Here is a 115,343-nt window from a genome sequence, read left to right on the forward strand (position 1 = left end):
TCGATACAGTCGTATGCGCGCTCACGATTGACCGGCGGAAAGTCGAACGTCGTACGACGGCTGCCTGCTTCGCCCTGCTGCTCGCGCCCGTATTTACCGCTCAGCAAGCCGCCCGCGAGCGGACTCCACACCATCAGGCCAAGGCCTTCGCTTTGCAGCATCGGCACGAGTTCGCGTTCGAGGTCGCGGCCCGCCAGTGTGTAATACGCCTGCAGTGTTTCAAAGCGCGCGAGGCCGAGGCGCTCCGAGATGCCCAGCGCCTTCACGATCTGCCACGCGGCCCAGTTCGACACGCCCACATAGCGGACATGACCATGCTGAACCAGTGTGTCGAGCGCGCGCACGGTTTCCTCGATCGGCGTGGCCGGATCGAAACCGTGGATCTGGTACAGATCGATGTGATCGAGCTGCAGGCGCTTCAGGCTCGCCTTGACGCCGTCGATGATGTGATAACGCGACGCCCCGCGCGCATTCGGAAACGCTGCCGTCGCGCCGAATACTTTGGTTGCGACCACAACCTTGTCGCGCGGCACCTTGAGATTCTTCAGCGCCTGGCCCGTGATCTGCTCGGACAGGCCTTCGGCATAGACGTCGGCCGTGTCGATGAAATTGATACCCGCGTCGAGTGCCCGGCCAACCAGCCGCTCCGCGTCCTGCTGCTGCAGATCGCCGATCTGCTTCCATATGCCTTCGCCACCGCCGAAGGTCATCGTGCCCAGACATAGCTCTGAAACAAACACACCGGTACGGCCGAAGGGGTTGTATCGCATCGTCGAGACTCCATCGTGGATTCGTGGATGAGTAGGTCGTACAGAGTACTGCACCTGGCAAATTTCGACAGGACCCGGCGTGATTCCTCGTCAGCCACCGGCGAACGCATGTTTCAAATCCCTTACGGTTCGCACCGGAACTGCGGTGGATATTTCCCCGCTCGAAAACCGCCGGCTCCTCCGCAAGCAAGTCGCCACGCGGGTCTTCAGCAAGCGTCGGTGATCCGCAACAGATTCGTCAGTTATGCCGGGCGCAATTGGAAAGTTTCAGTAAGACGTGTATAAGTCGGACCATTCGCTCGTATGGTGTAGTGCCCTTAAAAGGACCGCGCGTATGAAGAAGAAGAACAGGTTTGGAATTGGCCTCGGCAGCGTCGTGCTGCTCTCCAAAGCACTCACCCCTTCCGCAATGGCCGCGTGCAGCAACACTGCACCGCCGAGCAATACCACCGTCACCTGCACCGGCAGCGGCCTCGCCGCCGTCGTTGCACAAACCGGCAGCACGGGTGTGACGATCAATGCCGATAGCACCGCCTCGGGCAATTTCGTACGCAGCGCCAATCCGGTCGTCTTCAGCGTCGACACCAATAGCACGATCAACAGCAGCGGCAACTTTTCGCTGACAGGCGGCGGCGGTACGGGCACCGTGCGTGGCGCCGTGCTGCTCGGCGTGGGCAACGGCAATCAGATCACTAACGCGACCGGCGGGGCCATCACCACGAGCGGCGCCTTCAACGACGGCATGGCCGCCAACGGCAGCGGCAACACCCTGACCAATAACGGCTCGATCACCACCAGCGGCCCCAACGCTTACGGCATGACGGCCGCATGGGGACAAACGAACGTCGGCCAGTCGAACAACAAGTTGATCAACACGGGCACGGTGACGACCTCGGGCAGCAACGCGCGCGCGGCATCGATTCTCGGCGGCAGCGGCGCCATCACCAACACCGGCACGCTGTCCACCACCGGCGCGGCCAGTCCAACGGCTTATATGCAAGGCAATAACGACCAGTTGACCAACAGCGGCACGATCAGCGCGAGTGGCAGCGGCTCGGATGCGGTGTTTTCGAATACTGCGGGATCGAGTTTCGTGGCGACGATCCAGAACCTCGCGGGCGGCAGCATCATCAGCCAGAACGGCTCCGGCATCCGCACGCTCAACGGCAACAGCACCATCATCAATGCGGGGCTCGTGCAGAGCGGCATCGGCACGGCCATCACGATGGGCAACGGCAACGACGCGCTGATTCTGCAAACCGGCTCCGTGATCAACGGCACGGCCGACGGTGGAGCGGGAACGAATACGGTGACCTTGCAAGGCTCGGGCACGGCTTCGAATGCGTTTACCAACTTCCAGACCCTGCTGATGCAAGGCGCATTATGGAACTGGACGGGCAGCGGGACCTTCACGCTCGCGCACGTGCAAACCGGCACGCTCAATCTCACCGGTACGCTCGGCGCGAGCGCGACGGCACTCGTCGATAGCGGCGCGACCTTGCAGGCGAACGCGCAGAACCTGCCCTCCAACGTCACCGACAATGGACTCGTGCGGTTTGCCCAGGATAACGCCGGCACCTATGCGGGATCGATCAGCGGCACGGGCGCAGTCGATAAAACCGGCGCCGGCGTGTTGACGCTCGCGCCGGCTGCGGCGAACGGCAACACCTACTCGGGTGGCACGACAATCGATCAAGGCACGATCGCCGTCGGCGCGGACAACGCGCTCGGCGCGAACACGGGCGGGCTCACGTTCAACACCGGCACGCTGCAACTGACCACGAGCTTCGACCTCGCGGGCACGCGCGCCATCACCCTGGCCGCGGGCGGCGGCACGATCGATACGCAATCGTTCGATACGACGCTCACCCAGGCAGTGAGCGGGACCGGCGCCTTGACGAAAGCCGGCGACGGCAGCTTGCTGATGACGGGCGTGAGCACCTATAGCGGTCCAACCACGGTCGCGGCGGGCACCCTCGCGATCGGCGATGCAGCGCATGCCAACGCTGCGCTGACGGGCGGCGGCGCCACCACGGTCGCCGCAGGCGCGACGCTCGGCGGCTATGGCAGCGTAACGGGCGCGGTAACGAATAACGGCACGCTCGCGGTGGCGAATGCGTTGCCGTCGTTTGCAAGCGGGGGGAACGGCGCGTTCTCGATCAACGGCTCGCTGGTCAATGCCGGACTCGTGCAGATCGGCGGCCCTGCCGCTGCAGGTGTGGGCAACCTGCTGAATGTGACCGGCAACTATGCCGGACAGAACGGCACCATCGGACTGAACACTGTTGTCGCCGGCGACGGCGCGGCATCCGATCGCCTCGTGCTGAGCGGCGGAACGGCCACCGGCTCAACGCGCCTGCAAGTGACGAACGTGGGCGGCCAGGGCGCGCAAACCGTTGCGGACGGCATTCAACTGATTCAGGCGACCAACGGCGCCACCACCGACGCGAGCGCCTTCTCGCTGGCGGCACCGGTAAAGGCGGGCGCATATTCCTACTACCTCGCAAAAGGCGGTGTGAGCGGCGGTACGACAGACAACTGGTATCTGCGCAATACCGTTGCCCCGCTGCCGCCAGGGGTGACGCCTCCACCGCCGGTCACCACGCCAGGCCAACCCGTCACGACGCCTGGCGAACCACCCGTTGTGGAGCCCGGCGTGCCGATTGCGGCCGAGGGCACGCCACCCTTGCCGCCCGCGCCGCCCGCTGGCTCGGCCGCCACGCCGCTGTATCGCGTCGAAGTGCCGGTCTACGCCGCGGCGCCCGGCGTCGCACGTGAGCTTGGCCTGATGCAGATCGATACGTTTCATGACCGGCAAGGCGATCAGGCCTTGTTGAATGACAGCGGCAAGCTGCCCGCCGCGTGGGGCCGCGTGTGGGGCGGCCATAGCGTACTGAGCCAGGACGGTGCGGCGAGTCCCCAATTCGACGGCTCGGTGTATGGCATTCAGGCCGGCCAGGATCTGTACGCCGATCGCAGCGAGAGTGGCCAGCGCAATCACTACGGTTTGTTCGTCGGCTTCGCGCGGGCAACCGGCGACGTCGACGGCTTCGCGCTCGGCATGCCCAATCTCGCCGTGGGCCACCTGGCAATCAATGCATACAGCCTCGGTGGCTACTGGACGCATATCGGCCCAAGCGGCTGGTACACGGACGCCGTACTGATGGGGAGTTCGTTGACCGTCGATCCGGTCTCGCGCGACGGCCTCAACACGACGACGCACGGCAACGCGGTGACCGGTTCGCTCGAAGGCGGTCTGCCGATTCCGCTCGGCGCGGGGCTCACGCTCGAACCACAAGCGCAACTCGTGTGGCAGCACCTTTCGCTATCCGACTTCAACGATGGCGTATCGAGTGTCGGCTTCAACAGCGGCAATACTTTCGTCGGACGAATCGGTGCGCGCCTGCAAGGTCAGTTCGACGCGTTCGCGACCGCATGGCGGCCTTATTTGCGGGTCAGCCTGTTACGCGAGTTCGGCTCCGACGACAAAGTCACGTTCGGCGGCGGGACCGTGATTCCGGGCACCGTCGGGCAAACTGCGGCCCAACTCGGCGCGGGTGTAGTCGGTAAATTCAGCACCTCGGGCAGCGTGTTCGCAACGCTCGGCTGGGTGACGAACCTGGGTGGCGCGCACCAGAGAACGGTGACGGGCGATGCGGGGGTGCGCTGGGTCTGGTAGTGCCGCACAACCGTCGGCAAGGCCGCTAAAAACCTGCCAGACTGGTCTCTCATCCTCGAAACAGGGCGGCGTTTGCCGTCCTCTGGATATGGCACGGCGCGTCCCCATCTATGCAAGCATGACTTCGGCCCCGACATCCGCCGCCCTGGCGGCGCCTCCCGACTCTTCGACTTTCGATCCGGCCTTGGAGCCGGCTTCAGGGGCCGTTTTGAGCCCCGCTTTGAGCCCCTTCACGGCCGGTGCGCTGGACGACTTTCATCCCGCGGTCGCCGGCTGGTTCCTGAAAACTTTCCCCGCCCCCACCGACGCCCAGGCTGCCGCCTGGCCGCAGATCCGCAGCGGGCGCTCGACCCTGGTGGCCGCGCCGACCGGTTCGGGCAAGACCCTCACCGCTTTCCTGTCCGCGATCGACGAACTCGTCCAGCAAGGCCTCGCCAATGGCGGCGTCCTGCCCGACGAAACCCTGGTGGTCTACGTCTCACCGCTGAAAGCGCTCTCCAACGACATCCGCATCAATCTGCAAGTGCCGTTGCAGGGCATCGCCGCGGAACTCGACGCACGCGGCCTGCCGCCGCTCGACATCCGCACCGCCGTGCGCACCGGCGACACCACGCAGCAGGAACGCAATGCGTTGAAAAAACGCGCGCCGCATATTCTCGTGACCACGCCGGAATCGCTGTACGTGCTGCTCGGCTCGGATTCCGGCCGCCGCATGCTGTCGACGGTGCGCACGGTGATCGTCGACGAAATTCATGCGCTCGCCGGCAGCAAGCGCGGCAGTCATCTGGCGCTCAGCCTCGAACGGCTCGACGCGTTGTGTCAGCGGCGCTTGCCGCGGATCGGCCTGTCGGCGACGCAGAAGCCGGTCAGCGCCGTCGCGCGCTTTCTGGTGGGCGGCGCGAGCATCGAAAGCAATGCTCCTGCCGACTGCGCAATCATCGACGTGGGACACATCCGCGAGCGCGATCTCGCTCTGGAGATTCCGCCGGTGCCGCTCGAAGCAGTGATGCCCAACGAAGTATGGGAGCGCGTCTACGACCGGCTCGCCGAGCTGGTCGCGATGCATCGCACCACGCTGATTTTCGTCAACACGCGCCGCATGGCCGAGCGCGCCGCCCGTCATCTGACCGAACGGCTCGGTAAAGATGTGGTCGCCGCGCATCACGGCAGCCTCGCCAGGGAACACCGTTTCGACGCCGAACAGCGCCTGAAGCGTGGCGATTTGCGTGTGCTGATCGCCACCGCCTCGCTGGAACTCGGTATCGATATCGGCGACGTCGATCTGGTCTGCCAGATGGGTTCGCCTCGCGCGATCGCGCCGTTCCTGCAACGTGTGGGGCGCTCGGGCCACCATGTCGGCGGCATGCCGAAGGGCCGGCTTTTTCCGGCTTCGCGCGACGATCTGATCGAATGCGCGGCGCTGCTCGATTGCGTGCGGCGTGGCGAACTCGACGCGTTGCGGATTCCGCACGCGCCGCTCGATGTGCTCGCACAACAGATCGTCGCCGAGGTATCGAACGCGGAATGGGGCGAAGACGCATTGTTCGAGATGATGCGACGCGCGGCACCCTATGCCAGCCTGGAACGCGAGCAATACGACGCCGTGCTGCGCATGCTCGCCGAAGGGTATACCAGCCGCAACGGTCCGCGCGGCGCCTATATTCATCGCGACGCCGTGAGCGGCACCTTGCGTGGCCGGCGCGGCGGCAAACTGGTCGCCGTGACTTCAGGCGGCACGATTCCCGAGAACGCCGACTACGCGGTGGTGCTCGAACCGCAAGCGATCAATATCGGCACCGTCAACGAGGATTTCGCCGTCGAGAGTCTGGCCGGCGATGTGTTCCAGCTCGGCAACGCGTCGTACCGGATTCTGCGCATCGAGAGCGGCCGCGTGCGGGTCGAGGACGCGCAGGGGCAGCCGCCGAATATCCCGTTCTGGCTCGGCGAGGCGCCGGGGCGCAGCGATGAACTGTCGTTCGGCGTTGCGCGCTTGCGTGAGCAGATTGGGCGCTTGCTCGATGGAGCAGACGACGCCGAAGTCATGACCGCGCGCCTTCAACGCGCGATCGACTGGCTCATCAACGCTCTCGGTCTCGATGAAGCTGCTGCGCGCCAGATCGTCGACTATCTTGCCCGTGCACGCGCCGCGCTCAGCGTGCTGCCGTCGCAAAACACGCTCGTGATGGAGCGTTTCTTCGACGAGTCCGGCGGCACGCAACTCGTGATCCACGCGCCGTTCGGCAGCCGCGTGAACCGCGCGTGGGGTCTCGCCCTGCGCAAGCGTTTTTGCCGGACCTTCAATTTCGAACTGCAAGCCGCCGCCACCGAAGACGCGATCGTCCTCTCGCTGACCGGCAGCCATTCGTTCGTACTCGACGAAGTGTGGCGCTACCTGCATTCGAACAGCGCCGAGCATCTGCTGATTCAGGCGCTGCTCGACGCGCCGCTCTTTGGCGTGCGCTGGCGCTGGAACGCGACCACCTCGCTCGGTCTGCCGCGTTATACCGGCGGGCGCAAGACCCCGCCGCAATTGCAACGCATGCGTAGCGAAGATCTGCTGGCGAGCGTATTTCCCGAGCAGGCCGCGTGTCTGGAGAACATCGTCGGTGAACGCGAACTGCCGCATCATCCGTTAGTGGACCAAACCGTCGACGACTGCCTGCACGAAGCGATGGACAGCGAAAGCTGGATTGCCTTGCTGCGTCGCATGGAACAGGGCGACGTGCAACTGATTGCCCGCGATTTGCCGGCGCCCTCGCCGCTTGCCGCCGAAATCCTCACCGCCAAGCCGTACGCCTATCTCGACGACGCACCGATCGAAGAGCGCCGCACCCAGGCCGTGCTGAACCGCCGCTGGACGGATCCGTCCGGAGCCGACGACCTCGGTGCGCTCGACGCCGACGCGATCGACAGCGTACGCGGCGAAGCATGGCCACAGGCGCGCACCGCCGACGAGATGCACGAAGCACTGACGGGCCTCGCCTGCATCACCGAGGCCGAAGCGCGCAATGAAGAGGGCTGGCCGGCATGGCTCGCCTCGCTCGCCGAATCCGGCCGCGCGACCCGTCTGAGGATCGCCGCCGATAACGTGCTGTGGCTGGCCGCCGAGCGCCTGACCTGCTTCCAGGCGCTCTACCCTGACGCCCGGTCTGAGCCACCGCTCACCCCACCGAAAGGCTACACCAACACCTGGAGCGCCGACGACGCACTGCTCGACGTGCTGCGCGCCCGGCTGACCGGCTTCGGCCCACTGCCGGTACGCGCGATTTCGCAGGCGCTGATGTTGCCTGCGGCATCCGTCGAACAAACGCTGACGCGTCTCGAAGCGGAAGGCTACGTGATGCGCGGCCGCTTCTCGCCGGGCGCAACCGAAGAAGAATGGTGCGAGCGTCATCTGCTGGCGCGGATCCACCGTTACACGGTGAAACGCCTGCGACGCGAAATCGAGCCGGTGGAACGGCATGACTTCATGCGCTTTCTATTCGAGTGGCAACATTTGACGCCCGACACGCGCGCCGAGGGACGCGACGCTCTCGCCGCCGTACTCGACCAGATGGAGGGTTTTCAGGCCGCGGCGGCTGCATGGGAAGAGGACATTCTGCCGGCACGCGTCAAGGCCTACGCGAACGTTTCGCTTGACGAACTATGCCGCGCCGGCAAGATCGTCTGGACGCGTCTGACCGAGCGGGCACGCAGTGCGGCGGGACCGGTGCGCAGCACGCCGATCGTGCTTTTGCCGCGTGCTCAGGTACGCGTCTGGAGCGCGCTGATCGACGCGTCGAAACAACCGGAGTTGTCGGCCCGGGCGCAGCGCGTCTATGACACGTTATCGCAACATGGCGCGATGTTCTTCGACGAGCTGCTAACCGAAGTAAGCGGCTTGCGTATTGAACTGGAGAATGCGCTGGGCGAGCTGGTTGCGGCGGGCCTCGTGAATTCCGACAGTTTCGCCGGCTTGCGGGCGTTGTTGAAACCCGTCGCCAAACGCAGTGCGTACTCGAGTAGCCGGCGTGTGAGGTCGAGCGCATTGATCGGAGGAATGGACGACGCAGGACGCTGGGCGCTGGTCAGCCGGCAGCCGGTTGTCGCTGCAACGGAAACCTCGTCCGCGCACCGCCAGCAGTTCGCCCCCGAAGTACTCGAACATGTCGCGATGACTTTGCTGCGCCGCTATGGCGTGGTGTTCTGGCGGTTGCTTGTACGCGAGGCCGAATGGTTGCCGCCGTGGCGGGATCTGTTGCGCGTGTTTCAGCGGCTCGAAGCGCGTGGCGTGATTCGTGGCGGCCGTTTTGTGAATGGCCTCGCGGGTGAGCAATTTGCGCTACCGGAAGCAATTCCATTGTTGCGCGAAGTTCGACGGCATGCGAACGATGGTGCTTTTGTGTGCGTCGCCGGAACGGATCCTTTGAATCTTGCCGGTACGTTGCTAGTCGGCGAGCGGGTGCCGGCTGTGGCGGGAAATCGGGTTCTGTATCGGGATGGGGTCGTTGTCGCGACGTTGGTTGCCGGGGCTTTCTGGTTTGACCCCGCAGTGGAAACGATTCCCGCGGAACGAGAACACGCCCGGAGTCTATTGGCCCGGCGGTTCTGAAGCAGTGTGGCGCAGCATTGACGCAGTTTCCAGGCTTCCCCCCGCACGCGGCTCATATAAAAGCCTAAAAAAGCGGGCCATCCCAGCCGTTAATGTTTATAGGCCCGAACTGCAGCCGCTTCGCTACAATGGGCCAGTCTTTAAGTATGATGAAGACTGTCTGCCGCCAACCCGGCTTCACGAGCGGCTCACCGGCACACACCGCCCGGGGATCTCATGAACGACGACCAACACGACCAGGTGCTTTTTGCCCAGTTCGGCACAAGCAGCCCTTGCTGGCGTCTGTCGAACGACAGCAACGCGCTGGAACTCACGCCCGTCACCGGTGACGTGCCAGCCAATGTCGCCATTCCTCTGAATCCCCAACAGGCTTCGCAAATCCGTTGCCTCACCGGTATCACCTCGCATCTCATCCTCGACGTGCGGCTGTTCGGCGAACCGCTGCGCCTGCACCTCGTCGGTAAAAAACTCGCCAGCAATACATGGGCGGGCACCGCCTCCGCCTACGACGACACGGAATCCGTCGCGCGCGATCTGGTGCACGGTCTTTCGTTCGCCGAACAGGTCGTCTCCGAAGTCAATTCGGTTGTGGTCATCGTCGACAGGCACGGTCGTATACAGCGCTTCAACCGTCTCGCCGAGGAACTCACCGGCGTGAAGGAAGAAGACATCGTCGGCCGCAATGTGTGGGCGCTGTTCATGACCTCCGAATCCGGTGCGGCGTCGAGCCAGAACATCACGGGGTTCTTCAATCGTGGCGTCTCGTACGAAGTCGAGCGGCGTGTGAAAACCCTCAACGGCGAACGGCTCTTTCTATTTCGCAATAAGTTCGTTCACAGCGGCAGCGGCGTCGAAGAACAGTTCCTGATCTGCTCAGGTACCGATATCACCGAGGAACGGCTCGCGCAGGAACGGCTCACCGAACTGGCGAATACTGACTCCCTCACCGGTCTCGCCAATCGCAACGCGATCCAGGACAAGATCCGCACCGCGATCGAAGAAGCGGCCCCAGGCGAATCGGTCGGCATACTGTTCCTCGATCTCGACAACTTCAAGAAGGTCAACGACCACTACGGCCATGTCTTCGGCGACCGGCTGATCCGCGATGTGTCGGCGGCCATCCGCACCTGCCTGAACGAAGACGATGCGCTCGCGCGCCTTGGCGGCGACGAATTCATCGTGCTCGCCGCCAAAGGCACCGCCCATGATCTCGAAGCCACCGCGCAACGCATTCTCGAACGCCTGCGCACGCCGTTCAGCCTGGGGCTCGTCGAGGTCTATACCGGTTGCTCGATTGGCATCGCGCTGTGTCCGGAACATGGCAACAACCTCGAATCGCTGATCCGTTCGGCGGACACGGCCATGTACGTTGCCAAAGATGAAGGCAAGCGCACCTATCGCGTGTTCTCGCCCGACATGGACCGCAAGGTCGCCGAGTACATGTGGCTCGACACCAACCTGCGGCGCGGTCTCGAAGAGGGGCAGTTCACGCTGCACTACCAACCCAAGCTCGTGCTCGCCACCGGCGCGGTGCAGGGCGCGGAGGCGCTGGTGCGCTGGAACTCGCCGGAGCGCGGGCAGATCATGCCGGCCGAGTTCATCCGTTATGCTGAAGAATCCGGGCTGATCGGCGTGCTCGGCCGCTGGGTCATGGAAACGGCCGCGAGGCAAGCCGCCAAATGGAAGGCGGACGGCTACAACCTGCGCGTCGCGATCAACGTATCGGCGCGGCAACTGGTCGATACCGCCGTGGTGCGGCATTTCAGCGAAGCGCTGCAACGAGCCAGCCTCGACCCGTGTCTGATCGACCTGGAACTCACCGAGAGCTGCCTGATCGAGGACGAAGCCGCTGCGATCGATCTGATCACGCAGTTCCGCCAGCTTGGCGCCCAGGTCCATCTGGACGACTTCGGCACCGGCTATTCGTCGCTGTCGCAATTGGGCCGTATTCCGCTCGACGTCATCAAGCTCGACCGCAGTTTCGTCCGCTCCATCAATGCCGATACCAAAGCGCAGGCACTCGTGCGCTCGATGGTAGCAGTCGCGCAGGAACTGAATTTCAAGGTGGTCGCGGAAGGCATCGAAACTGAATCGGAAGAGATGTTCATGAAGGGGCTGGGCGTCGACTATGTGCAGGGCTTCCTGTACGGCCACGCCATGCCGGCCGCGGAATTCGAACGCTGGTTGCAGGATAGACAGAAGCTCAGACTGATTGCCTGAGCTTCCGCGCACCCCGAAGGAAGGCTCCCTGGGGCGCGCGCCGAAGAAAGTTCTGCTGGGCGGCGCGTTCCGAAGAAAATCTCCTGGGAGCCTCTCCTTGGCGGACCGGACCGCTGCTGCCGCTTGATCTCGCCGGAATCCAGATCCATTCAGGCGAAATTGGCCGCGCTGGAGGCCGTCTGGCGCAGGTTCGAATTACGGCGGTTTTGCAGCATCACCAGCCGCTCCATGAAGGCGAGGTCCTTCTCCTCGATCATGAAGGCGGCATTCACCCAGTCCTCGGTAATTTCCATCAACTCGGCGCGGGAAAGTTGCAGCACGCGCTGGCGCGCCCGCAGCATCGCGCGGATGCCGTTCATCTTCGGCCTGAGCGTGTCGACGAAGGTACGCGTCGCCATATAGGCGTCGCCCGGCTCGAACAGATGGTCGACCAGCCCCTTGCCGAAATGCCACTCAGCCGTATGCGATTCGCCTATGCCGATCAACTCTTCTGCCAGACGCATGCCCGCCTTGCGTGCGACCAGCGAATAACCGCCCATGCCCGGGAACAGGTTGAACGCGATCTCCGGAAAGCCCATGCGCGCATCGTTCTGAGCCAGCAGGAAATGGTGCGCCAGTGCGGCCTCGAAGCCCCCTCCAAGCGCCGTGCCCTCCACCATGGCGATCGAAATCGCCCCCGTATCGAAACCGCGCGCCGCCGCGTGCACACAATCGACGCAAGCTCGCGCATACGCCATCAGCGCCTGGCGCTTGCCGGAGCGGATCGAATCCGCGAAAAAATCGAGGTCGCCCCCGACGTTGAACATGGTCGGAATCAACGAGCCGGTCACCCAGAAGTCGATCGGCAAGCCGGACTCTCGTGCTGCCTGCGCGAGGCCCAGAATGTCGTGCACCAGTTCGAGATTAAAACAGGGACGCGGCTGCGCCCGCAGCATCATCCACATGATGTTGCGGCCTTCTTCGTAGTAAGCGGAGACTTGCGACAAATTGCCGGCTTCGAGGAACGGACGGCAGGCGTGGTGGTTATGCAGATTCATTTTGAATGGTCCTTTTAAGGTTAAACACTGGCATTGCAATGCGAGCCTAAATCAGACCGGAATGGGATGGGAGCGGGGTAACCAACAGATGAATGCAACACGCCTGCCAGGCCCCGTCAGACGGAGCTCGGCGGGGAGGTAAATCGAATGGGAAAGGATGACGCAGGCGCAAACGCTTGCGCACCGGAGATGGGCGAAATTAGCCCACAGATGAGCACGCCGCCGTAATAAATTAGCGATCGAACAAAGCTTGAATTTCTTGCAGGATTTGAAAGGAAAAGAAATAGTTTTCGATTATCCAATGCAATCGAAAATATGGTTTTCAGGTATTTGTTTTTTTATTTGTGGGCTAACAGACGGAATATTCAATTTGCATATTCAGACGCGGGCGCCACAAGGCGCCCGTTGATTCACAAGCAATCGTTATTGCAACTGCGCGGACCACCGCTCAGCCCGCTCCGGGCGCATACCGACGGCCAGCGCCGCTGCACCAATCTGCGCCCACGTGGCGGCATCGACCGGAATACCCTCGGCCTCGCGTTGCGCGCGCATCACCCGCTCGGGTTCGCCGGGCTCATAGATACGGTCCGCGCCGGCCGCGAGCGGCGAAGCCTTCACCCAGTCGATGAATGCATCGGCTTCGGCTTGTGCGTCGGGCGCGTCGAACGCAGCAGGATCGACGATCACCGACAGCATGCAATTGATGATCGCGTTGGTCGTGCCAAGCGTGTCCGTGTGCGTGGTGAAGCCGCCCGACAGCGCACCGGCGAAAATCTCGCACATCGCCGCGAGCCCAAAGCCCTTGTGACCACCGAACGGCGTCAGCGAACCGAACGGCGCTTCCTGCATCACTTTGGGTTCGAGGGTCGGAAAGCCCTCGTGATCGATCAGCGCGCCAGGCGGCACCTGCTTGCCCTGGTTATACGCGACGCGCGTCTTGCCGTACGCCACCGTGCTGGTCGCGAAATCGAGCACGAGCGGCGGCTTGCCCGGCCGCGGATAGGCTGCGCAAAACGGATTCGTGCCGATGCGGCGGTCCGCACCGCCGAACGGCGCGACGAGCGGATCGCCCGCCACGTTGACGAAATGGAACGATACGAGACCGGCGCGCGCGCATTGTTCGGCCCAGTGGCCGATGCGCCCGATGTGGTGCGCGCAGCGCAAGCCGACCGCGCAGATGCCGAGGCGTTTGGCGCGTTCGATACCCTGCTCCATTGCCTCGAACGCAACCACCTGGCCAAAGCCCCTGGCGCCTTCGACGGTCAGGACCGCACCCGCGTCTTTCACAACTTGCGCGTGCAGGTTCAGTTGCAGTTGCGCGTCGGCCAGCGACGCCACATAGCGCGGGATCATCCCCACGCCATGCGAATCGTGACCGGTCAGATTCGCCGCCACCAGATGATCCGCGACCAGTTCCGCTTCGCGCGGTGTACTGCCCGCCTGCTCCCAGATCGCCCGTACGTAGGCATGCAATTGATCGGCCGGAATCCGGAGCGTGGTGAGTTGAGCAGTCGGGTTATCGGTCATTCACAGTGCCGGCTTGGATGGAAAGATCAAGGCGCGGCCGCGATCACCTGGGCAACGGCTGCCGTCAGCTTCTTGCCGTACGGCACGTGCAGGAACTCGTTCGGGCCGTGCGCGTTTGACTTCGGCCCGAGCACGCCGCACACCATGAACTGCGACTTCGGGAAGCCCGACTTCAGTACGTTCATCAACGGAATCGTGCCGCCCTGCCCCATGTAGGCGACGTCGGCGCCGTAGTGCGCGCGCGACGCGTCGTTAAGCGCAGTGGCGAGCCACGGCGCGAGATCGGGTGCGCTCCAGCCGCTCGCCGCGCCGGCGTCCGGCTTGAAGGTGACCTTGGCGTTGTACGGCGGATCGAATTCGAGCAGCGCCTTCAGTTCGGCGACGGCCTTTTCCGCTTCGATCAGCGGCGGCAGGCGCAGCGACAGCTTGAACGCCGTGCGCGGACGCAGCACATTGCCGGCGTCGGCGAGCGCGGGCAAGCCGGCCGCGCCAGTCACCGACAGCGACGGACGCCACGTCGAGTTGAGCAAGGCCTCTTGTGGATTAGTAGTGGTGGGCAGCACCTGACGGCCGTCCTGACCGCAGGCCCACGGCAGCTTCTTCCAGACGTCATCGCCAAGAATTTGAGCGGTCGCTTCCACTTCGCGCAAACGGTCCGCCGGAATCGGGACGTGGAAACCCTTCGGCAACAATGTGCCGTTGGCAGAGTCTTCTAGACGGTCGAACAGTTGCCGCATGATGCGGAAGCTCGACGGCGCGATGCCACCGTAACCGCCCGAATGAATGCCTTCGTCGAGCACCTGGACTTCCAGGTCGCCGGCAACCAGTCCGCGCAGCGACGTGGTAAGCCACAATTGATCGTAGTTGCCCGCACCCGAATCGAGACACACAACGAGACCGACTTTGCCGAGCCGTTCACGCAATGCGTCGACGTACGGTAGCAGATCGTAGCTGCCCGATTCCTCGCAGGTTTCGATCAGGCCGACACAACGCGGACGCTCGATACCTTGCGCGTCCAGTGCGGCCAGTGCCGTTAGGCTCGCGTAGATCGCGTAGCCGTCGTCGGCGCCGCCGCGGCCGTACAGCTTGTCGTTTTCGAGTTTCGGCGTCCAGGGACCGAGGTCGTTGCGCCAGCCGTCGAACTCAGGCTGCTTGTCGAGGTGGCCGTACAGCACGATAGTTTCGTCGCTACCTGATCGGGTCGCGGCCGTTTCGAAGAAGATCACCGGCGTGCGGCCCGGCAAACGGATCACCTCGAGTGTCAGGCCGCGCACGGGTTGCTGTTCGGCCCATTGCGCAGCGTCGGTAATCACGCGCTCGAGATACCCATGCTTGACCCACTCGGGATCGAACGCCGGACTCTTGGCCGGCACGGCGATGTAGTCGGTGAGCGCAGGCACGATCTCGTCGTTCCATTTGCGGTCTACGAATTCGCGTAGCGTGTCCTGATTGATGCGCTGGGTCTGCTGGGTCGTATCGTCGGAGATCATGGTGGCGGTCCGTGGCGGCTCTGTTCAGTCGAAATGTCCATCATAGCCCTGATGCGCGATGCGCTGAACCCCCTCGCCGCGCAGGCATGTTTCGCAGCAACGCAGCGCAAAGAAAACAATCGCGCGACAATCGGGAGATACATCACGTCCTGAGGAGCCAGTCTATGGGTGGCAACGTCGTGGTACAGGCGATCGCCGCGGTGCTCGCGCTGGCGCTGTATTTTCTGCCGAGCATTCTCGCGGACAGGCGCAAGCGTCATGACGTGCTGACGCTGGCGCTCTTTAACGCGTGCCTCGGCTGGACAGGCTTTGGCTGGCTACTCGCCCTCTACTGGTCGCTGCAGCCCAACCCGCCGAAGAATGTGGCCGGCGAAGTTGTAGAGACGCGCAAGATCGTGCGGATGCGGGCGTTTTCGTCGGCGCTTCTGGTACGCGTGCAAAGGCGCGCCGCGGCGCGTGAGCGCCCGGAAAACAAGCAGCCTTGACTCAGCCACAATCGTGCGCGGCAACCGCAGACAGCAAGCTAGCGGTGTGTTTGCTGCCGCGCGTCATAGCGTTCACGCGCAGCGTCGAGTTCGGCCGCGTTTTCCTCGGCCCAATGATCGAGCGTCACCAGCGCGTCACTGAGAGTTCGACCGAGTTCGCTCAGCCGGTACTCCACGTGCGCCACCGCGCCCGGCTGCTCCTCGCGAATCACCAGACCGTTCCGCTCGAGTTCCTTGAGCGTCTGCGTCAGCACCTTCTGTGAAATGCCGCCGATCTTGCGCAGCAAGGCGTTATTGCGCATCGCGCCGGGCAGCAGCGCCGGCATGATGAGCAACGTCCACTTTCCCGCGATTAGTTCGAGCGCGAGGCGCGACGAACAGGCGGCGTCGAAAACGTCCCCGCGATAGGGCTGTTCGGTCGAGGCGAGGGACGCGTTGGCGGACTCGGGAAATGCCATGGTTACCAGTGGGTAAGTAATGGTGAGCACATCACTATAGCCCTAAGCTGGCCGCTCATTAACCACTCACCGATGGGGCTCACGATGGCATGGCTCATTCTGCTCGCCGCAAGCGCGGTCGAAATTCTGATGGCGTTGGCGTTGAAATATGCAAATGGGTGGACACGCTTGTGGCCGAGCATCGGCGGCGTTGCGGCCGCGCTCGGCAGCGTGTTTTTACTGACGCTGGCAATGAAGCATTTGCCGGCCGGTACGGCTTACGTGGTATGGACAGGGATCGGATCGCTTGGCATCACGGTGCTCGGTGTAATGCTGTTCAATGACCCGGTTTCCGCACCCCGTGTGATTTGCATGACGTTGATCGTGCTGTCAGTGGCGGGCTTGAAGCTGATCGATGGATAGATCGATTCGCAGAACCAGCACGCGCGCTGGGCCGCTTCTCTCAAGCTGCCCGGCCCATCCTGCCCCACGTCACCGAGCCGGCGGGGATCGAGCGCGGCTCAGCCCGCACACTCTCGTGCGCGAACATCTCGCGGCGCAGTTCGCCATGTTCGTCGAACCACTCGCAAATCAGCCAGTCGCCAGGATTGAGCGCCACCGGACCGGCGTATGTCACGGTCATGCGCGAGCCACCTTCTTTCAGCGTGACAACATCGCCGACATTGAAGTGTGCGGCTGGCGGTGTTTCGAATACGTCAATGGTAGCGGTCAGCATATTCAATCCCCTACGGAACCCGTTGAGCGGAATTAAGTCATTGCGTCATGCTTTGCAACACTGAACCTGCCGAAGGAAAACTCTAAAAAGAGTGCCCAGATTAACAATCGAAATTAACCGCGGCAAGTGCTTTTTATTGATACCGTTTTCATCGGCACTGGAATAGGTTTCCCAACCCGGCAGTCGACGGATCAAACCGGGAAAACCCGTCTGAATGGCGCCAGTGCGCCACCCGTGCGGCACTGCATGATCGCAAAACTTACGGCGGAAAACCCGATTCGCAGGTAGAAAATACGGCCTCGATTTATCACATCTAAAGCGCTGCCGACAAACCCCAATTCAGGTTTATTCCAATCGTCCACAAACGGAGTTACCTGTGAACGGAAAACTCACCGGTAAATTCACCCTTTTCCCAAACCCGGTTTGTTTAAAGTGCATAATAGTTTTTAGCGGCCACCGTTGAAAACGATTTCCCGACCGCTATTTTCAAACCGGCTGAGCGGCCCGGCGCAATGCGAGTTGTTGATGCCGCACGAGTAACACGCTCAAACCGATACACACGAACATCAGACACGCGTTAATCGCGAGGCTGAGCTGGAAGGCCTGCGCGTACGCGCCCGGCGTCTCGCTGCCGCCGATCACCCCGAAAAACGCACCGCTGATGGCCGCCGTCCCGAACGCCGAGCCGATCTGCAAGGTCGACGACACCACGCCCGAGGCAAGCCCCGCCTTCTCCGGCGCGACTTCCAGCAAAACGATGCGCATAATCGACGGCAGCAGCAGCCCATGACCAACGCCCGCGCATACCAGTCCGCAATAGAACAGCAGGTCCGGCGTAGCGGCGTGGGTCGCGGACCAGCCCGTCACCGTGAAGCCGACTGTCATCATCGAAAAGCCGAGCGCCAGGACATGGCCGCCAATGCGCCTGACCACCGCGGGCGATGTCAGCGGTCCAACCACGAAGCCGATCGCGAACGGCATGATGGCCATGCCCGAGGCGAGCGGCGTCCAGTGCAAACCGGTTTGCAGGAAGATCCCGTAGGTCAGAAAAAACGCGCTGTTGCAGTAGAACAGAAACGCGAGCACCAGGCCCAGTGCGAAGGCCGGGTTGCGGAACAATTGCAGATCCACCAGCGGATGGCCACCGCCGCGCTCGACGCGCCGCTCGGTTGCCACGAATAGCGCGAACGCAGGCACGGCAAGCGCGAACATCACGAAGGTCCATGCAGGCCAGCCGGCTTCACGGCCGTGTGTCATCGGATAGATGACCAGCAGCAACACCATCGAAAGTAGCGCGACGCCCTTCAGGTCGATGCCGGTACTCGTGGCCGGCTGATTTTCCGGCACGAACTTCCACGTGCCGATGAAGGCGACGATGCCGATGGGAATGTTGATAAGAAAGATGATGCGCCAGTCGAGCCCGAACGGATGGTAGGTGATCAGCGCGCCGCCGCCCAGCTGGCCGACGATCGACGAAAGCCCGAATACGAAACCGTAGAGGCTCATAACCTTGGTCTGCCGATGCAGCGGCACGACCGCGCGGATGGTCGCGAGCACCTGCGGCGCCATGATCGCGGCCGCGATGCCCTGCACGATCCGCGAGATCACCAGCATGTGCCCGCTAGTGGCGAAGCCGCACAGCGCGGAGGCGACCACGAACGCCGCCATTCCCGTCATGAACATGCGACGCCGGCCGAACAGGTCGCCGAGACGTCCACCCGTGATCAGCAGCACGGCATAAGCGGATGCGTAAGCCGACACCACGAGTTGCAGTTGCGCATCCGTAGCGTTCAGCCCGGTGTGAATCGACGGCAGCGCGAGGTTGACGATGAAATAGTCGAGCGGCGCGAGGAAGGCGCCGACGAACAGAACGGCGAGCGCGAGCCCCTGGCGCTCGAAGCCGGACACCGCCTTCCCGGCCGCTGCCGCCGCGCTGGCGGCCACCGCACCCACACCTGGACAGACGGCGGCGCCAACACCACCGGCTCCCGACCCCGTCGCGGGTCCAACGGATGCCGCCGGAGCGGGTTTGATGATGTCTATATTCATGACTGTTCGTTCAAGAATTTGGTAAAAAAATTAGACGAGCGCGCGCATGGCAACGTCTACGATTCCGATCAACGCATCTTCCTTGTGGGCGACACGCCCCAATACGCGCAGACCTTGCATCACGCACAGCAGGAAATCGCCGACGGCTTTTTCATCGAGCGTGGAATTGAAAGCGCCGCTCGCCTGACCACGAATCACCGACGCCGCCAGCAAAGTCGCCATGCGGCGCTGGATTGCCGCGACGCGGGTGCGCAGTTCCTCGTCGCCGGGTTGCATCTCCAGCGTGGTGTTGGTGATGAAGCAGCTACGCTCGCCGATCAACGCGCAAGCGACCCGTGCGTAATGCAGCAAAGCATTGCGCAGCGCCTCTTCCGGCGGCACCGGCGCGTTCAGCCGCTCGGCCAGCCGCGCGACCGACCCTTCCGCGTAGTGATCGAGCGCGGCGAGCATGATGCCGTGTTTGTCGCCGAATACACCGTACAGACTCCCCCGCAACAGGCCGGTGGCCTTGCAGAGGTCGTCGATCGAGGTGGCGTGGTAGCCGTGATTCCAGAAAACCTGGCTCGCGCTCGCCAATACGGTATCCGTATCGAACTCGCGCGGCCTGCCCCGGGAGCAGACCTCGCCCGCTTTTTTCACGGATTGCTTCGAATTGCCTGATTGCGTCATGTCACGGATATTATGACTAACCGTTCAATAATGCAAGGCAGTTGAGATGCTTATTTGCCAATGGTTCGGCTTGCAAGGCGCCGTCCGTGGCACAAGCGTCACCGTGCGGTCGTCAGCCGACAGCTTTCGTCAGCCGCCCGCCTGCTTGCCCCACTTCTGCGCGGCGGCCGTGAACAGCTGGTTGATCTCATTGCCGCTGGCGGCCTCTTTCGTGTAGTTGAACGTGCCGTGATCGTGCATTTCGTGCGCCGCGCGAAGAAACGCGCCCAGCGCCGCGCGCGCCAGCGAACCGCCCACGCTGACACGTCGCACGCCCAGCGAGCGCAGGTCGTCGAAACTGAGCAGGACGCCTTGCAGCCCCATCAGCACATTGACCGGCCGGTCGAGCGCGCCGACCACGGCGGCGATCTCTTCGCGCGTCTTCAGGCCAGGTGCGTAAAGCACGTCCGCACCAGCTTCCTGATAGGCCTGCAGGCGCCGGATCGTGTCGTCGAGATCGGGTCGGCCCACCAGATAGTTTTCGGCACGCGCCGTCAGCGTGAAGGGGAACGGCAGAGCACGCGCCGCGACGACCGCCGCGCGCACGCGCTCCACGGCGGCTTCGAACGAATAGATCGGTTCATCGGCGCGGCCGGTCGCATCTTCGATCGAACCGCCGACCACGCCTGCTGCCGCGGCCTGCTTGATCGTCTCGGCGCAGTCTTTCGGGGCGTCGCCGAACCCGTTTTCCAGATCGGCGCTGACCGGCAAGTCGGTCGCGCCCGCGATTTCGGCGAGATGCACCATCATCTGCGCGCGGCCGATGGCGTTATCCGGCAAGCCGCGCGAGAACGCATAGCCCGCGCTGCTGGTGGCGAGCGCCTTGAAACCGGCCAGCGCCAACAGCCGCGCCGTGCCGATGTCCCACGGATTCGGGACGATAAAGGCCTCACCCGCTGCGTGGTATGACTGGAATTGCTGTGCTTTTTCGTTTTGCGTTGTCATCGACAGTTCCATTGAAGACGGCGACCGGCATTTTCGCGCCCACGCGCGCTCAGTCGTCGTTATGTTCGTTAAATGGCAAATGAGTGGTGAACGAACTGCAAATCCGGAAAACCAACGGAAAGTGGCGACCGGCGGCCTGACTATCATTGCCAGCCGGCCCTGCATATGCCTGCAGTGGGTGAGCCGCAGGCTCAGGTTTCAAGCTTCGCGTCCAGCGTGATAGTGGCGTTCAGTACCTTGGAAACCGGGCAGCCTGCCTTGGCGTCCGCGGTGGCCTTCTCGAACGCGGCCTTGTCGCCGCCGGGGATTTTGACGGCCACGTCGAGATGCACTGCGGTGATCGAAAAACCGCCGCCGTCCTTGTCGAGTGTGACGGTTGCCGTGGTGCCGATACGTTCAGGCGTGATGCCGGCCTTGCCGAGTTCGGCCGATAGCGCCATGGAGAAACAACCCGCGTGCGCAGCCGCAATCAGCTCTTCCGGATTTGTGCCAATGCCGTCCGCGAAGCGTGTAGCAAACGAGTATTGAGTTTCCTTGAGGACGCCGCTGTCGGTGGAAATCGAGCCCTTGCCGTTTTGCAGGCCACCTTGCCAGACCGCTGATGCCTTGCGCTTCATCGCTCTCTCCTGTTTGTGCCCTGCTTTGCGCCGCCCCTCAACCCTACGTGATGCCGCCCGCAACGGTCCAGCCCGGATTTTCGTGGTATCGGCATCGGTTGTGAGTCCCCCAAGGGGATTTCCTTCGGGGCATGTCGCGCGGCGCTGCAGGCGCGGGGGTGGACCGAACTTCATCATAGGCGCTTCCGTGTGCCAGTGTCGTGACGACACCGGCATACAGACTCAAACCGGGCGGCGCTGGCGCTACTCGGCGAACGGCAAACTCTCCTGCCCCACGGCCCGCATGTCGAACACGTTCAGCGTCATCGCCACCAGGGCGTAGTAGCCGAGCAGGCCCACCAGATTGATCACCACCTCGTGGCTGAAGCGCTCAACCGCCTTTCTATAGGTGACATCCGACACCCGTTTGGTGTCGTACAGTTCGCTCGCGAAGTCGTGAATCAATGCGTCGTCGGGGTCCGCGAAGGCCGGGCGTTGCCCCTGGCGGATCGCTTCCGCGTCCGCTTCGGCCACACCGGCTTCCAGGGCGATCGGATAGTGGATATACCACTCGGCCTGCGCCTGCCAGCGCGCCGCGGTCACCAGAATCGCAAGCTCCGACAGGCGTAGCGGCAAACCGGTGCGATAGCGGCAGAACGCGCCGAGCCGCTGCGCCTGCTGCGCCAGCGCCGGACTATGAATCCAGCCCAGAAACGGCCCGTTCAGATTGCCACGTGGGCCGGACAGGATCTCGTCGAGCACGGACTTCTGTTCGGGCGTGGCATCGGACAGTTCGAAGTGAGGCAGACGCTCGGTCATCGCAAATCTCGCAGAAAGGGAAAGGACATCAGATGGCGGTCAGCGCGCCTTCGATCGCATCGGTCAACCGGCTGACGATCTCGTCGATGTCGCGCGCGGTGCAGATGAACGGTGGCGCCAGCAGCACATGATCGCCGATATTGCCGTCGACGGTGCCGCCCATCGGGTACACCATCAAACCTCGCGCAAACGCTTCGCGGCGGATCGCCGCGTGCAGTTTCAGCTTCGCATCGAACGGCGTTTTGGCGGCGCGATCCCGAACCAGTTCGACGCCGACAAAGAGGCCTCGCCCGCGGACGTCGCCGATATGCGGATGCTGTGCATAGTGCTCGCGCAGCCGGGCACGCAACTGCTCGCCGCGCGCCTGGACGTTCGGCAGCAGATGGTCGTCGGCAATCACGCGCTGCACTTCCAGCGCCGCGGCGCAGGCGGTGGCGTGGCCGATATACGTATGCCCGTGCTGAAAGAAACCCGAGCCGCCGACAATCGCCTGGTAAATCCTGTCGCTGACCAGCGTCGCGCCGATCGGCTGATAGCCGGCGCCGAGCCCCTTGGCGATGGTCAACATGTCCGGCGCGATGCCGTCTTCTTCGCATGCGTACAGGTAGCCCGTGCGACCCATGCCCGACATGATCTCGTCGAGGATCAGCAGCACGCCATAGCGATCGCACACCGCGCGAATCTTGCGGAAATACTCGCGCACCGGCGGCACGGCGCCGGCCGTTGCACCCACCACCGTTTCCGCAACGAATGCGGCCACCGTGTCAGCGCCGAGTTCCAGAATCTTCTGTTCGAGTTCATCCGCGAGACGCTGCGCGAACTGCTCCTCGGTTTCGTCGGCACGTTGCTCGCGATACGCATAACAAGGGCTCACGTGATACGCTTCGATCAGGATCGGCAGAAACGGTTCGCGCCGCCACGCATTGCCGCCGATCGCGAGCGCCCCCAACGTGTTGCCGTGATAGCTCTGGCGCCGCGCGATGAAATGACGGCGCTGCAACTCGCCCTTCTCGACGAAATACTGGCGCGCCAGTTTCAGTGCGGCCTCGATCGCTTCCGAGCCGCCGGACACGAAGTACACGTGTTCAAGCCCTTGCGGCGCACTCGCCACGAGACGGTCGGCAAGTTCCTCGGCCACCTGGGTCGTGAAGAACGACGTGTGCGCGTACGGCAATTGCTGCGACTGCCGTTTGATCGCGTCGATCACGCGCTGATTGCTATGGCCGAGGCACGAAACAGCTGCGCCGCCCGAGGCGTCGATATAGCGCTTGCCGGTGGAGTCGATGATTTCGATGCCGTCACCGGCGACAGCCACTGGCAGTGACTGCTTCGGCGAGCGATGGAATACGGTGGACATGGTTTCAGTTTCCTTTCTGTTTGCGACGGCTGCTCAGGCGCAGGTCTGCGCAGGCGATATGCGTGCGATGACGGTGTCGAACACGCATTGCCTCTGTCGATAAACTTTCATGGAGACACCGGCACTGCCGAGTTCGAAAAGCGCCGTGGCGAGCGTGTTTTCGTCGTCGGGATCGAGCGGGTCATCGCGGTAGATGGGCAGGCCTGAAGGCGCGCGATCCTGCAGTACTTCGAGCAATGCGGCCGGCTTGATTGGACCGGTGAGCGTGCTCAGCAGATGGTCAACGCGCGCCTGCCGGTCACGCGAAGAATCGGTGACGATTTGCGCCTCGGCTTCATAGCCGGGATGAATCAGATGGTTCGCATGGCCGGCGATAGTGGACACCGTCTGCACGGAACATCGCTGTGCACTTACTTCGATGCTCAGAATACGTTCGTCCCCCGCGCAACCAAGCGTGTGATGAAAACCGCTCGCAGCCGGTGCGTCGCGCAGCATGTGCAGCGCCTCGTCGAGCGAGGCCGCATCGAGCACCGCCCGCGCGAGGATCATCCGCGGCACACCCGCTGCGGGTACGCGAATACGCAGATTGTTGATGGCCTGCACGAGACCGGCGCGGTTGGCGGCGAAGGTGTGACCCGGCAACGATCCGGGGTAATAAAAGCTGACGAAGCCGGGTTTGCCGGCAGGTTGAATCTCGACCAGAGCGCAACGTTCGCGCAGAAAGGGATCGCCGTCTTCATTGTGTGCAATGAAACGCCCATCGCCTCCAACAGAGGCCAAAGTCGTGCAACCGTCCGGCGCGTTGTGAATCAGCTCGCCGCGGCAATTCCACAAAAAAATGTCTTCCGTGGACCAGCCCAGCCCTGCCGCCATGCCGTCGAGCTCGGCCAGCAGCGCAGGGAAATGCGCTCCGGCCGCATCGCGCAGCGTCTGCACGAACGGATCGCCGCGCCAGCGCCGAACCGCCCGCCACGCGCTGCTCTGCTCCATATAATCGGTGAATATCGGCCTGGCAAGTTCACCCAGCCTGTAGCCGATGTCATACGGCTCACCGCTCACCTGAAAAAGACTCAAATCCTGCTTCGACGCCACGACGCACACTCATTCAACAATCGGTACGTATTTATACTTCCAAACAACATTTGTTGTCAAACGGTGTGGCGATGAAACAGATGGCGTGTTTATGCTTCGCGGCAGATATCTGCCTGACTCCGACGAAGCACATCAAGGTACGTACGCGCCCTTGTCGTGCAAGGATTGCTCGGCGATGCCGAGTTGCTCGACGGCACCCGCCCCTTCCAGCGCGAGCAGATGCGCGACCAGCGATTCAGAAATCGCCGTGGCCGCCACCAGCGAAGGAAAGAACGATGGGCTTTCGTGTGAAAAGATCAGCACCTTGTCGGCATTCAACGCGATCGGCGAGACCGCGCTGTCTGTGATTGCGATCAGCCTGCTGCCCTTTTCCAGCGCCGCTTCAGCCACGCGCGCCGCTTCGACGGAATACGGCGCGAAACTGATGACGATGGTCGCGCTATCACGTTCGATCGTGCGCAATTGCATCTCGAGCGTGCCGGCTTCGCCGTTGAGCAGCGACACGGACGAGCGGAACAGCCGGTAGCCGTAGATCAGCCCGAACGCCACCGCATAACAGGAGCGAAAACCTGCGACATGCACATGTGACGCGCGCCGCAACAAACGCGCCGCTTCGACGATCATGCGACCGTTGTGCGCGGCAGTGACTTCCAGATTGTGTTGTTGCGCGGCCAGCAGGTCGTTGGCCAATGCATCTTTCGATTTAACGAGCGAACGGGCGCGGCTGGTGAGCGGCTCGGGCCGCGTGCGCACGCGCGCAACGAACAGATTGCGTAATTCGTTCCAGCCGGGAAAACCCAATTGTTGCGACAGGCGGACCAGCGAGGCGGGTTGCACCTGCGCCCGCTCGGCCACTTTGCGCATTGATGAGACCGCGACTTCGTCGGGATGATCGAGCAGGAACCCTGCTCCCATCTGGAACTGTGGACTCAGTTCAGAGAAGCGCGCCCGGATCAGGGCGGCAAGCTGGTCGAAACTGTCTGGCATGCGATATACCGGGCGAACGGTCGATAGGGATGACAACAAATGTTACCACCCGGTGCATCGCATCCAACAAAACTTCCAGCGTGTTTGCAGCGGGTGTCTAGAGAAGCGCGACCACCCGTACGTCGCCCTGCTCGGCCGCCGATGCGACTACCTTGTCGCCGATTCGCCTGAACGTGATCGACACCGATGAATCACCCACCTTCAGATCACCGACTTCGAGCCAGTCGATGCCTTCGGGCAGCATGGGTTGCTCAATCACGACTTCGCGCCGGGTCGCGTCGATCGTGATGCCCAGACAGGCTTCGAGCATCATGAACGGCGAGCCCGCCGCCCAGGCTTGCGGCAGGCAGGCGACTGGATAGGCGGTGGGCGGTTCGCCGCGACGCCGCGGGAAACCGCAGAAGAGCTCCGGCAGGCGCATGTCGAAATTGACTGCCGCCTGGAATAACGCCTGCAACAACCGCACGGCCGCCGCTTTGCCACCGTAGCGTGACAGACCGCGGGCACAGAGCGCATTGTCATGCGGCCAGACCGAGCCGTTGTGATACGCCATCGGGTTGAAGCGCGCCTGGCTCGCCGCCAGCGTACGCACGCCCCATCCGGTATGGAACAGCGTGGAGTCGAGCGCATGAACGACTGCTTCGCCACGCTCGGGCGAGGGCAGGCCGAAGGCCAGCAGATGGCCCGCATTCGACGCCATCACGCGGCACAATTCACCGTGGCCGTCGAGCGCGATGCCGTAAAAGCCGGACTCTTCCATCCAGTACTTTTCTTCGACGCACTGACGGATTTTCTTCGCGCGTTCGCTGTATTGCCTGGCCGGATCCTGCAGGCCGCGCAGCTTTGCGAAGTGAGCCATTGTGTCGAAAGCCGCGCTCGCATACGCCTGCACTTCGACGAGCGCGATAGGACCGTCGGGGAAGCGGCCATCTGCGTGGAAGACCGAATCGTGGCTGTCCTTCCAGCCTTGATTGGCGAGACCGCCATCGGACTCGCGCTGATAGTCCAGCAGACCGTAACGGTTCTTGTCGCAGACGCCCGCGACCCACTGCGCCGCGCGCTCCAACGCCGGCCACAACTCGTCGATCAGAGCAAAATCCCCCGTGCGTGCCGCATAGGCGCCAGCCAGCACGATGAAGAGCGGCGTGCTGTCGACGCCGCCGTAGTACAGCGCGAACGGCACTTCGCCGGTAGCGGCCATTTCACCCTTGCGCATCTCGTGCATGATCTTGCCGGGTGCGGCATCACGAAACGGCGAATTGTCGCGCGCCTGATGTTCGGCGAGAAAGCGCAGCACGCCCGCGGCCAGATTCGGTTGCAGCCACAGCGTCTGCAACGACGTGATGATCGCATCGCGGCCGAACGGCGTTGAAAACCACGGGATGCCGGCGTAGGGGTACGGACCCGTGGCGAGGTCGGTAGTCAGCAGCCCCAGGTCGGCAAGCGAACGGTCGATCCACGCGTTAAAGAGCGGATTGCTCGAACGCACACGCGCGGTGACGCGGCGCCGTTCGCGCATCACCAGGTGGGCGTCGACCAGTGCGGCACGCACCGCAGCCCGGCCAACGCGTGGGCGCTCCGCGTCGATTTGCGACAGATGGGCTTCGCTCACCGCATGCGTGGGCTGTGCGACGCCCACGGCCGGTTTGTCGGCTTGCGGGACAACTTGCACCGCCACCGACAGATAGATCGATACGCATGCTTGCGCCGGCAGCTTGACGGTGTAATCGGCGCGATCGGCGAAGAGCTTGTCCGGCTCCGGCGAGAAGGCGATCTGCACATTGCGCGCCACGTCATCGAGACCGATATAGCCGAGTAGCACTTCGCGGTTCTCGACGCGCGCCGGTTCGACTCTGCCCTGTTTGTCGCGCTTGAGGCCGCGCACTTCGAACATGTCGCGGAAGTCGCTCGCGAACGAGATCGAGAGCGGCACGACAGCATCGCTCGTGCCGTAGTTGGTGAGTTCGATGGCTTCGTTGAGGACGGTGCCCGAGAGCACGCGTACACGCTCGACGTGGATCACGCCTTCCGGCGTGCTGTCTCCGCCGAGCGGCGGCAGGGGGCGGTTGGTCAGGTGCGCGGTGAACGACGTGTTGTCGCTGTTGACGCTGCCCGACAGCAGCGACGGCGCGCGGCCGCCGAAGGTGAGCCGGAGTTGCGAGAGGACGCGTGTGTCGTTGACGAACAGGCCGTCGTCATGGCCGGTGATATCGCCGAGGGGGTCGTTGACGATAAAGGTGTCGCCAGACTTCAGCACGTGCTGGGTGACGCTCGCGACGTTGAGATTTTCCGTCGGGATGAATGCGCCGTCCGGCTCGGGTTCGTGGTGGTCGATTCCGCCCGAGTGGGACAGGCCGCCGAGGGCTTCTGGCTGCTGCATCAGGGTCGCTCCTATGGGTTCGCTTTTGCGTTCACTTTCAGTTTCGGATGAGGTTGGGCGCTGCCCGGTCGTTTCCGATTGTAGAGGGTCTGTCTGCGTCAGACGAACTTATCACATGGGAGTTTCAGTTTTTTTGGTTTGGCATGGGAGATGCAGGTAAGGGGTTTTGTTCCCTGCGCGGGGCTTGTTCGTAGGCTCGCCTGCGGCGTTGGGCTTTTCTTGAATTTGGTTGCATGCGCGGCGCTTTGTTGTCTGTGTTTTTATGGTTTTGGCCTTTCCTTGAATTCTTATTGGTGTATTAGCGTTCGCCCCTGTGCGGGGCAGGCACCTACTTTTCTTTGCCTGCTGCAAAGAAAAGTAGGCAAAAGAAAGCAGCTCACACCGCCAGCTTATAAGCGGGTCCCCTGGCTTGGAGGGCACAGTGGCGCATCTGGAATCCGTGCCCTCGCACATTCAGCGTGAGTGACAATGCGCTCATCAGCGCCCACTCCGCACTGCGTGCGTCGCGGATGGGTCTGCATGGGAAACCAGAGCTTCGTTTGGGCACGGTGGGGGCCATCGGCTTCGCCTCGGCGAGGCACCCAGCTATTCAAAAAACAAAATCTACAAACGAATGAAAGCGCGAAAAGACTGCCCAAATTAAATGCTAACGCGGCGCAATTTAATTTGCTGCGACGATCGATATCGCAGCAGCGCTGTGGCTGTGGCTGTGGCTGTGATGATGCAACGACGAGCCACGGTACTAAGTAGAATGGGAGTACGAAAACGTAGCGGTAGGTTTTGTGAGATGCCCGTCGGTGCGCGCAGCGCCGCCGGAAGTATGACTGCCTTGTCACTAACGCGGGGTGTGCGAGAACACAGATTCCAGATGCACCACTACCGCAACTGTGCGGGGGACCCGCTTATAAGCTGGCGGTGTGAGCTGCTTTCTTTTGCCTACTTTTCTTTGCAGCAGGCAAAGAAAAGTAGGTGCCTGCCCCGCACAGGGGCGACGCTAATAGACCAATAAGAAATCAAGGAAAGGCCAACGCGACAGGCAAACAACAACAAGCGCCGCGCAGGCAAAACCGCGAAAAAAATCCCCTGCCTGCAAGGCAACCAGACGCCTCGCAGGCAAAACCAAAACCAAACCCCAAACCTTTACCGCTTAGCAAGCGGCCGAGCCTGCCGCTGAACCTCCCCGACGAACAACTGCCGGGGCCGCCCAATCTTCTGCTCCGGATCGGCGATCATTTCGTTCCACTGCGCAATCCAGCCCACCGTACGCGCCATCGCGAAGATACACGTAAACATCGCAGTGGGAATACCCAGCGCGCGCTGAACGATACCCGAATAGAAGTCGACATTCGGATACAGCTTACGTGACACAAAATATTCATCTTCCAACGCGATCTTTTCCAGCGCCATGGCAAGCTTGAACAGCGGATCGTCGTGCAGGCCCAGCTCTTCCAGCACTTCGTAACACGTTTCGCGCATCAGCTTCGCACGCGGATCGTAGTTCTTGTAGACACGATGACCGAAACCCATCAGCTTCACGCCCGAGTTCTTGTCCTTCACCTTCGCAATGAACTCAGGGATATTGTCGACCGAGCCAATCTCCTCCAGCATATTCAATGCGGCTTCGTTCGCACCACCGTGCGCCGGGCCCCACAAACAGGCGATACCCGCGGCAATACACGCGAACGGATTGGCGCCCGACGAACCCGCCAGACGAACCGTCGAGGTCGACGCGTTCTGCTCGTGGTCCGCGTGCAAAATCAGGATGCGATCCAGCGCACGCACCAGTACGTCATTGACTTCGTACTCTTCCGCCGGATTGGCGAACATCATCCGCATGAAGTTCGCACTGTACGACAGGTCGTTCTTCGGATAAACGAAAGGCTGGCCCACGGTGTACTTGTACGCCATCGCCACCAGAGTAGGCAGTTTCGCGATCATGCGGATTGCGGATACGTCGCGGTGCTGCGGATTGTTGATGTCGAGCGAGTCGTGATAGAACGCCGATAGCGCACCGACCGCTGCGACCAGGATCGCCATCGGGTGCGCGTCACGGCGGAAACCGCGGAAGAAGAAATGCATCTGCTCGTGCACCATCGTGTGCATCGTAACGGTGTTGACGAACTCTTCCTTCTGCTGCGCATTCGGCAACTCGCCCTTCAGCAGCAGGTAACACGTTTCGAGGAAGTCGGCGTTTTGCGCCAGATTGTCGATCGGATAACCGCGATACAGCAACTCGCCTTTGTCACCGTCGATATATGTGATTTCGGAATTGCATGCTGCCGTGGACATGAAGCCCGGGTCGTAGGTGAACTTGCCGGTCTGGCCGTACAGCTTGCGGATGTCGATGACATCCGGCCCGAGCGTGCCCTGATAAATGGGCAAATCAATCGTCTGGTCGCTGTCGGAAAAGCTCAGCGTTGCGTGTGTCTTTGAGTTCATCTACACGTTCCTTTTACTTTCACATCGCACACATGCCGGCATGCTCGATCGTCGGATCGCCGCGTGGCATGCTCAGGCTCCGCTTTGCATTCTACGATCCGAAAGGGTTCTGATTGCGACGATTGCCCGCAACAAACCATCTCGACTGGCGCAACATTCGTTGCCTGAAAGAGCCGCGTAATCGCCTGAAACATACGGAAACAGGCGGAAATACGCAACACGGAACAGCACTGTTTGCGCCCGGCGGCGTCGCCAGCCAAATGAAAGTTAGCACGCTTACTGCAACAATGTTTTGCGGCGCTCAAGCTGCACAAGTAACGCCGCTCTGCGATACTGGATCCGTGTTTTGCTTCCCCTGCGAACACATCGCTGTCTTTGGCCCGCCGTCCTACGGCGGGCTTTTTTCATCAGCCAGAAGAACACGGAAGGACCAGATGAACGCCTCGCTCGAAACACTGTTTCCGGACCACGTCCACAACGAAGACAACATCGTCACCGCGCTGAACCACCAGGACATCGTCGTAGCGTTGTCGGCGGCGCTGAAAACGCAAGACGTGGCGGTGCTGCATATGCTTTACCCGCGTACCGACGCTCGCACCCATCGCAGCCTCGATACACTCGTCGATGTCCTGCACGGCCATGGTCTGCACGAAGTCGCGGATCTGATCGCGCAGGAAGCGCACTATCTGCTGTTCAAAGACCCCGTGAAGGCATGGAAAGCCTTCCACGAAATTCGCAACGACTCGCTCGCGATCGGCGTGCATCTGTATTACCACGGCCTCGTCGGCGAAGCCGCGGAACGCGCGCTCGATAAAGACGCGCACCGCAAGGCTTGAAGATTGAATGGCACGCAGTGACTAACTGCAAGCGCTACGCCCCCCGTGCGCGAATCGGCGCGAGCCAGTCAACATGCGTTCATTGCAGGCTTATCAAGCGCTGGTTGCGCATCCAGGTGCGTACGCTGTGGTGCGAGTACCAGGAAGGCGCTTATCACGCGCGTGTCAAACGTCCATTGAGCGAATGAACTCGTCGACGTAACGATTGAACGCTGCCGGATGCGCGAGATTCATCCCATGCGAGGCGCCGCGCACGGTTTCGCGGCGCGAATCCGGCAGCCATGTTTGCAGCGCCGTCGCAGTGCGGCGAAACATGTCGGGACTCTTTTCGCCATCGATCAGCAGCACCGGGCAGCGTACTTCGGCCGCCTGTTCGGGTACGTAAGCAGGCAACGGATCGTGGAATTGGCGCGCGAGCGTGTGTGCGTTGTCAGTCGCCATCCTGCGAAACCCCGGCGTACTCATCGCCCAGAAACCGGGACGGCTCACCGAATCGACGAACAGCTGCAAGCCCGCTTCCACCTCGCCCGTTTCGATCAACTGTGCGGCTTTCGCGCGCAATGCGTTGACGGTCTCCGGCAAGCTCGCGGGCGCTCGCCCGGCGATCTGCAACGGGCCACCCGGGTCGGCAAGCGTCAAGGTGCGCACATACTGCGGATGGCGCCGCGCGAAATGAAATGCCACGCAACCGCCGCGCGAATGGCCCACAACGTGCGCCGGCCCTGCGCCAAAAAGATCGATGAATTCGGCCACGTCGTCCGCGTGTTCACTCCAGCTGAACGGCTGGTTGGGCTCGGTATCCGTCACCGGCCAGTAATGCGTGAGACTCACCGAGACGCAGCGGTATTGCTTCGACAAACCTGCCAGTTGCGGTTGCCAGTAGCGGTAATCGCACAGCGAGCCATGCACGAACAACAGCAGTTCGCCCTCGCCGGCTTCCACATAGGGCATGCGCAAGCCGCTATGCAGCTCGATGAAGGACGGCGACGCGGGAGAGGACGAAGCGGAAACGGATTGATTCACGGGTGGTTCACGGACGGCGCGGCAGCGGCTGACTGTATCAGCGGAGCCGGCTAGAAATGGATTCGAGGAAAAACGTGTTCGCATCCCTGAAATTGGGATACAGGGCGTATTGTCACACAGCCATTGAATACGCGCCGAGGCCTGTTCAGCGTGCGCGTAGGGACTTGGCTGGGCGCATCGCGATCCGCGCATCGCGGCTGGGGCCCGTACGGCTCATTTCGCGGCCGGTGCGCGTGACCGCGAGCCGGCTGCCAGCCCATACGGCGAGCCCGCCTTGACCACCTGCAAGGCGGCACATGCCACATCAACTCATTCGTAGGCGCTGTCGTCGAGCAAACCGGCGGCAGCCGCCGCGCCCGCGCCACGCACCGCGCAAGTGAGCGGTTCATCGGCGACGCGGACGTCGAGCCCAAGTTCGTTGGTCAAACGGCGGCCCAGATTGCCGAGCAGCGCGCCGCCGCCGGTCAGCACGATGCCGCCGTGCGCGATATCGGTCACCAGTTCGGCAGGCGCCGTTTCAAGCGCACGTTTCACGGCGCCGATCACCTGGCGCAGCGGACCTTCGATCGCTTCAGCGATATCGTGGTTGCTCAACTGAACCGTGCGCGGCAAGCCGTCCTCCACGCTGCGCCCGGTTGCATTCATATGCTCGACCGGCACGTCGCGCACGGCCGAACCAATGCCCTTCTTGACGTGTTCTGCAGTTTGCTCGCCAAGCAGCACGCCATACAGGTTGCGCACGTAACTGACGATCGCCATGTCGAAACTGTCGCCGCCTACGCGAATCGAGCCGCTATACGCGAGGCCGCCGAGTGAGATCACACCGACTTCGGTAGTGCCGCCGCCGATGTCGACCACCATCGAGCCGATCGGCTCCGATACCGGCAGGCCCGCACCGACTGCCGACGCCAGCGATTCGCCGATCAGACTGACCTTCCACGCGCCGGCCGCCACTGCGGCCTCCTTGATCGCGCGCCGCTCGACCTGGGTCGCGCCCGCCGGGACACACACGGTGAATGCGGCACGCCGGCTGAACAACGGCCGCGGGCGGGCCATGTCGACGAATTGCCGGATCATCTGCTCGGCAGCGGAAAAGTTGGCGATCACGCCGTGCCGCATCGGCCGTATGGCTTCGACGTTGCCCGGTGCGCGGCCGAGCAGTTGGCGCGCTTCAGTGCCCACTGCCGCCACGCGTTTTTGCCCGGCGGCGGACTCTTTCTGGAAGGCCACGACAGACGGCTCGTTCAGCACGATGCCGCCGTTGTCGGTATAGATGAGGGTATTGGCCGTGCCGAGGTCCACCGCCACGGCGTGACGGAACAATCGATCGAAAAGCGGGTAATGCGGCGTCGGTCTGGCCATAGGAAGGCTCTGATGTGTCGTTATCCGCCCTTTCCGGGCAGTCTGGAAAATGCGCCCCCGGTCACCCGAACCGCTTGGCACGCCCGGACGGGCGTTGCGCAATCCGCGCGGCGGAAGTGATTTTCATACCAATGAGCAGTTAACGGCAAGCAAATCAGAATCTTTAGGGCCACTTTTTAATTCCGGGCGAGTCAATCGCGCGACAAAGCACCCAATGCATGCTCCAGAGCCTGCTTGCCGAGCTCGACACCGTCCGCGTTAATCGTGTGGCCAATTCCGGGCAACGCGTAGGCGTCGACCGTGTAGCCGGCGTTGCTGAATGCATCCGCGGCGTATTCCAGTTCCTGTACCGGGATCACCTCGTCTTCTTCACCGTGCACGAGCGTAAGCGGTGTGCCGTTCTGCGCGACGATCGCCGAGGCGAGCCGCCCCGAATACGCGACGACGACAGCAACGCCTTCCGCGCTGGCCGCCACGTGATGCATCGCCATGATCGAGCCTTGTGAGAAGCCGACCAATGAAAGGCGATCGAAAGGAAGCTGCCAGTGCGCCAGTTCCGCCTCGAGCATGCGCCGCAACGCTGGATAGGCGGCAGCGACACGCGCGTCGCGATTGCCTTCGTTGACATCGCGCAGACTGAACCACTGCCGTCCGCCGAAGCCGCCGTCGAACGCGTCGGTGCCGTCGAGCGAGGCGAACGCGACGTCCGGCAGGCTCTCGCTCCAGATGTCCGCGAGCGGCATCAGATCGCGCGCATTGCTGCCCACGCCGTGCATCAGCACCACCAATGCCTTGGCAGGCGTTGTCGCCGGCGCGCGCCGCCAACCGTGTTCGAATTGCTCCCAGCCCATATTCAATTCCTCTCTCTGTACTCGCTGTACTCTCGGTTCGTGTTTCCGCACGCGCGGCCAGACACGCGGCAACGTGTGGCCCTCGCGGCGCCTCATGCAGCCTCATGCAGCCTCAGGTCGCTTCGTGTTTCTTCGTGTCGCTGCATGCGGTCTCAGCCAGGAGCATACGCTGCCGGACTGGTTTCCGCCGCTGGATCTGTATGAGTCGACGACGCCATAACGTGAATACAGGTATGCTTTTGCAAGCATTCGACGGGCTGTCTGGCTCCTTGCCCGGGCAGTGAATAAACCGCCGTATAAAACGTCCGTAGCACCGCAATCCGGAGAATCGTTTGAGCCAGCCCTCTGCCGCGCCTGCTGCCACGCCGCCCGCACCACCGCCACCGTTACAAGGCGGCAAACTGGTTCTGGCGACCATCGCCGTTGCGCTCGCCACCTTCATGAACGTACTCGACACGTCGATTGCGAACGTTGCGATTCCAACCATCTCGGGCAACCTCGGTGTCTCGGTCGATGAAGGCACGTGGGTCATCACGGTATTCGCCGCGGCCAATGCCGTCTCGATTCCACTGACCGGTTGGCTCACGCAACGCATCGGCCAGATCAAGCTGTTCGTCGGCGCGATTCTGATGTTCGTGCTGGCTTCGTGGTTGTGCGGTATCGCGCCCACGTTGCCGATCCTGCTGGTCGCGCGGGTGTTCCAGGGTGCCGTGGCCGGTCCGCTGATTCCGCTCTCGCAGGCGATTCTGCTCGGCTCGTATCCCAAGGAGAAATCGTCGACGGCACTCGCGCTATGGGCCATGACGGCCACCGTCGGCCCGATTGCGGGTCCGGCGCTTGGCGGCTGGATCACGGATAGTTATAGCTGGTCGTGGATCTTCTACATCAACATTCCGGTCGGCATTTTCGCAGCCGGCGTGACGTGGATGATCTACCGCACCCGCGAGTCGGCCACCCGCAAACCGCCCATCGACGTAATCGGGCTCGGCCTGCTGATTACCTGGGTCGCGTCGCTGCAAATCATGCTCGACAAGGGCAAGGATCTCGACTGGTTTTCGTCGCCGGTGATCGTGATTCTCGGCATCACCGCGCTGATCAGTTTTGCGTTCTTCCTCGTGTGGGAGCTGACCGAGGAGAATCCGATCGTCGACTTGCGGCTCTTCCGGCAGCGCAACTTTCTCGGCGGCACGATTGCGATTTCGGTGGCGTACGGCGTGTTCTTCGGCAACCTGGTGCTACTGCCGCAATGGATGCAGGAGTATCTGAACTACCGCTCCGTGGATGCCGGTCTCGTTACCGCACCGCTCGGCATCTTCGCGGTGCTGCTCGCACCGGTGATGGGCCGCGTGCTGCCGCGCTCGGACGCACGCATCATCGCGACCCTCGCGTTTATCGGCTTTGCGGTCGTGTTTTATATGCGCTCGAAGTACGTGGTCGAAATCGACACGTGGCACCTCGTGCTCCCCACACTGCTGCAAGGCATTCCAATGGCGCTGTTCTTCGTGCCGCTGACCGCGATCATTCTGTCCGGCCAGCCACCGAGCAAAATTCCAGCGGCCGCTGGCCTGTCGAATTTCGTGCGGGTGTTTTGCGGCGCGGTGGGCACCTCAATCGCCGGCAACGAGTGGAATAACCGCACTGTGCTGCACCACGAACGGCTCACCGAGCGCGCCAGCGTCGATAACCCGCTGTTCAGCCAGCAGATCGATTCGACCCAGTCGCTGCTTCATCTGAATACGCAATCGGCACATGCGCTGTTTGATTTCACGGTGAACACCCAGGCCGCGATGATGGGCCTGAACGACATCTTCTATGTGTCGTCGATCATTTTCATTCTGATCATTCCGCTGATCTGGATTACGAAGCCAGCCAAGGGCGGCGGCGGACCGGGTTCGGCAGCCGCGCACTGATTGCGATGTTGCCGGCGCTGCGTTAGCGGAAATAGCGTGCGGGCGTGTCGCCGAAGGCGTCGCGGAACACGGCAATAAACGACGACACGTCGCCGTAGCCAACTTCGAGCGCCACTTGCGTGACGCTTGCTCCGGCGCCAAGGCGCTCCAGTGCAACCAGCAGCCGCAGTTGCTGCCGCCACTGTCCGAAGGTCTGCCCGGTTTCCTTGACGAAAAGGCGCGCCGCCGTGCGGGCGGTCACGCCGGCGGCCGCCGCCAGATCGTCAAGCACCGCCGGTTCCGCCGGGTTGACGTTCAGCGCTTCGGCGATCCGCTGAATCCGCGGATCGCGCGGCCAGTGCAACGCCAGAGGCGCGCTCGGCAAGCCGGACAAACGGTCCAGCAAAACTTGCAGAAGGCGCCCGGTGGGTTCGTCGACCGGTTTGTCGTGCGGCAGATCGCCCGCGGCGCCCAGCAAAGCTTCCGCCAGCCGGTCGAGCGCCAGCGCGACGTTTTGCGCGGGCAGCGGCGCCGCATCCGCGTCGGCATACAGCGAGTGAAGTTGCACCGGCTCAGCGGCAGACAGGCAATGCTGCACGTTCGCCATCAGCCAGAGCGCGTGACCCTGCGGCACGACCCATCGCCCGGTTTCCGTACGCACGCCCAGCACGCCGACGCTCACATGGATCAACCGCGCACGACGATAGGCGCGCCACGGTTCGTCCAGCGCATCGTAGTGTTCGTCGACCACGAATACCGGACGCGCGACGCCGTCCGGATCGAAAGCTTCCATCATTGATGTCTGTTTTGCCCGGTTGTTACAGGAAAGGCAGCAAGATTATCATAACCCGGGCAAAACATTGCTCGAACCCGGCAGCGCCGCTGCACGAACAATTCGCGCCAGGTTGCCAGTAGAATCGCGGCTTCAACGGTCCGAGCCCAATGAACTACGCATCCATCCTCGAACAGATTCATCGTGATCTTCAGCCTTATCTGGGCACCGGCAAGGTCGCCGACTACATTCCCGAACTGGCGAATGTCCCCGCCGACAGTTTCGGCATGGCGATTGTCACGACCGCCGGCGAGGTCTTCCGCACCGGCGAAGCCGACACCCGTTTTTCCATCCAGAGTATCTCCAAGCTATTCGCCTGCACGATGGCCTTCCGGCTGCTCGGCGACGAACTGTGGCGGCGCGTCGGCCGCGAGCCGTCGGGCACGCCGTTCAATTCGCTGGTGCAGCTCGAAACGGAGCAAGGCAAACCGCGCAATCCGTTTATCAACGCTGGCGCGCTGGTCGTCACCGACGTGCTGTGCCGCCGTTTCGTGCAGGCGGAAACTGCGCTGGTGGAGTTTATGCGGCGGCTGACCGGCGAGGTGACGATCGACTACGATATGCGCGTCGCGCAATCGGAGCTGCAACATGCGGATCGCAATCAGGCCATGGCGCACTTTATTGCGAGCTTCGGCAACATGGAAATGCCCGTCCACGCGGTAGTCGACGCGTATTGCCGGCAATGCGCGATCTCGATGAGCTGTGTCGAGCTGGCCAGGGCTGCGTTGTTTCTGAGTAATGGAGGCGTCGTACCGTCGACTGGGGAACGCATCCTCGACAGCAGTTCGACCAAGCGTTTGTCGGCCCTGATGCTAACCTGCGGTACCTACGACGCTGCGGGCGACTTCGTCTTTCGTGTCGGCTTGCCAGCAAAGAGCGGCGTGGGTGGTGGCATCGTCGCGATACTGCCGGGGGAGATGGCGGTCTGTGTGTGGTCGCCCGGGCTCGACGCGAACGGCAATTCACTTGCCGGCGCGAAGGCACTGGAATCGCTGACCACGATTACCGGGCGGTCGATTTTTTGATTCCGTGCCGCAGGGACGGCGGCCCGATGGACTTATTGAATGTTCAACCTCCTCGCCACGCCGCCGTCGCCTCCTGTTGAACGAGCTCCCCCTAGCCCACGCGCGCGACCAACTCTGCCAACACCGTCTGATAAGCGGTGCTGCCAACCACCCGCTCATTCACGCCGTCTTCGAAATCGATCCACCCGGAATTGAAACCGTCGATCATCTCGATGCGCGGCGCGGGCCATGCCGTGCCTTGTGACTGAAAGAGCGCCTCCCACTGATCGCGCGGCACCGCTTCAGCCTTCACCGAACGACCCAGCACGTCCCCGAGCATCGCGGCGATTTCATCTTGCGTGTAGCGCCGTGGTCCTTCAATCTCGATCACGCGGCGGCCCTGCCAGGATGAGCCAAGCGTTTCAGCGATCACACGACCGATATCCGCAGTTGCGATCATCGGATACGCACGATCGAGCGGTTGCAGGAAACTCGGCATCACGCCGGTTTCGCGCGCCGGCGCGATATCCCACAACGCGTTTTCCATGAACCACGCGGGCCGTAAAATCGCCGTCGAAATTGGCAGATCCGCGAGCGCTTCTTCGAGAATATGCACTTGCGTGATGAGACCGAGGCCCGACTCGCGCTGGCCGCCGATCGATGAGAGCGCCGCAACACGTTCAGGCCTCGCTTTCATCAGCGCCTCTTTCAGCACCGCCACCGCTGCGTGTGCATTCGGATAGCCCGGCTGCGGCGCGAAGTTCGGCGCTACCATCACGAAGACGCCTGCCGTATCGCTGAACGACGCGGCGAGCGCGTCTGCGTCTTCGAAGGACGCGACCGCCACTTCGGCGCCCCGCGCCGTCCACTCCGCCGCCTTGCTTTTGTCACGCAAGACGGCGCGCACGGCGTACCCCGCGTCCAATAAGGCGCGTGCTGCCGCGCCGCCCACCTGCCCTGTTACACCGGTAATTGCATACATATTCATCGCTCCTCGAATACGGCCAATGCCGTTCTGAGCGAGATTGTCGGCATTTCCCAGTGATTTCACGAGAGCATGGATGTCATTTAGTTAATGACATGAAAGCATGCAACGCCTTTCCGTTGACTTCCAATCTGGACCGGCGGCGCTACTCAGAGCGCGGATGCTTACAAGGTGTCGTGTCGAAAAAATTATGTTGCCAATCCAAACCAGATATTGCTTGCGTACAAAGGATTCCTGACAATGGGCGGTTGCTACACAATCAGAACGAGCTGGCACTAACAGCAGATTAACCGCATACGGGAGCTTCGCAGTCACGACATCGAGGCAAAAGTAGCACGCTCAGAGCCACGCGCAGACGCAACCAGAAGAGATAGAAAAATGTATACCCTCGCGTATGCCGTTTTCGTGATTTGCCCCCTATGCTGGGGCATTAGTTCTAGCAATACGAGACCGTTAGTCATGAAGGAAACGTCCACACAAACCGTCGTCGATGCGATTACCGACGCGATCCTGTTGCAACGGCTCGCTCCCGGAACGCGCCTCGGCGAGACCGAACTCGCGTCTATCTTTGAAGTGGGGCGAACGGTGATCCGTCAGGTGCTGATACGGCTGTCGCAAAGCAAACTCGTCCGTGTCGAACACAACCGCGGCGCGTCGGTGGCGCAGCCCACTGAGTTCGAAATTCACGAAACGTTCGAAGCACTCGCGATGATCGAATGCGCGGCGATGGAAAAATTTGCCAGCACGATGACGGCGTCAGATGTGCAGCGTCTGCATCAGCATCTGAGCGAGCAGCGTGTCGCGCATCAGCGCAGCAATGTCGATCTTGAGTACCGGTTAGGACCGGATTTCCATTTGCTTATCGTGCAGACGGCCGGCAATCGCACGCTCGAGGCCATTCACGCCAGCCTGATTGCGCAGGAACGGCTCTTCACGTCGTTTCATTACGACGACTTCGATCACGGTCATCTTTGTCGCGATCACGAGGAAATCATCGGCTTTTTACAAGCCGGAGAGGTGACGCGTGCGCAGGCGTTGATGAAGGGCCATTACCGCACGCTCGAAGGATTCTGCCTGGGACACAAGGTAAAGCGACCCGGCCTGTCCTTGCGTGAAGCCCTGCTTTCAGAGACGAAGAACGAGGAGCCTGGCAAAAGCGGGCAAGTGGTCCAGATCAAATAGGCCGCCGGTTGCCTTGAACCGGCGGCTCTCGCAAGGCGCGCTGCTCGATCATGCTGCGGCAAACGGGGCGAAACGAGTCATCGAATGCGCCTGAGGGCGCGCTTCAGGCTCCCCCATCCGCGGCAACAACATTGCTTTTTTGCGGATCGCGCACCCCGTTGAAAATCATATTGAGGACAACAGCCGATATCGAAGCCAGCAGAATCCCGCTATGCATAAGCGGCGCGAGTTCGACCGGCAACGCATTGAAGAACTGCTTTGACACCATCGGAATCAGCCCGATGCCAAGACTGATCGCCACCACATACAGGTTATTGCGGTTCTCCGCAAAATCGCTGCCGGCCAGAATCTTGATGCCGGTCGCCGCGACCATGCCGAACATCACAATGCCAGCGCCGCCCAACACGAATTGCGGGACGGCGGCCACGATGGTGGCCATTTTCGGCACGAGGCCAAGCAGGATCAGCATGACCGCGCCTGCCACGCAGACCCATCGGCTGCGTACACCCGTCACGCCGACGAGGCCGACATTCTGCGAGTACGACGTGTACGGAAAGGTGTTGAAAACCGCACCGATGAAGGTCCCCAACCCATCGGTACGCAAGCCGCGCGTCAACGCTTTGCCGTCGACCGGCCTGCCGACCAGTTCGCCTACCGCGAGAAACATCCCTGTGGATTCAATGTAGGTAACGAGCAAGACGATCGTCATCGCTGCGATCGCAGGAATATCGAAACGCGGCCAACCGAAATGAAACGGCATAACGACAGCCAGCCACGGTGCTGAATCGACGCCCGCGAGCGATACCTTGCCGAGTAGCGCTGCCACGACGGAACCGAAGAGAATGCCAAGCAGCACTGCGATGCGGCCAATAAAGCCGCTTCCGAACCGCATCACGGCGACAATGAACGCAAGCACAGCAAGCGACACGCCGAGATAAACCGGATTGCCGAAATGCGGATTACCGACACCGCCGCCCGCCCAGTTGATCGCGACCTCCATTAGCGTGACACCAATCACCGTGATCACCGTACCGGTGACCACCGGCGGAAACCACGCGATCAACCGGCTGACAAACGGCGCGACGATCATCCCGATCACGCCGGCCACCATTCCGGCGCCAAAAATATCCAGAATCCCGAGCCCTGGCGTTGTGCCGATCGCAATCATCGGACCTACGGCGGCAAACGTCACGCCCATCATCACCGGCAAACGGATACCGAAACCGAAGATTCCGACGGTCTGAATCAAGGTGGCGATGCCGCTCGCAAAGAGGTCCGCGTTGATCAGAAAAGCAATCTGCTCGGGCGGCAGTTTGAGCGCGCCACCGATAATCAACGGCACAGTGATCGCCCCCGCATACATGACGAGCACGTGTTGAATGCCAAGTACCAGTAATTGCCCGAACGGCGGCCTCTGATCGACGGGATCGACTGTCAGCCTGTCCGCCGTGGCAGTAGCATTGCGCATTTCTTGTCTCCTGAATGCCGCGTCGTTCATGACGTGCGGCTTATGTGGACGGCGTCGCAGATTGCGACACCGTGATCCTCAAACACGACACCCGGTTCAGTGGTCTCTATCTCGACCACGCAGCGCATGCAGTTGCCCCAACATGTCGGCGAACACCCGGAGCATCGTGCTTATGTCTTGGCTAACGACAGGCATCGGGCGTGATGCGCGATGTGATCTTCGATGAACGTCGAGATGAAGTAGTAGCCGTGATCGTAGCCCGCGCGACGGCGCAACGTCAGCGGCTGCCCCGCGGCTTTGCAGGCCGCTTCGAACACATCCGGGTTCAGTTGCTCGGCGAGGAACTGATCCGCCAGCCCCTGATCGACCAGAATCCCTTCCTTGAACTTGCGCGATGCACGAGCGACCAGTTCGCTCGAGTCATACTTGCGCCACCCTTCCCGGTCTTCACCCAGATACCCGCTGAACGCCTTCACGCCCCACGGGCACTGTGAAGGTGCCGCGATCGGCGCGAAGGCCGACACCGAGCGGTAGATCTCCGGGTTGCGCAGCGCCAGCATCAACGCGCCATGCCCTCCCATCGAATGCCCGAAAATGCCCAGACGCGCGCCGTCCACCGGCAGATTCGCAAGCGCCGTTTCGCGCAGTTCGTCACGCACGTAGGAGTACATCCGGTAGTGCTGCGCCCACGGCTGCTGGATCGCGTCGACGTAAAAGCCCGCACCCACGCCAAAGTCCCATGCTGCACTTTCGCCCGGCACACCCGCACCGCGCGGACTGGTGTCCGGCGCGATCAGCGCGATGCCATGCTGCGCCGCGAAGCGCTGTGCGCCCGCCTTGACCGGAAAGGTTTCTTCCGTGCAGGTCAGACCCGCGAGATAGAACAGCGCCGGTACATTCGCGTTGGCCCGCAAGGCCTGCGGCGGCAGATACACCGAGAAACGCATCGGCAGACCGACGGTCTGCGAGTCGTGACGATAGATGCGCTGCTCGCCGCCATGGCAGGCATGCGACGACAATAATTCAAGCATCGATATGCTCCTGTCCGCGCCGCGTTAGTACAACACCACCGAGCGGATCGACTCGCCCTTCTTCATCAGATCAAAGCCTTCGTTGATGCGTTCGAGCGGCAGACGGTGCGTGATCAGGTCGTCGATATTGATCTTGCCTTCCATGTACCAGTCGACGATCTTCGGCACGTCTGTACGCCCGCGCGCGCCGCCGAACGCCGAGCCCTTCCACTCGCGGCCCGTCACCAGCTGGAACGGCCGCGTGCTGATCTCTTCGCCCGCTGCCGCCACACCGATGATGAACGACTGGCCCCAGCCCTTATGCGTACACTCCAGTGCCTGACGCATCACCTTGGTGTTGCCGATGCATTCGAACGAGTAGTCCGCGCCACCATCGGTGAGCTGCACGATGTGATCGACCACGTTCTCCACTTCGTTCGGGTTGATGAAGTGGGTCATGCCGAATTTCTTCGCCAGCTCGACGCGGCCCGGGTTCAGATCCACGCCGATGATCTTGTCCGCGCCCACCATCTTCGCGCCCTGGATCACGTTCAGGCCGATGCCGCCGAGCCCGAACACCACCACGTTCGCACCCGCTTCGACCTTCGCCGAATACACGACCGCGCCCACGCCCGTCGTCACGCCGCAGCCGATGTAGCAGATCTTGTCGAACGGCGCGTCTTCACGCACCTTCGCCACCGCGATTTCCGGCACGACGATGTAGTTCGAAAACGTCGATGTGCCCATGTAGTGAAACAGCGGCTTGCCGTCCAGCGAGAAGCGTGAGGTCGCATCCGGCATCAGCCCACGGCCTTGCGTCGAACGGATCGCCTGACAAAGATTGGTCTTGCGCGACAGACAGAATTTGCACTGGCGGCATTCCGGCGTGTACAGCGGAATCACGTGATCGCCTTTTTTAAGCGTGCCGACACCTGGACCGACGTCGACGATCACGCCTGCGCCTTCGTGGCCGAGAATCGCAGGGAAGATGCCTTCAGGGTCCGCACCCGACAAAGTGTAGTAATCGGTATGGCAGATCCCGGTGGCCTTCACTTCGATAAGGACTTCACCCGCGCGCGGGCCTTCCAGATCCACTTCTTCAATCGTCAACGGGGCGCCGGCTTTCCAGGCGATGGCTGCTTTGGTCTTCATCGAAATTCCTCGTGTATCAAAAGGTAGTCACAAACGCGATGTGATGTCAGCGGTCTGCGACAATCCGCTTTAGTCCATCGCAGGTCATTCATTAAAAATGGATATCCGCGGTCACGAAAGGCGTGCTTTGCAGCGCGCCTTTGACGCTCCGATGATCCGTGCCATATTTATTGATCCAGTATTCCCAACCAAAACCGACGCGCACCAGATCCTTGTGGCCTGCCAGTGCGCCCACATCGAACATCAGCTTGGATCGGAACAACATTTCGGTTTTCGTATCGGCATTGAAGCCGTCTTTGCCTTTTGGACCGACTACATCCAGAAATCCTTCCAGGCTCAGCGGCACACGTCCTACACGAAACGGAATGCCCCACGCGGACTCGATGGACCAGGTACCGCGAAAATTGACTTCCGTGCCTGCGATGCCGTTGTTGTTGTTCTCCTTGTAATAAAGCAGCGCGACATCGAAATGTCCTGGGACCTTGAAAACCAGATTCGGTCCCACCACGATGGCCCGTTTGCGTGATGCAAACGCATTGTTCTTGCTGCCCAGAATGAATCCGGCGTCGAGCGTGAGATCCTTGAGGGGTCCAAGCGCGAACGCTTGTGTACCCGTCACGGCATTCATGCTGAGATTGTGGCGATAGATCGCATAGAACTCAGTCGCCCCGCTGTTCGAATTATTGGACGGATCCGCGCTATTCGACAGCAGCATGTCGACGTTAAAGAAATTGGTACCGTACTTGTAGCCGTCGACGTGGGTAAACGTGACAGTGTTCTTGCCAATATCCTGAGCGTTGCCGTTGCGGTCGGTCAAGGAGGGTTCGTGATAGCTCGGACCGTAGCTCCAGCCAAGCGATGTGTCGCTCCAATCGAACGCGTGCGCAGATGACATCCCGAGCGTCGCTAGCGCAATGGCCAGCAAGCCCCTATATTTTTTCACGTGTCTCCTCCGGATATGTTTTTGTTTTCCGGACGCACTTCGTGGGCGCGTCCTTTGCATGCATTGCGGTCAAGCGCGCGCAGCGGCTGGTTTTTCTGCCTTGATGTCCACCCACGTGCGACGGAACCATTCCGCAATCGCCACGTTCTGCTCGAACAGCGAGTACTTCACGCCGCCGCCGTAATCGGGCATGTCGATCATGTCTGTGGTGATGTAGCGCAGTGGGCTATCAGGTGTGTCGCGGTGATGCCGCAGTACGCGGCGCACGACGTCCTTGCAGGGTTCGACGCGATAAGCGTTCCACGGCAGATGCCACTCGCCCGGCGCCGGTTTGAAAAACGGATACTGGCAAGCACGACCGTAGGTGCCGCCGTCCTTCATTTCCCATGGGTTCTTTGGGCCGTTCGGCGAGACGGGCCTGATCTGCAACCAGTGAGTCATGTTCATACCGATCCACTGGTCGAGCACATTGCCGTCTTCATAGGGATCGATGACAAACCGTCCGGACTCCACATCTTCGCGAATGCCGCTGACGTCCTGTTCCTCGGGGTTGTCCACCTTCAGCAGGACATGGCTGTGGTCGAGAACGAAGTTAAACGGCACCCCACGCTGCTGGACCTGGCGGGCCACCGGCGTGATGCGTCGAAGATCTTCCGACCACATGTAGATATGGACTTCGAAACCGATGGCGATACCGATCTTCTGCCCGAGTTCATGGGCGTGCAGATAAAAGTCGACAATCTCCTGATCGGTCACCACATGACCTTTGGCGTGCTTTGTGTACAGCATGATGTTGTGAAACTCACCGCCGGCGTCCTTGCACAAGCGCAGATTCTTCTCGAGCACCGCCTCGTCCCGGCCCGCGGTGTATGACCACAAGCCTGTGCGAATCGGAATACCATGCCGGTCGGCCGCGCGCAGATAGTCACTTTCCTCACCGGGTTGCGGCATGCGGTCGAAGTGGTCGAATACGCCGGACTCTTTCAACATGCGGAACTGCTCGTCTACCGACACCGGCCGCGTATGCTGTACGCCGCGGCCGTTACAGCCAATCGAAAATTCCATCTCCAGCTCCTGATAGTTACAACGTGGATGACTGTGATTCGCCCGGCGCAGCGTGCAGCACATGGACGATCGGGGACACCGCTTCTTTTGCTTGCAGACGGTCGACCATCTTGCGGATCCGCGCAGGCGCGTTGTCGATGCCGAGCCGGGTGTACTCGCGCACCCCCATGCGTTCCTGCTCACGCTGGACGTAGGCCAGCAACACGGCGTCTTCATCGAACGTGAGCGTCATGAGGCGCGCGACGTCTGCCGACACCTGGACGTCGTGCGGGTGATAGTTGCGCAGATGGAGCCAGAAGTAGTGCGTGGTCGATTCGGTTTCAGGCGTCAGGAAATTGAAGCTGAATGAGCGGAATCCGCGATCCTTATTGGTCTCGGTCGGCTCAACACCCGCGTCGATGCTGCCGAAGTCCACATATGAAGTAGACGGCAGATGCAGGTAGTAGTACTGCCAGCGGTCCACCGTACCCGCGAAATTCGCCATCTTCTCGACGAGCGGCACGGGCGGTGCATTGTTGATCCAGCGGTAGGCGAGCACGTGTGAATCGCCCTGCTCCACCTTGACGCCGACATCCTCGCCTGCCGCGCTGCCAATCGTCTTCTTGTGCACATAGCTGGTATGCGCCGGATCGACGAGGTTATCGGTAATGTTCAGGTAGTTCGACTTGAAGTGAAGGTATTGCCCGTCGACGAGGCCCCAATCCGCGTCGCCATAGTGCGGAACATCGACAATAGCGCGGACGTCGGCTAACGCCGGATCGTCCATCCAGATCCAGACTGCGTTGTACTTCTCCGTGAGAGGAAAGGATCTGACACGCGCGGTCGGTGGAATGTTCTGCTGACCGGGCACCCGCACGCAAGCACCCGCACAGTCGAACGTCATGCCGTGATACCCGCATTGCACATGGTCGCCTTTCAACTCTCCCAGAGAAAGCGGCGCCAGTTTGTGTGGGCAACGATCGACCAGTGCGGCGGGTGTGCCGTCTTCGCGTCGATACAGCACGACCTGCTCGCCAAGGATGGTGCGCGACAACAGTTGCCGCCCGACTTCACTGCTCCACGCCGCAACGTACCAGGCGTTTTTGACAAACGTACTCATCGTGTCTCCGTTATCTTGAGAAATCGTGCTCGACGCGATGTCAGGCATCCAGCACCAGTTCGCCTTCCCTGGCTCGTGAGACGCATACGCACATCAGATGCGCCTGATCGCGGTCGTCATCGGATAGCGCGTAGTCACGGTGCTCCGGCGTGCCGCTCAGCACACGCACGGCGCACACGCTGCACTCACCGCGCCGGCAATCGAACATGGGATCGAGTCCCGCGTCGATCATCGCGTCGAGAATGCTTTTTTCCGCCGGTACGTCCAGCGTCACACCGCTGCGTTGAAGCACGACCCTGCAGGGACGGTCACCGGTTTGCGGAAGCGGCGCGCCGAACAATTCAAAGTGAACATGCCCGGGTGGCCATTGCTGAGCGCGCGCGATGGCAATGACAGCGTCGATCAAGGGACGTGGGCCGCATACGTAGAGATGACGATTCGGGACCGGTTGCCCGATCACGTCTGCCAGTGGCATACCCTGCGTGGGGTCGCCATAGTCGAAGTACAGGCTCGCCTGTTCGCCGCATAACTGCGAGACGCCGGTTCGGTACGCCATCGTTTCCGGACTGCGCGACGCGTAGTGCAAGCGATACGCGGCGCCCTTCGCACTGAGTTCCTTCGCCATCGACAGAATCGGCGTAATACCAATACCGCCGGCAATCAGCACGGCTTCGTGCGGTTCATCGTGTAGGGGAAAATCGTTCTTCGGCAGCGCGGCGCGAATGTGCTCGCCCGTCCGAAGCGCATGCATGAAGCGCGACCCGCCTGCACCTGCTGTTTCCAGTTTGACGGCGATTTCGTAGTAGTCCGACTGATCGGCGCTGTTGACGAGCGAATAGCAGCGTTCGCCGGGCGCCGGTGCTTTTTTCAGTGTGTCCGGCAGCGTGCCGGGATGGCTCGCGCCATCGGCGAGTTCGACTTGAAACTTGATGTGCGCGCCGCCCGAAAACGCGGGCAGCGGTCCGCCATCGGCCGCCTTCAGTATTAACGACGTGATCTCCGCAGTAAGCGGAACGATGTCGGCCACCACGAGTTCCAGTGGCCATTCAGATGTTGTCGACATGTACTCTCCTCCTGATCCGGACGCAGCAGTTCCCCCGGCGCCGTTTTCGAAAACAGGCGTCTATCAAGTGGAACGGCTGGGATTGAGTCGTGCGCTAACGGACTTGGTGCGCGACGAATCGCGCGCCGCGGGCGCGTCACCTCATTGCGAGGGATCGATGCGGGGGAGCCGTGCGTTTTGCATTTCGATAGCTGATGGGTGCGGGGGCATGTTTTCTCCGCCATTGCAGCGGGATGCGATGCATCGCGTGATGCCGCAGATCTTCTTTCCGCGCGGATTCGACAGCCAGGCGAGACATCGCTTCTTCCCTGAATTCGTTGTTGTGAAGCGAGTATAGGGAGAGAGCCGCGCTGAGCGTAGCGGCAAATAAACAGCGTATCGCTGCAATTTTTGCAGCAGCGAAGTTCAGGTCACGCTCGCCTCTTCGCGCTGCAGGTCGCCAAGCTGTTCGTTCATGATGGCAATGAGCGCCGTCACCGCAGGCGGCAATCCGCGCGCTGACCGGATATAGATGCCCAGGTGCGCGGCCACGTTGTCCGACTCGCGCAACGGCACATACGCAAGCCGTTGGTCCGCACAGAGTGCTTTGAGGCCGATACGCGTCTGAAACGCGATGCCGACCCCACGCATCGCCAACTGACGCATCAATTCGATCGCGCCGCTGTACACGACCGGTTGCACGGGCTTTGCTGCTTTCTGCATCAGCGGCAACAGTAGCGAATGCACCGCGAAATCCGGATTGGCCATGACCAGCGGGAAGGCCGCGCATTCGTCGAATGACACGTCCTCGCGGGCCGCAAGCGGATGGTCTGGCGCCATGATCGCGCCGAGGCGGAAGATGCCGCTGCCGACACAGGTCAGATCCGGGCCGCCCCGCATCGCAAACGCGGCGCCAACATCGACCTCTCCCGACGACACCTGCTGCGCAATCGACTCCGACCCGAGCATGAAGGTGTGAATACGCACCTTCGGATAGCGTCGCAGCATGTTTTCGAGCACGGCCGGCAGGAAGTCGGTGTTCAGACTTTCCGCCGCGGCTATACGAATTTCACCGCGCTCCACGCCCTGCAACTGCTCCAGTTCAGCGAGCGTCCGCTGCTCGTCCTGTAGCACAGTGACGACATGTTGCGAGAAAATCTGGCCTGCCTCCGTCAAGCGCAGGCCGCCGGGCAGGCGTTCGAACAGTGCCGCGCCAATTTCATCCTCCAGGTTTAGCAATTGCCTGTTAACCGCCGACCCATCGACGTGCAATCTGCGTGCAGCTTCGCGGATCGACCCCGAGCGGCAGATCACATCGAAATAACGAATTGATTTCGCATGGATATTCATGTGCTTATACTAGCAGACGCTCGTGCGATGACGCATCGGGAGATCCCGTCACGTACCGTCCGCGCTCCCATGAAAATCAGCACTCGGCGGTAGGCTTTCGCAAACCTCGGGATAATCTGCATTCCCGACCAGCATAGATTTCGATATTGATCGCCACCTTGTTCGGTCGGCGAGTCGCCGAACGTCAGCCACGTAACACAAAATCCCGACCTAGAGCATTGAAATTAGTGAACCTGCTCGGTGGGTTTCTCTCGCCCACTCGGAGAATCGCAAATCCACCACCGGCTCATCGTTCTCGTCCAGCGGTTCGGTTCGGTGCGCCGCGAGCAGCAGAAGACCGATCCTGCACTGAAGGGTATGCGCGTGTCGCTGTTGAAAGATGCGGACAAACTGAATCTCGCGCAACTGGCCGATCTCGAGGCGCTGATCAGCCAGTACACCACCAGCCGCACCGCCCGTGCCTGGATGTACCGCTAGCAGCTGCGCGGGATACTCGATCGCAAGCAAATCCATGTGGTCTCCAAGATGCTGCGCGGGTACGCCAGCTTCAAAACCATGCGCACTGTCCTATTCCTCATCGCCGGAAAGCTCGACTTCCAAGCCTTCAACCCACATGCCTCGTAAGCCGCATTACCTGGTCCAATTTTGAAACAGCCATTTAATTTAATTCAACTATGGTGACATGGACGATCAAAACCGATAGCCAATCCCCACGAAAGTCACCAGTGGGTTTTCACGTATTTTTGAGGTCGCCACCACCGTTGACCCTGGAAGATGTGTTTCAATCGTCGCTTTCGAAGAGAAATGAACATAGGTCAGGGATGCATTCAGCGACCAGTGTTTATCGATATTATAGGTTGCACCGACATTGAATACCGGCCCGAATCCAGGATCGAACTTCGCGGTGCTGGGTGAGCTTGCCGTTGCACCGTTTGAAAACTCTAACGAAGCAGCGCTCTGAAATGCCGGATTCACCCGCACATCGGTATCGAATTTGTACATCACGCCCAAACCGACATATGGGCGAAATTTCCAGGCAGGTGTGCCGAGATAGTACTTGAACAGAACTACTGGCGACCAGCTTCGAGCCGTTACGAGGGGATTGATACCGGATGCCGAGAGGTTTCCCGTTCCCATGAATTTCAGCTTTGGCGGTATGCCAAGCCAGGTCTCAGCGGCGATATTGTCGGTAACGAAGTACTGTAGTGTGATCGCGAGCGTATCAGGGTTGCTTCCGACTCCCCCCGTGTTGGTCTGTTCGCCCAGCGGGGGATTAACCACATTCAACGGGCCAGCTACGGCTCTTGACTGAAGGTGCAGCCAGCCCGGCGTCACCTGGAATTCACCCGCACTCTGTGCATGAGCGCCACGGGCTAGAATCATACAGCTTACCGCGAGTAATAGCTTCGCATTCCTCAATTTGTCGTCTCCAATATTCCGTATGATTTGATTTTTTCACCCCACAAGCTACATCGACCTACCGTCCATTAAAAATCGGTTCTCTCTTCTCCATAAATGCCTTAACGCCTTCCCGAAAATCTTCGGTATCGAGCAGTGCCTCCTGACACCGCCGCTCATATTCGAGTTGTTCGACCAAATCGTTGGAATCGGCCACGTCGAATGCCGTCCGGAGTTCTCGAATCGCACGGTTAGGAAAATGGCCAACGGTATGGGCCAACTTTCGGACCTCATCCATCAACGATGCGTCGTCGACGCATTGCCAGATTAATCCCCAATTAGCCGCTTGCTGCGCAGTCAGCTTGTTGCCAAGCAACGCCAATCCGCTTGCACGGGAGCGTCCTACTCTTCTCGGCAGACTCCAAGTCGCACCAAGGTCCGGAAGGATTCCGAGCCGCGGGACAAACGTCAGCAAGAAGCTACTTGAGCGGGCCGCAATCGTCACGTCCGCCGCCAGTGCCAGGCTCACTCCAGCGCCGGCTGCCACGCCGTTGACCGCAGCAATCACTGGAATCGGGAGCGTACTCAAGTCGACGACGAGCGGATTGAAATATTCCGCCATATCGCGAGCCACGCGCTGTCCGATCGACTGCTGCGCCGTCGCTGAAAAATCGTCGCCACCCAATTTCGCACCGGCGCAAAATGCTCGCCCAGCCCCGGTCACTACGAGCGCTCGTACCGCCCGGTTTTCTCTCACCTCGGCAAGCGCATCGCGCGCGTCCCGAGCCAGATCAACACAAAGACAATTAAGTTCCTGCGGCCGATTCAACGTCAACACCGCGGTATCGCAGTCGATTTCCAGTATCACCGATTCATGGTTCACGCCGTGCTCCGGACAGAATATTTCGTCGAGTTCTTATAGCGAGGTTTTTTCAACCGCCTCAACTGACAGATCGAGCCTGCCCTTCCCAGAACGGAGCACGCAGCCTGTACTTGAGTATTTTCCCGGCCCCTGAAATCGGCAGCTCGCTACGAAACTCAATGGTTCTCGGACATTTGTAGGCCGCAATCAGGGATTTGCAATGTGCCTTGATTTCCTGTTCGCTCACACTTGCACCGGGTTTAAGAATCAGTACAGCGTGTACCCCCTCTCCCCATTTTTGATCCGGAATTCCGATCACAGCACACATCGCAATAGAGGGATGTTTCGTGATTGCATTTTCGACTTCCGCCGAATAAACGTTCTCGCCTCCCGTCACGATCATGTCCTTGATGCGGTCGACAATGAAGACAAAGCCATCCTCATCCATGTAGCCGCCATCTCCCGTATGCATCCAACTGTCCTGTACAGCGGCGGCGGATTCGACCGATTTTCTCCAGTAGCCTTTCATAACACTGGGCCCTCGAACCACGACCTCTCCGACGCTCCCACGCGGTACGTCATCACCGGCAGTATCGACAATGCGAATCTCCGCGTGGCAGGCAGCGCGACCGACTGAACGGAGTTTGCCCGCCATGCGTCCTGCTGACGTATGGTGATACGGACGCAGGATCGTCGCCGCGGCGACCTCTGTCATGCCATATGCCTGAATGAACCCGGCCTCGGGAAACACGACAAATGCTCGCTCAAGTATCGCCTCGCTCATGGGCGATGCACCGTAGAGAATGAGCCTGACACTCGACAACTCGTATTCGTCAACAGTCGGGCAATCGGCCAACAGCTGGATCATGGTCGGGACAAGCAGGATGTCGGTGACACGATCGAGATCAATTGCTTCGAGGACCGCGAGGGGCGTGAAAGTTGGAACAAATACATGCGTCGAGCCCCGCAAAAGCAATGCCATGGTCAGCCCAACGTCGGCAATATGGAACATTGGGGCAGCATGCAAGCCTATGCCGTCTTGCGTTGGATAGCCCTCCGCCATAAGGGCCAGTGCGTTGCTATACAAATTTTCATGGCTGAGCATGACGCCCTTCGGGAAGCCAGTCGTTCCTCCTGTGTAGAGTAAACAGGCCAGATCATCCCTCATGCGCATTGCGTTCTCCACCGGACGCGATGCGGCAATCATTTCCTCATAGGGCAGCATGCCTTCTGGTGCAGGGGAATCCCCGATGTACACCACTGTCCGCAACGAACTGGAAAGACGACGCAATTCGCCGACCATGTGCGTGAATGTATCGTCGACAAACAGCAGCGCAGTGTCGCTGTCGTCTAGCGAATAAGCTATTTCGGCCACACTCCACCGAGTATTGACAGGCATGGCTACCCCGCCCGCCCACATCACGGCCAGAAAAGTTTCCAGGTAGCGGTCGGAATTCAAAGAGAGTATTCCGACCCGGTCGTCGGGTCGCAGACCCAGCTTCTGTTGTGCACCCGCCAGCTTCGCAACACGCTCCCCGAGTTCGGCGAAATTGTGACGCCGGTTGCCACATACCGTGGCAATGGCATAAGGTTTTTGTTGCATCGCACGATGCAATCCCTGAGTCAAATACATGCGCTCTGTCTCCTATCATGCAGGATCGGCAGCGTTGCGCCGGCCGCTTCGATACCATGCTCAGATCGTGTTGGTGTCTTTGAGAGTTTGAATCTGCGCCACATCCACTCCCCAATCGGCCAAAATTGATTCAGTGTGCTCCCCGGGACGTGCAGAGGGACGCGGCGTAACGGGCGGGGTTCGACTAAAGCGTGGCGCAGGCGCCGGCTGCACCACGCCGTCAATGGTCACGAACGTTCCCCGGGCCTGATTGTGCGGATGCATGGGCGCTTCGTCCAGGTCAAGCACCGGTGCAAAACAGACGTCCGTACCTTCAAGCAACGAGCACCATTCGGCGCGAGTCTTCAGGCCAAAAACAATCGCGAGCTTTTGCTTGAGTGCCGGCCAACGCTCCACATCCAACTGTGGATGAAAGTCCGGATCGTCGATGCCGCACAGATCAAGCAGCAATACGTAGAAACGGGCTTCAATAGGACCAATCGAAATATACTTCTGGTCTGCACATACGTACGTATCGTAGAAATGTGCTCCGCCGTCGAACAGATTCGTGCCTCGTCGATTCGTCCATACGCCGGCGGCCTTCATGCCGTAGATCATCGCGGCGAGCAGCGCGCTGCCGTCGGTCATCGCCGCGTCGATGACTTGCCCATTCCCGGAGCGGCGCGATTCAAGCAACGCGCACACCACACCGAAAGCCAGCAACATCGCTCCGCCACCAAAATCACCGACGTAATTCAATGGCGGCACCGGTGGTGTGTCCGGACGGCCGATCGGGTGCAGTGCTCCACTCAAAGCAATGTAGTTGATATCGTGCCCCGCCGCTGAGGCCAATGGCCCGGTCTGCCCCCAACCTGTCATGCGGCCATAAACAATTCGCTCATTGCGTTGCATGCAGACATCCGGGCCGAGTCCCAAACGCTCCATTACCCCTGGTCGATAGCCCTCAATCAGAGCGTCAGCCTGACCGATAAGATGTAACAGGACATCGATCGCACCCGGATTCTTAAGATCGATGGCCAGGGAGCGCCGGCCTCGAGCAAGCACGTCGCCTTCCCCGGGAATCGACAACCGTACCTTTGTCTCGTCGACACGCTTCTGGTCGATGCGGATAACCTCCGCCCCCATGTCGGCCAGCATCATGCCGCAGAACGGTGCGGGACCAATGCCGACCATCTCGACGACCTTGATCCCTTCGAGCGGACCTGCCATGTTAAATCACCCCATTCATAGCCCAACTGTACAATTCCACCCTCTGACTCGCAGTCGGCGGCGCTCATTGATCGCTACAAGCTGCGCGCAATGATCTCCTTCATGATTTCACTCGTTCCGGCGAAAATGCGCTCCACGCGCACATCGGCATACATTTGCGCAATGGGATATTCGAGCATATAGCCGTAGCCTCCGAACAACTGCAGGCACTCGTCCACTACCTTTCCCTCAACCTCCGTGAGCCACAGTTTCCCCATCGAAGCAGTTTCCGTGTCCATCGTGCCGTCGATAACTCGCGCAATGCAGTGGTCAACAAAAACCCGGCCGATCCGTGCCTGCGTTTTCACTTCGGCGAGCTTGAATCGCGTGTTCTGAAGCTGTAACAACGTACCGCCGAACATCTTTCTTTCGCGTGCGTATTCGACGGTGATTTCTAATGCTCGCTCTATGGTCGCCGCCGCGATCACGGCAAGAACTGTGCGCTCATAAGGCAAGTCGCTCATCAGTTGCGAAAAGCCTCGACCCTCTATTCCGCCGAGCACTCGCCCCGTCGGAACGCGAAGGTCGTCAAAGAACAGCTCCGTCGTGTCGGCAGACTTTTGGCCGATCTTCTCGAGCAACCGACCAATGCGATAACCAGGGTCCTGCTTCGCCTCCACGACGAACAGCGAGATACCTTTTGCGCCTGCCTGGGCATCCGTCTTGGCCACCACGACAACCAGATCGGCATGGTGGCCATTACTGATGAACGTCTTGGACCCGTTGATGACGTATTCGTCGCCGATTCTATCGGCGCGCGTTTGCACACCTTGCAGGTCGGAACCCGCACCTGGCTCGGTCATGGCAATCGCACCGATCACGTTTCCAGATGCCATACCCGGGAGATACTTATTTTTCTGCGCTTCCGTTCCGTGATTAAGAATGTAGTGCGCAACAATGCAATGAACGGAAAGTACAGCACAACAACCCCGATCGCTCAAGCGGGCCAGCTCTTCCAGCAAAACGGCAAGATGCGCGAACGTGCCACCGGCTCCACCGTATTCCTCAGGAACGTCAGGCAGCATCAAGCCCAGTTCACCAAATTTGATCCAGAGCTCGCGGTCGATGTAACCCCGCTCACGCCATCGTTGGGCATGTGGAAGCACCTCTGCTGCGAGAAAGCGTCGAGCTGTATCGCGATAGAACACCAGATCGGGATCCATCCACGGTGAAACATAGGAATTCATATCTCTATCCTGATATTTTTCTTCACAGAGGAATCGCGGAAACTTTGCGTTACCCGCATGTCGGTGTCAGATTCGTACACCACCGCCACATACCACTACCTGACCACTCAGATAGTCCGACTCCGGGATACACAGCATGTACACCGAATTGGCCGCATCTTCCGGAGTACCGGCGCGTCCAAGCGGGATGGCATGCTCCATGGCCTTCATCAAATCCGGATTCACCCCGACCTTGATGTCGCGCCCGTCAATGTTGAGCATCGCGTTACCGTCTGCGGTCGCTTCAGTGAGACGAGTCTTGATCAAGCCAAAGGCCACACAATTCACATTAACCTTTATGCGCCCCCACTCCTTGGCTAGCGCCAATGTCATTCCGACGATGCCGGCTTTTGCCGTCGCATAGTTGGTCTGACCGGCGTTGCCTCCCAAACCTGCAACAGAGGAAACGTTGACCACCTTACGATACACATCAATGCCCGCTTCGCTTTCGGCCTTTGACAAACTGCGCATGATCGGTTGGGCGGCTCGCAAAATCCTGAATGGGGCAGTCAAATGAACATCGAGGATGCCGTACCACTGCTCATCAGTCATCTTCTGGATCACGCTGTCCCACGTGTAGCCGGCGTTATTTACGATGATGTCGAGACCCTTGTACTTTTCCACTGCAGTCCTGACGAATCGCTCGGCGAAATCCGGCGCGGTTACGCTACCTATACAAGCAACTGCATCGCCTCCTCCCTTACGAATGATTTCCACCACCTCTTGAGCGGGATCCTCATCCAGATCGTTGACCACCACTCGCGCACCCTCTGAGGCAAGCTTGAGCGCGATCGCGCGCCCGATGCCGCGTCCAGAACCGGAAATCAACGCGACCTTGTCTTGCAGTGTTGCCATGCCACACTCCGTATCGATCGGGATCAAAACGCTATCAGCGCGTCGCCTATAATCCTCAGTTCACCAAATTGGTTAGCGGTCTGCAGTTGCACCTTGATAAGCCGCTCACCATCACGCTCGTTTTTTTCCGTAACCTTTCCCGAGCAGGTAATGACATGCCCAAGATGAGTGATGCCAGTGAACCGTGCATTGAACTCGCGGATCTGCTTCTGCGGTACCCAGTTCGTAAGCAAACGCCCCAGATAAGCCATCGACAACATGCCATGAGCGAACACATCCGGCATTCCCGCGCGGCGGGCCACATCAATATCGATATGGATGGGATTGTGATCGCCGGATGCGCCGGCATATAGCGCCAGTGTCGTTCGATTGATGGGAGGCAGAACCAGTTCGGGTAGGGCCTGCCCGACTTCGATAGTCTCGTAACTCATGTTCATCATGATCTCTGTCTCCATTCGTCAGACATTGCGATAAACAATGACCGATTTCATGTCCGCTACATGAAGCGTATTCTGGTTCGTCACTCGCGTGTTCTTCACTACAAACTCGAGAGCGCCACCTTTTTTTTCGTAGATGTCCTCGATGCGCGTCTCGAACGTCAACTGGTCCCCGGTCTCGATCGGGGCGTGATAGATGAACGACTGTTCGCCATGAAGCACCCGTTGGATATCCATGCCGATTTCCCGCCACCAGTCAAACGGATCCGGACGCTCCAAGTCGAGGCACATCAGAAAAGTCGGCGGGATCGGCATCGAGCCGTACCCTGCCACTTTCGCTGCAGCTTCGTTGCTGTAGACAGAATTGGTCTCGCCAATTATTTTGATGAAGAGGCTCAAACGTCCTGCCTCGACTGTCACGCTATGGACAGACACGACGCGGCCGATATGTTTCCTGTCGAGCATGTGCGTAAGTTTCTCCAGGATGACGGGGTACGTTAGTCGGCCCGATACAGGGTAACCACGCATGCGCCGCCCAGCCCGAGGTTGTGCTGGAGCGCGATGCGCGCGCCGTCCACTTGCCGGGCGGCGGCCGTTCCTCGCAACTGGTGAGTCAGTTCATAGCATTGTGCGAGCCCAGTTGCTCCAAGCGGATGCCCTTTCGACAAGAGGCCACCAGACGGATTGACGACGAATTTGCCGCCATAGGTGTTGTCGCCGTCCTCGATGAATTTCTCAGCCCCACCCGTCGGACACAAACCCAAAGCTTCATAAGTGATCAATTCGTTCTGCGCGAAGCAGTCGTGCAATTCGACCACATCCACATCGGTCGGATCAATCGAAGCCGCTTCGTAGACGCGGCTTACAGCCTCCCGCGTCATGCCAGCGCCCACCACCTCAATCATGTCTCGCGCAGCAAAGGTCGTTTCACGATCGGTGGTCATCGCCTGACCGGCGATATAGACCGCGGTATCGATGCCATTCGCCTTGGCAAATTTCTCGGAAACCAGAAGTGCTGCGGCCGCGCCACAAGTGGGCGGGCAAGCCATCAGGCGTGTCATCACGCCGGGCCAGATCATTTTGTCGCTCAGCACGTCTTCCGCGGTCACGACCGTTCGGAACAATGCAAGCGGATTGTTAGCCGCATGCCTGCTCGCCTTTGCCCGCACCTTCGCAAACGTCTCCAGACGAGTACCGTACTTTTCCATATGACTCAGCCCGGCGCCGCCGAAATATTTCAGTGCAAGGGGCATGTTGGGCACGTCGACCAGTTCTTCAGCCGCCTTGTCAAAACTTTCGAACGCTGAGGGCCTGTCGTCGAAAACCGTGCCCAGCGCGCCAGGGCGCATCTGCTCGAAGCCCAATGCCAGCACGCAATCCGCCGCGCCGCTCGCGACCGCCTGATGAGCGAGGAACAGCGCGGTCGAACCGGTTGCACAGTTGTTGTTGACGTTCACGATCGGAACACCAATCATGCCTACCCGATACAGTGCTTTCTGGCCGCTGGTTGAATCGCCATAGACATACCCTGCATACGCCTGTTGAACTCGCCCATACTCGATCCCCGCGTCCTGAAGCGCGAGCCGCGCCGCCTCGGCGCCCATCACATCGTAAGGCGCGTTTGCACCGGGTTTGGTAAAAGGGATCATGCCCACACCGGCAACGTAGACTCTGCTCATCGTTCGGCTCCTCGTTCTGGATGATGAAATCAATGCTCTGGTAGACCTGCGATCGATTCCGACGCGAGTGCGATGGACCCGAGCCTGTCAGTACCGGAGCGAATAACTTGATTTTCAACCCACCCGGGGGTGACACCCCCCGTCCGAACGGATAGTTTTTGAGCGTACGACTGCTAGTGTTTTCCCTTAGCAGATTGTGATCAGGAGATCAAGCCTGCGCTGCGGGCTATCGCGATCGCCTGCGTGCGGTTGTTCGCACCTAGCTTGGCATTGATATTGCGCAGATGAAATTTGACTGTTGCTTCCGAAATGAACAATTTCTCAGCAATCACGCGATTCCGATTGCCGTCCACCAGCAGGCGCAGAACCAGAACCTCGCGTTCTGTCAACACTTCCTTCGTCTCACTCGATGCTGCTCGCTGAATTAGTGTGCCCTCAGTGGACATTGAACCGAAGGCGGACAGTATTTCTGCAAAGAAAGCCGTGGGCACGCAATCCGAAACCCCGCCTTCATCGTTGCCGAGTCGGTCGCGAAGATTTCGAATAAGACTCGCGACCGCCGGGCCTTCTTCAATAAATATTTGTATGAAGCCGTCCCGGCTCGCCATATGCAGTACTTCGGTGAGCACCTGCATGGCCGAGCCCTCCTCGAAACACCGACTCAGGGCTAGCGCATTGAGTATCTTTAGTTTCATCACTCGTCTGACGTGCCCGTCCTCCTCCGCCCGCTGAATCAGCATTTTAATCTGATTCAATGCGTTTTCAGCATCACCACGATAGATAAGCAATCGCACACGAGATATATCCAATGACTCGATATCGGTAGTCCACATCTGGCGGCCGCCAAACTGAGGCCACGCTTGCGGATTGCCCGCGTATTGAATATATTCTTTAGCAGTATTCAGCTGCCCGTCGAGCAATGCCAACCGGCTTCGTTCAAGCCATGCTGTAGCGACTAAGCGAGGCAACCCTCCGTGATGCCCCAGTTGTTCCAGGTCGGCTAACAGCTTCAAGGAGCGCTCGCCCTGAGACCGGTTGTGCGCAATTCTGGCTAGTAAGATATGGCTGCTGATCAACAGATCCGGAAAACCGATTTCCGTGGCGATCTGAATGGACGCGATTAGCAATCGCTCCGCCTCATCTAGCTGACCTGCTTCATAAAATGCCTCGGCGAGGAACACGGCCGCACCCGCCTTGCTGCCTGTCATATGGTCGCGTTCCTTCGTCGCAATCTCGTAAGCTTGCCGATTGCTCGCGATAGCATTGCGGAGGCGACCTCGTGCCAGATTGATAATCCCGTATCCACATTGCGTGTAAGTCATGCCAAAAATGCTTCCTAGCTCGCTGTGCTGCTGCATGGCGATGTCCAACGCCTGTTGCGCCTCGCGAAATCGGCGGTCTTTTATCTGGCTGTATGCAAGAATCGTTGCAAGCCATGCCTCGGCAAAGGTGTGCGTCGCAACTGATGGCGTGCTTTGCATTGCAAGTCGATAACACTGCTCCACATGATCGGTTCTCAGCAGGATAACGGCGCGCAATGCCGCAATTTCGCTGTGCAGGTCCCCATCAAGTGAAGAGCCGATAGCACCCTCAAACAATGCATCCAGCAGCGCATTTGCCTGTTCATACTGCCTCAGAAACATCATGGCCCATGCATATGCAATTCGCAGCCTGGGAAATTCGTCAAGTAATCCGGTAGGCAGGGCACCAAGCCAACGGCAGAGCAATCTGAACCTCCCTTCACGAAGCAATCGGTTTGCATGCGTACTCAGCAGCGACAGGGCGAATTTAGTCTGACCGGCCGCCAACGCGTGATCGATGGCCTGCACCACCATTGCCTGAGTGAGATACCACTCCGATGCCAGGAAGTGGAGTCGTGGTACGTCATCCGGATAGAGGACCGCCAGCCGGCCCCGTAGAAACGCGCCGAACAGGCTATGGTATCGATATTGGTACCGCGTCGTGTCCAGCGGCAATACAAACAGGTTTTCGCGTTCGAGATGGGCAAGTAACTCCTGGCTATTGTTCCGCCCCAAGACCGCGTCACATAATGGCGCGCTCAGCTGGTCAAGGATGCTCGTCCTCAGCAAGAATTGTCGTGTTTCCTCCGGCTGATGGGCCAACACGTCCTCAGCGAGATAGTCGGCAATGTTCGCGTGAGCACCGGAAAAGCTCCTGATGAAATGGCCGGCGTCCGTTCTTCCTGCAAGCGAAAGGGACGCAAGCTGCAAAGCAGAGGCCCAACCTTCTGTCCGCTTCTGCAGTTCGCCAATTTCAGATTCTCCTAGCGAAAGCCGTTTCTTGTCGAGCAGAAATACCGTTGTTTCCTGAAGAGAAAAACGAATATTTTCTGACCCGATCTCAAGCAATCGCCCATTTGCTCGCAGGCGCGCAAGGCCGACGTCGGGAACACTTCGCGAGCCGATCACAAGCTGGGCATTCGCCGGAAGATCCTTGATCATCTTGCGCAGGTGTTCCAGAGTTTCCGCGTCGCGTATATGCTCGAACTCGTCGATAAACAACGCGAAGCAATCGTGATACGCGGTCATGCTCTCGGTCAACGCAAGAACAAGGTCACCGATCACGGCATTGGCGTCAAATAGCGATTGGCCTGTTGTCAGCGGCTCGGAGGTCGGATCGATTTGCCAAAAAGCAGCGGCAAGGTAGGTAAAAAACCGCTTGGGATCGGCATCGTCAGCATCGATGCGCAGCCATGCTGACGCGACTCCCTGTTGTTTCAGGCTTTCGTAATACTGGCCCAGCAGTGTCGTTTTGCCAAAGCCTGCGGGCGCACACACCGATACCAAGGTCGGCCAGCCTCCAGACCGGATTAGATCTTGCAGACGGGTTCGGAGAACCTCGGAGGGTAGAGAAAGTGGTGGCGCAAGCTTCGAGGACAAGAGTCGCATGGGTACATTCGCGCCTTCGAACACTCTCTGCGGCGCTCAACATTAGGGAAACGTATGCACTATACCCGTGTGCCAACCGCGTCGCGGCATCGCAGACTCCTGCTCGGGGTGCGTTCGCGCAGCGTGCCGGATCAACGTCGTGGTGTTGAGCGGGTATCGATCGCCCATCGTGGATGGACAGCCATGAACAACATCATTTGGATGTGTCGGCAACAGTCGTAACTAACCCTACTCCTGGGTGCGGTCAGCATAGTGAAGCGCGCATTGAATGTGACCAACAAAGGGTTCAGTGCGCACCCGATGAGTCATCATTCCGGCGAGGAATTGCTGTGCATGCCGTCCGCTTCGATTACGTTACGCCTCGCGCGGTGCGAGGAAATCCAGGAGGCCGGTGATAGTGCGCACTTCAATGCGGGGACACCGTGCAAGATCACTTACACGAAGGGGGCGCCCGCACAGCTATCGAGCGTAATTTTTCCGGACGGAAGCGACGAACCCGCAGCCGGGCCGTCGAAAGCCACGCGGCGCTGAACGAATTTCAGGTTGGCGGGAAAGCGGCGGCGCCTATAAAAGCGCGTCGCCGTCCCGTCCTGGCGAACTTTAGCGCAGCCGCATTGGCGTGGACTTCAGCTCGATGTACTTCTCCAACGCGTGCACCGACTTGTCGTGGTCGTTGCACGATTGCTTGTAGCCGCCGAACGGGAAGTTCATGTCGCCGCTTTCATCGTAGCAATTGACCCGGACCGTAGCAGCCGCCGCATTCGCCGCGCGATCAAGGTCGCGGCATCGGGCATCACGATGTTGGGCGACTTACCGCCGAGTTCGAGCCAGACGCGCTTCAGGTTCGACTTGCCGGAGGTGTGTTGCGCGATGTGCTCTGCGGATGTCTCGAGCTTAGGTAAACTCACCCACAGAATAGCTGCGTAAGCTCATTCACATCGACGTACTCTTCAGTATGCTCAAGCGACACGTAGAGCCCGTCGGCTTCGTCGCGAGACCATCGATGCGCCGTGATCCGTTCGAACTTCGATTGCAGTTCACCGCCGGCAAAAGGTTGATCGAAGTCACCGGGATAGCGGTGCGCCGAGCCGCGCAACCGCTCCTGGTTGTCGAGCGTAATTTCGATCGCAGTAAATCGGGTCTTGTCTCCGTCGTCCGGTGTGACGGCGTGGTTCGTCTTGAGCGAAACACGCTTCGCCAAAGCGAGAATGTCGGCGTTGGCCACAGCGGGCTGATCGAACATCGCGATATCCGCGTCGCCGTGATAAAGCCACGTCGCAACGACGAACGGTATCGAAAATCTAGCGGCGATTGTATTGACCGGCGCGACGTTGCTCATCGCCCGCGCGCCGTCGGGCACCTGAACGCGTACCTTCGTTACCCGCCGGAATAATTCCGGCGTCCGGCCGCCTGGCCCAAGCGCCGCGGAGAGCGCCTCCAGTGCGCCCTGCGTGTCACGGCAACACGCGTAGCGTTTCATGAAATTGTGCGACAGCGCCCACTGCGTGCCCAGACCATCGACCAGTTGCGTCGCGTCGAAGCGCTCGCCCCATATGCGTCCGAAGACCGTCTCGAGATCATCCGGGCCGCCGGTGATGCCGGCCATGGCCAGATTGCAACATAGCAGCGCGGTGGATCCGGCCATCCCCGCGTAGATGTTCCTGATCGTCCCCCCGTCAAGCGGAGCTTGCCGGCTCGCCGCGATCGCACTCGATGCACTGATCGAAAGCAGCGACGCATAGTGAACCGCATCGAGGCCATGAATCCGGGCCGCCGCGACTGCGCCACCGCACACGCCCCACGTGCCATGCGGATGAACTTCCGCTCGAAGCGTGCTTGCCGCGCCGATGCGTGCGGCGACTTCATATCCCACGACGAGCGCGGCAAGCAGTTCCGCGCCGCTGGCATGACGCGCCTCAGCCATCGCCAGCGCTGCGGGCACAACGTGAATCGCGGGATGACCACCGGAGCCATAATGACCTTCGTCGAGCTCCGCCCATGTGCCCGCTGCACCATTGAACAGGGCTGCATGCGCGGGCGTGGTCCGCACGGCAGTGCCCAGCATCAGCGCGTTACCGGCAGGCGCTTCGGCACGCAGGAATTCCAGTTCCGGCGCGCCAGCCCCCGCGACGCAGGCCCCAACCGTGTCGGCCAACACCACCGCGGCATGCCGCCGCACCGGTTCAGGAATGTCGTCATAACGCACCGACGCGGCGAACTCACACAGGCGCGCTATCGCGCGCTGCGTTTGGTCTTGACTCATGGCATTCTCCAGCAGGCAACCCGGTCGGAACGTCTGGGCTCAGGGGCGCTCGCCCGCTAACCAGTCGTAGGCGAAACGCGCCACTACTTCCGTGGCGAGGCGCAGATCGGCGACTTTGATCCGTTCGTTCGCACGATGCACGTTGGCGTCCAGCGGATCTTTCGGCCCCGTGCCGTAGAGAATCGTCGGTACCCCGGCCGACGCGTAATGTCGCGCATCCATCAGGTGTGGGCTGCCTCGCGGACCCCGCGGGGTTTCGACGGCGCAGCCACGTTGCCGGTTTCGGCGCGCTATCGCCAACGAAGCCGGTCTTCTGAACTGGACTTTCTGGAGTTGCATCCCATGAGCACCACTGTCACGCCCGCCAGTACCGACATTGCGCGAGCTTCTTCTTTCGTCGATTCAGACCGTCTGTGGAAACGGCATCTCGTGATGGCCAGACTGGGGGCCACACAGGCAGGCGGCGTCACGCGTCTCGCATTAAGCACCGAAGATATCCAGGCACGCGTCCAGTTACGCGATTGGGCGCACGATCTCGGTTTCGCGTTCGCCATGGACGACATCGCGAACGTGTACATCCGCCGCCCTGGCCGGCGAGACGATCTGCCGCCGGTGATGACGGGTTCACACATCGATTCCCAACCGGCCGGCGGACGCTTCGACGGTATCTACGGCGTACTCGCCGGGCTCGAAGCGCTGGAGGCCATTGCGGCGGCCGGCATCGAGACCGGGCGATCCATCGAGGTCGTCGGCTGGACCAATGAAGAAGGCGCTCGGTTCGAGCACTCGCTGATGGGGTCGAAAGCGTACGCATTTCCTGAGCGGCTCGACACCTTGCTCGAGATCAAGGATCGCGCCGGAGTATCAGTGCGCGAGGAAGTCAGACGCACATGGCAGACGCTGGGGGAAACGTCGCGACGCGTACTGGGCGCGCAACCCAAAGCCTACCTCGAAGCGCACATCGAACAGGGACCCATCCTCGAGACACAGGGCAAGCGCGTCGGCATCGTAACCGGCATCCAGGGATGGCGCCGCTTTGTCATCCGCATTACCGGCGAGGCCGCGCATGCCGGCACGTCGCCTCAAGCTTCACGCAAGGACGCGCTGATGGCCACCACGCGGGTGATCCATGCGCTGAGCCAGTTGATGGCCGATCCCGACGACATCGTTCGTTTCACTGTCGGGCGTTTCAACGTATTGCCGAACTCGCTGGCGGTCGTGCCCTCATCCGTCGAATTCACGATCGACTTCCGTCACCCTGACGAGCAGGTATTGACCGTGCGCGGCGATGCAATCGAAGCAATCCTGCATGAACAGGCACAACCGTGCGTTGCAGAGTTGAGCGAAATCTCGCGTGAAAAACCGATCAGGTTCGCCGACGACGCGTTTGCCGCCGTGCGCACGGCGGCTCACGGTCTCGATCACGCCCATATGGAAATCTATTCTGGCGCCGGACATGACGCGCAGAACATGTTCAAGCTCTGCTCGACCGGGATGATCTTCGTTCCTTGTGAAAAGGGGATCAGCCATAACGAAGCGGAGAACGCCACGCCCGAGGATCTCGCGGCCGGCGCGCAGGTTCTCAGCGACGCACTGGTCACGCTCGCCGGTCAATGATCGGCTGACGCCCTCCGTTTTAGTGATGCCCCTGTGGCGATCAAGGAAAAGACATGGAACACGAATCTGTCCCGAGCGGCTTTAGTCCCCGCTTATATAACGAAGATCTCGCGCCGGTCCCGGACGAAAAGCGAACCTGGAAGACGTACAACCTGTTCGCGTTGTGGATGACCGACGTGCACAACGTCGGTACCTATGTATTTGCAGCCGCCTTGTTCGCCACCGGGCTCACCGGATGGCAAGTCCTGATCGGCATGCTCGGCGGCATCATGCTTGTCTACCTGTTTATCAACCTCGTCGGCAAGCCGAGCCAGAAAGTGGGCATTCCGTTTCCGGTCGCCGCACGGATGTCGTTCGGTGTGTTCGGCGCCAATCTGCCCGCGCTCATCCGCGCCACCATTGCGATCGTCTGGTACGGCGTGCAAACGTATCTCGCCTCGGTATCGATGCAGATCGTCCTGTTGCGCTTTTTTCCCTCACTGCAGGCGTTTGCGACGTTGCAACACAGTTTTGTCGGGTTGTCGGCGCTCGGCTGGGGATGCTACCTGTCGATGTGGGCACTTCAACTGATGCTGTTCTACAAGGGGATGGAGACGGTTCGCTCGTTTATCGATTGGGCCGGTCCCGCAGTGTATGTCGTCATGCTCGTGCTGGCAGTCTGAATCGTTTCGAAGGCCGGCTGGGGCAACATCGGTTTAAGCCTGACAAAGAAATCGCTCAGCACTTCGCAGACGGTCGGCGAGATCATCAAGGTCGCGGCCCTGATCGTCAGCTACTTCTCCACCCTGCTACTGAACTTCGGCGATTTCACGCGCTACACGCCCACCGCGAAGGACATGAAGCGTGGCAACCTGCTCGGTCTGCCGATCAACTGGATGTTTTCGATCGTCACAGTGGTCGTCACCTCCGGTACGACAGCGGTGTTCGGCCAGGCCGTGATGGACCCGATCGAGGTCGTCGGGCGTATCGACAACGGCACCGCGATCGCACTGGGGTCACTGACCTTCATCATCGCCGCGATCGGCGTGAACATCGTCGCCAACTTCGTGTCGGCGGCATTCGACCTCGCCAATACTGCCCCTTCGAAAATCAGTTTCAGGACGGGCGGGCTGATCGGCGGTGGCATTGTTCTCTTTACACTGCCATGGCATTTCTACAGTTCGCCGACTGCGATCAATTTCTTTGTCGGCACGATCGGCGGCGTTCTCGGACCGCTCTACGGAATCATGGTGGCGGACTATTACGTCGTCAAACGCCAGGACATCAGACGCGACGATCTCTATTCGGCTTCGTCAAGCGGCCGCTATTACTACACGCGCGGCTGGAATCTCGCGGCGGTCGGCGCACTCGTTCCTGCGGCCATTGCTTCGATGATCATCAGTCTCGTGCCAGCGTTCGATTTCGTTGGCCCATTCAACTGGTTCTTCTCTGCCGCTGCAGGCGCCCTGCTGTACACGGCATTCACCAGAAAGTCTCGACGCATGCAGAGCGCTGCGCAATTTACCGCCAGTCAGATTAGCGAGTGAACGGCGGAACCGCTCGCTCGGCGTGCATGCGCGGAGCGTCGAACTATCCCAATTCATTTAGAGAACGACATGAAGAGAATCATGACGGCCGCGTCGCTCGCGGTTGTCGCACAGGCAGCTGCGGGACAAAGCAGTGCGACGCTGTATGGCTTTATCAACACTGGCCTCGTCTCCGCCAGCAGTGTGTACGACCAGTCGACCGGTCGAAGCGGGACCGTTGTGAAAATGGACGACGGCATTTCCTGGGGGACGTCGCGCTTTGGCTTCACCGGCAACGAAGACCTCGGCGGCGGTCTCAGCGCTATCTACAAGCTGGAAGCGGGTTTTGACACGCCGACTGGCAAGCTGGCCGGTACGGCACTGTTCAATCGAGGATCGTGGGTCGGATTGAACGGCGGGCTCGGCACGGTCACACTGGGCCGCCAGTGGAATCTGGGCGACGACACCATGGTCGGCAGCTTCTTCAGGGGCGGATACAACCTGTCGGTATTCCGCCTGACCGGCTTCGATGAAGTCAGCGACCTGGTCGACAACGCAGTCAAGTACAAGACACCTGTGCTAGGCGGCCTTCAGGCTTCGGCGCTCTATGGCGTGGGAGGTGTGGCGGGAAGCCCGGGTGCAAATCAGGTCATCGAGCTCGCACTCGCCTATGGAAACGGTCCGCTGAATCTAGGTGCCGTGTACCACAGACGTAATGATGCGATTGCGCCCTTCGCGTCGGAACTCTGGGAACTCGGCGCGAACTATACCTTCGGTGTGGTACGTCTGCGCGCGGGGTATGCGAACAGCCAGTACCCGCAGCTCGACGGTTTGTTGCGACGTGCGGCGGTGTATGGCGTCGGCGGTGATTACACGGTCACCCCGGCTCTGGTGCTGTCGGCCGATGCGGTGTACCGGAAACAGACCGGGAGTTCCGACAGTGCGGCTTTCGTCAGATTGACTACCGACTACAGCCTGTCCAAACGGACTGGCGTATTTACCAATCTCGGCCTGCTGAAAAACCGCAATCAGGCTGCGGAAGCATTCTATGGGGACGGCCTCGCCGGACAAAGCCAGGTCGTACTCAATGTCGGTGTGCGGCATGCGTTCTGAGAACGATATCCGCTGAACTACTGTGCGGAAGACAAGAAACGGCGGCCGGCCGTCGCCGTCTTCATTCGTGATCCTTCCGGCACACCGAAAAATTCACTGCGCAAACTGTTTCGCCTGACACCGACCGAAACCGAAATCGCCCTGCTGCTGGTCGACGGCCTCACACTCGACGAAGCAGCCGATACCCTCGGCATGACCAAAATTACAGCGCGAGCGCACTTGCGCGGTGTGTTTGCAAAAACCGGCGCGACGCGCCAGGCGGTGCTCGTGAAGACGCTGCTTAATAGCGTGGTTTACATGGTCTGACGGGCACCGCGCCCCGGCAAAACACTGTCCCTCGAAGAATGCCGTATGGAACCGTTCGATAGAAAGGGGGTTTCCGCCCCTGTGCGAGATCAGGGCAGCAACAGGTGTTTGACGAACACCGCCCTGCGCACAGAAGCCGGCACTACGGATGTATCGGACCGCTTGCGGAAAAGAAAACCGTTCGACCGTCACGTCCCTCGACAACCGCTGTCAATGCGGTCCGATCGGCTCGCTGCTTGCCGGCGAAGCTCACTCCGTCATCCTTGCTGAAAGAAGAAACGCCGTCGAGCCCAACCGTCACCACGGATTTGTCCGGCATCTCAACCATATCCGTCACGGAACTCCTGAACGCCGTGTTCGAGCGCAGCCACGTATTGCCGCCGTCCGTGCTGCGATACACGGTTCCGCGCAATCCGCCAACCAGCAGCGTGCCATCCTGCAACGCAACACCGGTCCAGAACGAACCCGCGTAGCCCGTGTCGACAAAGGTCCATGTCTGGCCGCCGTCGGTCGAGCGGGCTACGCTCCCCTGCTCGCACGCAATAAACAGGTTGTCATGCCGATCCCCGAAAATCGAGTACAGGTTGCGGTCGAGTTTCTTCGCACCCGGCGGTGACAACGTAAGCTTCGACCAGGTCGCGCCACCATCCGTGGTATGCAGCATCAGCGACCAGAGACCGACGGCCCAACCTTCAGTTGAACTTTTGAAGTAAACCGTATAACGCAAAAAGTCGAATTCGCCTTCCGGCACCTTGCAGATTCGTGTCTTCTCCTCGTTGACCGTCAGCTTCAGTTTGCCCATGATCTCGCGCATTCGTGACAATGCTTCCCTTTCTTGCACAGGATCACCAGATCGTCCGCGTTGGTCACAATGCGACTCTCAAGACTGCGCTGAAGTCCGAGCTTCTTCCATGCCAGCACAAACCGGCGCATATAAATATTCGCCTGCAGTGGTGAGATGGGTGACCTGCCAATCACAAACGCGAAGTGACAGACAGTTGATCGGCCTGAGCCGACATTGAACAGATCCGGGTTCTTCTTCGGCAATCTGGCGGATTGTTAGCTTCAAAGAGCCTTGACGTAAGGGCTCGAAAACATCCTTAGCCCACAGAAATTTCCATACCGCCCTGAAATCTCCGCCTGACTAACAGAGATTTAGTGCCCGATCTATCGCAAAGCGCCGCAATACGCGTTCGTCCACTTGCGACTGAGCTCCGACTCGATGGGAAGAAGCTGCAATACGAGAAAAGCTCGCACTTTGCCATCATGACTAGCTTTGTCTACTGGCAGCTCGAGTCTCCGCGGGTGCACTGCAGGCAAATCACTCCCTAAAAAATTGTGCGTCGCACAACGAAAATTCGTGTTGCCGCAGACTTTGTTGTCTCTGAACGGCCCATTTCCGCTTCCCGCAGACTTTGTTGTCTGCCGATATCAGGCACAAAATAAGTTTGACAAAGTATCTTTAGATATATATCTTACGACACATCTTAAGACACAAATGGGAGTACCCAAGATGCGTCATCAACATCGTTTTTCCCGTTCGCATGGTGCGGACGAAGGTTTCTTCGCAGGGTATGACCGCCCGTCTTTGCATGCGCTTTGGCACGCATTCGCCCGTCACTACGAGTACCGCGGCGAGCGCGGCGGTGACGGCTTTGAATCTCACCATGGCGGACGTGGCGACTGGCACGAGTTTCATGGCGACGAGCGTGGCCGACGCGGCCGGCACGAGTTCCGCGGCGACGAGCGTGGCAATGGCCGCCACGGCGAGCGCGGTGAAGGCAGTGACCGCGACGACCGAGGCGGCTTCGGTCACGGCCACCGCTTCGGCCACCACGGCTACGACCGCTTCTCGCTGCACGCGCTGTGGCACGCAATCGGCCGCCATCACGAGCAACGCGGCGGCGGTCGCGGCGGACGTTTCGGCGGCGGCGGCCCGGGCGGCTTCGGTGGCGAAGGCGACGGCTTTCCGCGCGGCCGCAAATTCACTTCCGAAGATCTGCAACTGCTGCTGCTGTCGATGATCGATGCTCAACCTAGCCACGGCTACGAACTGATCAAGGCGCTCGAAACACGCTCGAACGGTTTCTACAGCCCGAGCCCCGGCATGGTCTATCCGGCGCTTACGTATCTGGAAGAACTCGGCTACGTGACTGTGCAACTCGAAGGCAACCGCAAGCGTTACGAGCTGTCGGAAACGGGCCGCGAGTACCTGGCTGCCAATCGCGACCGCGTCGAATTGATGCTCGCCAAACTGACGCATATCGCCCGCAAGATGGATTCCGTACGCCGCGCGTTTGCCGGTGAGGAGCCCGCCGACGTCAGCGAAGGCGGCTGGCTGCCGGAACTGAGCGAAGCGCGCCGCGCACTGAAGCATGCACTCCTGCGCCGTGACAACGTGCCGGCCGCCGAACAGCGCCGCATCGCCGCGATCCTGATGCGCGCGGCAAATGAAATCGAAGGCGAAGGCAATCCCCGGGGCGACGAAGGCAGCGGCGAACCCACCGCTTGAGATCGCGCTATCCGACACTCGCGTTCGAAGGTGCCCATGAGCAGCTTCGAACGCCAACCAAACCGACAGGAGTGGCACCTTATGCTGACAAATGACAACCGGACCGATCTGGCAGTTTATCGCGTGCGGCATCCGCTGAAGTTCCGTCTGTTGCAGGTCAAAGAGGTGCACGCGCTGACCCCGCATCTGATTCGCGTCACCTTCACGGGCGAGGATTTGCACGACTTCGTCTCCGCTTCGTTCGACGACCACATCAAAGTGTTCTTCCCCGAACCCGGCGCCGACAAACCCGTACTGCCCGAAGCCGGCCCTGACGGTCCCGTGTTTCCCGCCGGTCAGCCGCGCCCAATTGCCCGCGATTTCACGCCGCGCCGCTTCGACGCTGAAGCGCGCGAACTGGATATCGAGTTCGCCATGCATGAGGCCGGCCCGGCTGCAACGTGGGCGGCGCAAGCCAAAGTGGGTCAGTACCTCGGCGTCGGCGGCCCGCGCGGCTCGCTGGTGATACCGACTGGCTTCGACTGGCATTTGCTGATCGGCGACGACACCGCGCTGCCGGCAATCGCCCGCCGCCTCGAAGAGCTGCCTGCCGGCGTACGCGTCGCGGCTGTGATCGAAGTGGCCGATCAGTCGGCACAGATCACATTCACGACGCAGGCCGAACTGCATATCATCTGGCGCCATCGCAGCGAATCGGGCTATCGCGGCGACGCCTTGCTGCAAGCGGTACGCGAAATCTACTTGCCCGAAGACGGCGAAGGCTACGTATGGGCCGCCGGCGAATCCGCGACGATGCGTGCGGTGCGCTACCACCTGTGCACGGAACGCGGCGTCGACAAGTCGCGCATTCGCGCCGCCAGCTACTGGAAACAGGGTGCCGAAGCCGTGCATGAAACGCTCGACGACTGACCGTCCGTAGCGGGCGTGTGATGAACTGCGTGAATTGCGTGAGCCGTGTGAGCCGCATGAAATGCGGAGGCCGAGCGGTAATCCGTGAGCCGCACCGGCTACATGAGCTCTGCAAGATGCGTGAACCCAACAACCGGCGTGCTTCGAACAAAAATAAGGAATTGACCGATGTATTCAATTAGCACAAAGCATGAGCGCCGTTTGCTGTGGCTGCTTGCGCTGACGCAGTTCACCATCATCATGGATTTCATGGTGATGATGCCGCTTGGCCCGCAGATCATGCACTCATTCAGTATCACACCGGCCGCGTTTGCGACGGCCGTGTCTGCGTATTCGTGGTGTTCGGGGCTGTCGGGTTTATTCGCGGCGACCTATATCGACCGCTTCGACCGGCGCCGTCTGTTGCTGACGGTGTATGCGCTATTTGCGCTTTCGAATCTCGCATGCGCATTGGCGAGCACCTTTCCCCTTCTGCTTGCCGCGCGCGCTTTTGCGGGCATCACAGGTGGGGTGTTGGGCTCGGTGATCATGGCAATCGTCGGCGACGTCATCCCGGTGCAGCGTCGCGGCGCCGCGACCGGCACGATCATGACCGCCTTTTCATTGGCCGCGATTGCCGGCGTGCCGGCTGGCGTGATGCTCGGTGCGCACTTCAACTGGGCGGCCCCGTTCTATTTGCTGGTGGTGTTGTCGCTGGTCGTCTGGGTTGCCGGCTGGCAACTGGTCCCTTCGTTGGCCGAGCATTTGAGCCGCCACCAACCGGCGCTGGGCGAGGTGTTACCGGATTTGTGGCGTCTATTGAGCAACCCGCGGCACATGAATGCGTTTGCGCTGACGTTCATGATGATGATCGCGCATATGCTGGTGATCCCATTTATCTCGCCTGTATTGGTCGCCAATCACGGCGTGGCTCCGGCGCAGTTGTCGTGGTTGTATATGGCCGGTGGCGCAGCGACATTTTTCACTTCGCGCCGGGTGGGCAGGCTTGCTGATCGATTCGGCGCACGGCGCGTATTCCGGATTGCGGCAATACTTTCGTTTCTGCCCGTCCTGTTCGTAACGCATCTGCCGGATCTACCGTTCTATGCGCTGGTAATGTTTTTCCCATTTTTCATGGTGCTGATGTCCGGGCGGATGGTGCCGATGCAGGCACTCCTAACTACTGTGCCCGAACCTGCCCGGCGGGGTGCTTTCCTTAGCGCCAACAGTGCACTACAGGCTTTGGGCACAGGATGCGGCGCGTGGATTGGCGGCCTGATGCTGAGCAGTTCACCGACGGGGCAGATCGTAGGATACGGGACCGTTGGATGGGCAGCGGTCGCAATCGCGCTGCTCGGAGTATTCTGGATTTCACGCGTCCACGGGGCACAAAGTGCATTACCGCCGACGGGCGTATTGGCCGGCAACACAGTCGGGGAAGCTTAAAACCGACGACACCAACGCCCCGCTAAAACACCATAGAAGCACCGTAGAAGCACCGCATCGGCGCGCGCAGCGCCGCCGGAAGTATGACTGCCTTGTCACCAGAGCCGAATGTGCAAGAGCACAGATTCCAGATGCACCACTACCGCAACTGTGCGGGGGACCCGCTTATAAGCTAGGGAAGGTCTTATGTGGACGCCTCCCGGATTGCAAACAGTTTTGCGATGTTGACTGGCAGGTTTAGGCAGCACGCTTATGTCCGGCCCGTTTGCGCAGGTCGTTATTTGCCTGCAGGCCCTAATGGAATTCGCTGGCGAGGTCCTCATCTGCATATCGAACACAATGGTTCATCTTCCCTATCGGGTTTTCCTCGCCCCGGTCCAACCTGTTAGCCATCATGCAGCACGTGCTTGCGCTCCTTGGGGAAGTTGTGAATGTTGTAAATCGATAAACCGAAGCTAGGCGGTAGCGGGCGGCGATGCTTGATATTTCTCCGGTCGCGCCAGCACCGCCCAGATGGTTCTTGCTAACTTGTTGGCGACAGCGGCAACCGCTACGTTAAATGGCCTACGCTTGAGCAAACCATCAACCCAAGCCGATCGTTTGCCTTGGATGATCACCGAGCGGGCACCGTGCATCAATAGCGTGCGTAAATAAGTGTCGCCGCGCTTGCTCAGACCCATCTGCCGGACCCGTCCGCCGGTGCCGGATTGTCGCGGCACGAGCCCCAGCCATGCGGCGAACTCGCGGCCGGATTTGAACGTGCGTACGTCGCCTATAGCTGCGACGGTCGCTGTTGCAGTCAAAAGCCCAACACCAGGGATATCGGCAACCTTCTGACAGTCCGGGTTGTGGCGAAACAGGCTGCCAAGGCGCCGCTCCAGAACGGCCATTTCTCGATCGGTGTCCTGAGCGCGAGCCCATTGTTCCCTCAGGCTGTCGATTAGCATGGCGGGCAAACGTTCAGCGGCGCGTGCAAGCGCGGCGGGGAATGCTTTGCTGAAGGCCCGATAGCTTTCGGGCAACACTTCTCCGAATTCGTACAGCAAGCCACGCAATGCGTTCGTTTGCATGATGCGAAACTTCATCAGTTGAGCTCGCAAACGATGTATCGCCAGAACTGTTTGCTGAGCTTCGCTTTTGACCGCTACGAATCGTGCCTCTGGCTGTTGAGCAGCGGTGCAGATTGCCCGCGCGTCGGCCGCATCAGTTTTGTTCCGCAGTACAAAGGGTCGTACAGAGCGTGCAGATATGAGCTTCGCTTCATGCCCAAGGGCTTGCAATCGTCTCGCCCAGTCGTGGGCACTTCCGCAGGCTTCCATCACGACAATCGAGGGTGCACGTTTCGCAAAGAACTCGAGCACTTGCGCGCGCTTGAGTTTGAATCGTTCAACTTGGCCGCTCTGCGGATCGAGCGCGTGAAGTTGAAATACTTGCTTGGCGATGTCCATCCCGATGATCGTGAGTTTCATTTCAGATTCTCCTTGAAGAACGGTTGACGAGCATCCTCACTTTCGCACATTCGGGCGACCGCGAGTTCTACTTTCCGCACTCGCTTCGCCATCTCCACGACGGCCCGTTTCCGGGGGGAGGCGTCCATACCATCTGCAAAAGTCCTGGCGTTGACGTGTGTGTGGACTATCCTGGAAGAAGGATAGTTAATCAGGGAGAGTCTTGATGGCGCAACTGGGTCTTGGTCTGGATCTGTCAACGAAACGCACGCGTAAGCGGGAATTTCTCGAAGAGATGAGGTGCGTGGTGCCGTGGTCGAAGCTGATTGCGTTGATCGAGCCGCACTACCCGAAGGGTAAGACGGGACGCCCGCCCTTTCCGATTGCCACGATGCTGCAGATCCATTTCATGCAGCAGTGGTTCGGACTGTCGGACCCGGCGATGGAAGAGGCGCTCTATGACATGCCGCTGTACCGCGAGTTTGCGGGACTGGATGGCGGCATGACGCGGTTGCCGGACGAAAGTACGATTCTGCGGTTTCGCCACCTGCTCGAAGCACACGGTCTGGCTGTGCAGATGTTTGCGCTGGTCAATGAGATTCTGATCGACAGGGGATTGATGCTCAAGGCAGGATCAGTCGTTGACGCGACCCTGATTTCAGCACCCACTTCGACGAAGAATACGTCGGGTGAGCGAGACCCGGAAATGCACCAGACACAGAAAGGCCGTAGCTGGTACTTCGGGATGAAAGCGCATATCGGCGTGGACGCGCAGTCGGGCCTGGTTCACACGGTTGTCGGCACAGCGGCCAACATGGCCGACATCAATGAGGCTCAGTCGCTGTTGCATGGCGAAGAAACGGATGTGTACGCTGATGCCGGCTATCAGGGTATTCATAAGCGCTGCGATGAGGATTCAGCGCGCTGGCATGTTGCGATGAGGCCATCCAGACGAAAGCAGCTGGATCTGAATGACCGTCTGGACGCAATATTCGATCAGATTGAGCGTCTTAAAGCTGGAATCCGGGCCAAGGTTGAGCATCCATTCCGCGTGCTGAAGCAGCAGTTTGGCTATACAAAGACCCGATACCGGGGCCTGGCGAAAAACACGGCCCAGATCACAACACTGTTCGCGCTGGGCAACCTGTGGATGGCGCGTAAGCAATTGCTCAAAGCGTAAAACACGAAGGCGTAGATGCCATGTGCGTTGCAAATGCGAGTCGCCCTGGCCGATCAGAATCTGCGATCAAGATCCCTGCATGTTTGCAGTGTAAATGCGCCACGCGCTGCAAACAGCCGACGCACAGAAAACGGGTTGTGCAGATGGTATGGACGCCTCCCCCCGGAAACGGGCCGTCGTGGAGATGGCGAAGCGAGTGCGGAAAGTAGAACTCGCGGTCGCCCGAATGTGCGAAAGTGAGGATGCTCGTCAACCGTTCTTCAAGGAGAATCTGAAATGAAACTCACGATCATCGGGATGGACATCGCCAAGCAAGTATTTCAACTTCACGCGCTCGATCCGCAGAGCGGCCAAGTTGAACGATTCAAACTCAAGCGCGCGCAAGTGCTCGAGTTCTTTGCGAAACGTGCACCCTCGATTGTCGTGATGGAAGCCTGCGGAAGTGCCCACGACTGGGCGAGACGATTGCAAGCCCTTGGGCATGAAGCGAAGCTCATATCTGCACGCTCTGTACGACCCTTTGTACTGCGGAACAAAACTGATGCGGCCGACGCGCGGGCAATCTGCACCGCTGCTCAACAGCCAGAGGCACGATTCGTAGCGGTCAAAAGCGAAGCTCAGCAAACAGTTCTGGCGATACATCGTTTGCGAGCTCAACTGATGAAGTTTCGCATCATGCAAACGAACGCATTGCGTGGCTTGCTGTACGAATTCGGAGAAGTGTTGCCCGAAAGCTATCGGGCCTTCAGCAAAGCATTCCCCGCCGCGCTTGCACGCGCCGCTGAACGTTTGCCCGCCATGCTAATCGACAGCCTGAGGGAACAATGGGCTCGCGCTCAGGACACCGATCGAGAAATGGCCGTTCTGGAGCGGCGCCTTGGCAGCCTGTTTCGCCACAACCCGGACTGTCAGAAGGTTGCCGATATCCCTGGTGTTGGGCTTTTGACTGCAACAGCGACCGTCGCAGCTATAGGCGACGTACGCACGTTCAAATCCGGCCGCGAGTTCGCCGCATGGCTGGGGCTCGTGCCGCGACAATCCGGCACCGGCGGACGGGTCCGGCAGATGGGTCTGAGCAAGCGCGGCGACACTTATTTACGCACGCTATTGATGCACGGTGCCCGCTCGGTGATCATCCAAGGCAAACGATCGGCTTGGGTTGATGGTTTGCTCAAGCGTAGGCCATTTAACGTAGCGGTTGCCGCTGTCGCCAACAAGTTAGCAAGAACCATCTGGGCGGTGCTGGCGCGACCGGAGAAATATCAAGCATCGCCGCCCGCTACCGCCTAGCTTCGGTTTATCGATTTACAACATTCACAACTTCCCCAAGGAGCGCAAGCACGTGCTGCATGATGGCTAACAGGTTGGACCGGGGCGAGGAAAACCCGATAGGGAAGATGAACCATTGTGTTCGATATGCAGATGAGGACCTCGCCAGCGAATTCCATTAGGGCCTGCAGGCAAATAACGACCTGCGCAAACGGGCCGGACATAAGCGTGCTGCCTAAACCTGCCAGTCAACATCGCAAAACTGTTTGCAATCCGGGAGGCGTCCACATAAGACCTTCCCTACCACGAGCGTAATGGCAATGGCGCCCAAAGGCCCGGCAAACGGCACAAACTCCAGCAACGCCGCGCTCACCGCCAGCAAAAACGCATACGGCACCCCAAGCAACGAAAAAACCACCCCATAACAGATCAAAGTCGCAAGCGACAAAAACAGCAACGCCCGCACATACTTCGACAAAAGCACATTCAGATCCGTGACGATCTCGGCCCACAGCACACGATGCCGGTCCGTCAGCACATCAAGAAACGCATCGCGCATCTGCGGACCTTCCTTGATCAGCAGAAAGCTCAGAATCGGAATCAGCACGAGGTAAATCAGATTGCTCGCTGCATGCACCACGCCCAGCCCGACACTACGCGCCATCGGCACGGCCTTGTCGGAACCGGTCTCGATCTGGCCACGCACGAAATCCACAATCCTTTCGCGCAGCGGTTCAAGAAAATGCGGCAGCGGAAAGCGATTGGGTACATCGGATTTCATCAATTCAGGCAACTGCGCGAACAGATGCGTGGCCTGATCCTGCAGTTGCACGCCGAATAGCGAACCCGCCACCGCGATCACTGCGACCACCACCACGAACACCAGCGCAATCGATGCAACCCGCGGCACGCGGCGCGGCCGGAAGCGGTCGACAAGATCGACCATCGGGTAGATCAGATAGCTGAAGAAGACCGCGAACACGACCACCAGCAAGGTGGACGACGCGCTATAGAGAATGAACAGCAGCAGCGCGATCAGAAACGCAGTCCAGACTTTCCGGGCTGTAGAGACGTCGAATCCCAGCATGAACTTTCCTCGAACAGACGATAAGATCCGGTGCCTCGAACGCGCCGGGATCATCGGACAACCAAGGCGCCCGCAGGGCCGGAGAGACGCGCCTCGTGCACCGGTAGGCGACGCACCCGGCGTCGTAGCGCATCGCGGACTTACATCAGCTTGCCCAACAAAAATCCGACGCCGACCGCGATCAACAGCGCGCCGATGGGATTGTTGCGGGCCGTCTCGGCGACGTGGTCGACGCTATCGCCGTACTTGGCCTGCGCCTTACCGGCGAGTTGACGGACTTTGCCCTCGGCCTGAAGGTCGACGTCGCCCGTCAAGCCACCGACGGCATCCTGCACCTTGCCTGCCGCATCTTTCACGGTTCCTTCGAGCTGGTTTGAATTCATCGATGTTCTCCTTGAACAGAATGAGCAAGCAGTCACCGGCCGTAGCCGGCGTTTTACGGTTGCTGCTTCGTTGTTAACTCGTTAGCGCTTCACGCGATCGCGGACCGCATCCGCAGTTTCACCGACTTTAGACTGCACCTTGCCGGCCAGCTTTTCGGCCGCGCCCTCGGCCTGAGTCGTCCGGTTGCCGGTGACCTTGCCGATCGCTTCCTTCACGGATCCCTTGACCTGTTTCGCTGCACCTTCGACCCGATTCTTATCCATGATGATTTCCTTGAAAGTCTGGGTTGCACACAAAAGACATCGAGCGCGCAATGCCTGAGCGGCTTGGGCCGATCCCCACCGACACTCGACGCAGGATTTCATTGTCCCGGTTCGCCGCCCCTGCCGACAGGCGCGAATGCACCGGATTGCCTGGTGCATTTGAACCGCACGCCACCGCGTCTGAACCTGCGGATCGACCCGCTTCGACGCCTGCCGCGCCGGCTCGGCCGAAGCTCAGCAGCACGGTTCGTTCCCGACCGGGAATCCCGGCGGAAACAGGCGAGAGAACAATACCTAGGCCGTCCTGGGGCCCTTGCGGCGCGGCGCTTTGGCAGGCGTGAGGCCAAAGTGGCCACGGGTCTGCGCCCACACGATCGCCTCGCTCCGGCTATGTACATCGAGCTTCGCGTAAATCGTGGCGACATGGTTGCGCACCGTGTTCGGGGCGAGGCCCAATTCTCTGGCGATCTCCTTGTCCGCGAGACCTGTGCACAGGCAGGAGAACACATCCCGCTCACGCGCGGTCAGATCCGCGAAATGGCCGCCGGCATCGGGCGCGTTCGCGCGCCGCACGTTGACCAGCTTTTCGATCAGTGTCTGGCTGAACCAGGAAGCGTCCTGCATGACGGTTTCGATCGCCGTCACCAGTTCCATTTCGGAGCGCTTGCGCTCGGTGATGTCGAGCAGGGTCATCAGCACGCAATCCTTGCCGTGGATGCTGACCGCTTCGGCCGACACAAGACAGTTCAGCACGTCGCCGGCGTGATTGTTCACCTGGAATTCGACGTTACGCAGACTGCCGGACCCGGTGAGCGCCTCACTGATCCGCGCGCACGCGTCGCCGTTCCACAGACCGCTTTGGTCCAACTGCTTGCCCAGCAACTCTTCGGAGGAGAAGCCGGTGGTCGCCGTGAAGGCGTCGTTGATATCGAGCGTCATGTAATCGCCGGCGACGAACAGCGCGGTGGGTACCGGCGTCATCCGGAACGACTTCGCGAAACGCTCCTCGCTCTGCCGCAGCGCGCTCTCGGCGCGCTTGCGCGGTTCGAGATCCATGAAGGTGAACAGCATGCAGGCTTCTTCGCCGATATCAATCGGCTGGCCCGCCACCACCACGAACTTGTTGCCGCCTTCGGGGAGGCGCAGCAGCGCCTCCATCTGCGGAATGGTCGATCCTTCGCTGAGCCGTTCGATGGCGAGTTCGCGCTTCTCCGCGCCTTCGAAAACGTCGAGTTCGTACACCGAGCGGCCAATCACGTCCTCTCGCACATAGCCGGTCATCTCCAGAAAACCCTGATTGACCTTGATGTAGCGCTGATCGCTGAGGCGGCAGATGATGGCCGGCGCGGGGTTGGCGTTGAAGGTCTTCTCGAAGCGCTTCTCGGCGCTCGCCCACTCGCTCGCGTCGTGCAGGATCAGCGCAAGGCAATCGGGCTCGCCGCGGGCATTAGTCAGCACGAGGCTGCGCACACGATGCACCCAGTTCACTTCGTCGTCGTGGGCCGGAAAGACCTCGACCACCACGTCGCTGAAACACTCGCCCGCCACCACGCGTTCGATCGGATAACTACCCTCGGGCAGCGGATGGTTATTGCGGTAACGCAGCCGGAAGCGCTCGCGGTATTCGGTGACGTCGGCGCCCAGTTGCGCGACTTCAGTGATGCCGTGCATCTCCAACGCGGCCTGATTCGCCCAGACAATGGTCTGGTCCGGCTCGACGAGGATCACGCCCTCGGTCAGCCCCGTGATGATCTGCTGCAACTGGCGACGGTCGGTCTGCGTGCGCAGCACCTTGTCGTCGGCTGGCGGCTGGGGATCGTCTGAGACGGTGGATTGCACCGGTGGGGAGGATGCAGCGGGGGTTGTTGCGGTCATTATTATTGGCACGCGAGGCGCGCACACGAGAGCCTGTCCAGACCGCAGAATGGACCAAATCGCGCCGCCGCGCCAATAGCCAATGCACCAGGCGCTCTGGTGCACTTGCACCAGGTGCCGGGACCTGGCGGCGATCAGCGCCCGCTGCCGCGTCGTAGGGCGTCGCAGGCGCTGGTTACATCAGCCTTCTTCGGCGCCCAATGCAGACAGCGGATGCGTTTCCCTCTTCCACGGCGACGCCAGAAAATGCCGGACGCGATCCGGCCGCACTTCCGCGAGCGTCGCGGGCGCCCACCGGCTTTTGCGATCCTTGTCGATCAACTGCGCCCGCACGCCTTCGCAGAAATCGCCCTCTTCGATCACCCGCTTGACGATGCCCAACTCCATCCGGAAGCACTCAGCCAAGGTCATCTGCCGGCCGCGCAGAAGCGCCTCGCGCGTGACGTAGAGCATCGTGGGCGAGTGCCCGGTCATCGCGTCGTAAGCCGATTGCAGCCACTGCTTCACCTCGCGCGGCGGCTCGCGCTCCAGATCGTGGCGCAATGTCGCGACGATCCGCTCGATGCTCGAACGCCGGTCGAAATGCCTCAGGATCAACGGGGTAAACGGCCCCAAAGCAGCGTGTGGAATGATGTTGCACGGCGGCTCGAACACCCCGCGCAATGCAGCCATCAAGTCCCCTGCGTGCGACATGCGCTGCAAGCGCTCCTCGAAGGTGCCAAGCCACTCCGCCGGCACACACAGGTCCGCCAGTAGCAGGCGCAGCGCATCGGCGCCCGATAACGTCACGCCCGTGAGCCCGACATACAGTTCGACCTCCGCCGGCATCACGCTCAGGAAACGCGTCGCACCGACGTCCGGCAGGAAGCCGATGCGGGTCTCCGGCATCGCAATCTTGCTGCGTTCCGTGACGATGCGCAGCCGCGTCGCCTGGCCGAGCCCCATGCCGCCGCCCATCGAAATACCGTCGAGCAAGGCGACCACCGGCTTCGGAAACGCGTGCAACGCATAGTCGAGCCGGTATTCGTCGACGAAGAACGCAAGCCACCGGCTGTCGCCATTTTTCGCGAGCCGGTGCACCTCGCGTACGTCGCCTCCAGCACAAAATCCCTTGGTACCGGCGCCTTTCAGCACGAGGGCAACGATGCCGTCGTCGGTACGGCAGTGTTCGACCAGTACGGCAAGCTCGCGCACCATCGCATGCGATAGCGCATTGAGCGCGGCCGGCCGGTTCAGCGTGATGATCGCCACACGGTTGACGACACGAAACAGAATCTCGCGCTCCGCTTCAACGTTCGTATCGAGCGCCACGCTCTGCAAGGTGCTCATCGACGGGTCTCCCGCTCAGCGTCCGCTACGTGCTCCGCCTGCCCCACGTGTGTCACCTGCCAGCGTGGCGCGCGCTTCTCGAGAAACGCATTGACGCCTTCGCGCTGATCGGCGCCGTCGAACAGATCGACAAAGCGCTCCCGCTCCACCGCCAGGGCCGCCGCGCGCGGCACGCCATTGCGGCCCTGGTGAATCAGCGTCTTGCTGAAACCAACCGCTTGCGGGCTCAATGTCGCGACACGCGCAGCCATCGTCACTGCTGCCTCGCGCGCCGCGCCCTTTTCCACCACTTCTTCGACGAGACCGATACGCAATGCAGTCGCTGCATCGACGCGTTCGCCGGTCAGAATCATTCGCTTGGCCCAGCCTTCGCCGACCAGCCAAGGCAACGTCTGCGTACCGCAGCCGCATGGCAGCAAACCCACCGCCGTTTCGGGCAGCGCCATCAATGCGTGTTGCTCGGCGATACGGATATCGCAGGCCAGCGCGCATTCGAGCCCGCCGCCCATCGCGTAGCCGTTGATCGCGGCGATCACCACCGGCCGCGCGTTCTGCAAGGTCTCGAACGCCGCGCCAAAGCGTGTCGCCGCCGTGCGCGCGACCTCGCGATTGCCGTCAGCGAAGGTGTTCAGGTCGGCGCCCGCGCTGAAGAACCTGGGGCCGTCGCCCGTGATCACGATGGTCCGCACGCGCGCTTCACCGTTCAGACGCTCGACCGTCTGCTCCAATTGCAACAAACCGTCCGGCGTGAACGCATTCGCGGGCGGCCGTTTGAGCGTCAGCAGCGCGACGGCGCCGTCGTGTGCGTAGTCGAGTTCGATCATGACGCGTCTCCGTCCTTACCGTCCTGACGGTACAGCTTGATCACCGCGGAAAAGTCCAGACGTCCTGCGCCTTTGGTGCTCATCGTCTGATAAAGCTGCTGTGCAAGTGCGCCGAGATACACCGGTTGACGCGCGAATTTCGCGGCGTCGGTGGCGAGGCCCAGGTCCTTCAACATCAGATCGGTGCCGAAGCCACCGGTATAACCGCGCGTGGACGGCGCGGTGTCGATCACGCCGGGCATCGGGTTATACGTGTCCGAACTCCAGCAGCGGCCCGTTGAGGTATTGATGATGCCACCCAGCACCTTCGGGTCGATGCCAAGCGCCTCGCCCAGCGACATCGCCTCGGCCACGCCGGCCATGGTGATGCCGAGCACGAGGTTGTTGCAGATCTTCGCGACCTGACCGGTCCCGGTCTCGCCGCAATGCACGATGTTCTTGCCCATCGCCGACAACACTGGCTTGACCTGCTCATAGGCGCTCGCGCTGCCGCCAACCATGAAGGTCAGCGTACCGGCCGCCGCGCCGCCGGTGCCGCCCGAGACGGGTGCGTCGACGAAGGTGTTGCCGTGTTGCACGGCAAGCTCGGCGAATGCCTTGACGCTCGCCGGATCGATGGTGCTCGAATCGATGATCGTCACGCCTTTCGCGATGCCCGCGAAGACCCCGTCGTCCGCTGTCAGCACGCTGCGCACATGTGCGGCGGCGGGCAGCATCGTCACCACACATTCGACGTCGGTCACCGCGGCTTTCGGCGAACCTGCCGCTTTGGCGCCCGCGTCGACGAGTGCCTGCACAGCCTGCGCGTTGAGGTCGAATACGTTGACCGCGTGGCCTGCCTTGAGCAGGTTGAGCGCCATCGGCGCGCCCATGTTGCCGAGTCCGATAAAGCCTATTTTCATAATGTTCTCTCCTGTGTCGATGGGAGTTAGCGCTTCAGCGCTTACTCCCATCCCATGCAAAGCTCGATAGGAGTTAGCGCTTTAGCGCTTACTCCTATCCCATGCAAAGCAATAGACCGCGGGACTCAGCGCAGGCTGATGGTCGTGTTGACGCCGTCGTTGACGGTATCGTCGTCGAACCAGCGGGCGGTGACGGTTTTGGTTTGCGTGTAGAACTGCACAACCTGTTTGCCATAAGGGCCCAGGTCGCCCAGTTTCGAGCCACGTGAACCAGTGAAGCTGAAGGACGGCACGGGTACCGGAATCGGAATATTGATGCCGACCTGCCCGATATCGATCTCGCTCTGAAATTTGCGCGCCGCCGCGCCGCTTTGTGTGAAGAGACCCACGCCGTTGCCGAACGGATTGCGATTGACGAGCGCGATCGCGTCATCGAGCGTCGCGACATTCAGCACCACCAGCACCGGGCCGAAGATTTCCTGGCGATAGATTTCCATCTCCGTGGTGACGTCGGTGAAGACTGTCGGGCCGATGAAGTTGCCTTGCTCGTAGCCCGGCACTTTCACGTCGCGGCCGTCGAGTGCCAGCGTGGCGCCCTCTTTAACACCTGTTTCGATCAGGCCGAGAATGCGCTGCTTCGCCGCGCGTGAGACCACCGGGCCGATGTCCGTTTTCGGCTCGTTGCCCGCGTTGACCTTAAGCGTCCTGGCCTTGGCGACCAGATCCGGCAACCATTGCTGCGCCGCGCCCACCAGCACGACTACCGAGGTCGCCATACAACGCTGCCCCGCTGCGCCGAAACCGGCGCCAGCCAGCGCATTCAAGGTCTGCTCGCGGTTCGCATCGGGCAGCACGACTGCATGATTCTTTGCGCCCATCATCGACTGCACGCGCTTGCCGTGTTCGCTGCCGAGGCGATAAACATGCGTGCCAACCGCCGTCGAGCCGACGAACGAGATCGCTTTCACCAACTCGTGCGTGCAGAGCGCGTCGACCACGTCCTTGCCACCATGCACGACATTCAGCACGCCCTTCGGCACGCCGGCTTCGAGCGCCAGCTCGACCAGCTGCATGGTCGACAACGGATCCTGCTCGGATGGCTTCAGCACGAACGTATTGCCGCAAACGATCGCCATCGGGAACATCCACAATGGGATCATCGCCGGAAAATTGAACGGCGTGATGCCGGCGCATACGCCAATCGGTTGACGCAGCGTGTAGGTATCCACACCGCCCGCGACGTTCTCGGCGAATTCACCCTGCTGCAAGGTGCCGATCGAGCAGGCATGCTCGACCACTTCGAGCCCGCGGAAGATATCGCCTTCCGCGTCGGGAATCGTCTTGCCCTGTTCAGCGCTCAAGGTCCTGGCGATGCGCGGTGAATGCTCGCGAATCAGCGCCTGGTATTTCAGCATGATGCGCATGCGCGCGCCGATCGGCGTGTCCTTCCACGTCTTGAACGCGGTGTACGCCGAGCGGATCGCTTCATTCACTTCATCGGCGGTGGCAAACGGTACGCGTGCAAGCACCTCTTGCGTAGCCGGGTTGACGATGTCGCGCCATTCGGTCGTTTTGGATTCGACGAACTCGCCGTTGATCAGCAGTTTGACGGTGGCGGCCTTGTTCGAAGCAATTGCGCTCATGCTGGAACTCCTGTGCAGTGGCCGCGTCGCGGCCGGACAGTGATTGGGATTAAAAATAATCAACGCAGATCCGGGAAGTCCTCTTCCCAATACTCGCCGGGCAGGCGCGCGGGCTCAGCCTCGCGTTCCATTTCGCGGCGTCGCAATTCGACGCGGCGGATCTTGCCGGAGATGGTTTTCGGTAATTCGCTGAATTGCAGGCGGCGAATCCGCTTGTACGGTGCGAGTTTTTCGCGCGAGAACGCGAAGACCGCGCGCGCGAGTTCGGGGCCCGCTTCGTAGCCCTGACGCACCGTGACGAACGCTTTCGGCACCGACAAACGCAGCGCATCGGCACTCGGTACCACGGCCGCTTCGCCGATTGCCTCGTGTTCGATCAGCACGCTTTCGAGTTCGAACGGGCTCAGCCGGTAGTCCGACGATTTGAAGACGTCATCGGCGCGGCCAACGTACACGTAGTAGCCGTCATCACGACGCAGCGCGACGTCGGAGGTGTGATAGAACCCGTTGCGCATGGCTTGCGCGGTGGCGTTGGCGTTGTTCGCGTAGCCGGTCATCAAGCCGAGCGGGCGTTCGGCCAACGGCAGCGAGATTTCGCCTTCGGTGACGGGTTGATCGTCCGCATCGAGGAGCGCGATTGTGTAGCCCGGCAGCGGGCGGCCCATCGAACCCGGCACCACCGGTTGCCCCGGCGGGTTGCCGATCTGGCAGGTCGTTTCGGTCTGGCCGAACCCGTCGCGAATCGTGATGCCCCACGCGTGCCTGACGCGTTCGATGATCTCCGGATTCAACGGTTCGCCCGCGCCGACGATCTCGCGCAGCTTCACCGGATAGTCGGTGAGATGCTCCTGCACGAGCATGCGCCAGACGGTAGGCGGCGCGCACAGCGTGGTGACGTTGAAACGCACCAGCACGTCGAGCGTGTCTTTTGGCACGAAGCGCGGAAAGTTGAAAACGAACACACAGGCCTGCGCATTCCACGGCGCGTAGAAGCAGCTCCACGCGTGCTTGGCCCAGCCCGGCGAACTGATATTCCAGTGGATGTCGTTCGGTTGCAGGCCGATCCAGTACATCGTCGACAGATGGCCGACCGGATAGCTCTGGTGCGTGTGCTCGACCAGCTTCGGTTTGGACGTGGTGCCCGACGTGAAATACAGCAGCAGCGGATCGGTAGATTGCGTGACACCGTCCGGCGTGAATTGCGGCGACGCGTCATAGGCCGCGGCGAGGTCGATCCAGCCGTCGCGCGGTGCGCCGACGGAGATACGTGTGAGCGGCACATCGAGTGCATCGAATTTGGCCAACTCCGCGCTATCGACCACTACGAAAGTCGCGCCGCCGATCTGCACGCGGTCACGCACGTCGTCGGCAGAAAGCTGGGTGGTGGCCGGCAGCACGATCGCGCCGAGCTTCATGGCGGCGAGCATCACGTCCCAGAGTTCGACGCGATTCGGCAGCATCAGCAGCAAGCGGTCGCCGCGACCGACGCCGAGGCTCCGCAGGAAGTTCGCCATGCGTGACGAGCGTTCCGACATCTGCGCATAAGAGAGACGTAAGCCGTCGCTTGCCAGATCGTCGACGATCCACAGCGCCGGGTTGTCGTTATCTCGCGCGATCACGTCGAAGTAGTCGAGCGCCCAGTTGAATTCGCCTGGCGCCGGCCACGCGAATTCGCGGTAGGCGCGCTCGTAATCGGTTCGATGGCGCAACAACAGGTCACGCGCTTCGAGAAAGCCCTTCGCTGCAGTCATTGTCGTCTCCTTGTGGCGCGATATGCGCTCTGCTTTTTTGCCTCTGCTTCTTACCTTGCTAGCAGGCTATTCTGCGCTCAAACGCCGTCTAACTTGCGTTTAAACGTGGCGCGCGATAACCATCCGCTGCACCTCGCTGGTTCCTTCGTAAATCTGAGTAATACGGGCGTCGCGATAATGGCGCTCCACGGCGTAGTCCTCGAGATAGCCATAGCCACCGTGAATCTGGATCGCATTCGAGCAGATTTCCTCGGCGAGTTCCGAGGCAAACAGCTTGGCCTGCGAAGCCTCGGACAAACACGGCCTGCCCGCCGTGCGCAGCCGCGCCGCGTGATGCACGAGCAAACGCGCGGCATTCAGGCGGGTCGCCATATCAGCAAGCATGTTGGCAATCGTTTGGTGGTCCTTCAGTGCCTTGCCGAACTGGATGCGTTCGTTCGCGTAGAGGCGCGCGGCGTCGAATGCGGCCCGCGCGATGCCGACCGCCTGCGCGGCAATACCGATACGGCCGCCTTCGAGATTCGACAACGCGATGCGCAGACCTTCGCCGGGTTCGCCGAGCAGATTGGCTTCGGGCACCGCGCAATCGTCGAGCGAGATCGGGCAGGTGTCCGAGGCGCGAATGCCGAGCTTGTGTTCGGGCTTGCCGACGTTGAAACCCGGCGTGTCGGTCGGCACGATGAAGGCCGACAGGCCGCGCTTGCCGCGGTCAGGATCGGTGACGGCGAACACGATCGCGATATTGGCGCGCGCGCCGTTGGTCACGAACTGCTTGTTGCCGTTGAGAATCCATTTGCCGTCGCGCAGCACCGCGCGGGTGCGCAGATTGTTCGCCTCGGAGCCGGCTTGCGGCTCGGTCAGGCAGAACGCGCCGATGCGGCGTCCGGTGGCAAGGTCTTGCAGATAGCGGTCCTTTTGCGCTTCCGTGCCGAAGTTCAGGATCGGCCCGCAGCCGACCGAGTTATGCACGCTCATCAGCGTGGCGCAGGCGGCGCAGCCCGCGGCGATCTCTTCGAGCGCGAGCGCATAGGCCACGTAGTCGGTATAGGAGCCGCCCCACCCGGACGGCACGATCATGCCAAGGAAACCCAGCTCGCCCATTTGCGTCACGACTTCCGCCGGCAGCTTTGCGTCGCGATCCCACTGCCCGGCGTATGGCGCGAGGCGCCCAGTGGCGAAGTCACGGGCGGCATCGCGGATCATCCGCTGTTCGTCGGTATAGAAGCTTTCCATGCTCGATCCTGTTATGTGCGTCGAGTCGCGGTGGCGAGGCACGGCCTCGTCATCTGCGACACATCGCGGGGGATGGTCGGCCTCGCCGTGGTGTCTTCGGGCGATCCGTCCCGCGATCGGTTCATGCCAAGTGTAGGGAAGCGGCCGGACAGCTTCGATGCTCAGCCCGATCATTCTGGTTGAGCGTATTTACCATACCGGTATCATGGAGCCATGACTCATGCCACATTTTCAAAGGCTTAGCGAATCGCCATAAGGAAAATGTTGAGCGCATTTGCCAGATAGCCATGAAAAACCTGAAAAACACCAAGAGCGACAGGGGCACGATTTCCGTCAGTCTCGTCGAAGAGGCCCTCGCCCTGGCGCGAGTGCGTGGGTTCGAGGCGCTGCCGCTCGCCGAAGCCGCCGGCATTGCGGCGACAATGCTGGCGTCGCCGAAAAGCCGGGTCTCGTCGGCGCAATACGGCGCGCTGTGGGCCGGCATCGCCCGCGCGCTGGATGACGAGTTCTTCGGCCAGGACTCGCATCGTATGAAAAGCGGCAGCTTCATCGCGATGACACAGATGGCGCTGACTGCGCGTAACGGCGCGCAAGCGCTCGCGCGGGCGGTCGGTTTCATGCGGCTCGTGCTGGACGATCTTGGCGCACAGATCGAGACGGATGCGCAGCGGGTACGGCTCAGGTTCGTCGAGCGCGAGGGCACAAAGCCGCCGGCCATGTTCGCTTATGCGACCTACTTTATCGTCGTCTACGGCCTGCTGTGCTGGCTGGTCGGACGGCGCATCCCATTGATCGAGGCGCGCTTTCGCTGCGCCGAGCCGCCTGCCGCGCATGAATACCGCCTGATGTTCTGCGACGACATGACGTTCGATCAAACCGGGTCGTACGTCGATCTGTCGCCGGCGTTTCTCGACCTGCCGGTGATCCAGACCACGAAGTCGGTCAAGCCGTTCCTGCGCGATGCGCCCGGCAGCTTCATCGTCAAATACCGCAATCCCGGCTCGCTTGCGGCCCGGGTGCGCAAGATGCTGCGCGCGCTGCCGATGGCCGGCTGGCCCGCCGCCGATCAGATGGCGGAGCGCCTGCACGTCGCCGAAGCGACGATGCGGCGGCGTCTGAAGCAGGAAGGCTATACGTATCAGTCAATCAAGGACGACCTGCGGCGCGACATCGCAATCGGCGAGCTGCAGGACACCGACCGCACGATCGCCGACATCGCCACCGCGGTGGGTTTTGCCGAGCCGAGCGCGTTTCATCGCGCGTTTCGCAAGTGGACCGGCATGCGGCCGGGCGATTACCGGCCGGCGCGTGCGGATTTCACGCGTCGCACGGAATCGGACTAAGCTGTAAGCAGCAGGCCAGCCTTTTTTGGGGTATCGGCCCGCGTCGGCCGATACCCGTCGGCATGACGCGGCAGCCGTCAGCGATGAGCACGTTTCCACGTCTCCCGTTCCGGCAGTCTGGTCCGCGCCCGGCGCTTATCCGTGGCCGAGGCGTGGTCCGGTTGATGCGCGGCATGACCGCGTTCGGCGTGCTTTTGGCATTTGGATTCGCGTTGTGCGAAAACACGCCGCAGGCCTGGGTCGCCGAGGCCGCCGCCGCGCCGAATAGCGTTGTCGTGATCCCGGTAAACGGCGCAATCAGTCCGGCCAGCGCCGATTTCATCGTGCGCAGCCTGCAGCGCGCCGCCGACGATCGTGCGCAACTCGCCGTGCTGCAACTCGATACGCCCGGTGGCCTGGATACGTCGATGCGGCAGATCATCAAGGCGATTCTCGGCTCGCCGGTGCCGGTCGCCACCTTTATCGCCCCGAGTGGCGCGCGAGCGGCGAGCGCCGGCACCTATATCGTCTACGCCAGCCACATTGCGGCGATGGCCCCGGGCACTAATCTCGGCGCGGCGACGCCGATCCAGATGGGCATCGGCGGTGCGGAGCCGCCTGCGGGCGGCGGCGGGATGCCGGGCCTGCCGGGCACGGGAAGCGGAAGCGGCGCTGGCGCCCAAAAGAACGAGCCCGCCGGGTCTGCCTCAGCCGGTTCGGTGAGCTCAGCCAGTTCGTCCGCGACCGCGCCCAGCGCCGCCCTTCCGCTCGACACCCAATCGACCGAACTGCGCAAGCAGGTCCACGACGCGGCCGCCTACATCCGCGGCCTCGCGCAAATGCGCGGACGCAACGCAGACTGGGCCGAGCGCGCGGTGCGCGAAGCTGTCAGCCTGTCGGCCAGCGAAGCGCTCGCGCAGCATGTGGTCGATCTGAATGCGCGCGACATTCCCGACCTGTTGCGCCAGGTAAACGGCCGCACGATCAGCACGAGCCGCGGCGACGTCAAACTCAACACCGCCAACGCACCGGTGGTCACGCTGGAAGCCGACTGGCGCAGCCAGTTCCTCGCCGTCATCACGGATCCGAACGTGGCACTGGTTCTGCTGATGATCGGCATGTACGGCCTCTTCTTTGAATTCGCCAATCCGGGTTTCGTGCTGCCCGGTGTGGTCGGCGCCATCAGCCTGCTGATGGGACTCTTCGCGATGCAGATGCTGCCGGTGAACTACGTCGGGCTCGGCCTGATCTTTCTGGGCATTGCGTTCCTGATCGGCGAGGCGTTTCTGCCGACCTTCGGCTCGCTCGGCTTCGGCGGTGTGGTCGCGTTCGTGATCGGCGCACTGATGCTGATCGATACCGACGTGCCGGGCTATGGCATTCCGTTGCCCCTGATCGCGGCCGTGGTCGTGTTCAGTGTCGTGTTCGTATTCGGCGTGTCGAGACTCGCGTTGCGGGCGCGACGCTGGCCCGTGGTGACCGGCTCGGAAGGGCTGATCGGCAGTCTCGGCGTCGTGCTCGACGGTGGCCTGTTGCCGGACGGCGCCCTGCTGCAGGGGGACGCAACGGCAGACGCAACAGCGGGCGGCACGCTGGCGGGCTGGGCTCGGGTACATGGCGAACGCTGGCGGGTGTCCAGCACGGCCCCGGTCGCGGCCGGTCACGCGGTGCGCGTCACAGCGCGGCGCGGACTGACGCTGACCGTGGTGCCCGCGGAAGCACTACAACAAGGAGAACGCTCATGATCGGTTTCACATTTGGCTTCAGCAGCATTCTGATTCTGCTGGTGGCTGCGTTGATTGCTTCATCGATACGGATTTTTCGTGAGTACGAACGCGGCGTGGTGTTCATGCTCGGGCGCTTCTGGAAGGTCAAGGGGCCGGGGTTGGTCCTGATCATTCCGGTCGTGCAGCAGGCGGTGCGCATGGATCTGCGCACCGTCGTATTCGACGTGCCGCCGCAAGACGTGATTACGCGCGACAACGTTTCGGTGAAGGTCAACGCGGTGGTGTATTTCCGTGTGGTCGATCCGGAAAAAGCGGTGATTCAGGTGGCGCGTTATTTCGATGCGACCAGCCAGTTGTCGCAAACCACGCTGCGCTCGGTACTCGGCAAGCACGAACTCGACGAACTGCTCGCCGACCGCGAGCAACTGAACGCCGATATCCAGAAGGTGCTGGACGCGCAGACCGACGCGTGGGGCATCAAGGTGTCGATCGTCGAGATCAAGCATGTGGACATCAACGAAACGATGATCCGCGCGATCGCCCGTCAGGCCGAAGCGGAGCGCGAACGGCGCGCCAAGGTGATTCACGCGCAAGGCGAGTTGCAGGCCTCTCAGCATCTGCTGGAAGCGGCGCAGACCCTCTCGAAACAGCCGCAGGCGATGCAGTTGCGCTATCTGCAAACCCTCACGACGATTGCCGCCGACAAGAATTCGACGATCGTATTTCCGCTGCCGATCGATCTGCTGAGCGCGGTGCTGGATCGCTTCAGCAAACCGTCGCCCTCCTGAACCGGGGATCGCGCCGGTTCAGTTGGGGCCACATTGGATCGCTGGATGAAACGGTGCATTACCTTCAGGCGACTTACTCGAAATGCATGCGAAAACTAAAATATAGGGGTTGTTTTTAACCGCTCCACAGGAGCTAATCATGAAGATCGTTTCTTTAGTTGGACTCGGCGCGCTGTTAGCCGCTGTGAGTATGAGTACCGCGTTTGCACAGACTTCGCGGCCTTACGACCCGTCGGCGCCGCTAACGCGTGCTCAGGTGAAGGCCGATCTGGCCGAATGGCGCGCCGCCGGCTACGATCCGCTCGACTGGATCGACTATCCGGACAACGCACAACGCGCGGGCCGCATCGTCGCCGCGCGGCGGGCGCAGCAAATGGGTGGGAGTATGACGCAGTAGTCGTTTCTGGCCTGGTGCGGCAGGCCGGCTAGCCGCGACGGCAACGGTCGCGAGCGACGCCGGCCTTGCATGCCCGCACATTCGCGCACTAGAGTTACCTGGCTCTCCCGCCGCCTGCCCGCCTGGCTTCACCTTTCCCCACTCCCCCAAAACCCCGCTGTTCGCCGTTCGCTGTTCGCCGTTCGCTGTTCGCCGTTCGCCGTTCGCCGTTCGCCGTTCGCCGTTCGCCGTTCGCCGTTCGCCGTTCGCCGTTCGCCGTTCGCCGTTCGCCGTTCGCCGTTCGCCGTTCGCCGTTCGCCGTTCGCCGTTCGCCGCCACATCGTAAATTTGCTTGCCGCTCCGCCCCGCGCGCAGGCAAGGTATCATCTCGCCCCTTCGGCAAACCCCAGAGTCACGCAATACGGTTGGTTCGCCGCCACCAATCATGATTACAATCCGCCGGTAGGCTTGGCCGCGTGGTGGACCGGTGCCGTGTCGGACGGCACATCCGCCGGTTTATTTGCTGCGCATAGCCCGTATCAACCACAAGAAACGCTTTTTGAACAACAAGAGACCCGCCTCATGGACTCCATAAAACGATACTTCGGCTTCGAAGCCGCCGGCACCAACCTGCGCACCGAGGTGCTCGCCGGGCTCACCACCTTCCTGACGATGGCCTACATCATCTTCGTCAACCCGGCGATTCTCGGCGACGCCGGCATGCCGAAAGACGCGGTGTTCGTCGCGACCTGCATTGTGGCCGCGCTGGCCTCGCTGATCATGGGTCTCTACGCCAATTACCCGATCGCGCTCGCGCCCGGCATGGGCCTGAACGCGTACTTTGCCTACACCGTCGTCAAAGGCATGGGCTTCACGTGGCAAGCCGCGCTCGGCGCGGTGTTCATCTCCGGTTGCCTGTTCATGATCGTCACGCTGTTTCGCGTGCGCGAAGTGATCGTCAACGGCATTCCACACTCGATACGCATTGCCATCACCGGTGGTATCGGCCTCTTTCTCGCGATCATTTCGCTGAAGTCGGCCGGGGTGGTGGTCGGCAATCCCGCCACACTCGTCACGCTCGGCGATCTGCACAACCCGCACGTGGTCCTCGCCGTGATCGGCTTTTTCGCGATCGTCACCCTCGACTATCTGCGGGTGCGCGGCGCGATCCTGATCGGCATTGTCGGCGTAACGGTGCTGAGCTTTTTCTTCGGCGGCAATCAGTTCCACGGCATCGTCTCCGCGCCGCCGTCGATCACGCCGACGCTGTTCCAGCTCGACATTCGCGGCGCGCTCTCCAGCGGCGTGCTGAACGTAATCCTGGTGTTCTTCCTCGTCGAACTGTTCGACGCGACCGGCACGCTGATGGGCGTGGCCAATCGTGCCGGGCTGCTGGTCGAAGGCAAGATGCACCGGCTGAACCGCGCGCTGCTCGCCGACAGCACCGCGATTCTTGCCGGCTCGATGCTGGGCACGTCCTCGACCACGGCGTATATCGAAAGCGCGTCGGGCGTGCAGGCCGGCGGCCGCACGGGCGTGACGGCGATCACCGTCGCCGTGCTGTTCCTCCTGGCGCTGTTTTTCGCGCCGCTGGCCGGCGTGGTGCCCGGCTATGCGACTGCGCCGGCCCTGCTGTACGTGTCGTGTCTGATGCTGCGCGAAATGCTCGATCTGCCGTGGGACGACGCCACCGAAGTCGTGCCGGCCGCATTGACCGCACTGTTGATGCCGTTCACCTACTCGATCGCCAATGGCGTCGCGTTCGGTTTCATCTCGTATGCCGGCCTGAAACTGCTGACCGGGCAGGCGCGTAAAGTGAAACTGGTGGTGTGGATCATCGCGGCGATTTTCCTGTTCCGGTATTTCTACCTCGGCAGCGAATAAGCACGGCTGCGCGTGACGAAAAAGCACGGGACAAAACGTAGCGTGGCGATGGTCATCACCGTGTCACGCCACGCGTCGCGGCCCCGCTGAAAACACTGTGGCAGCGTCGCCATGTTTGGCCACGGTTCGGTCTGGATCAACAATCGTTTTATTGAAGGCGCCCGTTTCGGTCGGGCACCCTTTATCATCCGATGATTGATAAAAACCAACGAACTGGTCACAGGAGTTTCCTGCATGTCGCCCTACAGCCGCGCCTCGGACCGTTATACGACGCCCGCCATCGTCTTCCACTGGGCGATCTTTCTGCTGGTCGCGCTCGCTTATCTGGCAATCGAAATACGCGGACCGAAAGGTTCCGACAGCCGGGCCTTCTGGAGCAGCGTGCATTTCTGGGCCGGTACGCTGGTGCTGGGACTATCGGTTCTGCGCCTGGTATGGCGGCTATGGGCCGGCGCGCCCGCGGAAATCGAAGGCAACCGGCTGTTCGCGTTTCTGGCGCGGGCCGCACATCTCGCCCTGTACATTTTTATCTTCGCGCAGCCGCTGCTCGGCATCCTGATGATCAATGCCGGTGGGCATCCGGTGACGCTGGCCTGGGTCAACCTCAATTACACCCTGATCGGCGCGGATCCGATTGCACGGCCATTGCTCAAGACGGTGCATGAGTGGCTTGGCAATGCGTTTTACTGGGTAATCGGATTGCACGCGCTTGCGGCGATTGCGCATCACGTGGTGTTCAAGGATCGGACGCTGCGGCGGATGATTTAATCAGCTATTTGACCCACTGCCAGCCTTTGGCGCATGCGGCATTGGCGCTTGCGCTCGCAGAATCTTACTTACAGCCGCGCGGATTCGCTCCACCGCGCGGGGCACGCTTAGTTGCGCCAGTTCGCCTCATAGAAACGCACGTAGCCGCTCCTCAGCACCAGGCATTGCGCCCTCGTTTCCGATAGCAGACGTCTCGTCGCTGCTTCGATCCGGGTCCGGTGCGCGTCGAATGCGCCGACCATGTCCTCCAGACGCGGCGATGCGGCACCAAAGTGATCTTCCAGCGCCTCGGCCGTGATCATGCACTCCACCCTTAGCCCATCAACCATCGCCGGGAACGCCAAGGTAAGTTCGCGACCTGAATATTCAGGAGTTTCGTTCGGGAATAGGATCTGCATGGGAGTTCACCTAAAGGTTTGGTGCTGCGCATGGTCGATTGGTACTGCGCACGCTGATTGAGTCTGGTCGCACTCGCAGCGCTGCTTCCTCCTTGTCGGATGCTGGTGGCGCGGGGTCGTCACCTGCCGACGCCGACGGCGGTACAGCTCGCACCGCGCGGAGGTGATTTGATTTACTGTAGACGAGTTCGGGCGCTGCGCAAGTTTTCCTTTTTGTTTGCTCGATTTTGGTGCCCGACGCGGTATTTTTGGGCGCTCTGCCCCTTCAGGGCGACGCTGTTTTTCGCCGCCGCGCGGCTTTCGCCGGGGTCCTGTTTCGTCCTGTAATATCGGTGTTCGGCTGCAGACGCATATGTTGCGCTGCGGAACGTAACGGCGGGCAACGCACCCGCCGGGTCCGATAACCGGAGACATGCCTTGATCCATCGTCCTGCCACACCGCCCACCATCGGTCGGCCAGATGTCATCGCGCAAGCTCATGCCCGCTCGCTCGAAGTCGGCCTGCGTGCGTCGGAAACGCCGGACTTTCATCCGCTGCGCCGCCTTGCGCTGCGTGAGCTCGTCGATCGTAATCAGTCGCTCTATACCCACGCGCTCCCTGTCATGGAGACGTTGCACGCGCAGATCGTCGACACGCAAAGCATGGTGCTGCTCACCGACAATCACGGCGTGATTCTCCACAGTCTCGGGGATAGCGATTTCGTCGAAAAAGCCAATCGCGTGGCGTTGTGTCCGGGCGTGTCATGGGCCGAAGCGGATCGCGGCACGAACGCGATCGGCACGGCTCTGATCGACGGGCAACCGACCGTCGTGCACGCCGGCGAGCATTTCCTGCACGCGAACCAGATCCTCACCTGTTCGTGCGCGCCTATCGCGGATCCGTTCGGGCGCACCATTGGCGCACTCGATGTCAGCGGCGACACGCGCGGCTTCCACAAGCACACGCTCGCGCTGGTGCGGATGTCGGCGCAGATGATCGAAAATCATCTGTTCTCCAATCAATTCGTCGACGCTATTCGCATCCACTTTCACGCGCGTGCAGAATTCATCGGCACGCTGTACGAAGGGCTCGCCGCTTTTGCGCCGGACGGCACTTTTCTGTCCGCGAATCGCAGCGCGCTGTTTCAATTCGGTCAACCGCTCGCCGATCTGGTCCGGCAACCGTTCGACGCACTGTTCGGCATCGCCTTTGCCAGGGTGTTGCAGCAGATCGCCCGCGCACCAGGCGAAAGCATCGTGCTGACGCTACCCAGCGGTGTGCGCGTGGTCGCACGCGGCGAGTTTGCGGCGCCTCGCTATGTTGCTTCGGCTGCTTCAGCAGAAGGCTTTTTTGACTCGGCGCGTACGTCCACTTCGAACGGCGCGCGTGCCGCGGCCCGGCCCTGCGAAGCGGCGCCCCTCGCTACACTTGAAACGCTCGATACGGGCGACGCGCAAGTCTCTGCGATCTTGCGGCGTGTCGCCAAGCTGCGCGGACGCGATATTCCCATTCTCGTACTCGGCAAAACCGGCACCGGCAAGGAGTGGCTCGCCCGCGCGATACATCACGACTCGCCGCGGCGGGCCGCGCCCTTCATCGCGCTGAATTGCGCATCGTTGCCCGACACGCTGATCGAAGCAGAGTTGTTCGGTTATGAAGACGGCGCGTTCACTGGCGCCAGGAAACGCGGCAGCGTCGGCAAGATCGTGCAGGCCGATGGCGGTACGCTTTTTCTCGACGAAATCGGCGATATGCCGCTCGCGCAGCAAGTGCGCCTGATGCGCGTGCTGCAGGAACGCATGGTCGTGCCGCTCGGTGGCACGCGAGGGATTCCGGTCGATCTGCGCATCGTCTGCGCAACCCACCGCAATCTGCGCGCGATGATCGAAGCCGGCACCTTCCGCGACGACCTGTATTACCGGATCAACGGCCTCGTCGTCACCTTGCCGGCGCTGCGCGAGCGTAGCGATCTGGCAGCGCTCGTCGGGCGCATGCTGGAATTGCAGCCGGACGGGGAGCGTTTGCCGCGCCGCGTGTCCGATGAGGTGCTGGAACGGTTTGCGCAATGCCGCTGGCCGGGCAATCTGCGGCAATTGGCTAACGTGCTGCGCACCGCAAGCATCATGGCCGAAGGCGCCGAGCAGATCGAACTCGAGGATTTGCCGGAGGATTTCCTGCAGGACTGCGAGGATGCGCCGGTCGACGAAAGCACCCAACTGCCCGTGGCGCTTTCAGGCAACGGCAATAGCAGTGATGGGTGCGAAAAAGCGGCCGCGCCTGTGAATGGGTCACCCGCCCGGATGGAAGATTGGCAGGCCACGCTGATCGTGCAAACGCTCGCGCGACTCGACGGGAATGTGTCGGCGGCGGCACGCGAGTTGGGGCTGGCGCGAAATACGGTGTATCGGTATCTGCGGCGTGGGGGCACAACACATTGACCCACAACGTATCAACCAGCCAACGCTGAGGCCCAGACATTCGGCGCCGTGCCGTGAGCGCGTTGCGCAGCGTGTAAAGTATGGCGCAATCCGTCACCCGCTCACACGATGTCCGACTCCACCCGCCCGCCTCTCGTCCGCATCGAGCCGCTCGGCCAAAGTTTCGAAGCGCCCGATTCGCTCACGATTCTCGAAGCCGCCGGCTTTGCGAATCTGCGCCTGCCGCGCTCGTGCCGCAACGGTACGTGCCGAACGTGCATTTGCCGCCTAATCAGCGGCTCTGTTTCCTACACCATCGAGTGGCCCGGTTTGAGCAAGGAGGAAAAGGCTGAAGGCTTTATCCTGCCGTGTGTGGCGATCGCGGAAACCGATGTGGTGATCGAAGCGCCGGACGCGCTTGAGTTGCCGCAGCCCGGCGCACGACCTCGCATTCAACCTTAACGGCCGCTGCCCATTGCCCGGGCGATTTTCTTGTCGGTGGTGTACTGGCTCAACGCATACACCGACCAGATCGCGGCCGGAATCCAGCCGATCAGCGTGATTTGCAGGAGCAGGCAGATGATGCCGGCGAACGGCCGGCCGATCGTGAAGAACTGAAACCACGGCAGAATGATGGCAAGCAATAGACGCATTCAGATTTCCTGTTTGTATTGACCTGGCAGTACCCGTTCATTGGGCGCGATCACGCTTGCGATCGCTTGAACGCCCCCGCCTAATTGATCGGTGCGAAGCGCGGCACTTTGGCGCCGTCAACTTCGACCAACTCGAAAAACACCGAAGCCGGACGCGTCCAGATCGTACCATTGCTGGCTTTGTAGACGATCATCGTGACCGTCGGATCGGACTCCAGCGTGGCCTCGCAAACCAGTTCGTAAATGCCGCCTTTGTAGTGTCGATAACGCACCATTCAACTACTCCTGTCCCGATCAACGGAATTTTTTAAGCGGGCCGACGTTCTCCGAAGCAGAGCACGTGGTTTTGTTGCGACTGTCATTCTAAACTCCCGCCGGCTCGCAGAAGATCACTGACACAGGCTTACGCTGCCGCCATCGGCAGTTTTTTCGCCTCGTGCCAAAACGGTGGCACGTAGTTGCGCCAAGTTTTCTGGCGACAATGTCGATTTCCAGCATCCCGATTCGTCGTCATGTAAGAGCCCCCGTAGATCCTGAACCGGCTTCGGGACGGTGCGGCTTCAACAACTCAATCAAGGAGAGTGACAATGCGCGTCATGGTAATGGTGAAGGCTACAAGCGATTCAGAGGCCGGCGCATTGCCCGGCACGGAACTGCTTGCAGCAATGGGCAACTTCAATGAAGAACTCGTGAAAGCAGGCGTGATGCTCGCGGGCGAGGGCTTGCACCCGAGCGCAAAAGGCAAACGGGTGCGCTTCTCAGGCAGCCAGCGAACCGTGATCGACGGTCCGTTCACGGAGACCAAGGAACTCGTCGCGGGGTTCTGGCTGTGGCAAGTCAAGTCGATGGAAGAAGCGGTCGAATGGGTCAGGCGCTGCCCCAATCTTATGATCGGCGATTCCGAGATCGAAATTCGTCCACTGTTCGAGGCTGATGATTTCGGCGCGGAACTGACACCCGAGTTGCGAGCCCAGGAAGAACGCCTGCGCGCCGAGGCCGAAGGCGCGGCGAACAGGCCACGCTAATGCGGCGCGGGGGGCTCCAGTGCGATCTGAGGACCGTCAGCCGCCCTCTTTCATCTGCTTCAGAATCTTGTAGACGGTGGCGCGCCCCATTGTCAGTACCGCGGCGACATAGTTCGCGGAACTGCGGCCGCGAAACGCACCTTGCGCGTGCAACGCCTCGACGATTTCCCGCTTGTGTTCGCGCGTGAGGGCATTGATGCCGATTTGCCGCTCGCGCAGCCAGGTGTGCAGGAACGTGTTGATGCGGTCCTGCCAATCGTCGCGGAACAGTTCCTCCGCAGGCGCGTCCGTCAGATTGCCGCCCTTGATGAACAGATCGAGCGTGGCGCGCACATCTTCGAACACCGCGATGTTGAAGTTGATGCACAGCATGCCGGCCGGCTTGCCCTCGTCGTCAAACAGGATGTTGCTCACGCAGCGCATGCGGCGACCGTCCCAATTGAGCTTCTCGTACGGCCCGATCGTCTGGCCGCGCGCCGCGTAGTGGACTTCATCGAGCACCGAAGGGCCGCCGACTTCGAGCTTCGACAGGTTATTCACGAGATACGCGATCGTCTGATCGCGCAGGTCGTGAATCACGACTTCGGCGCACGGATAGAACAGCGCAGCGATGCCGTCTGCAATAGGTGCGTAGCGGTTCAGCAGCAGGTCTTTCACAGGAGAGACGGTGGTCTTGCGCATTGAGAAATCGCTGTGTTCGAGGGATGCGGCGCCGCTTTTGCCCAAGTGGGCCAGGAGGGGTGCCAAGGTTATGACCGGCGGGCGAGACAAGCATAACGATGCCGGGCAGCCACGCGCTGCAACTCGCCATTGTAACGACCCCAATCGGTAGCGGCGACCGCGACGGCACGGCGATAGCGCAGCGTCCATTTTAGTGCGGGGCCGCATCGCGCGCAGGGCTTTGATGGAAGCTCCGCAGCGTGCTGCCCGCACATTCCGGTTGTTGCATCCGCACACAACGAATTTTGTCTGCTTGGCGAGCGCTTTTTTTTCGTGCGATAAAAGAAGCAACTATTTCACGGAGCAGCAGATGGCCACGCTCGAAGCGTTTCGCGCCGTGCTCGATGACGAGGGCACGCCGGAAATCATTCGCAATCACATCATCGATTCGTTGCAGTACACGCTGCGCAATCACGGGCAGATTTTTACGTCGAAGGAAGTCGAATGGCTTGCCGGCTGGGATGATGCGCGCATTCCGCTCGCCGCTTCACGCGAACTGCAGAAGCGCGTCGCCGAAACCACCCGCTGAAGCGCACCCGCCTTCGCCGTCACGGCGCTCCCTCACACACGGGGTGCCGGTCATACCCCGGCGCGCCGTTCGCGGCAGCCCTTTCCTGCTAAAAGCCCCACCGGCCGGGCGATTTGCCCGCGCGCGGAAGTTTTTGCTATCCAATTAGCCCCATTTAGTGCATCATATTGGAATAGCTGTATTCCGCATCCGAAGCACCGGCAGTACAAGGCAGTATCAATCGGCGTCTCCGCACCACCCCCGACTGTTCGACCGCTGCCTGTCGGCGATCCCGTCACTCCGGCAATGCGCCGCCTGCATTCGCCGTCGCGAGTTGTGCAGCTGAGTGGTTCATTTACGCGCCCGATGTCTGCGCGACATCAGCGCGTTTCTTCTCCATCGAATCCGCGATTTTGCGCGGCCGCGCTCATGCCCTTGCCATCGGGCCTGTGCCAACCTTTTTTCCATGGCTGCGCGCCCCAAGGTGCTGTGCAGCCGGGCCTGTTGTGCCGCGCGTAACACGCGTGACACGGGGGCCACGTAATACAGGACCATGCTTCATGAATTCAGTTGTCAAGACGTACAAGGGTTACGAAATTCACCCGCTCGTCTATCCGCGCCGTCCGGCGGACGGTCAGACGAGCCGCAATCCGGACGCAGGTTACGACGCGTCGGTGCGCATTTGCCGCGTGGGCGCCAATCCGGCTGCCGACGGGCGTGTGTTCCGCCTGCAGTATCTGTTTCCGTTCGACGGCACGGGCAAGGCGCGCATTGCGTGCATGGCCCACGCCGAGCAATTGATCGACGGCCGTGTAGACGGCCAGTCCGTCGCCGATCTTTGAGCGGTACTATCAGCGAATCGGCTGTTACCGCAGCGCAGCTGGCCTGAAAGCCAACTGTCAACCGTATCAGATGTTGCGCCACGCTTAGCTGCGCGGCCAACACCCACTTATCCCATCGACCAGGAGTTATGCATGGCGAAAGAAGAACTGCTTGAACTTGACGGTATCGTCGACGAAGTACTTCCGGATAGCCGTTACCGCGTGACGCTCGACAACGGCGTCGTGGTTGGCGCTTACGCGTCCGGACGCATGCGCAAGAACCATATCCGTATTCTCGCGGGTGACCGCGTGACGCTGGAACTGTCGGTCTACGATCTGACCAAAGGCCGGATCAACTTCCGTCACAAAGACGAGCGCGCCACCGGTGGCGGCGGCGCACGCAATTCGCAATTCCGTCGCCGTTAAGGCTGGCGGCACGCTGACCGTTTCCTAGCGGTTATTGCGTGGCTGTTCGTTGTTCGCGAAGCCTTTCGCGCGCCTCCTCCTGCTTGATTTGCTTGACTCGAGCCTGAGCGGCGCGCTGCGGCGTCGTATGCTTTGCATCCGCGTACCCGCTTTGCACCTGCTTTACACCGCTATTACGCTCTGTGTCTGGTCGACCGTTTTGCTGAGTCGTCTTGCGCATAGTCACAACTAGCGCCCGCCTCAACGGCTTGCGCCGTCCTTCCGCAGTCGCGGTGTCTCCCACCCTTGCGCACTGCACTGCTTCTTTTCTATACCCCGAACACTGCACCGAGATCCTCGCCGGCAGCGCTCCTGCGCACCTGCTCAACCACTCGCTCCTCGAGTTCCGACAGGTGCTCGCGCATCGCCGTCAGTGCCGCGTGCAGGTCTCCCGCATCGAGCGCTTCGATGATCTGCATGTGTTCGTCCGCGGAGCAGGTCGAACCCTTCGACGGGTCGAACAACGCCTTGTACAACTCAGTCTTCGCGACGAGTTGCCCGACCAGGCCGAGCAATTCCGTACCGCCCGCGAGTTCCGTCATCAACACATGAAACTGTCCTGCGAGCCGCACGGATTCCTCGACTGCGCCGGCGCGTGACGCCTTCTCTTCGCCGCGCACGTGGGCGCGCAGGCGGCGCTTGTGAGCCGCACTCAAGCTCCCGCACAACGCCGCGACAATGCCCGCCTCGACAATCTGCCGGGCGCGATACACCTGACGTATGTCTTCTTCGGATGGCGACGGCACAAACGCGCCGCGGTTCGCCTCGAGCACCAGCTTGCCCTCGAAGCCCAGCCGCGCGAGTACCTTGCGCAACGCGCCACGCGTGCAACCGAACGCCGCGGCGAGATCGCGCTCGACCAGTTGCGCGCCCGGCCGCAGACGGCCTTGCAACAACGCCCCGGTAATCGACGCGTAAATGCGCTCTTCGACGCTGATTGAGTCGTCGCCGATCGCGATGTTAAGCGGCGTTTCTATATCGGCGGACGATGCACTTCGGGAACGTGGGGCCATGGAACTCAGTGACGGAAATGGAACGATATCGCCCGGCATTCTAGCGGCGGCCGACGGCAAATGCCATGCGTGTATGGCGCTACCTATACCGGGCATCACTTAAATGGTTAACCATTTTAAGTTATTATGGTTGACCAAAATGAATCGCGAACGGATTTTTCGCTTCGTTCGACGTTCTTTTCCGAGCATGCCGCCAAGGTCGCGCAGTTTGTTTCGCACCTGCGTTGCGGCCAGCGCCCCTCTCTCATACCCAGGCCCATCGTGAATTCGCACTCAAGCGCCACTCCCGCCCATACCGACACCAACGGCACATCCCATGCGTTGACATGGCGTGACGCGTTATGGCTGTGCGTAATCGTGGTGATTGGTATCAATCTGCGCCCCTTGCTGACGTCGATCAGCCCATTGATGACGACGATCCGCGCGGCAACTGGCCTGAGTTTTTATGGCGCTTCGTTGCTGACGAGCTTGCCGGTCGTCGCGATGGGCATCGGCGCATTCGGTGCCGGCGCGTTGACCCGCACGATCGGCGAAACGCGCGGCGTTGCGCTCGGTTTGCTGGCAATCGCGCTAGCGTGCGGCGCGCGTTGGGCAACCACCAGCGGTGCGGCGCTACTTGCGACGGCGACGCTCGCGGGCGTCGGTGTCGCGGCGATCCAGGCGCTGCTGCCCGCCGTCATGAAGCAGCGCTTCCCTGCACGGGTGCCGTTGGCGATGGGGGTTTTCTCGGCATCGATCATGGGCGGCGGCGGCCTCGGCGCGCGCTTGAGTCCGTGGGTGAGCGCAGCGACGGGGTCGTGGCATGCGGGGCTCGCTGTGTGGGCGGTTCCCGCTGTCATGGCGTTGCTGTGCTGGCTGGGTTTGAACCGCGGACCTTCGCACGCCCCCGCAGCGCCGCCGGCTCCGGCAGACGCGGTGATTTCTCCGCTTTGGCGCAAGCGGCGCGCGTGGACGCTTGGGTTGTACTTCGGGATCGTGAACGGTGGTTATACGAGTCTCGTCGCGTGGTTGCCGGCGTTCTATCAACAACATGGCGCGAGTGTCGCGGATAGCGGTTCGCTACTTGCCGGCATGACGGCGTTTCAGGCCGTTGCGGCCTTATTGCTGCCCCTTGCTGCCGCACCGTTTCGGGATCGACGCCCCTGGTTAGTCCTCGGATTGTCGGCGCAGCTGGTCGGCTTGCTTGGATTGATCTTCTGGCCCGATGCCGAGCCGCTGGTGTGGGTTGGTTTTGCCGGCGCCGGGCTTGGCGGGACTTTCGCGCTGACGCTTGTTACTGCTATGGATCATTCGGCGCACCACAGCGTGGCTGGAAAGCTTGTCGCGTTTACGCAAGGGGTTGGCTTTGTTGTAGCGGCCATTGCTCCCGTTTTTGCCGGCATGATCCGGAGTTGGACAGGCGGGTTCGGCGCCGCCTGGGTCATGCTGGCCGTCAGCATCGCCGCCATGACCGTAGTGAGTCTCTTCTTTTCGCCCCGCAGTTACGCGAAATGGAATTGATTCGGGCAGACTTTGCCCGGGTGCCTCCTCGCTGACCCGGCAGCGAGGAGGCCGTCGTACAGCCACCAGCGCTGCGCGTGCCACCCGGTGCGCGATACACGCGAAGACCTCAGCCATCCCCTTCCCCACCTTGGTCGCCCGACTGAGTCGATTCGTTGGCATGAGTGGACACACGTCGATAGTCTTACGCGGCAGGTAAGTTATCTGGCGGACAAATAGAAATACCTGATTGTTTATATCAATCAGGCTATTTATTATCCTACTTAAGCTATTTACCGCGTCCATCCAAACACAAGAACCTGACTGGCTGACCAACAGCCGCAGAAGGTCACGTACCACGCAGGCGTCGCCGACGATCATTAGTTAGGAATATTAATTTATTCAAAACAGCCTGTGCCGGCTGGCCAGAGAACGGTATAGGGCCATGGCGCCGCTGATGACCGCCGTACGACTACTTCATCAAAACAGGGGCAATCGTTTCTGCATGTCGTACCAGGAATAAAAACGTGAACCAAAAGAAAGATGAGAGCGTGCGTCACGGCTCTCGCAGAATAACTGCCTACATTGGCGCACTGTGGTCCAGCGCAGGCGCGCGCTGTGTTCTAGCAGGCGCCACCTGTATTTCGCTTTCGCTGGCACTCGCGGCGTGTGGTGCAAGCAGCGCCAGCGATACGAGTTCCGAAGCTAAAGAAGCAGTCGCGGCGGCGGCAAGCACCGCCAGTTCAAACACCGTTTCATTGCAAACGGCGCTGAAGATGAATATGACCAGCCTGTCGCCGGATGCGTCCAGCAACCGCTTTATTGTCAAGTACAAAACCGGCAGCGCCGAGCGCGGAGCAACATCGGCGGTGCAGTCGAAACTTAACCGGCTGGCGAATGCTTTCCCATCAAAGGCGCACCACCTGCGCCGCATGGGTATCGGCGCTGACGTGGTGACAACGGAGCGCAAGCTGACGGCGAAGGAGGCCAAGGCATTCATGCGCGCTATCGCATCGGACCCTAACGTCGAATATGTCGAACCCGATACGGAAATGTCGACAACCATGGTTCCGAACGATCCGGAGTATTTCAGGCAGTGGAGTTTGGCTTCGAACCTGAAACCCTCTACCCCATATCCGGGAATACGCGCTGAGGGAGCGTGGGATAGTGCTAACGGTTCTGGATCCGTAATCGCGCTGGTGGATAACGGCGTAACGAATCATAGCGATCTGGATGCCAACATCCTGCCCGGGTACGATTTCACCGCTTATAACCGGGGTGGCAACGGCAGCAATCCGGGAATCACAACAGAGACGTGTTCAGTCCAGTGGCACGGCACGCATGTCGCGGGCATCATGGCCGCACTGGCCAACAACGGCCTCGGTATAGCCGGCATCGCTTCTGCTGCAAAGGTCGTCCCGGTCCGGGTGATGAACGGGTGCGGGAAAGGTTTTACGTCCGATATTGCCGACGGCATCGTATGGGCCGCTGGCGGGAGTGTTCCGGGCGTCCCCGCCAACGCCCACCCGGCCAGGATCATCAATGTGAGCCTTGGCGGTAACGGAGTTTGCGAAACGACATTTCAGAACGCGATCGACTATGCCGTCAGCCAGGGCGCCGTGGTGACCGCAGCAGCAGGCAATGACGGGGCTAGCGCAACGAATTTTGAGCCGGCTAATTGCCGCAACGTCATCAATGTTGGCGGTAGCAATCGCTATGGCGCGAGGTGGATCGGTTCAAACTTCGGGGCAGTGGTCGATATCGCTGCGCCGGCCGACTCGATCTGGTCCACCTACAACAGCGGAACACGTGCGCCGGGGGCCGAAGCGTATGCCTTCATGAACGGCACGTCGATGGCGACACCGATGGTAAGCGCTGTTATCGCGCTCGCCCAGTCAGTTGCGCCCACGCCTCTGACCGCCGCGGAAATGCGAACCCTGCTCGCGCAGAATGCGCAGTCCTTTCCCACCGGTCAGCCAGATTACGCGCTAGGGGGAGGCATTCTGGATGCGAACGCAACTGTCGTTGCCGCCAGGTCTGGAAAGATTCCCGCCGCAGCGGATTTCAAATGCGCTGAGAGCGCGACGCTGATGCAGGTGTCATGTACCGACCTCTCTACTGCGAGGGGGGTGCCCATCAAATCATGGGCCTGGAATTTCGGCGCTGGTGCTCCTGATTTCGTGCGTACGCAATCAGTCAATCCGACCGTGAATTATGACTATCCTGGCATTTACGAAATCACGCTCACCGTGACGGATAGCACCGGGGCCGTGAGCCGGCTGACGCGCCCTTTCCGGGTCATACCACCGGCCATTACGGATATCAGCCCCAATGTGCCGGCGACGTTTTCGGCGAACTCGGGCGATATGCTGTATTTCGCATTGGACGTTCCGGCGGGCGTAAAGAGCCTCACTTTCAGCCTGTCACCTGGCGCCAACGGTGAAACCGGAACGCTGTATCTCAGGGCCGGCACGCCTTCCGTGCTTCATCCTGACTGCGGGACTGTCTGGACCAAAGGCGCAAATGCGATCTGCACCCTCTCCAACCCGGTGTCAGGGACTTACTACGGCATAGTGAGTGCCACGAACGCAACCGTCCGCGGCGCTTCCATTCTGGCCACTTATACGCAATAAGCCCGTGACAACGGAATGACGCCTGCGCCCCTGCTGCGGATCGCAGGGGCGGCTTCCCGTACACGATGAGCTTGCATCGGGATATCCCTGTCGATGTTCACAATCTCCTGTGTCAATAACGATGGCGCAGACGTCGAGGCTCTGGTCACGCGTGCGGACGCGCATTTTTCCGCGCGGCGGATGACAGAGGCGATTATCGCTTACCGGCAGGTGCTAAGCGCGCGCCCACGCGACGCTCACGTGCTGCACCGCATAGGACTAGCCTACGTTCATACGAACGACATGGAGCGGGCTCGCGGCTACCTGGAGCAGGCACTGCAGGCGGCTCCGGATCAGGCTGAATTATGGGAGCACGCGGGCCTGCTGGCGGCGTTGGCAGGCAACCACGAATCGGCTGAAGCGTTCTATCGTCGCGCAATCGGTCTGGCGGGCAGTACCGCCAGTCTCCACAGGAACCTGGGCGACTGCCTGCGGCAATCCGGCTGCCTCACGGAGGCAATGACCCACTATGAAAAGTCGATTGAAATCGAGCCGGGACTCCATCACGCAGTTCGCTCCCTGGCCCGCATCCATGCGCAACTCGGGCAGCTCGAAAGCGCGGCGCACTACTGGCGCCGCGCATGGACACTCGAGCCGGCCAGCCTGAACGATGGACTCAGCCTGATTGCCGTACTCGCAAAAGCCGGCCATATACAGCAGCTCGCCCATGCGATCACGCAGATAAGAACCCGCTTTGCCGACGATGTCATCGCACTAAAAGCGCTGGCCTTCGTACTGAACACAAGCGATCGCTTCAACGACGCGCTCAGTGTCGCGAAACAAGGTCTCGCCATCGATCCGCACCATCCGCTCCTGCATCACAACGCGGCGCGCGCACTCAGCGTACGCGGCAAAATCGCCGAAAGTCGGCCGCACAGTAGGGAAGCGGCGCGGCTTCTGCCGGATAACCCCCACATGCAATTCCATCTTGCGGGTGTGCTGCTTGGGCTGGGTGAATTCGAAGAAGGCTGGAAGCGGTACAGATGGTTCTACGACCTGCCGGACAGGCAAAAGGAACGAATCCGGCCCATCTTCCGCGAGTGGAATGGGGAACCCGTTGCGGGTTGCCGGTTTCTGCTCGTTGGTGAACAGGGGCTCGGCGATGAAATACAGTTCATCCGGTTCGCCGAATGGCTGCATCGGCAGCAGGCAACGGTTGATGTGCTGGTAAGCGAACCGATACTGGAACTGGCGACCAGAATGACGGGCGTGCGGGCAGCATTCACCACCCTGCCGCCCGGGCCTTACGACTACTGGTGCTACATGCTAAGGATACCGGAGCATATGAAACTCGATATATCGATGCTCCCCGTCTCCATGCCGTATCTGACGGCGACGCCCGACAAGTCGCGCCAATGGCGGGCTCGTATCGAAGCCATTTCATCGGAAAAAAGACATACCAATAACAGACGCATCGGCGTCGTCTGGGCAGGCAGCCCGAACCACGTTCTCGACCGTTACCGGTCTATCCCGCTCGACGCGCTAAAGCCCCTGCTTGGGCTTGCCGGGGCGACCTGGTATTCGGTGCAAAAAGGCGATCGCGAGCTTGAAAGCGAAAGCCTGATGCATGAATACGACTTGCACACGCTAGGCCCTGCAATCAACAGCTTCACGGACACACTCGCGATACTCCAGACGCTCGATCTTCTGATTACCGTCGACACGTCGGTCGCTCATCTTGCCGGGGCGGCCGGCCTCCCCGTTTGGGTGCCTCGTACCCGCCTACGCCGAGTGGCGATGGTTGACCAACAGAACCGATAGCCCTTGGTATCCGTCAATGCGGCTGTTCCGGCAGCGGGAACTGGGTGAGTGGGATCCTGTTGTCAAAGAAGTGCAGGCTGCGTTGCAGCTGTGACGTGACGCTCCGCTTCGGTGCATGCCTTGCGCATGCCCCGTGCGGGTGCAGCCGCTGTCGCCTACACTGTTTGTAAGCTCATGATTGCGCTACCTTAGTTTCCACCATCCCGCACTGGCATGCACGTTGCTTTATCAGTAGTCAGCCGCCGATAAACCATACCCCATGCTGCGCGTTCTCCTCGTAACCGATACCGACAAGCCGATAGGCGATCTGCGCGACGCCCTCACACGCCTCGGCTACGAGATGCTGGCCGGCACGGCGACACCACAGGCGCTGCATCGCGTGGTTCAGAGCGAACGGCCAGACGTCATCATTATCGATACGGAATCGCCTTCGCGCGACACGCTCGAACAGCTCGCAGTAATGAATGCCACCGCGCCACGTCCTGTACTAATGTTCAGTCACGACGTGAACCAGCAGTTGATCCGCGACGCGGTCGGTGCCGGGGTCACTGCCTATCTCGCCGAAGGTCTCTCCACGGAACGGCTCGCACCGATACTCGAAGTCGCGCTCGCACGGTTTGCGCAGGAGTCGCAGTTACGCGAGCGCCTCGCGCAAGTCGAAAACGAACTCGCCGAACGCAAAGTGATCGATCGCGCCAAACGCCTGCTGATGGATCAGCAGAAGATCACCGAACATGCTGCGTATGCGACCCTGCGCAAGCGCGCGATGAACCAGGGTGTCAAACTCGCCGAAGTCGCGCGCGCCGTCGTCGCCTCCGCAGACTCGCTCAAATGAAGCGCAGATCATGAACTCTCCCGCCTCCCTCACCTCGCCGTCCGCGCCTGCGCCGCTCGAGAAAACCCATCTGAGACTCGGCTTCGTGGCGCTCGCCGATGTCGCGCCGCTCGTCGTCGCGAAGCTGCTCGAATTCGGCCATGCCCATGGATTAACGCTGGAGCTGTGCCGACAGCCTTCATGGGCTGCCGTGCGTGACAAATTGCTGTCGGGCGATCTCGATGCGGCGCATGTGCTCTACGGTCTCGTCTACGGCGTGCAGTTGGGCCTGGGCGGCCCGCAAACAGATATGGCCGTGCTGATGGTGCTCAATCGCAACGGCCAGGCTATTACGCTGTCGAGCCGTCTCGCCGATGCATTGGCCGAACATGGCACCCTGCCCAAGGCTCTGGCTACGCTGGGCCGCAAACCGGTATTCGCGCAGACCTTCCCTACCGGCACGCATGCGATGTGGCTGTACTACTGGCTTGCGTCGCAAGGCGTGCATCCGTTGCGCGATATCGAAAGTGTCGCGATTCCGCCGCCGGAAATGGTGGCCGCGCTCGCGAAAGAAAGGCTCGATGGCTTTTGTGTCGGCGAGCCATGGAATGCAATGGCCGAAGCGGAAGGCGTCGGCCGTACCGTTGCTTATACAAGCGAGGTGTGGCCCGATCATCCCGAGAAAGTGCTGGCGTGCCGGCGTGATTTCGTCAGCGCCAATCCGAATGCAGCGCGAGCGCTGGTGCAAACAATGCTGGAAGCCTGCCGATGGCTCGATGGCGCCGGACACCGCAAGGAGATTGCGCGTTGGCTCGCGCGACCCGAATTCATTGGCATTGGTGAAGCATTAATTGCGGAGCGGCTCGGCGACGAGATCGCGGCCTCGGCGCCGCGCGGCCTGCCCATGCGGTTCTTCGACAACGGCGCAGTGAACTATCCGCGAGCAGCCGAGGGGGCCTGGTTCCTCACGCAGTTCGAACGCTGGGGCATGCTCGACGCACGCACGGATTACGCGGAAATCGCGGCGCAGATCAATCAGACGCAGTTGTATCGCAATGCCGCGGCACGCGTCGGTATTGCGGTGCCAGACGACGACATTTCGCAGGTGTTGGTCGACGGCAAGGAGTGGGGGAGCAGCACGCCATCCGCGGGTTATGCGCAGAGCTTCACCCTTCGCAGGTAAAGCGCACGCAGGTCACGCTTACCGCAGGCAGCGTTACACCGCTTTTAACGCCGGAAACAGCACGCTGACCACGAGTCCGCCACCGGGCGCGTCGCTCAACGCGATCAGCGCGCCGTGCACGCGCGCAATTTCCCGCACGATCGACAGTCCCAGCCCGCTACCCTCCACCGCCTGCGTCGCTTCATTGCGATAGAAACGCTCGAAAACCACATCGCGTTCGCCTACGGCAATGCCCGGTCCGTTGTCGATCACTTGCAGCAGCGCTTGCTCGCCTTCGTATGCAACGCGTACGGTGATCACCGCCCCGTCGCCCGAATAACGAATCGCGTTGTCAATCAGATTGCCGACCAGTTCCGCCAGCAGATCGGTCTGGCCCATCACCTCGATACGCACCTCCTGTTCGAAGCCGAGATCGATGCCACGCGAGCGCGCCACCGGCGACCAGTCGAGCGTCACGCTGCGCGCCACTTTGTGCAGCGGCACGGCGGCATGCTTGACCGTATAACCGCTGTCCGCATCGAGCCGCGAGAGCGAAAGCAATTGCTGTACGATGCGCACCGCCTGCTGCACCGCGCGATTTAGCCGCCGTAAATGCACGCCCTGGCGGCGATTGCCGGTCGAGGCCGCCTCACCACCGTCGATATCGCGCAGCGCCAGTTCGGACTCCGCCTGAATGATCGCAAGCGGTGTCTTCAACTGATGCGCGGCGTCGTTGAAAAATCGCCGGCGCGATAACTGCATCAACTGCGTGCGGCCAATGTACTGATTGATCGAATCGACCAGCGGCGCAACTTCGCTAGGCAGGCCGACCGTATCGAGCGGCGTTGGATCGTCTTCAGCACGCGCCGCCACTTTCGCCGACAAGCGGTTCAGTGGCCGCAAGCCGCGCGCAACACCCAGCCATACGATACCCAGCGCGAGCACGACCAGCAAAAATTCCTGTTGCAGCGAGCCGGTCAGAATCTCGCGCGCCAACGCTTGGCGCTGCTCGATCGTTTCGCCGACCCGCACCATCACCACGCGCGTCTGCGCTGACGGCACGTCGTGGACAGGCAATCGCAGCATCGCGATGCGTAATGGCCGGCCGCGAAACACGTCGTCATAAAACTGCACGCTGTAGGGCTCTGAAGGCGCCTTCGCGCCTGACGGCAGATCCGGATAGCCGGTCACCACCCGGCCACCCTCCTCGCGAATCTGATAGTAAATGTTGCCGCCGCCGTTCGATTCGAACATCTCAAGCGCGAGATACGGCAGATCGACTTCGATCTGGCCATCGCGCAAACGGATGCCGTCGCGTATCGAGCGGAGCGAAAACTCCAACGTGCGATCGAAGGCCGCGTGTGCCGCGTTCATCGCGCGTTGATACGTGAGCCATGCATCGAAGGCGAGCAGCAGAAGCAGCGGCAGCAACAACCAGAGCGCGACGCGAACGCGCAGATTCGGCCGCGTCATGCGCTTTTCGCTTCCAGCAGATAGCCGAGCCCGCGCAGCGTCACGATGCCGACCGAACTGCGTTCAAGCTTCTTGCGCAAGCGGTGGACATAGATCTCGATGGCATCGGCATTCACCGATTCGTCGAGCCCAAAGATTTTCTCCGAGAGCGTGTCCTTGTTGATCGCGCGGCCGTTGCGCAGGATCAGCACCTCAAGCACCGAACGTTCACGGGGCGTCAACGCGAGCGGCTCGCCGTTCAGCGTGAAACCGCGATCGACACTGTCATAAAGCAGCGTGCCGCACTGCGCGTGCAGCGGCTCCTGACCGTGGCTTCGACGCAGCAGGGCCCGCGCACGCGCTTCGAGTTCGGTGAGCGCAAAGGGCTTGGCGAGGTAATCGTCGGCGCCGAGATCGAGGCCGCGCACGCGCTCTTCCACCGAACCATGCGCGGTCAGCATCAATACCGGTACCGCGTTACGCCGTGCGCGCAGCCGACGCAACACTTCGAGGCCGTCGAGCTTCGGCAAACCGATATCGAGAATGACCAATGCGTAGTCTTGCGTGCGCAAAACATGGTCGGCGGACTCACCGTCATGCATGCAATCGACAGTGAGTTTCGCGCTGGTCAGCGCATCGGTTAGCGAGCGGGAAAGGATTGGATTGTCTTCAACGAGCAGCACACGCATAACCAGAATCCCAGGGAAATCCATGAGGCGAATTCGACCATTGTGACGCATTTCTTTCGAAAACTGAAAGCATTCAGAAAGCACGCGTCTCTTACCATTCGCCTACACAAAACAAACACAATGTTTTCTGGAGGAAGACGTGCAAATCTCTTTGAAGTATCTCGCCGTAGCCGTTACGTTCGCCGCAAACTCAGCATGGGCAGCCTTTCCAGCTGGTTATCCCAGCGACTACCAGGCCACCGTCGACGGGGCAAGGAAGGAAGGCAAACTGATCGTTTATTCGGTCACTGACACTGCTCTGGTACGCCCGCTCATCAAGGATTTTGAAAGCCTGTACGGCGTCAAGGTCGAATACAACGATATGAACAGCACCGAGCTGTACAACCGCTACATCAGCGAAAACGCAGCCAGCAGCACCAGCGCCGACGTGCTGTGGAGCTCGGCGATGGACCTGCAGGTCAAGCTCGTCAACGACGGCCTGATGGCCAGTTACGAATCGCCTGAAGCGAAGCAGTTGCCGCAATGGGCGCAGTACCAGAAGCAGGCGTACGGCACCACGTACGAACCCCTTGCGATCGTCTACAACAAGCGCCTCCTACCGCCAGGCGAAGTGCCGCAAACGCGCGCCGATCTGATCAAGCTGCTGCAAAGCAAGCCGGATCAGTTCAAGGGCAAGGTTACGACTTACGACATCGAAAAATCCGGCGTCGGCTTCAACTATCTAACGCAGGACGTGCGCGTCAATCCGCAAGTCACGTGGGATCTCGTGAAAGCAATGGGCGCAACCGGTCCGAAACTGCAATCGAGCACCGGCGCGATGATGGAGCGCATTTCTTCGGGCGAAAATCTGATCGGCTACAACATTCTCGGTTCGTACGCGCTCACCAAAGCGAAGAAAGACCCATCGATCGGCTACGTCTATCCGAAGGACTACACACTGGTGGTGAGCCGCCTCGTGACGATTTCGAAGAAAGCGCAAAGCCCGAACGCCGCGCGGTTGTGGGTCGACTATCTGCTGTCGCAACGCGGTCAGACCTTGCTCGCGAACCAGGCCAGCCTGTTCTCGATTCGCGCTGATGTGGACGGTGAAACGTCAATGGCCGGCCTGACAAAGCAGCTCGGCGACTCACTCAAGCCGATCCCGATTGGCTCCGGCCTGCTGGTCTATCTCGACCAGTCCAAGCGGCTTGAATTCCTCAAGCAATGGCAACAGTCGATCAAGCGCTAAGCCTCGATTGAACAAACGGTGTCTGCGCTGAGACGCGCGGACGCCATGCCTTCCTTCACTACCTGTCGATATGCGGCTCACCTGCCGCAGGGGGACACTCATGCTTTCCACTAGCGCAACCGGACACCGCGACGCACCACCCCGCGCGGCCGACGGCGGCACGATAGGTGCGTTGCCGCGAGGCGGTCTGCAGCCGTTTGCGGGGCTGCTGCGCTGGCTCGTTATCGCGGTGCTGACCGTCGCAGTGGCGCTGCCGCTCGGCTTCATTCTGTTCCAGAGCGTGCTGAACGCGCCGTTCTTCGACGCCAAACGCACACTCGGTCTTACCGGTTTCGAATTCATTTTCAGCGACCCTGACTTCTGGTCCGCGCTCAAGAACTCTTTCGTCATCGCGGCCGGGATGCTGTTCATCTCGATCCCGCTCGGCGGCATTCTCGCGTTCCTGATGGTGCGCACCGATCTGCCCGGCCGCCGCTGGCTCGAACCGCTGCTGCTCACCCCCGTGTTCGTTTCGCCGATGGTGCTCGCGTTCGGCTATGTCGTCGCGGCCGGCCCGGTCGGTTTCTATTCGGTCTGGTGGAAGGAACTGTTCGGTACCGCCGAAGCACCGTGGAGCGTGTACTCGATTCTCGCGATCACCGTGATCGTCGGACTCACGCATGTGCCGCATGTGTACCTGTATTCGTCGGCGGCGCTGCG

At 60.9% G+C, this 115,343-nt stretch carries 97 protein-coding genes and 4 pseudogenes (2 of these 101 only partly in view); 39 read left to right on the forward strand and 62 right to left on the reverse strand.

Going from position 1 to position 115,343, the window contains the following annotated elements; translation table 11 throughout:
- Positions 1–770: the 5' portion of an aldo/keto reductase gene (locus ACUN0E_RS14970; protein ID WP_445567093.1), read on the reverse strand. The gene continues 286 nt to the left of window position 1, outside the view; 770 of the gene's 1,056 nt are visible here — the first part of the coding sequence; it begins with the start codon at positions 768–770; its stop codon lies off the left edge, out of view.
- 334 nt (positions 771–1,104) lie between these two features.
- Here ACUN0E_RS14970 and ACUN0E_RS14975 point away from each other — a divergent pair, with 334 nt between their 5' ends.
- The 3 genes from ACUN0E_RS14975 (at position 1,105) to pdeR (ending at position 11,260) form a co-directional block, all read left to right on the forward strand.
- Complete coding sequence (locus tag ACUN0E_RS14975; protein ID WP_445567094.1) at positions 1,105–4,449, forward strand: autotransporter outer membrane beta-barrel domain-containing protein; 3,345 nt, start codon at positions 1,105–1,107, stop codon at positions 4,447–4,449.
- An 88-nt stretch (positions 4,450–4,537) separates the two neighbouring features.
- Entirely contained in the window at positions 4,538–9,040 is a 4,503-nt protein-coding gene (locus tag ACUN0E_RS14980; protein ID WP_445567095.1) for a DEAD/DEAH box helicase, read from the forward strand.
- A 216-nt stretch (positions 9,041–9,256) separates the two neighbouring features.
- Positions 9,257–11,260 (forward strand): cyclic di-GMP phosphodiesterase, encoded by a 2,004-nt coding sequence (gene pdeR / locus ACUN0E_RS14985; protein ID WP_408393233.1) that lies wholly within the window; start codon positions 9,257–9,259, stop codon positions 11,258–11,260.
- Between the two features lie 149 nt (positions 11,261–11,409).
- Here the strand turns inward: pdeR and ACUN0E_RS14990 are convergent, their stop codons facing one another.
- The 3 genes from ACUN0E_RS14990 to ACUN0E_RS15000 form a co-directional block, all read right to left on the reverse strand.
- Entirely contained in the window at positions 11,410–12,297 is an 888-nt protein-coding gene (locus ACUN0E_RS14990; protein ID WP_445567096.1) for a crotonase/enoyl-CoA hydratase family protein, read from the reverse strand.
- A gap of 423 nt (positions 12,298–12,720) precedes the next feature.
- Positions 12,721–13,824 carry a malate/lactate/ureidoglycolate dehydrogenase gene (locus tag ACUN0E_RS14995; protein ID WP_408340948.1) on the reverse strand — a complete coding sequence of 368 codons (1,104 nt, stop codon included), beginning with the start codon at positions 13,822–13,824 and terminating at the stop codon, positions 12,721–12,723.
- Positions 13,825–13,850: 26 nt separating this feature from the next.
- A complete protein-coding gene (locus ACUN0E_RS15000) occupies positions 13,851–15,314 on the reverse strand; it encodes a M20 family metallopeptidase (RefSeq protein ID WP_408227029.1) in 1,464 nt (487 codons plus the stop codon).
- Between the two features lie 164 nt (positions 15,315–15,478).
- On the opposite strand from ACUN0E_RS15000, the gene ACUN0E_RS15005 reads away from it, so the two are divergent.
- On the forward strand, positions 15,479–15,799 hold the full coding sequence (locus tag ACUN0E_RS15005; protein WP_408227026.1) for a superinfection immunity protein: 321 nt from the start codon (positions 15,479–15,481) through the stop codon (positions 15,797–15,799).
- A gap of 38 nt (positions 15,800–15,837) precedes the next feature.
- Here the strand turns inward: ACUN0E_RS15005 and ACUN0E_RS15010 are convergent, their stop codons facing one another.
- Entirely contained in the window at positions 15,838–16,257 is a 420-nt protein-coding gene (locus tag ACUN0E_RS15010) for a winged helix-turn-helix transcriptional regulator (RefSeq protein WP_154561791.1), read from the reverse strand.
- Between the two features lie 84 nt (positions 16,258–16,341).
- On the opposite strand from ACUN0E_RS15010, the gene ACUN0E_RS15015 reads away from it, so the two are divergent.
- On the forward strand, positions 16,342–16,659 hold the full coding sequence (locus ACUN0E_RS15015) for a DMT family transporter (RefSeq protein WP_120345089.1): 318 nt from the start codon (positions 16,342–16,344) through the stop codon (positions 16,657–16,659).
- A gap of 40 nt (positions 16,660–16,699) precedes the next feature.
- Here ACUN0E_RS15015 and ACUN0E_RS15020 read toward each other — a convergent pair whose 3' ends face one another.
- The 11 genes from ACUN0E_RS15020 to gltA all read right to left on the reverse strand — a co-directional run bounded on the left by ACUN0E_RS15020 (position 16,700) and on the right by gltA (position 30,344).
- Entirely contained in the window at positions 16,700–16,972 is a 273-nt protein-coding gene (locus tag ACUN0E_RS15020; protein ID WP_445567097.1) for a YodC family protein, read from the reverse strand.
- A gap of 486 nt (positions 16,973–17,458) precedes the next feature.
- Positions 17,459–19,021, reverse strand: a complete 1,563-nt coding sequence (locus ACUN0E_RS15025; protein ID WP_445567098.1) for an MFS transporter — start codon at positions 19,019–19,021, stop codon at positions 17,459–17,461.
- Positions 19,022–19,051: 30 nt separating this feature from the next.
- Positions 19,052–19,690 carry a TetR/AcrR family transcriptional regulator gene (locus tag ACUN0E_RS15030; RefSeq protein ID WP_408227014.1) on the reverse strand — a complete coding sequence of 213 codons (639 nt, stop codon included), beginning with the start codon at positions 19,688–19,690 and terminating at the stop codon, positions 19,052–19,054.
- 129 nt (positions 19,691–19,819) lie between these two features.
- Positions 19,820–20,674: an isocitrate lyase/PEP mutase family protein gene (locus ACUN0E_RS15035; RefSeq protein ID WP_445567099.1), complete on the reverse strand. Its 855-nt coding sequence runs from the start codon at positions 20,672–20,674 to the stop codon at positions 19,820–19,822.
- Between the two features lie 191 nt (positions 20,675–20,865).
- A complete protein-coding gene (locus ACUN0E_RS15040) occupies positions 20,866–21,291 on the reverse strand; it encodes an OsmC family protein (RefSeq protein ID WP_408227008.1) in 426 nt (141 codons plus the stop codon).
- Between the two features lie 243 nt (positions 21,292–21,534).
- Entirely contained in the window at positions 21,535–22,089 is a 555-nt protein-coding gene (locus ACUN0E_RS15045) for a carboxymuconolactone decarboxylase family protein (RefSeq protein ID WP_408340954.1), read from the reverse strand.
- 28 nt (positions 22,090–22,117) lie between these two features.
- Positions 22,118–23,446 carry an aspartate aminotransferase family protein gene (locus ACUN0E_RS15050; protein WP_445567100.1) on the reverse strand — a complete coding sequence of 443 codons (1,329 nt, stop codon included), beginning with the start codon at positions 23,444–23,446 and terminating at the stop codon, positions 22,118–22,120.
- A gap of 33 nt (positions 23,447–23,479) precedes the next feature.
- Complete coding sequence (locus ACUN0E_RS15055) at positions 23,480–24,538, reverse strand: C45 family autoproteolytic acyltransferase/hydolase (RefSeq protein ID WP_445567101.1); 1,059 nt, start codon at positions 24,536–24,538, stop codon at positions 23,480–23,482.
- 132 nt (positions 24,539–24,670) lie between these two features.
- Positions 24,671–25,525, reverse strand: a complete 855-nt coding sequence (locus ACUN0E_RS15060; RefSeq protein WP_408340958.1) for a MurR/RpiR family transcriptional regulator — start codon at positions 25,523–25,525, stop codon at positions 24,671–24,673.
- A gap of 97 nt (positions 25,526–25,622) precedes the next feature.
- The gene (locus tag ACUN0E_RS15065) at positions 25,623–27,905 is read right to left on the reverse strand and encodes an amylo-alpha-1,6-glucosidase (protein ID WP_445567102.1); all 2,283 of its coding nucleotides are present in this window, start codon (positions 27,903–27,905) and stop codon (positions 25,623–25,625) included.
- Between the two features lie 1,140 nt (positions 27,906–29,045).
- Entirely contained in the window at positions 29,046–30,344 is a 1,299-nt protein-coding gene (gene gltA / locus ACUN0E_RS15070) for a citrate synthase (RefSeq protein WP_445567103.1), read from the reverse strand.
- Positions 30,345–30,778: 434 nt separating this feature from the next.
- On the opposite strand from gltA, the gene ACUN0E_RS15075 reads away from it, so the two are divergent.
- Entirely contained in the window at positions 30,779–31,180 is a 402-nt protein-coding gene (locus tag ACUN0E_RS15075; protein WP_172178295.1) for a hypothetical protein, read from the forward strand.
- A 165-nt stretch (positions 31,181–31,345) separates the two neighbouring features.
- On the opposite strand, the gene ACUN0E_RS15080 is transcribed toward ACUN0E_RS15075, so the two are convergent.
- The 3 genes from ACUN0E_RS15080 to ACUN0E_RS15090 all read right to left on the reverse strand — a co-directional run bounded on the left by ACUN0E_RS15080 (position 31,346) and on the right by ACUN0E_RS15090 (position 34,416).
- Entirely contained in the window at positions 31,346–32,131 is a 786-nt protein-coding gene (locus tag ACUN0E_RS15080) for an alpha/beta fold hydrolase (protein WP_408227053.1), read from the reverse strand.
- A gap of 381 nt (positions 32,132–32,512) precedes the next feature.
- A complete protein-coding gene (locus ACUN0E_RS15085) occupies positions 32,513–33,565 on the reverse strand; it encodes a rod shape-determining protein (RefSeq protein WP_408226987.1) in 1,053 nt (350 codons plus the stop codon).
- Positions 33,566–33,756: 191 nt separating this feature from the next.
- A complete protein-coding gene (locus ACUN0E_RS15090; RefSeq protein WP_408511162.1) occupies positions 33,757–34,416 on the reverse strand; it encodes an alpha/beta hydrolase in 660 nt (219 codons plus the stop codon).
- Positions 34,417–34,748: 332 nt separating this feature from the next.
- Between ACUN0E_RS15090 and ACUN0E_RS15095 the strand changes: the two genes are divergently transcribed.
- The gene (locus ACUN0E_RS15095; RefSeq protein WP_445567104.1) at positions 34,749–36,326 is read left to right on the forward strand and encodes a DHA2 family efflux MFS transporter permease subunit; all 1,578 of its coding nucleotides are present in this window, start codon (positions 34,749–34,751) and stop codon (positions 36,324–36,326) included.
- A 22-nt stretch (positions 36,327–36,348) separates the two neighbouring features.
- Here the strand turns inward: ACUN0E_RS15095 and ACUN0E_RS15100 are convergent, their stop codons facing one another.
- Positions 36,349–37,101: an AraC family transcriptional regulator gene (locus ACUN0E_RS15100; protein WP_445567105.1), complete on the reverse strand. Its 753-nt coding sequence runs from the start codon at positions 37,099–37,101 to the stop codon at positions 36,349–36,351.
- Between the two features lie 146 nt (positions 37,102–37,247).
- Here ACUN0E_RS15100 and ACUN0E_RS15105 point away from each other — a divergent pair, with 146 nt between their 5' ends.
- Positions 37,248–38,162: a glutaminase gene (locus ACUN0E_RS15105; protein WP_408226975.1), complete on the forward strand. Its 915-nt coding sequence runs from the start codon at positions 37,248–37,250 to the stop codon at positions 38,160–38,162.
- Positions 38,163–38,253: 91 nt separating this feature from the next.
- Here the strand turns inward: ACUN0E_RS15105 and ACUN0E_RS15110 are convergent, their stop codons facing one another.
- The gene (locus ACUN0E_RS15110) at positions 38,254–39,123 is read right to left on the reverse strand and encodes an NmrA family NAD(P)-binding protein (RefSeq protein ID WP_445567106.1); all 870 of its coding nucleotides are present in this window, start codon (positions 39,121–39,123) and stop codon (positions 38,254–38,256) included.
- A 462-nt stretch (positions 39,124–39,585) separates the two neighbouring features.
- On the opposite strand from ACUN0E_RS15110, the gene ACUN0E_RS15115 reads away from it, so the two are divergent.
- Positions 39,586–40,308: a GntR family transcriptional regulator gene (locus ACUN0E_RS15115; RefSeq protein WP_445567107.1), complete on the forward strand. Its 723-nt coding sequence runs from the start codon at positions 39,586–39,588 to the stop codon at positions 40,306–40,308.
- Between the two features lie 103 nt (positions 40,309–40,411).
- Here the strand turns inward: ACUN0E_RS15115 and ACUN0E_RS15120 are convergent, their stop codons facing one another.
- The 8 genes from ACUN0E_RS15120 to ACUN0E_RS15155 all read right to left on the reverse strand — a co-directional run bounded on the left by ACUN0E_RS15120 (position 40,412) and on the right by ACUN0E_RS15155 (position 49,437).
- Positions 40,412–41,776: a nucleobase:cation symporter-2 family protein gene (locus tag ACUN0E_RS15120; RefSeq protein ID WP_445567108.1), complete on the reverse strand. Its 1,365-nt coding sequence runs from the start codon at positions 41,774–41,776 to the stop codon at positions 40,412–40,414.
- Positions 41,777–41,946: 170 nt separating this feature from the next.
- A complete protein-coding gene (gene fghA / locus ACUN0E_RS15125) occupies positions 41,947–42,807 on the reverse strand; it encodes an S-formylglutathione hydrolase (protein ID WP_445567109.1) in 861 nt (286 codons plus the stop codon).
- Positions 42,808–42,831: 24 nt separating this feature from the next.
- Positions 42,832–43,938, reverse strand: coding sequence for an S-(hydroxymethyl)glutathione dehydrogenase/class III alcohol dehydrogenase (locus ACUN0E_RS15130; RefSeq protein WP_408192492.1), 1,107 nt, complete (start codon positions 43,936–43,938; stop codon positions 42,832–42,834).
- 91 nt (positions 43,939–44,029) lie between these two features.
- Positions 44,030–44,881: an outer envelope protein gene (locus tag ACUN0E_RS15135; RefSeq protein WP_445567110.1), complete on the reverse strand. Its 852-nt coding sequence runs from the start codon at positions 44,879–44,881 to the stop codon at positions 44,030–44,032.
- A 69-nt stretch (positions 44,882–44,950) separates the two neighbouring features.
- Entirely contained in the window at positions 44,951–45,946 is a 996-nt protein-coding gene (locus ACUN0E_RS15140; RefSeq protein ID WP_445567111.1) for a xylose isomerase, read from the reverse strand.
- Between the two features lie 16 nt (positions 45,947–45,962).
- A complete protein-coding gene (locus tag ACUN0E_RS15145; protein WP_445567112.1) occupies positions 45,963–47,045 on the reverse strand; it encodes an aromatic ring-hydroxylating dioxygenase subunit alpha in 1,083 nt (360 codons plus the stop codon).
- 40 nt (positions 47,046–47,085) lie between these two features.
- Positions 47,086–48,108 (reverse strand): PDR/VanB family oxidoreductase, encoded by a 1,023-nt coding sequence (locus ACUN0E_RS15150; protein WP_445567113.1) that lies wholly within the window; start codon positions 48,106–48,108, stop codon positions 47,086–47,088.
- A 405-nt stretch (positions 48,109–48,513) separates the two neighbouring features.
- Entirely contained in the window at positions 48,514–49,437 is a 924-nt protein-coding gene (locus tag ACUN0E_RS15155) for a LysR family transcriptional regulator (RefSeq protein WP_445567114.1), read from the reverse strand.
- Positions 49,438–49,755: 318 nt separating this feature from the next.
- Between ACUN0E_RS15155 and ACUN0E_RS15160 the strand changes: the two are divergent.
- Positions 49,756–50,061: pseudogene (locus ACUN0E_RS15160) on the forward strand (transposase); the annotation flags it as partial.
- A 66-nt stretch (positions 50,062–50,127) separates the two neighbouring features.
- On the opposite strand, the gene ACUN0E_RS15165 reads toward ACUN0E_RS15160, so the two are convergent.
- The 10 genes from ACUN0E_RS15165 to ACUN0E_RS15210 all read right to left on the reverse strand — a co-directional run bounded on the left by ACUN0E_RS15165 (position 50,128) and on the right by ACUN0E_RS15210 (position 61,573).
- Positions 50,128–50,856, reverse strand: a complete 729-nt coding sequence (locus ACUN0E_RS15165) for an OmpW/AlkL family protein (RefSeq protein WP_445567115.1) — start codon at positions 50,854–50,856, stop codon at positions 50,128–50,130.
- A 58-nt stretch (positions 50,857–50,914) separates the two neighbouring features.
- Positions 50,915–51,718, reverse strand: a complete 804-nt coding sequence (locus ACUN0E_RS15170; RefSeq protein ID WP_445567116.1) for an enoyl-CoA hydratase-related protein — start codon at positions 51,716–51,718, stop codon at positions 50,915–50,917.
- Positions 51,719–51,776: 58 nt separating this feature from the next.
- Positions 51,777–53,330, reverse strand: a complete 1,554-nt coding sequence (locus tag ACUN0E_RS15175) for a long-chain-fatty-acid--CoA ligase (RefSeq protein ID WP_445567117.1) — start codon at positions 53,328–53,330, stop codon at positions 51,777–51,779.
- A gap of 60 nt (positions 53,331–53,390) precedes the next feature.
- Complete coding sequence (locus ACUN0E_RS15180) at positions 53,391–54,539, reverse strand: CaiB/BaiF CoA transferase family protein (RefSeq protein WP_445567118.1); 1,149 nt, start codon at positions 54,537–54,539, stop codon at positions 53,391–53,393.
- Between the two features lie 74 nt (positions 54,540–54,613).
- Positions 54,614–55,765: an acyl-CoA dehydrogenase family protein gene (locus ACUN0E_RS15185; RefSeq protein WP_445567119.1), complete on the reverse strand. Its 1,152-nt coding sequence runs from the start codon at positions 55,763–55,765 to the stop codon at positions 54,614–54,616.
- A gap of 66 nt (positions 55,766–55,831) precedes the next feature.
- Entirely contained in the window at positions 55,832–56,659 is an 828-nt protein-coding gene (locus ACUN0E_RS15190; protein WP_445567120.1) for an SDR family NAD(P)-dependent oxidoreductase, read from the reverse strand.
- Positions 56,660–56,682: 23 nt separating this feature from the next.
- A complete protein-coding gene (locus ACUN0E_RS15195; protein WP_445567121.1) occupies positions 56,683–57,099 on the reverse strand; it encodes a MaoC family dehydratase in 417 nt (138 codons plus the stop codon).
- Positions 57,100–57,117: 18 nt separating this feature from the next.
- Entirely contained in the window at positions 57,118–57,561 is a 444-nt protein-coding gene (locus ACUN0E_RS15200; protein ID WP_445567122.1) for a MaoC family dehydratase N-terminal domain-containing protein, read from the reverse strand.
- Between the two features lie 32 nt (positions 57,562–57,593).
- A complete protein-coding gene (locus ACUN0E_RS15205; protein WP_445567123.1) occupies positions 57,594–58,775 on the reverse strand; it encodes a lipid-transfer protein in 1,182 nt (393 codons plus the stop codon).
- A gap of 200 nt (positions 58,776–58,975) precedes the next feature.
- On the reverse strand, positions 58,976–61,573 hold the full coding sequence (locus tag ACUN0E_RS15210) for a LuxR C-terminal-related transcriptional regulator (RefSeq protein WP_445570446.1): 2,598 nt from the start codon (positions 61,571–61,573) through the stop codon (positions 58,976–58,978).
- Between the two features lie 411 nt (positions 61,574–61,984).
- Between ACUN0E_RS15210 and ACUN0E_RS15215 the strand changes: the two genes are divergently transcribed.
- Positions 61,985–62,215, forward strand: a complete 231-nt coding sequence (locus ACUN0E_RS15215) for a hypothetical protein (protein ID WP_445567124.1) — start codon at positions 61,985–61,987, stop codon at positions 62,213–62,215.
- A 69-nt stretch (positions 62,216–62,284) separates the two neighbouring features.
- Here the strand turns inward: ACUN0E_RS15215 and ACUN0E_RS15220 are convergent.
- From ACUN0E_RS15220 to ACUN0E_RS15235, 4 genes and pseudogenes are all read right to left on the reverse strand, one after another.
- Positions 62,285–62,437 (reverse strand): annotated as a pseudogene (locus tag ACUN0E_RS15220) (aldehyde dehydrogenase family protein); the annotation flags it as partial.
- On the reverse strand, positions 62,392–62,592 hold the full coding sequence (locus tag ACUN0E_RS15225) for an aldehyde dehydrogenase family protein (RefSeq protein WP_445567125.1): 201 nt from the start codon (positions 62,590–62,592) through the stop codon (positions 62,392–62,394). The gene ACUN0E_RS15225 and the pseudogene ACUN0E_RS15220, both read right to left, overlap by 46 nt.
- Positions 62,589–63,947: an MmgE/PrpD family protein gene (locus ACUN0E_RS15230; protein WP_445567126.1), complete on the reverse strand. Its 1,359-nt coding sequence runs from the start codon at positions 63,945–63,947 to the stop codon at positions 62,589–62,591. Before ACUN0E_RS15230 ends, ACUN0E_RS15225 begins: the two co-directional genes overlap by 4 nt.
- Positions 63,948–63,986: 39 nt before the next feature.
- Positions 63,987–64,169 (reverse strand): hypothetical protein, encoded by a 183-nt coding sequence (locus ACUN0E_RS15235; protein WP_445567127.1) that lies wholly within the window; start codon positions 64,167–64,169, stop codon positions 63,987–63,989.
- A gap of 120 nt (positions 64,170–64,289) precedes the next feature.
- On the opposite strand from ACUN0E_RS15235, the gene ACUN0E_RS15240 reads away from it, so the two are divergent.
- The 4 genes and pseudogenes from ACUN0E_RS15240 to ACUN0E_RS15255 form a co-directional block, all read left to right on the forward strand.
- A complete protein-coding gene (locus tag ACUN0E_RS15240; RefSeq protein WP_445567128.1) occupies positions 64,290–65,564 on the forward strand; it encodes a M20 family metallo-hydrolase in 1,275 nt (424 codons plus the stop codon).
- Positions 65,565–65,617: 53 nt separating this feature from the next.
- Positions 65,618–67,090: pseudogene (locus tag ACUN0E_RS15245) on the forward strand (NCS1 family nucleobase:cation symporter-1).
- A 69-nt stretch (positions 67,091–67,159) separates the two neighbouring features.
- Positions 67,160–68,182 (forward strand): porin, encoded by a 1,023-nt coding sequence (locus ACUN0E_RS15250; RefSeq protein WP_445567129.1) that lies wholly within the window; start codon positions 67,160–67,162, stop codon positions 68,180–68,182.
- A gap of 9 nt (positions 68,183–68,191) precedes the next feature.
- A pseudogene (locus tag ACUN0E_RS15255) lies at positions 68,192–68,488 on the forward strand (helix-turn-helix transcriptional regulator); the annotation flags it as partial.
- Between the two features lie 142 nt (positions 68,489–68,630).
- Here ACUN0E_RS15255 and ACUN0E_RS15260 read toward each other — a convergent pair.
- The gene (locus ACUN0E_RS15260) at positions 68,631–69,290 is read right to left on the reverse strand and encodes a YCF48-related protein (protein WP_445567130.1); all 660 of its coding nucleotides are present in this window, start codon (positions 69,288–69,290) and stop codon (positions 68,631–68,633) included.
- A gap of 711 nt (positions 69,291–70,001) precedes the next feature.
- Here ACUN0E_RS15260 and ACUN0E_RS15265 point away from each other — a divergent pair.
- From ACUN0E_RS15265 to ACUN0E_RS15275, 3 genes are all read left to right on the forward strand, one after another.
- Positions 70,002–71,000 (forward strand): PadR family transcriptional regulator, encoded by a 999-nt coding sequence (locus tag ACUN0E_RS15265; RefSeq protein ID WP_445567131.1) that lies wholly within the window; start codon positions 70,002–70,004, stop codon positions 70,998–71,000.
- Positions 71,001–71,081: 81 nt separating this feature from the next.
- Entirely contained in the window at positions 71,082–71,909 is an 828-nt protein-coding gene (locus ACUN0E_RS15270; protein ID WP_445567132.1) for a siderophore-interacting protein, read from the forward strand.
- Between the two features lie 168 nt (positions 71,910–72,077).
- Positions 72,078–73,334, forward strand: coding sequence for an MFS transporter (locus ACUN0E_RS15275; protein WP_445567133.1), 1,257 nt, complete (start codon positions 72,078–72,080; stop codon positions 73,332–73,334).
- A gap of 455 nt (positions 73,335–73,789) precedes the next feature.
- Here ACUN0E_RS15275 and ACUN0E_RS15280 read toward each other — a convergent pair whose 3' ends face one another.
- Positions 73,790–74,803, reverse strand: coding sequence for an IS110 family transposase (locus tag ACUN0E_RS15280; RefSeq protein WP_445565288.1), 1,014 nt, complete (start codon positions 74,801–74,803; stop codon positions 73,790–73,792).
- Positions 74,804–75,008: 205 nt separating this feature from the next.
- Here ACUN0E_RS15280 and ACUN0E_RS15285 point away from each other — a divergent pair, with 205 nt between their 5' ends.
- Together ACUN0E_RS15285 and ACUN0E_RS15290 are read left to right on the forward strand one after the other, a co-directional pair.
- The gene (locus ACUN0E_RS15285; RefSeq protein ID WP_445566635.1) at positions 75,009–75,962 is read left to right on the forward strand and encodes an IS5 family transposase; all 954 of its coding nucleotides are present in this window, start codon (positions 75,009–75,011) and stop codon (positions 75,960–75,962) included.
- A gap of 276 nt (positions 75,963–76,238) precedes the next feature.
- Positions 76,239–77,252 (forward strand): IS110 family transposase, encoded by a 1,014-nt coding sequence (locus ACUN0E_RS15290; protein ID WP_445565288.1) that lies wholly within the window; start codon positions 76,239–76,241, stop codon positions 77,250–77,252.
- A gap of 214 nt (positions 77,253–77,466) precedes the next feature.
- Here the strand turns inward: ACUN0E_RS15290 and ACUN0E_RS15295 are convergent, their stop codons facing one another.
- The 10 genes from ACUN0E_RS15295 to ACUN0E_RS15340 form a co-directional block, all read right to left on the reverse strand.
- Entirely contained in the window at positions 77,467–78,318 is an 852-nt protein-coding gene (locus ACUN0E_RS15295; protein WP_445567134.1) for an AI-2E family transporter, read from the reverse strand.
- Between the two features lie 140 nt (positions 78,319–78,458).
- Complete coding sequence (locus ACUN0E_RS15300) at positions 78,459–78,701, reverse strand: CsbD family protein (protein ID WP_105506373.1); 243 nt, start codon at positions 78,699–78,701, stop codon at positions 78,459–78,461.
- An 81-nt stretch (positions 78,702–78,782) separates the two neighbouring features.
- Positions 78,783–78,965, reverse strand: a complete 183-nt coding sequence (locus ACUN0E_RS15305; RefSeq protein ID WP_325046323.1) for a CsbD family protein — start codon at positions 78,963–78,965, stop codon at positions 78,783–78,785.
- Positions 78,966–79,259: 294 nt separating this feature from the next.
- Positions 79,260–80,840, reverse strand: coding sequence for a PAS domain S-box protein (locus ACUN0E_RS15310; protein ID WP_408511155.1), 1,581 nt, complete (start codon positions 80,838–80,840; stop codon positions 79,260–79,262).
- Positions 80,841–81,020: 180 nt separating this feature from the next.
- A complete protein-coding gene (locus ACUN0E_RS15315; protein ID WP_445567135.1) occupies positions 81,021–82,169 on the reverse strand; it encodes an enoyl-CoA hydratase/isomerase family protein in 1,149 nt (382 codons plus the stop codon).
- A complete protein-coding gene (locus ACUN0E_RS15320) occupies positions 82,166–82,993 on the reverse strand; it encodes an enoyl-CoA hydratase (RefSeq protein WP_445567136.1) in 828 nt (275 codons plus the stop codon). Before ACUN0E_RS15320 ends, ACUN0E_RS15315 begins: the two co-directional genes overlap by 4 nt.
- On the reverse strand, positions 82,990–83,895 hold the full coding sequence (gene mmsB / locus ACUN0E_RS15325) for a 3-hydroxyisobutyrate dehydrogenase (RefSeq protein ID WP_445567137.1): 906 nt from the start codon (positions 83,893–83,895) through the stop codon (positions 82,990–82,992). Before mmsB ends, ACUN0E_RS15320 begins: the two co-directional genes overlap by 4 nt.
- A 125-nt stretch (positions 83,896–84,020) precedes the next feature.
- Positions 84,021–85,538: a CoA-acylating methylmalonate-semialdehyde dehydrogenase gene (locus tag ACUN0E_RS15330; RefSeq protein ID WP_445567138.1), complete on the reverse strand. Its 1,518-nt coding sequence runs from the start codon at positions 85,536–85,538 to the stop codon at positions 84,021–84,023.
- Positions 85,539–85,597: 59 nt separating this feature from the next.
- A complete protein-coding gene (locus ACUN0E_RS15335; protein ID WP_445567139.1) occupies positions 85,598–87,289 on the reverse strand; it encodes an AMP-binding protein in 1,692 nt (563 codons plus the stop codon).
- A 99-nt stretch (positions 87,290–87,388) separates the two neighbouring features.
- A complete protein-coding gene (locus tag ACUN0E_RS15340; protein WP_408484591.1) occupies positions 87,389–88,522 on the reverse strand; it encodes an acyl-CoA dehydrogenase in 1,134 nt (377 codons plus the stop codon).
- Positions 88,523–88,809: 287 nt separating this feature from the next.
- Here ACUN0E_RS15340 and ACUN0E_RS15345 point away from each other — a divergent pair, with 287 nt between their 5' ends.
- From ACUN0E_RS15345 to ACUN0E_RS15370, 6 genes are all read left to right on the forward strand, one after another.
- Positions 88,810–89,865 (forward strand): AraC family transcriptional regulator, encoded by a 1,056-nt coding sequence (locus ACUN0E_RS15345; RefSeq protein WP_445567140.1) that lies wholly within the window; start codon positions 88,810–88,812, stop codon positions 89,863–89,865.
- A gap of 83 nt (positions 89,866–89,948) precedes the next feature.
- Positions 89,949–91,589, forward strand: a complete 1,641-nt coding sequence (locus ACUN0E_RS15350; protein ID WP_445567141.1) for an NfeD family protein — start codon at positions 89,949–89,951, stop codon at positions 91,587–91,589.
- Positions 91,586–92,359 (forward strand): slipin family protein, encoded by a 774-nt coding sequence (locus tag ACUN0E_RS15355; RefSeq protein ID WP_445567142.1) that lies wholly within the window; start codon positions 91,586–91,588, stop codon positions 92,357–92,359. The genes ACUN0E_RS15350 and ACUN0E_RS15355 overlap by 4 nt, the downstream gene beginning before the upstream one ends.
- Before the next feature lie 139 nt (positions 92,360–92,498).
- Positions 92,499–92,756, forward strand: a complete 258-nt coding sequence (locus ACUN0E_RS15360; RefSeq protein ID WP_408226929.1) for a DUF4148 domain-containing protein — start codon at positions 92,499–92,501, stop codon at positions 92,754–92,756.
- Between the two features lie 561 nt (positions 92,757–93,317).
- Positions 93,318–94,619, forward strand: coding sequence for an NCS2 family permease (locus tag ACUN0E_RS15365; protein ID WP_408226926.1), 1,302 nt, complete (start codon positions 93,318–93,320; stop codon positions 94,617–94,619).
- A 234-nt stretch (positions 94,620–94,853) separates the two neighbouring features.
- A complete protein-coding gene (locus ACUN0E_RS15370) occupies positions 94,854–95,387 on the forward strand; it encodes a cytochrome b (protein ID WP_445567143.1) in 534 nt (177 codons plus the stop codon).
- A 107-nt stretch (positions 95,388–95,494) separates the two neighbouring features.
- On the opposite strand, the gene ACUN0E_RS15375 is transcribed toward ACUN0E_RS15370, so the two are convergent.
- Entirely contained in the window at positions 95,495–95,785 is a 291-nt protein-coding gene (locus tag ACUN0E_RS15375; protein ID WP_325046338.1) for a DUF1488 family protein, read from the reverse strand.
- A gap of 417 nt (positions 95,786–96,202) precedes the next feature.
- Between ACUN0E_RS15375 and ACUN0E_RS15380 the strand changes: the two genes are divergently transcribed.
- Positions 96,203–98,203, forward strand: a complete 2,001-nt coding sequence (locus ACUN0E_RS15380; RefSeq protein ID WP_445567144.1) for a sigma-54-dependent Fis family transcriptional regulator — start codon at positions 96,203–96,205, stop codon at positions 98,201–98,203.
- Positions 98,204–98,311: 108 nt separating this feature from the next.
- Complete coding sequence (locus ACUN0E_RS15385; protein ID WP_408226917.1) at positions 98,312–98,644, forward strand: 2Fe-2S iron-sulfur cluster-binding protein; 333 nt, start codon at positions 98,312–98,314, stop codon at positions 98,642–98,644.
- On the opposite strand, the gene ACUN0E_RS15390 is transcribed toward ACUN0E_RS15385, so the two are convergent.
- Together ACUN0E_RS15390 and ACUN0E_RS15395 are read right to left on the reverse strand one after the other, a co-directional pair.
- On the reverse strand, positions 98,641–98,835 hold the full coding sequence (locus ACUN0E_RS15390) for a YqaE/Pmp3 family membrane protein (RefSeq protein WP_445567145.1): 195 nt from the start codon (positions 98,833–98,835) through the stop codon (positions 98,641–98,643). The two genes, ACUN0E_RS15385 and ACUN0E_RS15390, sit on opposite strands and share 4 nt — an antisense overlap.
- An 80-nt stretch (positions 98,836–98,915) precedes the next feature.
- A complete protein-coding gene (locus tag ACUN0E_RS15395; RefSeq protein WP_408226914.1) occupies positions 98,916–99,110 on the reverse strand; it encodes a DUF1653 domain-containing protein in 195 nt (64 codons plus the stop codon).
- A gap of 312 nt (positions 99,111–99,422) precedes the next feature.
- Between ACUN0E_RS15395 and ACUN0E_RS15400 the strand changes: the two genes are divergently transcribed.
- The gene (locus tag ACUN0E_RS15400) at positions 99,423–99,860 is read left to right on the forward strand and encodes a YciI family protein (protein WP_445567146.1); all 438 of its coding nucleotides are present in this window, start codon (positions 99,423–99,425) and stop codon (positions 99,858–99,860) included.
- Between the two features lie 36 nt (positions 99,861–99,896).
- On the opposite strand, the gene ACUN0E_RS15405 is transcribed toward ACUN0E_RS15400, so the two are convergent.
- Positions 99,897–100,541 carry a helix-turn-helix transcriptional regulator gene (locus ACUN0E_RS15405; RefSeq protein WP_408226908.1) on the reverse strand — a complete coding sequence of 215 codons (645 nt, stop codon included), beginning with the start codon at positions 100,539–100,541 and terminating at the stop codon, positions 99,897–99,899.
- A gap of 349 nt (positions 100,542–100,890) precedes the next feature.
- On the opposite strand from ACUN0E_RS15405, the gene ACUN0E_RS15410 reads away from it, so the two are divergent.
- The 3 genes from ACUN0E_RS15410 to infA all read left to right on the forward strand — a co-directional run bounded on the left by ACUN0E_RS15410 (position 100,891) and on the right by infA (position 102,335).
- Complete coding sequence (locus tag ACUN0E_RS15410; protein WP_028194708.1) at positions 100,891–101,109, forward strand: hypothetical protein; 219 nt, start codon at positions 100,891–100,893, stop codon at positions 101,107–101,109.
- Positions 101,110–101,648: 539 nt separating this feature from the next.
- A complete protein-coding gene (locus ACUN0E_RS15415) occupies positions 101,649–101,930 on the forward strand; it encodes a hypothetical protein (RefSeq protein ID WP_035557986.1) in 282 nt (93 codons plus the stop codon).
- Between the two features lie 132 nt (positions 101,931–102,062).
- Positions 102,063–102,335 carry a translation initiation factor IF-1 gene (gene infA, locus ACUN0E_RS15420; RefSeq protein WP_007177610.1) on the forward strand — a complete coding sequence of 91 codons (273 nt, stop codon included), beginning with the start codon at positions 102,063–102,065 and terminating at the stop codon, positions 102,333–102,335.
- A gap of 308 nt (positions 102,336–102,643) precedes the next feature.
- Here the strand turns inward: infA and ACUN0E_RS15425 are convergent, their stop codons facing one another.
- The gene (locus tag ACUN0E_RS15425) at positions 102,644–103,387 is read right to left on the reverse strand and encodes a GntR family transcriptional regulator (protein WP_408226905.1); all 744 of its coding nucleotides are present in this window, start codon (positions 103,385–103,387) and stop codon (positions 102,644–102,646) included.
- Between the two features lie 261 nt (positions 103,388–103,648).
- Here ACUN0E_RS15425 and ACUN0E_RS15430 point away from each other — a divergent pair, with 261 nt between their 5' ends.
- The 5 genes from ACUN0E_RS15430 to ACUN0E_RS15450 all read left to right on the forward strand — a co-directional run bounded on the left by ACUN0E_RS15430 (position 103,649) and on the right by ACUN0E_RS15450 (position 111,296).
- Positions 103,649–104,887, forward strand: coding sequence for a cyanate transporter (locus ACUN0E_RS15430; RefSeq protein ID WP_445567147.1), 1,239 nt, complete (start codon positions 103,649–103,651; stop codon positions 104,885–104,887).
- 506 nt (positions 104,888–105,393) lie between these two features.
- Positions 105,394–107,499 (forward strand): S8 family serine peptidase, encoded by a 2,106-nt coding sequence (locus ACUN0E_RS15435; protein WP_445567148.1) that lies wholly within the window; start codon positions 105,394–105,396, stop codon positions 107,497–107,499.
- 180 nt (positions 107,500–107,679) lie between these two features.
- Positions 107,680–109,299 carry a tetratricopeptide repeat protein gene (locus ACUN0E_RS15440; protein ID WP_445570447.1) on the forward strand — a complete coding sequence of 540 codons (1,620 nt, stop codon included), beginning with the start codon at positions 107,680–107,682 and terminating at the stop codon, positions 109,297–109,299.
- Positions 109,300–109,558: 259 nt separating this feature from the next.
- Positions 109,559–110,134 carry an ANTAR domain-containing response regulator gene (locus tag ACUN0E_RS15445; protein ID WP_408519555.1) on the forward strand — a complete coding sequence of 192 codons (576 nt, stop codon included), beginning with the start codon at positions 109,559–109,561 and terminating at the stop codon, positions 110,132–110,134.
- A gap of 10 nt (positions 110,135–110,144) precedes the next feature.
- On the forward strand, positions 110,145–111,296 hold the full coding sequence (locus ACUN0E_RS15450; protein ID WP_445567149.1) for a CmpA/NrtA family ABC transporter substrate-binding protein: 1,152 nt from the start codon (positions 110,145–110,147) through the stop codon (positions 111,294–111,296).
- A gap of 33 nt (positions 111,297–111,329) precedes the next feature.
- On the opposite strand, the gene ACUN0E_RS15455 is transcribed toward ACUN0E_RS15450, so the two are convergent.
- Together ACUN0E_RS15455 and ACUN0E_RS15460 are read right to left on the reverse strand one after the other, a co-directional pair.
- Positions 111,330–112,748, reverse strand: a complete 1,419-nt coding sequence (locus ACUN0E_RS15455) for a sensor histidine kinase N-terminal domain-containing protein (RefSeq protein ID WP_445567150.1) — start codon at positions 112,746–112,748, stop codon at positions 111,330–111,332.
- Positions 112,745–113,416 (reverse strand): response regulator, encoded by a 672-nt coding sequence (locus tag ACUN0E_RS15460; protein WP_408227050.1) that lies wholly within the window; start codon positions 113,414–113,416, stop codon positions 112,745–112,747. The genes ACUN0E_RS15455 and ACUN0E_RS15460 overlap by 4 nt, the downstream gene beginning before the upstream one ends.
- Before the next feature lie 139 nt (positions 113,417–113,555).
- Between ACUN0E_RS15460 and ACUN0E_RS15465 the strand changes: the two genes are divergently transcribed.
- A complete protein-coding gene (locus ACUN0E_RS15465) occupies positions 113,556–114,644 on the forward strand; it encodes an ABC transporter substrate-binding protein (protein ID WP_408226885.1) in 1,089 nt (362 codons plus the stop codon).
- Positions 114,645–114,744: 100 nt separating this feature from the next.
- On the forward strand, positions 114,745–115,343 hold the start of the coding sequence (locus tag ACUN0E_RS15470) for an ABC transporter permease (RefSeq protein ID WP_445567151.1). It continues 1,171 nt past the right edge of the window; only the first 599 of its 1,770 coding nucleotides appear in the window; it begins with the start codon at positions 114,745–114,747; the stop codon falls past the right edge of the window.

The organism is Paraburkholderia sp. D1E (assembly GCF_052682275.1).

Excerpts from the sequence above, each read along its gene's own strand:
- ACUN0E_RS14975 (WP_445567094.1), top strand. The coding sequence starts at position 1,105 with ATGAAGAAGAAGAACAGGTTTGGAATTGGCCTCGGCAGCGTCGTGCTG.
- ACUN0E_RS14980 (WP_445567095.1), top strand. The coding sequence starts at position 4,538 with ATGGCACGGCGCGTCCCCATCTATGCAAGCATGACTTCGGCCCCGACA.
- pdeR (WP_408393233.1), top strand. The coding sequence starts at position 9,257 with ATGAACGACGACCAACACGACCAGGTGCTTTTTGCCCAGTTCGGCACA.
- ACUN0E_RS14990 (WP_445567096.1), bottom strand. The coding sequence starts at position 12,297 with ATGAATCTGCATAACCACCACGCCTGCCGTCCGTTCCTCGAAGCCGGC.
- ACUN0E_RS14995 (WP_408340948.1), bottom strand. The coding sequence starts at position 13,824 with ATGACCGATAACCCGACTGCTCAACTCACCACGCTCCGGATTCCGGCC.
- ACUN0E_RS15000 (WP_408227029.1), bottom strand. The coding sequence starts at position 15,314 with ATGATCTCCGACGATACGACCCAGCAGACCCAGCGCATCAATCAGGAC.
- ACUN0E_RS15005 (WP_408227026.1), top strand. The coding sequence starts at position 15,479 with ATGGGTGGCAACGTCGTGGTACAGGCGATCGCCGCGGTGCTCGCGCTG.
- ACUN0E_RS15010 (WP_154561791.1), bottom strand. The coding sequence starts at position 16,257 with ATGGCATTTCCCGAGTCCGCCAACGCGTCCCTCGCCTCGACCGAACAG.
- ACUN0E_RS15015 (WP_120345089.1), top strand. The coding sequence starts at position 16,342 with ATGGCATGGCTCATTCTGCTCGCCGCAAGCGCGGTCGAAATTCTGATG.
- ACUN0E_RS15020 (WP_445567097.1), bottom strand. The coding sequence starts at position 16,972 with ATGCTGACCGCTACCATTGACGTATTCGAAACACCGCCAGCCGCACAC.
- ACUN0E_RS15025 (WP_445567098.1), bottom strand. The coding sequence starts at position 19,021 with ATGAATATAGACATCATCAAACCCGCTCCGGCGGCATCCGTTGGACCC.
- ACUN0E_RS15030 (WP_408227014.1), bottom strand. The coding sequence starts at position 19,690 with ATGACGCAATCAGGCAATTCGAAGCAATCCGTGAAAAAAGCGGGCGAG.
- ACUN0E_RS15035 (WP_445567099.1), bottom strand. The coding sequence starts at position 20,674 with ATGACAACGCAAAACGAAAAAGCACAGCAATTCCAGTCATACCACGCA.
- ACUN0E_RS15040 (WP_408227008.1), bottom strand. The coding sequence starts at position 21,291 with ATGAAGCGCAAGGCATCAGCGGTCTGGCAAGGTGGCCTGCAAAACGGC.
- ACUN0E_RS15045 (WP_408340954.1), bottom strand. The coding sequence starts at position 22,089 with ATGACCGAGCGTCTGCCTCACTTCGAACTGTCCGATGCCACGCCCGAA.
- ACUN0E_RS15050 (WP_445567100.1), bottom strand. The coding sequence starts at position 23,446 with ATGTCCACCGTATTCCATCGCTCGCCGAAGCAGTCACTGCCAGTGGCT.
- ACUN0E_RS15060 (WP_408340958.1), bottom strand. The coding sequence starts at position 25,525 with ATGCCAGACAGTTTCGACCAGCTTGCCGCCCTGATCCGGGCGCGCTTC.
- ACUN0E_RS15065 (WP_445567102.1), bottom strand. The coding sequence starts at position 27,905 with ATGCAGCAGCCAGAAGCCCTCGGCGGCCTGTCCCACTCGGGCGGAATC.
- gltA (WP_445567103.1), bottom strand. The coding sequence starts at position 30,344 with ATGAACTCAAAGACACACGCAACGCTGAGCTTTTCCGACAGCGACCAG.
- ACUN0E_RS15075 (WP_172178295.1), top strand. The coding sequence starts at position 30,779 with ATGAACGCCTCGCTCGAAACACTGTTTCCGGACCACGTCCACAACGAA.
- ACUN0E_RS15080 (WP_408227053.1), bottom strand. The coding sequence starts at position 32,131 with ATGCCCTATGTGGAAGCCGGCGAGGGCGAACTGCTGTTGTTCGTGCAT.
- ACUN0E_RS15085 (WP_408226987.1), bottom strand. The coding sequence starts at position 33,565 with ATGGCCAGACCGACGCCGCATTACCCGCTTTTCGATCGATTGTTCCGT.
- ACUN0E_RS15090 (WP_408511162.1), bottom strand. The coding sequence starts at position 34,416 with ATGGGCTGGGAGCAATTCGAACACGGTTGGCGGCGCGCGCCGGCGACA.
- ACUN0E_RS15100 (WP_445567105.1), bottom strand. The coding sequence starts at position 37,101 with ATGATGGAAGCTTTCGATCCGGACGGCGTCGCGCGTCCGGTATTCGTG.
- ACUN0E_RS15105 (WP_408226975.1), top strand. The coding sequence starts at position 37,248 with ATGAACTACGCATCCATCCTCGAACAGATTCATCGTGATCTTCAGCCT.
- ACUN0E_RS15110 (WP_445567106.1), bottom strand. The coding sequence starts at position 39,123 with ATGTATGCAATTACCGGTGTAACAGGGCAGGTGGGCGGCGCGGCAGCA.
- ACUN0E_RS15115 (WP_445567107.1), top strand. The coding sequence starts at position 39,586 with ATGAAGGAAACGTCCACACAAACCGTCGTCGATGCGATTACCGACGCG.
- ACUN0E_RS15120 (WP_445567108.1), bottom strand. The coding sequence starts at position 41,776 with ATGCGCAATGCTACTGCCACGGCGGACAGGCTGACAGTCGATCCCGTC.
- fghA (WP_445567109.1), bottom strand. The coding sequence starts at position 42,807 with ATGCTTGAATTATTGTCGTCGCATGCCTGCCATGGCGGCGAGCAGCGC.
- ACUN0E_RS15130 (WP_408192492.1), bottom strand. The coding sequence starts at position 43,938 with ATGAAGACCAAAGCAGCCATCGCCTGGAAAGCCGGCGCCCCGTTGACG.
- ACUN0E_RS15140 (WP_445567111.1), bottom strand. The coding sequence starts at position 45,946 with ATGGAATTTTCGATTGGCTGTAACGGCCGCGGCGTACAGCATACGCGG.
- ACUN0E_RS15145 (WP_445567112.1), bottom strand. The coding sequence starts at position 47,045 with ATGAGTACGTTTGTCAAAAACGCCTGGTACGTTGCGGCGTGGAGCAGT.
- ACUN0E_RS15150 (WP_445567113.1), bottom strand. The coding sequence starts at position 48,108 with ATGTCGACAACATCTGAATGGCCACTGGAACTCGTGGTGGCCGACATC.
- ACUN0E_RS15155 (WP_445567114.1), bottom strand. The coding sequence starts at position 49,437 with ATGAATATCCATGCGAAATCAATTCGTTATTTCGATGTGATCTGCCGC.
- ACUN0E_RS15175 (WP_445567117.1), bottom strand. The coding sequence starts at position 53,330 with ATGTATTTGACTCAGGGATTGCATCGTGCGATGCAACAAAAACCTTAT.
- ACUN0E_RS15180 (WP_445567118.1), bottom strand. The coding sequence starts at position 54,539 with ATGGCAGGTCCGCTCGAAGGGATCAAGGTCGTCGAGATGGTCGGCATT.
- ACUN0E_RS15185 (WP_445567119.1), bottom strand. The coding sequence starts at position 55,765 with ATGAATTCCTATGTTTCACCGTGGATGGATCCCGATCTGGTGTTCTAT.
- ACUN0E_RS15190 (WP_445567120.1), bottom strand. The coding sequence starts at position 56,659 with ATGGCAACACTGCAAGACAAGGTCGCGTTGATTTCCGGTTCTGGACGC.
- ACUN0E_RS15195 (WP_445567121.1), bottom strand. The coding sequence starts at position 57,099 with ATGATGAACATGAGTTACGAGACTATCGAAGTCGGGCAGGCCCTACCC.
- ACUN0E_RS15200 (WP_445567122.1), bottom strand. The coding sequence starts at position 57,561 with ATGCTCGACAGGAAACATATCGGCCGCGTCGTGTCTGTCCATAGCGTG.
- ACUN0E_RS15205 (WP_445567123.1), bottom strand. The coding sequence starts at position 58,775 with ATGAGCAGAGTCTACGTTGCCGGTGTGGGCATGATCCCTTTTACCAAA.
- ACUN0E_RS15215 (WP_445567124.1), top strand. The coding sequence starts at position 61,985 with ATGAGTCATCATTCCGGCGAGGAATTGCTGTGCATGCCGTCCGCTTCG.
- ACUN0E_RS15230 (WP_445567126.1), bottom strand. The coding sequence starts at position 63,947 with ATGAGTCAAGACCAAACGCAGCGCGCGATAGCGCGCCTGTGTGAGTTC.
- ACUN0E_RS15235 (WP_445567127.1), bottom strand. The coding sequence starts at position 64,169 with ATGGATGCGCGACATTACGCGTCGGCCGGGGTACCGACGATTCTCTAC.
- ACUN0E_RS15240 (WP_445567128.1), top strand. The coding sequence starts at position 64,290 with ATGAGCACCACTGTCACGCCCGCCAGTACCGACATTGCGCGAGCTTCT.
- ACUN0E_RS15250 (WP_445567129.1), top strand. The coding sequence starts at position 67,160 with ATGAAGAGAATCATGACGGCCGCGTCGCTCGCGGTTGTCGCACAGGCA.
- ACUN0E_RS15260 (WP_445567130.1), bottom strand. The coding sequence starts at position 69,290 with ATGGGCAAACTGAAGCTGACGGTCAACGAGGAGAAGACACGAATCTGC.
- ACUN0E_RS15265 (WP_445567131.1), top strand. The coding sequence starts at position 70,002 with ATGCGTCATCAACATCGTTTTTCCCGTTCGCATGGTGCGGACGAAGGT.
- ACUN0E_RS15270 (WP_445567132.1), top strand. The coding sequence starts at position 71,082 with ATGCTGACAAATGACAACCGGACCGATCTGGCAGTTTATCGCGTGCGG.
- ACUN0E_RS15275 (WP_445567133.1), top strand. The coding sequence starts at position 72,078 with ATGTATTCAATTAGCACAAAGCATGAGCGCCGTTTGCTGTGGCTGCTT.
- ACUN0E_RS15280 (WP_445565288.1), bottom strand. The coding sequence starts at position 74,803 with ATGAAACTCACGATCATCGGGATGGACATCGCCAAGCAAGTATTTCAA.
- ACUN0E_RS15285 (WP_445566635.1), top strand. The coding sequence starts at position 75,009 with ATGGCGCAACTGGGTCTTGGTCTGGATCTGTCAACGAAACGCACGCGT.
- ACUN0E_RS15290 (WP_445565288.1), top strand. The coding sequence starts at position 76,239 with ATGAAACTCACGATCATCGGGATGGACATCGCCAAGCAAGTATTTCAA.
- ACUN0E_RS15295 (WP_445567134.1), bottom strand. The coding sequence starts at position 78,318 with ATGCTGGGATTCGACGTCTCTACAGCCCGGAAAGTCTGGACTGCGTTT.
- ACUN0E_RS15300 (WP_105506373.1), bottom strand. The coding sequence starts at position 78,701 with ATGAATTCAAACCAGCTCGAAGGAACCGTGAAAGATGCGGCAGGCAAG.
- ACUN0E_RS15305 (WP_325046323.1), bottom strand. The coding sequence starts at position 78,965 with ATGGATAAGAATCGGGTCGAAGGTGCAGCGAAACAGGTCAAGGGATCC.
- ACUN0E_RS15310 (WP_408511155.1), bottom strand. The coding sequence starts at position 80,840 with ATGACCGCAACAACCCCCGCTGCATCCTCCCCACCGGTGCAATCCACC.
- ACUN0E_RS15315 (WP_445567135.1), bottom strand. The coding sequence starts at position 82,169 with ATGAGCACCTTGCAGAGCGTGGCGCTCGATACGAACGTTGAAGCGGAG.
- ACUN0E_RS15320 (WP_445567136.1), bottom strand. The coding sequence starts at position 82,993 with ATGATCGAACTCGACTACGCACACGACGGCGCCGTCGCGCTGCTGACG.
- mmsB (WP_445567137.1), bottom strand. The coding sequence starts at position 83,895 with ATGAAAATAGGCTTTATCGGACTCGGCAACATGGGCGCGCCGATGGCG.
- ACUN0E_RS15330 (WP_445567138.1), bottom strand. The coding sequence starts at position 85,538 with ATGAGCGCAATTGCTTCGAACAAGGCCGCCACCGTCAAACTGCTGATC.
- ACUN0E_RS15335 (WP_445567139.1), bottom strand. The coding sequence starts at position 87,289 with ATGACTGCAGCGAAGGGCTTTCTCGAAGCGCGTGACCTGTTGTTGCGC.
- ACUN0E_RS15340 (WP_408484591.1), bottom strand. The coding sequence starts at position 88,522 with ATGGAAAGCTTCTATACCGACGAACAGCGGATGATCCGCGATGCCGCC.
- ACUN0E_RS15345 (WP_445567140.1), top strand. The coding sequence starts at position 88,810 with ATGAAAAACCTGAAAAACACCAAGAGCGACAGGGGCACGATTTCCGTC.
- ACUN0E_RS15350 (WP_445567141.1), top strand. The coding sequence starts at position 89,949 with ATGAGCACGTTTCCACGTCTCCCGTTCCGGCAGTCTGGTCCGCGCCCG.
- ACUN0E_RS15355 (WP_445567142.1), top strand. The coding sequence starts at position 91,586 with ATGATCGGTTTCACATTTGGCTTCAGCAGCATTCTGATTCTGCTGGTG.
- ACUN0E_RS15360 (WP_408226929.1), top strand. The coding sequence starts at position 92,499 with ATGAAGATCGTTTCTTTAGTTGGACTCGGCGCGCTGTTAGCCGCTGTG.
- ACUN0E_RS15365 (WP_408226926.1), top strand. The coding sequence starts at position 93,318 with ATGGACTCCATAAAACGATACTTCGGCTTCGAAGCCGCCGGCACCAAC.
- ACUN0E_RS15370 (WP_445567143.1), top strand. The coding sequence starts at position 94,854 with ATGTCGCCCTACAGCCGCGCCTCGGACCGTTATACGACGCCCGCCATC.
- ACUN0E_RS15375 (WP_325046338.1), bottom strand. The coding sequence starts at position 95,785 with ATGCAGATCCTATTCCCGAACGAAACTCCTGAATATTCAGGTCGCGAA.
- ACUN0E_RS15385 (WP_408226917.1), top strand. The coding sequence starts at position 98,312 with ATGTCCGACTCCACCCGCCCGCCTCTCGTCCGCATCGAGCCGCTCGGC.
- ACUN0E_RS15390 (WP_445567145.1), bottom strand. The coding sequence starts at position 98,835 with ATGCGTCTATTGCTTGCCATCATTCTGCCGTGGTTTCAGTTCTTCACG.
- ACUN0E_RS15395 (WP_408226914.1), bottom strand. The coding sequence starts at position 99,110 with ATGGTGCGTTATCGACACTACAAAGGCGGCATTTACGAACTGGTTTGC.
- ACUN0E_RS15400 (WP_445567146.1), top strand. The coding sequence starts at position 99,423 with ATGCGCGTCATGGTAATGGTGAAGGCTACAAGCGATTCAGAGGCCGGC.
- ACUN0E_RS15405 (WP_408226908.1), bottom strand. The coding sequence starts at position 100,541 with ATGCGCAAGACCACCGTCTCTCCTGTGAAAGACCTGCTGCTGAACCGC.
- ACUN0E_RS15410 (WP_028194708.1), top strand. The coding sequence starts at position 100,891 with ATGGCCACGCTCGAAGCGTTTCGCGCCGTGCTCGATGACGAGGGCACG.
- ACUN0E_RS15415 (WP_035557986.1), top strand. The coding sequence starts at position 101,649 with ATGAATTCAGTTGTCAAGACGTACAAGGGTTACGAAATTCACCCGCTC.
- infA (WP_007177610.1), top strand. The coding sequence starts at position 102,063 with ATGGCGAAAGAAGAACTGCTTGAACTTGACGGTATCGTCGACGAAGTA.
- ACUN0E_RS15425 (WP_408226905.1), bottom strand. The coding sequence starts at position 103,387 with ATGGCCCCACGTTCCCGAAGTGCATCGTCCGCCGATATAGAAACGCCG.
- ACUN0E_RS15440 (WP_445570447.1), top strand. The coding sequence starts at position 107,680 with ATGACAGAGGCGATTATCGCTTACCGGCAGGTGCTAAGCGCGCGCCCA.
- ACUN0E_RS15445 (WP_408519555.1), top strand. The coding sequence starts at position 109,559 with ATGCTGCGCGTTCTCCTCGTAACCGATACCGACAAGCCGATAGGCGAT.
- ACUN0E_RS15450 (WP_445567149.1), top strand. The coding sequence starts at position 110,145 with ATGAACTCTCCCGCCTCCCTCACCTCGCCGTCCGCGCCTGCGCCGCTC.
- ACUN0E_RS15455 (WP_445567150.1), bottom strand. The coding sequence starts at position 112,748 with ATGACGCGGCCGAATCTGCGCGTTCGCGTCGCGCTCTGGTTGTTGCTG.
- ACUN0E_RS15460 (WP_408227050.1), bottom strand. The coding sequence starts at position 113,416 with ATGCGTGTGCTGCTCGTTGAAGACAATCCAATCCTTTCCCGCTCGCTA.